Annotated in this window: 115 protein-coding genes, 3 tRNA genes, 2 pseudogenes and 1 riboswitch; of the genes and pseudogenes, 63 read left to right on the top strand and 57 right to left on the bottom strand. The window is 62.0% G+C overall.

The genetic code is table 11. The features are described 5' to 3' along the window. Positions 1-85 precede the first annotated feature (85 nt). The gene (locus EH240_RS12885) at positions 86-1,612 is read left to right on the top strand and encodes a peptidoglycan DD-metalloendopeptidase family protein (RefSeq protein WP_124998734.1); all 1,527 of its coding nucleotides are present in this window, start codon (positions 86-88) and stop codon (positions 1,610-1,612) included. Positions 1,613-1,730: 118 nt separating this feature from the next. Here EH240_RS12885 and EH240_RS12880 read toward each other — a convergent pair whose 3' ends face one another. Continuing rightward, entirely contained in the window at positions 1,731-2,603 is an 873-nt protein-coding gene (locus EH240_RS12880; RefSeq protein WP_124998732.1) for an ATP-binding protein, read from the bottom strand. A 267-nt stretch (positions 2,604-2,870) separates the two neighbouring features. Between EH240_RS12880 and yajC the strand changes: the two genes are divergently transcribed. The 4 genes from yajC to EH240_RS12860 are packed head-to-tail and all read left to right on the top strand — an operon-like array spanning position 2,871 to position 7,065. Then, complete coding sequence (yajC, locus tag EH240_RS12875; protein WP_124998730.1) at positions 2,871-3,209, top strand: preprotein translocase subunit YajC; 339 nt, start codon at positions 2,871-2,873, stop codon at positions 3,207-3,209. A 54-nt stretch (positions 3,210-3,263) separates the two neighbouring features. Further along, positions 3,264-5,813, top strand: coding sequence for a protein translocase subunit SecDF (gene secDF / locus EH240_RS12870; protein ID WP_124998728.1), 2,550 nt, complete (start codon positions 3,264-3,266; stop codon positions 5,811-5,813). Positions 5,814-5,826: 13 nt separating this feature from the next. Then, the gene (locus EH240_RS12865) at positions 5,827-6,216 is read left to right on the top strand and encodes an Mth938-like domain-containing protein (protein WP_124998726.1); all 390 of its coding nucleotides are present in this window, start codon (positions 5,827-5,829) and stop codon (positions 6,214-6,216) included. Beyond that, on the top strand, positions 6,217-7,065 hold the full coding sequence (locus EH240_RS12860; RefSeq protein ID WP_245435967.1) for a phytoene/squalene synthase family protein: 849 nt from the start codon (positions 6,217-6,219) through the stop codon (positions 7,063-7,065). A 44-nt stretch (positions 7,066-7,109) separates the two neighbouring features. On the opposite strand, the gene EH240_RS37905 is transcribed toward EH240_RS12860, so the two are convergent. Beyond that, a complete protein-coding gene (locus tag EH240_RS37905) occupies positions 7,110-7,529 on the bottom strand; it encodes a hypothetical protein (RefSeq protein WP_167484006.1) in 420 nt (139 codons plus the stop codon). A gap of 29 nt (positions 7,530-7,558) precedes the next feature. On the opposite strand from EH240_RS37905, the gene EH240_RS12850 reads away from it, so the two are divergent. Then, the gene (locus EH240_RS12850) at positions 7,559-8,503 is read left to right on the top strand and encodes a sterol desaturase family protein (protein WP_206075257.1); all 945 of its coding nucleotides are present in this window, start codon (positions 7,559-7,561) and stop codon (positions 8,501-8,503) included. A gap of 28 nt (positions 8,504-8,531) precedes the next feature. Here the strand turns inward: EH240_RS12850 and EH240_RS12845 are convergent, their stop codons facing one another. The 5 genes from EH240_RS12845 to EH240_RS12825 all read right to left on the bottom strand — a co-directional run bounded on the left by EH240_RS12845 (position 8,532) and on the right by EH240_RS12825 (position 11,300). Beyond that, positions 8,532-8,852 (bottom strand): type II toxin-antitoxin system RelE/ParE family toxin, encoded by a 321-nt coding sequence (locus EH240_RS12845; RefSeq protein WP_124998722.1) that lies wholly within the window; start codon positions 8,850-8,852, stop codon positions 8,532-8,534. Then, positions 8,824-9,126 carry a type II toxin-antitoxin system ParD family antitoxin gene (locus EH240_RS12840; RefSeq protein WP_124998720.1) on the bottom strand — a complete coding sequence of 101 codons (303 nt, stop codon included), beginning with the start codon at positions 9,124-9,126 and terminating at the stop codon, positions 8,824-8,826. The genes EH240_RS12845 and EH240_RS12840 overlap by 29 nt, the downstream gene beginning before the upstream one ends. Before the next feature lie 71 nt (positions 9,127-9,197). Continuing rightward, positions 9,198-10,607 (bottom strand): methylenetetrahydrofolate--tRNA-(uracil(54)-C(5))-methyltransferase (FADH(2)-oxidizing) TrmFO, encoded by a 1,410-nt coding sequence (gene trmFO / locus EH240_RS12835; protein ID WP_124998718.1) that lies wholly within the window; start codon positions 10,605-10,607, stop codon positions 9,198-9,200. 362 nt (positions 10,608-10,969) lie between these two features. Next, positions 10,970-11,110, bottom strand: coding sequence for a DUF1127 domain-containing protein (locus EH240_RS12830; protein ID WP_124998716.1), 141 nt, complete (start codon positions 11,108-11,110; stop codon positions 10,970-10,972). 49 nt (positions 11,111-11,159) lie between these two features. Next, entirely contained in the window at positions 11,160-11,300 is a 141-nt protein-coding gene (locus EH240_RS12825; protein WP_006335194.1) for a DUF1127 domain-containing protein, read from the bottom strand. 236 nt (positions 11,301-11,536) lie between these two features. On the opposite strand from EH240_RS12825, the gene EH240_RS12820 reads away from it, so the two are divergent. Both EH240_RS12820 and EH240_RS12815 read left to right on the top strand, forming a co-directional pair. After that, the gene (locus EH240_RS12820; RefSeq protein ID WP_124998714.1) at positions 11,537-12,655 is read left to right on the top strand and encodes a DUF2157 domain-containing protein; all 1,119 of its coding nucleotides are present in this window, start codon (positions 11,537-11,539) and stop codon (positions 12,653-12,655) included. Next, positions 12,652-13,233, top strand: coding sequence for a GDYXXLXY domain-containing protein (locus tag EH240_RS12815; RefSeq protein ID WP_124998712.1), 582 nt, complete (start codon positions 12,652-12,654; stop codon positions 13,231-13,233). The genes EH240_RS12820 and EH240_RS12815 overlap by 4 nt, the downstream gene beginning before the upstream one ends. 85 nt (positions 13,234-13,318) lie before the next feature. Here the strand turns inward: EH240_RS12815 and EH240_RS12810 are convergent. Continuing rightward, a tRNA-Leu gene (locus EH240_RS12810) sits at positions 13,319-13,403 on the bottom strand. 342 nt (positions 13,404-13,745) lie between these two features. Here EH240_RS12810 and tig point away from each other — a divergent pair. The 3 genes from tig to EH240_RS12795 all read left to right on the top strand — a co-directional run bounded on the left by tig (position 13,746) and on the right by EH240_RS12795 (position 16,706). Continuing rightward, positions 13,746-15,230, top strand: coding sequence for a trigger factor (tig, locus tag EH240_RS12805; protein ID WP_124998710.1), 1,485 nt, complete (start codon positions 13,746-13,748; stop codon positions 15,228-15,230). 177 nt (positions 15,231-15,407) lie between these two features. Then, positions 15,408-15,932, top strand: a complete 525-nt coding sequence (locus EH240_RS12800) for a hypothetical protein (protein WP_342634080.1) — start codon at positions 15,408-15,410, stop codon at positions 15,930-15,932. A gap of 393 nt (positions 15,933-16,325) precedes the next feature. Beyond that, positions 16,326-16,706 (top strand): c-type cytochrome, encoded by a 381-nt coding sequence (locus EH240_RS12795; RefSeq protein ID WP_124998708.1) that lies wholly within the window; start codon positions 16,326-16,328, stop codon positions 16,704-16,706. 92 nt (positions 16,707-16,798) lie between these two features. Here EH240_RS12795 and EH240_RS37900 read toward each other — a convergent pair whose 3' ends face one another. After that, the gene (locus tag EH240_RS37900; protein ID WP_167484005.1) at positions 16,799-16,951 is read right to left on the bottom strand and encodes a hypothetical protein; all 153 of its coding nucleotides are present in this window, start codon (positions 16,949-16,951) and stop codon (positions 16,799-16,801) included. Positions 16,952-17,094: 143 nt separating this feature from the next. On the opposite strand from EH240_RS37900, the gene EH240_RS12790 reads away from it, so the two are divergent. Next, positions 17,095-17,913 carry a DUF2189 domain-containing protein gene (locus EH240_RS12790; RefSeq protein WP_124998706.1) on the top strand — a complete coding sequence of 273 codons (819 nt, stop codon included), beginning with the start codon at positions 17,095-17,097 and terminating at the stop codon, positions 17,911-17,913. 37 nt (positions 17,914-17,950) lie between these two features. Here the strand turns inward: EH240_RS12790 and EH240_RS12785 are convergent, their stop codons facing one another. The 8 genes from EH240_RS12785 to map all read right to left on the bottom strand — a co-directional run bounded on the left by EH240_RS12785 (position 17,951) and on the right by map (position 24,871). Beyond that, entirely contained in the window at positions 17,951-18,424 is a 474-nt protein-coding gene (locus EH240_RS12785) for an aminoacyl-tRNA deacylase (RefSeq protein ID WP_124998704.1), read from the bottom strand. 130 nt (positions 18,425-18,554) lie between these two features. Then, positions 18,555-18,959: a cytochrome C oxidase subunit IV family protein gene (locus EH240_RS12780; RefSeq protein WP_124998702.1), complete on the bottom strand. Its 405-nt coding sequence runs from the start codon at positions 18,957-18,959 to the stop codon at positions 18,555-18,557. Between the two features lie 26 nt (positions 18,960-18,985). Further along, on the bottom strand, positions 18,986-19,705 hold the full coding sequence (locus EH240_RS12775; protein WP_124998700.1) for a heme-copper oxidase subunit III family protein: 720 nt from the start codon (positions 19,703-19,705) through the stop codon (positions 18,986-18,988). A 10-nt stretch (positions 19,706-19,715) separates the two neighbouring features. Beyond that, positions 19,716-20,420: a cytochrome c oxidase subunit 3 gene (locus EH240_RS12770; protein WP_124998698.1), complete on the bottom strand. Its 705-nt coding sequence runs from the start codon at positions 20,418-20,420 to the stop codon at positions 19,716-19,718. Beyond that, complete coding sequence (ctaD, locus tag EH240_RS12765) at positions 20,417-22,192, bottom strand: cytochrome c oxidase subunit I (protein ID WP_124998696.1); 1,776 nt, start codon at positions 22,190-22,192, stop codon at positions 20,417-20,419. The genes EH240_RS12770 and ctaD overlap by 4 nt, the downstream gene beginning before the upstream one ends. A 22-nt stretch (positions 22,193-22,214) precedes the next feature. Beyond that, positions 22,215-23,099, bottom strand: a complete 885-nt coding sequence (locus tag EH240_RS12760; protein WP_124998693.1) for a cytochrome c oxidase subunit II — start codon at positions 23,097-23,099, stop codon at positions 22,215-22,217. A 153-nt stretch (positions 23,100-23,252) separates the two neighbouring features. Then, positions 23,253-24,008: a RadC family protein gene (gene radC, locus EH240_RS12755; protein WP_124998691.1), complete on the bottom strand. Its 756-nt coding sequence runs from the start codon at positions 24,006-24,008 to the stop codon at positions 23,253-23,255. A gap of 35 nt (positions 24,009-24,043) precedes the next feature. Then, the gene (map, locus tag EH240_RS12750; protein WP_124998689.1) at positions 24,044-24,871 is read right to left on the bottom strand and encodes a type I methionyl aminopeptidase; all 828 of its coding nucleotides are present in this window, start codon (positions 24,869-24,871) and stop codon (positions 24,044-24,046) included. A 336-nt stretch (positions 24,872-25,207) separates the two neighbouring features. Between map and EH240_RS12745 the strand changes: the two genes are divergently transcribed. After that, entirely contained in the window at positions 25,208-25,510 is a 303-nt protein-coding gene (locus EH240_RS12745) for a DUF982 domain-containing protein (protein WP_124998686.1), read from the top strand. A gap of 18 nt (positions 25,511-25,528) precedes the next feature. Here the strand turns inward: EH240_RS12745 and EH240_RS12740 are convergent, their stop codons facing one another. Continuing rightward, the gene (locus EH240_RS12740; protein WP_124998684.1) at positions 25,529-26,215 is read right to left on the bottom strand and encodes an aspartyl/asparaginyl beta-hydroxylase domain-containing protein; all 687 of its coding nucleotides are present in this window, start codon (positions 26,213-26,215) and stop codon (positions 25,529-25,531) included. Between the two features lie 296 nt (positions 26,216-26,511). Further along, on the bottom strand, positions 26,512-26,724 hold the full coding sequence (locus EH240_RS40030; protein WP_425374791.1) for a hypothetical protein: 213 nt from the start codon (positions 26,722-26,724) through the stop codon (positions 26,512-26,514). Between the two features lie 54 nt (positions 26,725-26,778). Between EH240_RS40030 and EH240_RS12730 the strand changes: the two genes are divergently transcribed. Then, a complete protein-coding gene (locus EH240_RS12730; protein ID WP_124998682.1) occupies positions 26,779-27,216 on the top strand; it encodes a CBS domain-containing protein in 438 nt (145 codons plus the stop codon). Positions 27,217-27,355: 139 nt separating this feature from the next. On the opposite strand, the gene EH240_RS37895 is transcribed toward EH240_RS12730, so the two are convergent. Next, positions 27,356-27,444 (bottom strand) — tRNA-Ser (locus EH240_RS37895). A 288-nt stretch (positions 27,445-27,732) separates the two neighbouring features. Here EH240_RS37895 and EH240_RS12725 point away from each other — a divergent pair. From EH240_RS12725 to EH240_RS12665, 13 genes are all read left to right on the top strand, one after another. After that, complete coding sequence (locus EH240_RS12725) at positions 27,733-28,974, top strand: tyrosine-type recombinase/integrase (protein ID WP_167484004.1); 1,242 nt, start codon at positions 27,733-27,735, stop codon at positions 28,972-28,974. Positions 28,975-29,013: 39 nt separating this feature from the next. Next, the gene (locus EH240_RS12720; RefSeq protein WP_124998678.1) at positions 29,014-29,388 is read left to right on the top strand and encodes a hypothetical protein; all 375 of its coding nucleotides are present in this window, start codon (positions 29,014-29,016) and stop codon (positions 29,386-29,388) included. Between the two features lie 75 nt (positions 29,389-29,463). Next, positions 29,464-29,784 carry a MerR family transcriptional regulator gene (locus EH240_RS12715; RefSeq protein ID WP_206075256.1) on the top strand — a complete coding sequence of 107 codons (321 nt, stop codon included), beginning with the start codon at positions 29,464-29,466 and terminating at the stop codon, positions 29,782-29,784. 135 nt (positions 29,785-29,919) lie between these two features. After that, the gene (locus EH240_RS12710) at positions 29,920-30,195 is read left to right on the top strand and encodes a hypothetical protein (protein WP_124998676.1); all 276 of its coding nucleotides are present in this window, start codon (positions 29,920-29,922) and stop codon (positions 30,193-30,195) included. Next, positions 30,192-30,845, top strand: a complete 654-nt coding sequence (locus EH240_RS12705; RefSeq protein WP_124998674.1) for a hypothetical protein — start codon at positions 30,192-30,194, stop codon at positions 30,843-30,845. Before EH240_RS12710 ends, EH240_RS12705 begins: the two co-directional genes overlap by 4 nt. Beyond that, complete coding sequence (locus tag EH240_RS12700) at positions 30,842-31,258, top strand: hypothetical protein (protein WP_124998672.1); 417 nt, start codon at positions 30,842-30,844, stop codon at positions 31,256-31,258. The genes EH240_RS12705 and EH240_RS12700 overlap by 4 nt, the downstream gene beginning before the upstream one ends. A 236-nt stretch (positions 31,259-31,494) precedes the next feature. Next, positions 31,495-32,391, top strand: a complete 897-nt coding sequence (locus EH240_RS12695; RefSeq protein ID WP_167484003.1) for a DUF7146 domain-containing protein — start codon at positions 31,495-31,497, stop codon at positions 32,389-32,391. Continuing rightward, positions 32,388-34,022 carry a hypothetical protein gene (locus tag EH240_RS12690; protein ID WP_124998668.1) on the top strand — a complete coding sequence of 545 codons (1,635 nt, stop codon included), beginning with the start codon at positions 32,388-32,390 and terminating at the stop codon, positions 34,020-34,022. The genes EH240_RS12695 and EH240_RS12690 overlap by 4 nt, the downstream gene beginning before the upstream one ends. A gap of 221 nt (positions 34,023-34,243) precedes the next feature. After that, positions 34,244-34,663, top strand: a complete 420-nt coding sequence (locus EH240_RS12685) for a terminase small subunit (RefSeq protein WP_245435970.1) — start codon at positions 34,244-34,246, stop codon at positions 34,661-34,663. Positions 34,664-34,857: 194 nt separating this feature from the next. Then, positions 34,858-35,724: a recombinase family protein gene (locus EH240_RS12680; RefSeq protein ID WP_245435965.1), complete on the top strand. Its 867-nt coding sequence runs from the start codon at positions 34,858-34,860 to the stop codon at positions 35,722-35,724. Positions 35,725-36,057: 333 nt separating this feature from the next. Further along, on the top strand, positions 36,058-36,648 hold the full coding sequence (locus tag EH240_RS12675) for a hypothetical protein (RefSeq protein ID WP_124998664.1): 591 nt from the start codon (positions 36,058-36,060) through the stop codon (positions 36,646-36,648). 56 nt (positions 36,649-36,704) lie between these two features. Beyond that, positions 36,705-37,034, top strand: coding sequence for a hypothetical protein (locus EH240_RS12670; RefSeq protein WP_124998662.1), 330 nt, complete (start codon positions 36,705-36,707; stop codon positions 37,032-37,034). Between the two features lie 206 nt (positions 37,035-37,240). Further along, complete coding sequence (locus EH240_RS12665) at positions 37,241-38,443, top strand: COG3904 family protein (protein WP_124998660.1); 1,203 nt, start codon at positions 37,241-37,243, stop codon at positions 38,441-38,443. Positions 38,444-38,692: 249 nt separating this feature from the next. Here EH240_RS12665 and EH240_RS12660 read toward each other — a convergent pair whose 3' ends face one another. Further along, positions 38,693-39,502: a hypothetical protein gene (locus EH240_RS12660; RefSeq protein ID WP_124998658.1), complete on the bottom strand. Its 810-nt coding sequence runs from the start codon at positions 39,500-39,502 to the stop codon at positions 38,693-38,695. Next, positions 39,468-40,145: a M12 family metallopeptidase gene (locus EH240_RS12655; RefSeq protein ID WP_124998656.1), complete on the bottom strand. Its 678-nt coding sequence runs from the start codon at positions 40,143-40,145 to the stop codon at positions 39,468-39,470. The genes EH240_RS12660 and EH240_RS12655 overlap by 35 nt, the downstream gene beginning before the upstream one ends. A gap of 567 nt (positions 40,146-40,712) precedes the next feature. Between EH240_RS12655 and EH240_RS12650 the strand changes: the two genes are divergently transcribed. From EH240_RS12650 to EH240_RS12620, 7 genes are all read left to right on the top strand, one after another. After that, on the top strand, positions 40,713-41,069 hold the full coding sequence (locus tag EH240_RS12650; protein ID WP_124998655.1) for a hypothetical protein: 357 nt from the start codon (positions 40,713-40,715) through the stop codon (positions 41,067-41,069). Positions 41,070-41,839: 770 nt separating this feature from the next. Further along, positions 41,840-44,527, top strand: coding sequence for a type I restriction-modification system subunit M (locus EH240_RS12645; protein ID WP_124998653.1), 2,688 nt, complete (start codon positions 41,840-41,842; stop codon positions 44,525-44,527). Continuing rightward, on the top strand, positions 44,520-45,782 hold the full coding sequence (locus EH240_RS12640) for a restriction endonuclease subunit S (protein WP_124998651.1): 1,263 nt from the start codon (positions 44,520-44,522) through the stop codon (positions 45,780-45,782). The genes EH240_RS12645 and EH240_RS12640 overlap by 8 nt, the downstream gene beginning before the upstream one ends. Next, on the top strand, positions 45,779-49,162 hold the full coding sequence (locus EH240_RS12635) for a type I restriction endonuclease subunit R (protein WP_124998649.1): 3,384 nt from the start codon (positions 45,779-45,781) through the stop codon (positions 49,160-49,162). Before EH240_RS12640 ends, EH240_RS12635 begins: the two co-directional genes overlap by 4 nt. Next, positions 49,159-49,872: a M48 family metallopeptidase gene (locus tag EH240_RS12630; protein WP_124998647.1), complete on the top strand. Its 714-nt coding sequence runs from the start codon at positions 49,159-49,161 to the stop codon at positions 49,870-49,872. Before EH240_RS12635 ends, EH240_RS12630 begins: the two co-directional genes overlap by 4 nt. A 27-nt stretch (positions 49,873-49,899) precedes the next feature. Further along, on the top strand, positions 49,900-50,385 hold the full coding sequence (locus EH240_RS12625) for a nuclease-related domain-containing protein (RefSeq protein ID WP_167484001.1): 486 nt from the start codon (positions 49,900-49,902) through the stop codon (positions 50,383-50,385). Positions 50,386-50,531: 146 nt separating this feature from the next. Beyond that, complete coding sequence (locus tag EH240_RS12620; protein WP_124998643.1) at positions 50,532-51,407, top strand: MBL fold metallo-hydrolase; 876 nt, start codon at positions 50,532-50,534, stop codon at positions 51,405-51,407. Positions 51,408-51,612: 205 nt separating this feature from the next. Here the strand turns inward: EH240_RS12620 and EH240_RS38460 are convergent, their stop codons facing one another. The 11 genes from EH240_RS38460 to EH240_RS38855 form a co-directional block, all read right to left on the bottom strand. Further along, positions 51,613-52,110: a hypothetical protein gene (locus tag EH240_RS38460; protein WP_206075255.1), complete on the bottom strand. Its 498-nt coding sequence runs from the start codon at positions 52,108-52,110 to the stop codon at positions 51,613-51,615. Between the two features lie 399 nt (positions 52,111-52,509). Continuing rightward, positions 52,510-52,677, bottom strand: coding sequence for a YegP family protein (locus tag EH240_RS12610; RefSeq protein WP_124998641.1), 168 nt, complete (start codon positions 52,675-52,677; stop codon positions 52,510-52,512). Positions 52,678-52,919: 242 nt separating this feature from the next. Beyond that, positions 52,920-53,315 (bottom strand): helix-turn-helix domain-containing protein, encoded by a 396-nt coding sequence (locus EH240_RS40025; RefSeq protein WP_124998637.1) that lies wholly within the window; start codon positions 53,313-53,315, stop codon positions 52,920-52,922. Beyond that, positions 53,293-53,685, bottom strand: a complete 393-nt coding sequence (locus EH240_RS12595; protein WP_124998635.1) for a type II toxin-antitoxin system RelE/ParE family toxin — start codon at positions 53,683-53,685, stop codon at positions 53,293-53,295. Before EH240_RS12595 ends, EH240_RS40025 begins: the two co-directional genes overlap by 23 nt. A gap of 287 nt (positions 53,686-53,972) precedes the next feature. Continuing rightward, on the bottom strand, positions 53,973-54,095 hold the full coding sequence (locus tag EH240_RS39635; RefSeq protein WP_281035113.1) for a hypothetical protein: 123 nt from the start codon (positions 54,093-54,095) through the stop codon (positions 53,973-53,975). Positions 54,096-54,171: 76 nt separating this feature from the next. Continuing rightward, positions 54,172-54,735: a hypothetical protein gene (locus tag EH240_RS12590; RefSeq protein WP_124998633.1), complete on the bottom strand. Its 564-nt coding sequence runs from the start codon at positions 54,733-54,735 to the stop codon at positions 54,172-54,174. A 220-nt stretch (positions 54,736-54,955) separates the two neighbouring features. Continuing rightward, on the bottom strand, positions 54,956-55,411 hold the full coding sequence (locus tag EH240_RS12585; protein WP_124998631.1) for a YybH family protein: 456 nt from the start codon (positions 55,409-55,411) through the stop codon (positions 54,956-54,958). 323 nt (positions 55,412-55,734) lie between these two features. Further along, complete coding sequence (locus tag EH240_RS12580; RefSeq protein ID WP_124998629.1) at positions 55,735-56,376, bottom strand: hypothetical protein; 642 nt, start codon at positions 56,374-56,376, stop codon at positions 55,735-55,737. Between the two features lie 331 nt (positions 56,377-56,707). Continuing rightward, positions 56,708-57,058 carry a hypothetical protein gene (locus tag EH240_RS12575; protein ID WP_124998627.1) on the bottom strand — a complete coding sequence of 117 codons (351 nt, stop codon included), beginning with the start codon at positions 57,056-57,058 and terminating at the stop codon, positions 56,708-56,710. Between the two features lie 12 nt (positions 57,059-57,070). Further along, positions 57,071-57,811: a thermonuclease family protein gene (locus tag EH240_RS12570; protein WP_124998625.1), complete on the bottom strand. Its 741-nt coding sequence runs from the start codon at positions 57,809-57,811 to the stop codon at positions 57,071-57,073. Between the two features lie 358 nt (positions 57,812-58,169). Continuing rightward, on the bottom strand, positions 58,170-58,310 hold the full coding sequence (locus EH240_RS38855) for a hypothetical protein (protein ID WP_245435963.1): 141 nt from the start codon (positions 58,308-58,310) through the stop codon (positions 58,170-58,172). A gap of 304 nt (positions 58,311-58,614) precedes the next feature. Between EH240_RS38855 and EH240_RS12560 the strand changes: the two genes are divergently transcribed. From EH240_RS12560 to EH240_RS39630, 4 genes are all read left to right on the top strand, one after another. Then, positions 58,615-59,481, top strand: a complete 867-nt coding sequence (locus EH240_RS12560; protein ID WP_124998623.1) for an ATP-dependent DNA ligase — start codon at positions 58,615-58,617, stop codon at positions 59,479-59,481. 45 nt (positions 59,482-59,526) lie between these two features. Continuing rightward, positions 59,527-59,739, top strand: a complete 213-nt coding sequence (locus EH240_RS12555; RefSeq protein WP_124998621.1) for a hypothetical protein — start codon at positions 59,527-59,529, stop codon at positions 59,737-59,739. 39 nt (positions 59,740-59,778) lie between these two features. Then, a complete protein-coding gene (locus EH240_RS12550) occupies positions 59,779-60,060 on the top strand; it encodes a hypothetical protein (RefSeq protein ID WP_124998619.1) in 282 nt (93 codons plus the stop codon). A 76-nt stretch (positions 60,061-60,136) separates the two neighbouring features. Continuing rightward, a complete protein-coding gene (locus EH240_RS39630) occupies positions 60,137-60,268 on the top strand; it encodes a hypothetical protein (protein ID WP_281035112.1) in 132 nt (43 codons plus the stop codon). Positions 60,269-60,659: 391 nt separating this feature from the next. Here EH240_RS39630 and EH240_RS12540 read toward each other — a convergent pair whose 3' ends face one another. From EH240_RS12540 to EH240_RS12515, 6 genes are all read right to left on the bottom strand, one after another. Next, positions 60,660-61,784, bottom strand: a complete 1,125-nt coding sequence (locus tag EH240_RS12540) for a hypothetical protein (RefSeq protein WP_124998615.1) — start codon at positions 61,782-61,784, stop codon at positions 60,660-60,662. Between the two features lie 339 nt (positions 61,785-62,123). Further along, entirely contained in the window at positions 62,124-62,696 is a 573-nt protein-coding gene (locus EH240_RS12535; RefSeq protein WP_124998613.1) for a hypothetical protein, read from the bottom strand. A 1,733-nt stretch (positions 62,697-64,429) separates the two neighbouring features. Next, on the bottom strand, positions 64,430-64,996 hold the full coding sequence (locus tag EH240_RS12530; RefSeq protein WP_124998610.1) for a hypothetical protein: 567 nt from the start codon (positions 64,994-64,996) through the stop codon (positions 64,430-64,432). A 201-nt stretch (positions 64,997-65,197) separates the two neighbouring features. After that, positions 65,198-65,272: transfer RNA gene (locus tag EH240_RS12525), tRNA-Glu, on the bottom strand. A 354-nt stretch (positions 65,273-65,626) separates the two neighbouring features. Continuing rightward, entirely contained in the window at positions 65,627-66,790 is a 1,164-nt protein-coding gene (locus tag EH240_RS12520; RefSeq protein ID WP_167484007.1) for a YcbK family protein, read from the bottom strand. A 326-nt stretch (positions 66,791-67,116) separates the two neighbouring features. After that, positions 67,117-68,952 carry a PHA/PHB synthase family protein gene (locus EH240_RS12515; protein ID WP_124998606.1) on the bottom strand — a complete coding sequence of 612 codons (1,836 nt, stop codon included), beginning with the start codon at positions 68,950-68,952 and terminating at the stop codon, positions 67,117-67,119. A 97-nt stretch (positions 68,953-69,049) separates the two neighbouring features. Here EH240_RS12515 and EH240_RS12510 point away from each other — a divergent pair, with 97 nt between their 5' ends. The 6 genes from EH240_RS12510 to recJ all read left to right on the top strand — a co-directional run bounded on the left by EH240_RS12510 (position 69,050) and on the right by recJ (position 75,399). After that, positions 69,050-69,457, top strand: a complete 408-nt coding sequence (locus EH240_RS12510) for a hypothetical protein (protein WP_167484000.1) — start codon at positions 69,050-69,052, stop codon at positions 69,455-69,457. 47 nt (positions 69,458-69,504) lie between these two features. Beyond that, positions 69,505-70,722: an LL-diaminopimelate aminotransferase gene (locus EH240_RS12505; protein ID WP_124998604.1), complete on the top strand. Its 1,218-nt coding sequence runs from the start codon at positions 69,505-69,507 to the stop codon at positions 70,720-70,722. Positions 70,723-70,765: 43 nt separating this feature from the next. After that, a complete protein-coding gene (locus EH240_RS12500) occupies positions 70,766-72,079 on the top strand; it encodes a homoserine dehydrogenase (protein ID WP_124998602.1) in 1,314 nt (437 codons plus the stop codon). A gap of 250 nt (positions 72,080-72,329) precedes the next feature. Further along, positions 72,330-73,313: a class II fructose-bisphosphatase gene (glpX, locus tag EH240_RS12495; protein WP_124998600.1), complete on the top strand. Its 984-nt coding sequence runs from the start codon at positions 72,330-72,332 to the stop codon at positions 73,311-73,313. A gap of 71 nt (positions 73,314-73,384) precedes the next feature. Continuing rightward, the gene (locus EH240_RS12490; RefSeq protein ID WP_124998598.1) at positions 73,385-73,618 is read left to right on the top strand and encodes a DUF6434 domain-containing protein; all 234 of its coding nucleotides are present in this window, start codon (positions 73,385-73,387) and stop codon (positions 73,616-73,618) included. Then, complete coding sequence (recJ, locus tag EH240_RS12485; protein WP_124998596.1) at positions 73,615-75,399, top strand: single-stranded-DNA-specific exonuclease RecJ; 1,785 nt, start codon at positions 73,615-73,617, stop codon at positions 75,397-75,399. Before EH240_RS12490 ends, recJ begins: the two co-directional genes overlap by 4 nt. Before the next feature lie 20 nt (positions 75,400-75,419). Here recJ and EH240_RS12480 read toward each other — a convergent pair whose 3' ends face one another. The 3 genes from EH240_RS12480 to folE all read right to left on the bottom strand — a co-directional run bounded on the left by EH240_RS12480 (position 75,420) and on the right by folE (position 77,725). Then, positions 75,420-76,391 (bottom strand): patatin family protein, encoded by a 972-nt coding sequence (locus tag EH240_RS12480; RefSeq protein WP_124998796.1) that lies wholly within the window; start codon positions 76,389-76,391, stop codon positions 75,420-75,422. An 85-nt stretch (positions 76,392-76,476) separates the two neighbouring features. Continuing rightward, a complete protein-coding gene (gene hisI, locus EH240_RS12475; RefSeq protein ID WP_124998594.1) occupies positions 76,477-76,935 on the bottom strand; it encodes a phosphoribosyl-AMP cyclohydrolase in 459 nt (152 codons plus the stop codon). Positions 76,936-77,098: 163 nt separating this feature from the next. Then, positions 77,099-77,725, bottom strand: a complete 627-nt coding sequence (folE, locus tag EH240_RS12470) for a GTP cyclohydrolase I FolE (protein ID WP_124998592.1) — start codon at positions 77,723-77,725, stop codon at positions 77,099-77,101. A 237-nt stretch (positions 77,726-77,962) separates the two neighbouring features. Here folE and EH240_RS12465 point away from each other — a divergent pair, with 237 nt between their 5' ends. Next, positions 77,963-78,409, top strand: coding sequence for an iron-sulfur cluster assembly scaffold protein (locus EH240_RS12465; protein ID WP_124998590.1), 447 nt, complete (start codon positions 77,963-77,965; stop codon positions 78,407-78,409). 10 nt (positions 78,410-78,419) lie between these two features. On the opposite strand, the gene EH240_RS12460 is transcribed toward EH240_RS12465, so the two are convergent. Beyond that, positions 78,420-79,325 (bottom strand): LysR substrate-binding domain-containing protein, encoded by a 906-nt coding sequence (locus EH240_RS12460; protein WP_124998588.1) that lies wholly within the window; start codon positions 79,323-79,325, stop codon positions 78,420-78,422. Between the two features lie 92 nt (positions 79,326-79,417). Here EH240_RS12460 and EH240_RS37890 point away from each other — a divergent pair, with 92 nt between their 5' ends. The 6 genes from EH240_RS37890 to EH240_RS12435 all read left to right on the top strand — a co-directional run bounded on the left by EH240_RS37890 (position 79,418) and on the right by EH240_RS12435 (position 85,217). Continuing rightward, the gene (locus tag EH240_RS37890) at positions 79,418-79,576 is read left to right on the top strand and encodes a hypothetical protein (RefSeq protein WP_167483999.1); all 159 of its coding nucleotides are present in this window, start codon (positions 79,418-79,420) and stop codon (positions 79,574-79,576) included. 75 nt (positions 79,577-79,651) lie between these two features. Then, positions 79,652-80,026, top strand: coding sequence for a membrane protein insertion efficiency factor YidD (gene yidD, locus EH240_RS12455; RefSeq protein ID WP_124998586.1), 375 nt, complete (start codon positions 79,652-79,654; stop codon positions 80,024-80,026). Between the two features lie 143 nt (positions 80,027-80,169). Continuing rightward, positions 80,170-80,979 carry a class D beta-lactamase gene (blaOXA, locus tag EH240_RS12450; RefSeq protein WP_124998584.1) on the top strand — a complete coding sequence of 270 codons (810 nt, stop codon included), beginning with the start codon at positions 80,170-80,172 and terminating at the stop codon, positions 80,977-80,979. A 162-nt stretch (positions 80,980-81,141) separates the two neighbouring features. After that, on the top strand, positions 81,142-83,115 hold the full coding sequence (thrS, locus tag EH240_RS12445; protein ID WP_124998582.1) for a threonine--tRNA ligase: 1,974 nt from the start codon (positions 81,142-81,144) through the stop codon (positions 83,113-83,115). Between the two features lie 191 nt (positions 83,116-83,306). After that, positions 83,307-84,239 carry a lysophospholipid acyltransferase family protein gene (locus tag EH240_RS12440; protein ID WP_124998580.1) on the top strand — a complete coding sequence of 311 codons (933 nt, stop codon included), beginning with the start codon at positions 83,307-83,309 and terminating at the stop codon, positions 84,237-84,239. Positions 84,240-84,854: 615 nt separating this feature from the next. Next, positions 84,855-85,217, top strand: coding sequence for an outer membrane protein (locus tag EH240_RS12435; protein WP_124998578.1), 363 nt, complete (start codon positions 84,855-84,857; stop codon positions 85,215-85,217). A 15-nt stretch (positions 85,218-85,232) separates the two neighbouring features. Here EH240_RS12435 and EH240_RS12430 read toward each other — a convergent pair whose 3' ends face one another. Beyond that, complete coding sequence (locus tag EH240_RS12430) at positions 85,233-86,198, bottom strand: hypothetical protein (RefSeq protein ID WP_124998576.1); 966 nt, start codon at positions 86,196-86,198, stop codon at positions 85,233-85,235. Positions 86,199-86,361: 163 nt separating this feature from the next. Between EH240_RS12430 and EH240_RS12425 the strand changes: the two genes are divergently transcribed. Both EH240_RS12425 and EH240_RS12420 read left to right on the top strand, forming a co-directional pair. Beyond that, positions 86,362-86,946, top strand: coding sequence for a nitroreductase family protein (locus EH240_RS12425; RefSeq protein WP_124998574.1), 585 nt, complete (start codon positions 86,362-86,364; stop codon positions 86,944-86,946). A 1-nt stretch (position 86,947) separates the two neighbouring features. After that, positions 86,948-87,554 (top strand): annotated as a pseudogene (locus EH240_RS12420) (flavin reductase family protein). Positions 87,555-87,574: 20 nt separating this feature from the next. Here EH240_RS12420 and EH240_RS12415 read toward each other — a convergent pair. Both EH240_RS12415 and EH240_RS12410 read right to left on the bottom strand, forming a co-directional pair. After that, complete coding sequence (locus tag EH240_RS12415) at positions 87,575-88,456, bottom strand: HpcH/HpaI aldolase/citrate lyase family protein (RefSeq protein WP_124998572.1); 882 nt, start codon at positions 88,454-88,456, stop codon at positions 87,575-87,577. Further along, positions 88,456-88,914 (bottom strand): annotated as a pseudogene (locus EH240_RS12410) (MaoC family dehydratase); the annotation flags it as partial. The gene EH240_RS12415 and the pseudogene EH240_RS12410, both read right to left, overlap by 1 nt. Before the next feature lie 147 nt (positions 88,915-89,061). Here EH240_RS12410 and EH240_RS12405 point away from each other — a divergent pair. Further along, positions 89,062-90,183, top strand: a complete 1,122-nt coding sequence (locus tag EH240_RS12405; protein WP_124998568.1) for a DUF2336 domain-containing protein — start codon at positions 89,062-89,064, stop codon at positions 90,181-90,183. 3 nt (positions 90,184-90,186) lie between these two features. On the opposite strand, the gene EH240_RS12400 is transcribed toward EH240_RS12405, so the two are convergent. Both EH240_RS12400 and parE read right to left on the bottom strand, forming a co-directional pair. Continuing rightward, the gene (locus tag EH240_RS12400; RefSeq protein ID WP_124998567.1) at positions 90,187-92,250 is read right to left on the bottom strand and encodes an FUSC family protein; all 2,064 of its coding nucleotides are present in this window, start codon (positions 92,248-92,250) and stop codon (positions 90,187-90,189) included. A gap of 41 nt (positions 92,251-92,291) precedes the next feature. Continuing rightward, positions 92,292-94,346 carry a DNA topoisomerase IV subunit B gene (gene parE / locus EH240_RS12395; protein ID WP_124998565.1) on the bottom strand — a complete coding sequence of 685 codons (2,055 nt, stop codon included), beginning with the start codon at positions 94,344-94,346 and terminating at the stop codon, positions 92,292-92,294. A 255-nt stretch (positions 94,347-94,601) separates the two neighbouring features. Here parE and cpaB point away from each other — a divergent pair, with 255 nt between their 5' ends. The 8 genes from cpaB (at position 94,602) to EH240_RS12355 (ending at position 102,519) form a co-directional block, all read left to right on the top strand. Then, the gene (cpaB, locus tag EH240_RS12390) at positions 94,602-95,537 is read left to right on the top strand and encodes a Flp pilus assembly protein CpaB (protein WP_124998563.1); all 936 of its coding nucleotides are present in this window, start codon (positions 94,602-94,604) and stop codon (positions 95,535-95,537) included. Positions 95,538-95,624: 87 nt separating this feature from the next. Continuing rightward, on the top strand, positions 95,625-97,013 hold the full coding sequence (locus tag EH240_RS12385) for a type II and III secretion system protein family protein (RefSeq protein WP_245435968.1): 1,389 nt from the start codon (positions 95,625-95,627) through the stop codon (positions 97,011-97,013). 4 nt (positions 97,014-97,017) lie between these two features. Next, positions 97,018-97,293 (top strand): hypothetical protein, encoded by a 276-nt coding sequence (locus tag EH240_RS12380; RefSeq protein ID WP_124998559.1) that lies wholly within the window; start codon positions 97,018-97,020, stop codon positions 97,291-97,293. Positions 97,294-97,303: 10 nt separating this feature from the next. Continuing rightward, positions 97,304-98,518: a CpaE/TadZ family protein gene (locus EH240_RS12375; protein WP_124998557.1), complete on the top strand. Its 1,215-nt coding sequence runs from the start codon at positions 97,304-97,306 to the stop codon at positions 98,516-98,518. Beyond that, a complete protein-coding gene (locus EH240_RS12370; protein ID WP_124998555.1) occupies positions 98,515-99,936 on the top strand; it encodes a TadA family conjugal transfer-associated ATPase in 1,422 nt (473 codons plus the stop codon). The genes EH240_RS12375 and EH240_RS12370 overlap by 4 nt, the downstream gene beginning before the upstream one ends. Before the next feature lie 3 nt (positions 99,937-99,939). Continuing rightward, positions 99,940-100,905, top strand: a complete 966-nt coding sequence (locus EH240_RS12365; protein ID WP_124998553.1) for a type II secretion system F family protein — start codon at positions 99,940-99,942, stop codon at positions 100,903-100,905. A 1-nt stretch (position 100,906) separates the two neighbouring features. Then, positions 100,907-101,869 carry a type II secretion system F family protein gene (locus EH240_RS12360; protein ID WP_124998551.1) on the top strand — a complete coding sequence of 321 codons (963 nt, stop codon included), beginning with the start codon at positions 100,907-100,909 and terminating at the stop codon, positions 101,867-101,869. Between the two features lie 176 nt (positions 101,870-102,045). Next, positions 102,046-102,519: a hypothetical protein gene (locus tag EH240_RS12355; RefSeq protein WP_124998549.1), complete on the top strand. Its 474-nt coding sequence runs from the start codon at positions 102,046-102,048 to the stop codon at positions 102,517-102,519. 9 nt (positions 102,520-102,528) lie between these two features. Here EH240_RS12355 and EH240_RS12350 read toward each other — a convergent pair whose 3' ends face one another. Further along, the gene (locus tag EH240_RS12350; RefSeq protein WP_124998547.1) at positions 102,529-102,909 is read right to left on the bottom strand and encodes a hypothetical protein; all 381 of its coding nucleotides are present in this window, start codon (positions 102,907-102,909) and stop codon (positions 102,529-102,531) included. 30 nt (positions 102,910-102,939) lie between these two features. On the opposite strand from EH240_RS12350, the gene EH240_RS12345 reads away from it, so the two are divergent. After that, positions 102,940-104,115 carry a GGDEF domain-containing protein gene (locus tag EH240_RS12345; protein WP_124998545.1) on the top strand — a complete coding sequence of 392 codons (1,176 nt, stop codon included), beginning with the start codon at positions 102,940-102,942 and terminating at the stop codon, positions 104,113-104,115. Positions 104,116-104,128: 13 nt separating this feature from the next. Here the strand turns inward: EH240_RS12345 and gcvP are convergent, their stop codons facing one another. The 8 genes from gcvP to EH240_RS12305 form a co-directional block, all read right to left on the bottom strand. Continuing rightward, a complete protein-coding gene (gene gcvP, locus EH240_RS12340) occupies positions 104,129-106,942 on the bottom strand; it encodes an aminomethyl-transferring glycine dehydrogenase (RefSeq protein WP_124998543.1) in 2,814 nt (937 codons plus the stop codon). A gap of 16 nt (positions 106,943-106,958) precedes the next feature. Beyond that, positions 106,959-107,327, bottom strand: coding sequence for a glycine cleavage system protein GcvH (gcvH, locus tag EH240_RS12335; protein ID WP_124998541.1), 369 nt, complete (start codon positions 107,325-107,327; stop codon positions 106,959-106,961). 7 nt (positions 107,328-107,334) lie between these two features. Further along, the gene (gcvT, locus tag EH240_RS12330) at positions 107,335-108,435 is read right to left on the bottom strand and encodes a glycine cleavage system aminomethyltransferase GcvT (protein WP_124998539.1); all 1,101 of its coding nucleotides are present in this window, start codon (positions 108,433-108,435) and stop codon (positions 107,335-107,337) included. A gap of 150 nt (positions 108,436-108,585) precedes the next feature. Next, positions 108,586-108,672, bottom strand: a riboswitch (glycine riboswitch). A gap of 41 nt (positions 108,673-108,713) precedes the next feature. Further along, complete coding sequence (locus tag EH240_RS12325; RefSeq protein WP_245435961.1) at positions 108,714-109,247, bottom strand: GNAT family N-acetyltransferase; 534 nt, start codon at positions 109,245-109,247, stop codon at positions 108,714-108,716. Then, complete coding sequence (locus EH240_RS12320) at positions 109,247-110,056, bottom strand: molybdopterin-binding protein (RefSeq protein ID WP_124998537.1); 810 nt, start codon at positions 110,054-110,056, stop codon at positions 109,247-109,249. The genes EH240_RS12325 and EH240_RS12320 overlap by 1 nt, the downstream gene beginning before the upstream one ends. 1 nt (position 110,057) lies before the next feature. Next, the gene (locus EH240_RS12315) at positions 110,058-110,939 is read right to left on the bottom strand and encodes a cytochrome b/b6 domain-containing protein (RefSeq protein WP_124998535.1); all 882 of its coding nucleotides are present in this window, start codon (positions 110,937-110,939) and stop codon (positions 110,058-110,060) included. 107 nt (positions 110,940-111,046) lie between these two features. Beyond that, positions 111,047-111,724 (bottom strand): DUF1345 domain-containing protein, encoded by a 678-nt coding sequence (locus EH240_RS12310; RefSeq protein WP_124998533.1) that lies wholly within the window; start codon positions 111,722-111,724, stop codon positions 111,047-111,049. A 24-nt stretch (positions 111,725-111,748) separates the two neighbouring features. Continuing rightward, complete coding sequence (locus EH240_RS12305; RefSeq protein WP_124998531.1) at positions 111,749-112,216, bottom strand: YaiI/YqxD family protein; 468 nt, start codon at positions 112,214-112,216, stop codon at positions 111,749-111,751. Between the last annotated feature and the right edge of the window lie 84 nt (positions 112,217-112,300).

Here is a 112,300-nt window from a genome sequence, read left to right as displayed (position 1 = left end):
CCGGATTCTAATGGGTTAACCGGCCAGTAACATTAACGCGCTTTAATCGTAGCCAGTTTGTACCGGGTCTGTGCGGGTTAGTGCGATGCAATTCAGTGGTTTGAAGGCAAACGGACGCAATCTGGCGCGCGGCTGCGCCGTTCTCATGATCGCCGGCGCCGCCGCCGGGTGCAGCTCCCAGGCCATGCGCTTCAACGGTGTCGACGACGTGTTCACCTCGTCCACCAACAACCAGCGCGCCATCATCAACAAGCAGGGTGGCGATCAGCCCTATCCGGGCGACACGGTCGCGCCGGCGCCTGTCGATGGCAGCCATACCCAGTCGGTAAGCCGCACCAGCCTCGAGCCTGTGACATCCCAGCAGCTGCCGCCGCCCTCGCAGCCGGCCGCCGCCAAGCCGATGCGGACCGCCTCTGCCCCGGCGCTCGCGCCAGCTCCTGCCGCGCCGCATCTCGACAAGACGACCACCGGCACCGTCGCGCCTGCCGCGAAGCCGTTCAAGACCGCCGAGCCCGATGCCGTGCGCAACGCAAGTGTTGCGCCGCACGCGACCGAGATCGTAGTGAGGGAAGGCGAGACGATTTCCGGCTTGGCGCATCAATATCATGTGCCGGCCGACGCGATCATCAAGGTCAACGGGCTGGATGCCAACAAGGGCATCAGAACCGGCCAGAAGATCGTCATCCCCGCCTATGCCTATTCGAGCAAAGGCGAGCCGAAGGTTCCCGACAATACCAAGCCCGCCACGCCGAAGCAGCCTGCAGGCGCGCCGGAGAAGGTTGCCGTGCTGCCGCAGCAGCCGAAAGTCAAGGACGGCAAGTCCGCCGCGCAGGTCGATGCATCGGCCGCCGCCAGCGGCTCGAAGAACGCCAAGCCCGCGGCGCAGATGGCTGAGGCCAAGCCGGCTGGCGCCGGCGGCACCTACACCGTCCAGCAGGGCGATTCCCTGTCTTCGATCGCCCGGAAGACCGGCGTCGGCGTCACGGCGCTCAAGCAGGCCAACGGCATGAAGGACGGCCTCTTAAAGATCGGCCAGACGCTCAAGGTTCCGGCCGGCGGCACCGTCGCCGCCGCCACGCCTGGCGCGACTGCCGCCAAGCCGGCCGTCGATCCGGTGACGACGGCGACCACGCAGCCGCCGGCAAAGACCACGCCGTCGCAGACGCTCGCCTCCTACACGCCGCCGAAGAAGGACGCCAAGGTCATCCAGCAGGCCGAGGACGACGACGCGGTTGCGCCGGATGCGACCGGCATCGGCAAGATGCGCTGGCCGGTGCGCGGCCGCGTCATCTCCGGCTTCGGCTCCGGCAAGGACGGCGTCGATATCGCAGTGCCGGAAGGAACGCCGGTCAAGGCGGCCGAGAACGGCGTCGTCATCTATGCCGGCGACGGTCTCAAGGAGTTCGGCAACACGGTGCTGGTGCGCCACGAGAACGGGCTGGTAACCGTCTACGGCCACGCCAGCTCGATCGAGGTGCAGCGCGGCCAGAAGGTCAAGCGCGGCCAGGAGATCGCGCTGTCCGGCATGAGCGGCACGACGGACTCGCCGAAGCTGCACTTCGAGGTGCGCAAGAACTCGGCCCCGGTCGATCCGTCGGGCTATCTCGAATAGAAGCCTGGCTATCTCGAATAGAAGAAGAACAATTGCGGGCCGCCTGACCTCCAGTCCGGCCCGCCGGCTCAGCCCGCTCCGCAGGGGCGGGCTTTTTCAGTCGTTGGTCTCTCTCGCCTCAATCCTTGAGCGGTTTGCCGAGTCGGCCGGCAAGGTCCTGGGTGAATTGCCAGGCGACGCGGCCCGAACGGCTGCCGCGCGTCGTCGCCCATTCCAGCGCTTCCGCGCGCAGCGTCTCGGGGTCGATGGCGAGGCCGTGGTAACGGACATAGCCGTCGATCATGTCCAGATATTCGTCCTGCGAGCATTTGTGGAAGCCGAGCCACAGGCCGAAGCGGTCGGAGAGCGAGACCTTTTCCTCCACTGCTTCCGACGGGTTGATGGCAGTCGAGCGCTCGTTGTCGATCATGTCGCGCGGCAATAGATGCCGCCGGTTCGATGTGGCGTAGAAGATGACATTGGCCGGCCGGCCCTCGACGCCGCCTTCGAGCGCCGCCTTCAGCGACTTGTAGGAGGTGTCGTCGTGGTCGAAGGAGAGGTCGTCGCAAAATAGGATGAAGCGAAAGGAGGCGGCCTTCAGCAGGCCCATCAGCTTCGGCAGCGTGTCTACATCCTCGCGGTGGATCTCGATCAGCTTGAGCGGCCGGTCGAGCGCGTCCGAGGCGTTGACCTTGGCGTGCACGGCCTTGACCAGCGACGACTTGCCCATGCCGCGCGCGCCCCAGAGCAGCACATTGTTGGCGGCAAAGCCGGAAGCGAAGCGCTCGGTGTTGTCGAGCAGGATGTCGCGAACCCGGTCGACGCCGCGGATCAGGCCGATGTCGACGCGGTTGACCTTGCGCACCGGCTCCAGATAACCGGGATCGGCCTGCCAGACGAAGCAGTCGGCCGCGCCGAGGTCGGTCTCCGGAACGGGCGGCGAGGCGAGGCGGGAGACCGCTTCGATCAGGCGGTCGAGCTTTTTGTTCAGGGCGTCCAGGCTATCGGTCATTTCCGGTCTTTTTCGATTTGGCATCTCGCAACGTGAAACGGGTCCTTGGCTGCGCACCAAGAACCAACTGCAAGCTTTTGTTGGAGCACGATCTTTTCGGCCGGCTCCAAGCAGCTTCCGGCTGCGACGCTCTAGCACGCGCCAAACGGCTGGAAAAGCAACGGATTCGGCGGATCGCGCAGTTGCATTGGCAACTTTACCGACTATATTCCGGCCAAATTTTAGCGGGGCCGCCGCGGCGGTTTTCAATCATCCAGGAGTTTCTTGATGTTCGTCACACCGGCATACGCCCAAGGCGTCGGCACCTCGCCAGACATGTTGATCAGCATTTTGCCGTTTGTCCTGATATTCGTGATCATGTATTTTCTGATCATCCGGCCGCAGCGTACGCAGCTGAAGAAGCGGCAAGAAATGCTGGCTGCGGTGCGCCGCGGCGATACGGTGGTGACCGGTGGCGGCTTCGTCGGCAAGGTGACCAAGGTGATCGACGACAATGAGCTGGAAATCGACCTTGGCGGCGGAACCAAGGTGACGGCGCTGCGCTCGACGATCTCCGACGTGCGCGTCAAGGGCGAGCCGGTGGCGAACCAGAACGCCAAGAAGTAATCCTTGCTCGATGGCGGAACGCTGTCACCTGTACGCCTGAACGGATAAGAACGAATGCTCTATTTCTCGCGCCTGAAGATGATCCTGATCTGGCTGGCCGTGGCCGCCACAGTGATCCTTGCCGCGCCCAACCTGTTCCCGGCGAGCATGCTCGCAGAGCTGCCGAGCTGGGTGCCGAAGCGGCAGATGACGCTCGGCCTCGACCTTCAGGGCGGCTCGCATATCCTGCTTCAAATGGATCAGAACGATCTGATCAAGGACCAGCTGGAGACGACGCGCGACGAGATCAGGACGCGGCTGCGAGATGCTAAGATCCAATATACGGGTCTTGGCGGGTCGGGCCGCACGGTGCAGGTGCGCATCAATGATCAGAGCCAGATTGAGGCCGCCAAGTCGGCACTGAAACCTATAACAAATCCGATTAATGCCAGCCTGTTCGCCGGCGGCTCCGTCCAGTCAATGGCGCTGGACGATTCCGAACCCGGACTGTTGAAGTTCAACGTCACTGACGCCGGCATCAAGTACCGCACATCGACCGCGTTGTCGCAGGCGATTGAAGTTGTCGAACGGCGAGTCAACGCGCTTGGCACCACCGAACCGATCGTGCAGCGCCAGGGTGACGACCGCATTCTGGTTCAGGTGCCTGGGCTTCAGAACCCGCAAAGGCTCAAGGACATCATAGGCCAGACCGCCAAGCTGACGTTCCAGATGGTCGATACCTCAGTGCCGGTCCAGGACGCGATGAAGAATCGCCCACCGCCAGGCGATTCAATCCTCTACTCACAGGACGATCCGCCCGTCCCCTATCTGATCGAGAACCGCGTCATCGTGTCGGGCGAGGACCTGTCGCAGGCGACGCCAACCTATAATTCGCAGACAAACGAACCAGTGGTTTCGTTCACGTTCAATTCCCGGGGCGCGACGCGTTTCGGCCAAGCAACCCAGCAGAATGTCGGCAAGCCGTTCGCCATCGTGCTCGACAACCAGGTGATTTCGGCCCCGGTTATCCGCGAGCCGATCCTGGGCGGCAGCGGTCAGATTTCCGGTAATTTCACCGCCGAAAGCGCCAACGATCTTGCCGTGCTGCTGCGCGCCGGCGCCTTGCCCGCAAAACTGACCATCATCGAAGAGCGCACGGTGGGTCCGGGCCTCGGCCAGGATTCCATCCATGCCGGCAAGATCGCCGGCGTGATCGGCTCGATCCTCGTCGTCGCCTTCATGTTCGTTGCCTACGGCTTCCTCGGCTTCCTCGCCAATATCGCTTTGGCCGTGCACGTGGCGATGATCGTGGCGCTGCTGTCGCTGCTTGGCGCCACGCTGACCTTGCCGGGCATCGCCGGTATCGTGCTCACCATCGGCATGGCGGTGGACTCCAACGTTCTGATCTATGAACGCATCCGCGAGGAGCGACGAAACGGCCGCTCGGTGATCCAGGCGATCGATACCGGCTTCTCCAAGGCGCTGGCGACCATTGTCGATTCCAACGTCACGTCGTTGATCGCGACGGTGGTGCTGTTCTGGCTGGGCACCGGTCCGGTCAAGGGCTTCGCCATCACCTACGCCATCGGCATCCTGACCACCGTTTTCACCGCCTTCACCTTCACTCGCATGCTGGTGTCGATCTGGCTGCGCCGCGCCCGTCCGAAGGAATTGCCGCGGGCGCCGGTCACTTTCATTCCGCCGGGCACCAGGATTCCCTTCATGGGCATCCGCCGTTGGACGTTCGCTTTGTCCAGCCTGTTGTCGATCCTGTCGGTCGTCGGGTTCCTGACCATCGACATCAACTATGGCATCGACTTCAAGGGCGGCTCGATCATCGAGGTGCAGTCCAAGCAGGGCGACGCAGATCTCGGCGACATTCGCGGCCGGCTGTCCGAGCTCAACATCGGCGAGATCCAGGTGCAGCAGTTCGGCCAGCCGAACGACGTGCTGATCCGCGTCGGAACGCAGGCCGCGGGCGAGAACGCCGAGCAAACCGTCATCGACAAGGTGCGGGGCGAGCTCCAAGACCAGTATGATTTCCGCCGTGTCGAGGTGGTGGGTCCGACGGTCTCCGGCGAATTGGCCAAGCAAGGCACGATCGCTATGCTGATCGCGCTGGTCGGTATCCTGCTCTATGTCTGGTTCCGCTTCGAATGGCAGTTCGCGGTCGGAGCCATCATCGCGACGATCCACGACGTGGTGATGACGATCGGCTTCTTCGTCCTGACGGGGTTGGAATTCAACCAGTCGTCCCTGGCGGCGATCCTGACGATCATCGGCTATTCGCTGAACGATACCATCGTCGTCTATGACCGCGTCCGCGAGGATCTTCGAAGATACAAGAAGATGCCGCTGCCGCAGCTCTTGAACAACGCCATCAACGAGACGCTGTCCAGAACCACGCTGACCTCGGTGACCACCATCCTTGCGCTGTTGGCGCTGGTGCTGTTCGGCGGCGAGGTGATCCGTTCCTTCACGCTGGCGATGCTGTTCGGCGTGGTGTTCGGCACCTATTCGTCGATCTTCATCGCCGCGCCGTTGCTGATCCTGTTCAAGCTCAGGCCGCAGGCCGCCACCGCCGAAGAGGACAAGCCGGTGAACGGCAAGGCCGTGGCGACCTGACGCCGCCCGGCTCATGGCCAAAGGCATCGTCATCCGCGAGGCGCATTTCCCGGGCAGGGCGCCGATCGAAGCCTATGGCAATGGTGGCTTCCGCTTCGCCGACATGTCGCATCGTGGCTCGCTTCTGTGCCTGCCGTCCGGCATCCATGGTTGGGAGCCGGCCGATCCGCTGGCGCTGACGGCGGCGGATTTCGACAAGCTGTTCGCTGAAGCCGACAAGGTCGAGATCCTGCTGGTCGGCACCGGCAGGGATTTGCGGCCGCTGCCGGCGGCGTTGCGCGCCGCGCTGAAACGGGCCGGCATCTCGGCCGATCCGATGTCGACGGGCGCGGCCGTGCGCACCTACAACGTGCTTCTGGCCGAGGACCGCGCCGTGGCCGCAGCGCTGATAGCCGTCGATTGAATGGCCGAGACTCCCACCATCGTCATGGACGCGGTGCGTGCCGCCGACCATGACCGCTATCTCTGCACGCTCTATGCGCCGGCCGACAAGCGCGATGCGCTGCTTGCGCTTTATGCCTTCAACGCCGAGATCGCCAGCGTTCGCGACCGCATCCACGAACCGCTGCCGGGCGAGGTCAGGCTGCAGTGGTGGCGCGATGTGATCGCGGCCGAAGGCGATGCGGAAACGGGCCATCCGACCGCCGATGCGCTGAGAGCGGCGATTGCCGCAAATCATCTGCCGAAGGCTGCTTTCGAGAACATGCTCGAAGCGCGCATCTTCGATCTCTATGACGATCCGATGCCGTCGCGGACCGATCTCGAAGGCTATTGCGGCGAGACGGCCGCGGCGCTCATCCAGCTTGCGGCGATGGTGCTCGATGCGGCTGCCGCGCCACGCTTTGCCGAACTGGCGGGCAGGGCGGGCTGCGCGCAGGCGATCACCGGTCTGCTGCTCTTGCTGCCGCTGCACCGCAGGCGAGGCCAATGCTATATGCCGGCCGATATCCTGGCAGCCGCGGGTACGACACCGGAAGAGTTCGTCAAAGGCGACGGTGGGCCCGGACCGGAACGAGCCGTGACTGCGATGACGGCGTTGGCGCGGGAGCATCTTGGCGCTTTTGAAAAGGGCGCACGAGGGCTTCCCGCGTCGCTGCGCCCGGCCTTCCTGCCGCTCGCGCTGACGCGCGCCTATCTCGGCAAGATGGAAAAGGGAGCGCAGTCGCCGCTGATGGGTAGCGCAACGCTCTCAACCTTGCGCCGGCACTGGCTGCTCTTGCGTCATGCCATGCGCGGCTGGGCACCCCTTTGACGTAAACGTCAATCGTGCTAGGGGTTCTGTCGCGTGGACTCGCGTCAAAGAAATGCGAGCCGCCGGAGGAGCCGCCTTTCCATGACGTCCTGGTCGTCCTCGTCGCGTTCGGCATCGCGCTGTCGGTCGCGGCCGTGCATTTCACCGGTGGCACGACAACCGCGACGCTTGCCGGCGCGCATCAGGCGTCCGCGCGTTTCGCCGAAGATTTTCCCGACGAAAAGCCCGGCGCTGTGCGGCTGACGTCGGACAGGCATGCCGCATTCCTCGAACTCGGCCCGCAGCGCTGCGGCATCTTCATAAGCATAGGCGCGTGTTTCCTGACGCGCATCGTCACCCCGCGGGACGTCCTGGCTCTGGCGCGGGAAGGAAACGGCAAACCGCCCGCCTTTCCAGGTGAAATCATCCATTCGCAGCGACACGACGACGAAGCCGACGCGCTGGCGGTGGCGGCGGCGCTGCAAGCACACGATCGGATCCGAAAGGCGGCGTGATGGGCGAGTACAGTTTCCCGCAGGTCACCCAGCTTGCCATCCCGTTCTTCGTCACGGCGATCCTGATCGAGCTTTGGCTGGTGCGCACCGGCCGCGCCAAGGGATCGTTCGAGACGCGCGACACGCTGACGAGCCTGATGTTGGGAACGGGCAATGTCGTCGCCGGCCTTTTGCTCGGCTTGGTGTCCTACTGGGCGCTGCTATGGCTCTGGCAATTCCGCTTCTTCAATCTCGGCCTGTCGATCCTTGTGTTTGTCGCCGCCTTCCTGCTCGATGACCTGCGCTACTATGTCTATCACCGCATCGCGCACCGGGTGCGCTGGGTGTGGGCCGAGCACGTCAACCACCATTCCAGCCAGCACTATAATCTCTCGACGGCGCTCAGGCAGAGCTGGACCGGCCTGTTCACCTTCATCCTGCAGGCGCCGCTGGTGCTGCTCGGCTTCCATCCGGCGGTGATCGCCTTCGTCTTCGGCTTCAATCTGATCTGGCAGTTCTGGATCCACACCGAGGCGATCGGCAAGATGTGGGGCTGGTTCGAATTCGTCTTCAACACGCCGTCGCACCACCGTGTCCACCACGCCACCAACCCGCGCTATCTCGACGCCAATTTCGCCGGCACGCTGATCATCTGGGACCGCATGTTCGGCACCTTCGTCGAGGAACTGGAAGAGGACCGGCCGCGCTACGGCATCGTCAAGAACATCGGTACCTTCAACCCGCTGAAGGTGGCCTTCCATGAATGGATCGGCATGTTCAAGGACCCGGCGATGCCCGGGCTGACGCTTCGCGAGCGCCTCAACTATCTCATCCAGCCGCCGGGCTGGAGCCATGACGGCTCGCGCGACACGTCGGAGACACTGAAGGCGGCTTATGTGCGGAGAAATCCAAGCGAGGCGGGCAAGCCGGGGTTGGCGACGGCGGCAAGTGAGCCGGCGGAGTAGGGTCAGGCCAGCCGAGCATGGCTTCCTGTCAGGATGGCTTGCCGCCATCGCGCATGAGCGTTTCGTAGGCGCGGCCGCCATAGAAGATGTTGACGATGTGCACCAGATCGTCGGCGATAATGTAAGCGATTAAGGCGGAGTGTTCGAACGGCACTGTTTGCAGTCCCGGCGCGATGTCGTCGCGCGAACGTCCTCCGTTAGGAGCGTTGCGGCCACAGCGCTCCTTGATACGATCAATAAAGCCATTGGCAATGTTTTCGCTGCCGCTGCTTTCAAGGATGTAAGCGGCAATGGCGTTAAGGTCGGAGACTGCAGCTTCGCTAAGAACGACGGCGAGACGCTGGATCATCGTTGTCTCGCGCCAGTTGCGAAATACGGCTCTTTACCCGGTCGATTGCCTCGTCGAGTGGCACCGCTGGCCTCTTGTCCGCGATCGAAGCCTTCACCCGCGCCCTGATCGAGGCCATGCGCTCGGCATGCTCTTCCTCCTCGCGCTGGAAGGCGCGCAGCGCCGCGCGGATCACCTCGCTCGCCGAGCCGAAGGAGCCGTCCTCGACCTTTTCGCGGATCATGCGCGCCATGGCTGGCGTGACGGTGATCGAAAGTTTCTCGGCGGATTCCATGGTGTTGCTCCATGCATATAAAGTAGGACGATATCCTACTTTATATGGGTCATCAATCGGAACCGAAAAGCCTATTCCGCAGCCTCGGCCCGCGCTGGCAGCCCCAGCCATGCGCGGCAGTCGGCCAGCGCGCGCGCGGTGATCGCGCGGCGCTTGGCGACGGTCTTGTCCTTGCCGCGCAGGCGCTTGCCTTCATTTTTCGGTGCTTCCACCGGCGGGAACAGGCCGAAATTGACGTTCATCGGTTGGAACGAGCGTTTGCCCGGCTCGTCATCCGAGACGATATGGCCGCCGGTGATGTGGTTGAGCAGCGCGCCGAAGGCGGTGGTCTGCGGTGGCAGCGAGGGCGCTTGGCCGAGCCGCTCGGCGGCGGCGAAACGGCCGGCCAGCAGGCCGATCGCGGCGCTCTCGACATAGCCCTCGCAGCCGGTGATCTGGCCGGCAAAGCGCAGGCCCGGGCGCGACTTCAATTGAAGTGATCGATCGAGCAGCGTCGGCGAATTGATATAGGTGTTGCGGTGCAGGCCGCCGAGGCGGGCGAATTCGGCATTTTCGAGCCCGGGAATGGTGCGGAAGACCTGCACCTGCTCGGCGTGCTTCAGCTTGGTCTGGAAGCCGACCATGTTGTAGAGCGTGCCCAGCGCGTTGTCCTGGCGAAGCTGCACCACCGCATAGGCTTTGACCGACGGATTGTGGACGTTGGTCAGACCCATCGGCTTCATCGGCCCATGGCGCAGCGTCTCGACGCCGCGCTCGGCCATCACCTCGATCGGCAGGCAGCCGTCGAAATAGGGCGTGCCTTCCCACTGCTTGAACTCGGTTTTTTGCCCCTCCAACAACGCCGCCACGAAGGCGAGATATTGCTCCTTGTCCATCGGGCAGTTGATGTAGTCCTTGCCGGTGCCGCCGGGGCCAACCTTGTCGTAACGCGACTGGAACCAGCAGGTGTTCATGTCGATCGTGTCAAAATGCACGATCGGGGCGATGGCGTCGAAGAAGGCGAGCGCGTCGGCGCCGGTTGCCTCGGCGATCGACTGGGCAAGCGAGGGCGCAGTCAGCGGGCCGGTGGCGATGATCGCCTGGTCCCAATTCGCCGGCGGCAGGCCGGGCACTTCCTCGCGCTGGATGGTGATCAGCGGATGCGCCTCGATCCTTCGGGTCACCGCATCGGAAAAGCCGTCGCGATCGACGGCGAGCGCGCCGCCGGCCGGGACCTGATGCGCGTCGCCGGCGCTCATGATCAGCGAGCCGGCAAGCCGCATTTCGGCATGCAGCAGGCCCACGGCATTGGTTTCGGCGTCGTCGGAGCGGAAGGAATTGGAGCAGACGAGCTCGGCCAGGCCCTCGGTCTTGTGCGCGTCGGTGCCGCGCACCGGACGCATCTCATGCAGCACGACCGGAACGCCGGCTTCAGCGATCTGCCATGCGGCTTCGGAGCCGGCTAAGCCGCCGCCTATAACGTGAACGGGATCTTTGCTCATGAGCGCCGAAATAGTCGCTTGGCGCTGCGATTGCAATTGCCGGTTTGGACGGGCTGACGCGGTAGGTCTGTTCCAAAAACAACAACACCCGCCGGGGGAGGAGGTCCGGCGGGTGTCGTTTTGGTGGTCGATCCTCGGGAGGAGGTGAAGATCGACCGTATTCGTCATTGCCGGGGAGGAGGTCGGCTTTGACGAAATTCCTTTCGCCATTTGAAAAAGGGGCGAAACCTTTCTGGAGAACAACGCCCGCCGGGGGAGGAGGTCCGGCGGGCGCCGTTTCAGTGGTCAACCTTCGGGAGGAGGTGAAGATTGACCGTATCCGTCAGGGTCGGGGAGGAGGTCGACCCTGGCGAAATTCCTTATCAAACCGCCTTGCGGGCGATCATCTTGATCTCGTCGCGAACGATGCCGAGATCATGGAGCTGGCGGTTCGAAAGCCGACCCAGCTCGGAAACCGTCTCGCGATAAACGCGCCAGTTACGATAGTTGCGGATCAGGTTCATTGTCTTACTTTCTAAAAACTGGTTCGGACCATTCGCGGTCCGAAGCGGATTAGACCGCCTTGCGGGCGACGTAGTGGATGTCGCTGCGGCTGATGCCGAGGTCGGTCAGTTCACGGTTCGACAGGCGGCTCAGCTCCGAGACGGTGTCCCGGTAGCGGCGCCAGTTGCGATAGTTGCGGATCAGGTTCATGGTAGTGCTCGTTTCGTCTTTCGTTCGGATCATTCCGTTTGTGTACGAACAGAAAATAGGTGGGATCATATCGGTTTAAAAGTGCCATTGGCGCATGGCAGCAATGCAAATTGTGCATTGCAACATTAACGGCCATTCAGGCTTGCGACACAAAGAAGACCGAATCGGAAAATGCCGCGGCGTCAACGGTTTGGGGCGTGCGGCTAAAAAATGACCAAAGCTCGGGGGGAAAAAACGTGGCGGGCTATGCGACACGGATGAGGGTGGATATCGCCCGATGGCGGGAGGCGGGCCTGATCGACGCGCCGACGGCAGACGCATTGGTGCGCGACGTGGCCGCCAACGAGCGCAACTCGCTCAGCTTCGGCTCGATCCTGGCGATGATGGCGGCGCTCCTGTTCTGCGCCGCGATCCTGATCTTCGTTGCCGCCAACTGGGAGGCCATTCCACGGCTGGCGCGCGTGGCGGCGCTGTTTGCCGTCATCCTCGGCGGCTACGTGGGTGGCGCGGTGTTGAAGGCACGCGACCATGCGGCGATCGGCGAGGCGCTGTGGATCGTCGCGGCCGCGGCCTTCGGCGGATCGATCGCGCTCATCGGCCAGATGTATCATCTGTCGGGCGACGAGGACTCGGCATTGCTGACCTGGTGCGCCGGCACGGCACTCGCGGCGGTCGCATTGCGCTCGAACCCGCTCACCGTCGCCTCCGTCGGCATCGCCGACGCCTGGCTGTTCGTCAGATGGGGCGGAGTTTTCCGCAGGGCCGAGTCTCCGCATCTCTTCGCCGCCATGGCGCTGGTGCTGTTTGCCATTTCATTTTGGACACGCAGCCAGGCGGCGCGGCACCTGATCGTCCTGTCGATCGTGTTCTATCTCCTGCTGCTGGCGATAGACCACAACACGTTCCAGGTCGCCATTCCGCTCATGCTCGTCTCGGCGCTGCTGTTCGCAGCGTCGATCCTCGCCGCCGGCCCCGTCGACAGGATCGCGCAGATCGGCGGACGGCTGCCCTTGCACGCGCTCATCGGCTTTCTTGCCGGCCTGGCAATGGTTCAGTTCGAACTGGCCGATGCGGCGAGCTACAACAGTGGCTTCGCCATTGCCTCGGCGGCCGCGCTTGCTGGCATCGTCGCGGCAATCATGCTGGGCGGCCGCGAGAGCCGGGGCTTGCGCTGGTTGGCTTATGCCGGCTTCGCCTTCGAGCTCGCCGTCATCTATGTGGTGATGCTGCAGTCGATGCTCGACACGGCGGGCTTCTTCCTGTCCGCTGCCGTGCTGCTGGGGATACTGGCGCTGGTCATTATCCGCGTTGAAAAACGCATGAAGGCGCCTGCCGGAGGAGGAGCAGCGGCATGAGCGGCAAGAGACTGATCATCGCGGCGCTGGTGCTGGCGCTTGTCCAGATCGGCTTTCTGAGCTGGATCATCGCCGGCCGCGCGGTGATCCTGCGCAACGGCAAGGAAGTGGTTTTGAAGATCGAGCCCGTGGACCCGCGCGATCTCCTGCGTGGCGACTACATCTCGCTTGGCTATGACATATCGCGAATACCGGCGAAGCTCATCGCCAACATTCCGCCAGGCAAGCTCTCCAGTGACGACACGTCGATCGTCGTGCGGTTGAAGAAGGGCGCGGACGCTTACTGGCTGCCGACGGCGGCATGGTTCGGCCAGGTGCCGACGCCGGCCGCTCCGGACGAGGCCGATATAGTTGGGCATGTCGCCGAGGGCTGGGACCTGCGCTCGCCCGACACGACGATCGCTCCGGACTATGGCATCGAACGCTTCTACCTGCCGGAAGGCGAGGGCATGGCGATCCAGAGCGACATGCGCGCACGGCCGTTCGGCATCAAGCTGGCGCTCTCGGCCAACGGCACGGCGCAGATCAAGGCGCTCATGGACGGCGACAAGACGCTGTTCGAGGAGCCGCTTTATTAGTCCTTCTTCGCCAAGGTTTCGGAGGATTTCCTCGTCTATCGAGCTGCTCAGGTGGCTCGCCATCCGTAGCTCGAAGAGCGAAGGATGGTGCGGATGAAGGGACTCGAACCCCCACGCCTTTCGGCACTGGAACCTAAATCCAGGGCGTCTACCAATTCCGCCACATCCGCTTTCCCCGGCAATCCCATGTAGCCATCATTCTGTCAATGTCGGGGTCCAGATCACCGTCGTTCGCCTAATCGCGAAGATGGTTGAAAATTAGCCTAGCCTGTGACAAAAGGCGTGTCGAATGTGACGGGACGCGACTATCCGCTTCTACAGAATGTAAGAAGAAGTAGGAAAAACAAAGACTTCTTCACATTTTGGAGGCGCAGGTCAGGAGAGTTTGACCGCATTGGCGGACAAATCATCAGGTTCCGTACCAAAAGCCATTTCCGGCAAGATTATACCGGCAGGCTGTGAACGGCTAAGAACCGTTTGGCAGCCTCATTGGTGAAAACAAAGGTTTTAGGATGCAGGTCACCGAAACGCTCAACTCCGGTCTCAAGCGCGAGATCAAGATCACCGTGCCGGCCGGTGACATGGAAGCCAAGCTGATGGCGCGGCTGAACGATGCCCGCGACAAGGTGCGGATCAACGGCTTCCGTCCCGGCAAGGTGCCGGTGCAGCACCTGCGCAAGGTGTACGGCAAGTCGTTCATGGCCGAGGTCGTCAACGAGATCCTCAACGACTCGACCCGCTCGATCATCTCGGGCCGCGGCGAAAAGGCCGCCATGCAGCCCGAAGTCATCATGACCGAGGACGAGAAGGAAGCCGAGAAGATCCTGGCCGGCGGCGCCGACTTCGAGTTCCGCCTCAATTACGAGGTCATCCCGGCCATCGAGGTCAAGGATTTCTCCGACATCAAGGTGACGCGTCAGGTTTATGACGTGCCGGAACAGGAAGTCGAAGACCAGGTGAAGCGGGTTGCCGAATCTGCCCGCAGCTACGAGCCCAAGGACGGCAAGGCCGCCGAAGGCGACCGCGTGAGCATCGATTATGTCGGCAAGATCGGCGGCGAGGCCTTCGCCGGCGGCGCTGGCACCGACCAGCCGCTGGTGCTCGGCTCCAAGGAGTTCATCCCCGGCTTCGAGGACCAGCTGATCGGCACCAAGGCGGGCGATGAGAAGCAGGTCACCGTCACCTTCCCGGAGAACTACCAGGCGGCGCATCTGGCCGGCAAGGAAGCCACCTTCGACGTCACCGTCAAGGACGTGGCCAAGCCCGGCGCGCTCGAGATCAATGACGAGACGGCCAAGAACCTTGGTCTGGAATCGCTGGAGCGCCTGCGCGAGATCGTGCGCGGCCAGATTGAGAACCAGTTCGGCTCGATGACCCGTCAGAAGGTGAAGCGCCAGCTGCTCGACCAGCTCGATGCCGCCTATTCCTTCGAGGCACCGTCGAAGCTCGTCGAGGCCGAGTTCAACAACATCTGGGCGCAGGTCAACCGCGACCTCGAAGCCGCCGGCCGCACCTTCGCCGAAGAGGAGACGACGGAAGAAGAGGCGCGCGCCGAATATATGCGCCTGGCCGAACGCCGCGTGCGTCTTGGTCTGGTTCTCGCCGAGATTGGCGAGAAGGCCGGCGTCACCGTGTCGGACGAAGAGCTGCAGCGCGGCCTGTTCGAACAGGTCCGCCGCTTCCCGGCCAACCAGCAGCAGGAAGCCTTCGAGTTCTATCGCAGCAACCCCGAGGCGATCAATTCGCTGCGGGCGCCGATGTTCGAGGAAAAGGTGGTCGACTACCTGCTCGGGCAGATCTCGGTCAACGACGTCAAGGTCAGCAAGGAAGAGCTGATGGCCGACGACGAGGAGACTGAGACCGCGACCAAGGCGAAGCCGACGAAGAAGGCTTCCTCGAAGAAGGCGGAGGCCAAGGCAGACGAAGCCGCCGGCGAGGCGGAAGAGCCAAAGAAGAAGGCCGCGCCTAAGAAGAAGGCCGCCAAGGACGCCGAGTGAACGGCGCAATGAGCTGATTTCGAAAGGCCGCCCTTGAGGCGGCCTTTTTCGTTGCCGTCTTCGTTGTTGCCGCGCGGCAACACATCCGGCTTCAGATGGATGCACGCTGCTGGCGATACCGAACGTTGATGATTATCTGTGCGATATCGCATTTCGCAGGGTCGTTTGGAGGCACAGGTGATTGTGGCATTCAAGATGAGGGGCGTGGCCGTTGCCGCGGCGCTCTTGCTTGCCGCGGCCGGTGTGGCCCAGGCCGGGCCCGATCTCGGCAACTGGCGCGTCGACGCCGGCAGCGACGGCCAGGTGACGGCGTCGCTTCACGCCACCAACAAGCTGATCACCGGCGGCGGCGCGCTGGGCTATAGTCCGGTGCTGACGCTGGCCTGCCGGTCCGACGGCGAACCGCGCTGGAGCGAATGGCTGCAGCTCAACGACGCGGTTTCGGCCAGCCGCAAGATCACCATGTCGGTCATGGTCGACGGCGGCAGCAAATTCGATGAGAGCTGGGCTGTCGGCCCTCGCGGCAAACTGCTGGTCAGGGAAGGGGATGACGGCATCAAGCGGCTGGTTTCGGCTAACCGGCTGTTGCTGTCATGGCGCTTTGGCCTGCTGTCCGGACGCGGCGAGGCTGATTTCGATCTCGCCGGGCTTTCAGAAGCGGTCGGCCGGATTGCCGCGACCTGCAATGCCGATCCGCCTTGATCGTTGCCGTTCAGAACAGGCTTGCATATGCGACGACATCGATATGGGAGCCGAGGAAACCCGGCCCGCTAAAAGCGTGTCGCGCTGAAACGGATTCAGGCGACACGGCTTTAAGTCTTTGTTTTTGGTGAATGTCGTTCCCCCAAAACCGCTGCGCACTTTTGGGCGACATGCATCAGTGCCGCTTTTGCCGTTTCGGGCGGCTACCCTCGGCGCACGGCATAAACCTTCGCAAAAACTGGCTTTTTCTACCCGTCGGGACGATTCTGTGGTATGCAGGTGCCGCAATTCCACTGAAGGAACGCAAATCTTCCGCTCGACCGTGCAGGGCACGCCAGCGGGCTGGTGCTGTGCGGATCATCCGACGTAAATGACGATCAGGGAGGAAGTGCCATGCGCGCAATCGCGCTTTTCATCGCCTTGTCCGCTACGATCTTCATCACAAGTCCATCGCAGGCGCAGGATGCTGCGGCGGGCGAGAAGGTCTTCACCAAATGCAAGGTCTGCCACATCGCGGACAAGGACCAGAACAAGGTTGGTCCGTCATTAAACGGCGTCATCGGCCGCACAGCCGGCACGCATCCTGGATTCAGCTATTCCCAAGCCATGGTTGCGGCCGGAAAGTCCGGAACCAAATGGGACGAGCCAACTCTGACGACCTATCTCCATGATCCAAAGGCCATGGTCAAAGGGACGAAGATGGCGTTTCCCGGCCTCAAGAGCGATCAGGACATAGCCAACGTCATCGCTTACCTGAAACAGTTTTCCAAGTAAGCTGGCCCTGCCAGGCCCCGCTTGTTGGTCGCCTGCCTGTTCCGAGGGAAGACGGTCGGCAACTGCGCTGCTGAATACCGCGCCCTGCGCCATCACGCCGGCAGCGCAAAAAATCCCAACAGCAGCAGAATAACTATGCCAAGGCCGAGTATGAGAAGCGTCCGCGTGTCCATGACGTTCACCTTCGCACCCTGAGAATACCGAAAAAGTACCTCTGGAGCCAGCATGCCGCTGCGGCTGGCCATTAGCCGGCGCCGACCAGAGGGCGACAGGTCGGGCGTAAAGGAGTATGTTAGCCATTGGTGCAGGTCGCGGTTTGCGTGGCCAGTCATGCGAAACGGCAGCGTCAAGCTGCGACCTTGCCGGACCTTGTCTGGAGGGAATGGTCATGGCAAGTTTTCACGTGATTGCAGGGGCCAGCGAGACGCTGGAGCACACGAAAGTCCGAAAAATCGGTGTGTCCGATCTTTTCGACGCGCTTAGGCGCGGTGTGGACGATTTCATGGTCAAACCGTCCCATATCGTGTTTCTGTGCCTGATCTACCCGGTTGTCGGGGTGGTGCTTGCGGTGTGGACTTCGGGCGCCAATGCGCTGCCGCTGCTGTTTCCGCTTGTGTCCGGCTTTGCGCTGATCGGCCCATTCGCGGCGATCGGGCTCTACGAGATCAGCCGCCGGCGGGAAGCCGGGCTCGATGCGTCCTGGCGCCACGCGTTCGAGGTGAGGAGTTCCCCGGCGTTGCCGGCCATCGCCGCCGTCGGGATCATGCTGCTTGCGATCTTCATCGCGTGGCTTTTGACCGCAAAGATCTTCTACGAGCAGCTGTTCGGGCCCGAGCCGCCGGCGTCACTGTCCGGCTTCGTCGCGGAGATATTCGCCACTGGACGCGGCTGGACGCTGATCGCGTTGGGTCACGCCATCGGGTTCGTCTTCGCCGTGGTCGTGTTGTGCACTACCGTGGTGGCTTTCCCGCTGCTGCTTGATCGCGACGTTGGCGCCTACGAAGCCATTCACACCTCTATACGCGTGGTGTTGGCGAACCCGATCGTGATGGCCGTCTGGGGACTTATCGTCGCCCTTGGGCTGATCGTCGGCTCGCTGCCGGTGTTCGCGGGGCTGGCGGTGGTGCTGCCGGTCCTCGGCCATGCCACCTGGCATGTGTACCGCAAGGTGGTGGAGGCGCCGGCCGCCCCAAGACCGGCGAATTGAGCGAACCCTGTCGCGAGCACCAGCGAGGCCGGTACTCTCACAGGGCCGGGTGGCTGAACCGTGCCTGACGCGCGCCCGTGGTCAGATTGCGGAAATCCTTGCCGCTGACATGCACCAGCGTCTTGTGGTCGCCGCCCTCGAAATAGATGTCGGCGGCATCGCCGAGGCTTTCGTCAAGAATGACCGGCACATCATAGGCCGCGCCGATAGGGGGTATGGCGCCGATGTCGCAATCATCGAAGAGCGATACCACCTCCTCCTCGGAAGCGAGCCCGAGGCGCCTGTCCATGACATCCTGCAGCTTGCCGAGCTCGATCCTGTGGGTGCTTGGGACCACGGCCAGCGCATAACCGAGCTCGTGGTGAACGACCACGGATTTCGCCATGATGCTGCCGGGCACATGCGCGGCAATGGCGCTCTGCCTGGTGGTGGCAGTTCGATGATGCTCGACGGTGTCGTACGGGATTCCCTTGCTGTCGATAAAATTCCTCAGTCTGCTTGCTATCGTCATTTTACGCGTCCTTTGCTTGAGTTCACGACGCACATGTCAAAACCAAAATGGACCGGCGGCCTTATGGTTTCATGGCCCGGCCCCCGCGGCTCCCGGCTGGTCATGCTGCAGCTGGACTCGAAATCGCGCGTCAGGGGCCGGGCCCGAAAAATGAGATACGGGTCAAAAGCGTGTAGTCGGCCTCGAAGACCATCATCGTCACGAAAACCAGCACCAGTATCGGCGGCAGAATGATAGCATACATCATCGCCAGCCGCTCCCAGGCCATATGCATGAAGACGGCGACGATCAGTCCTGCCTTGAGCATCATGAAGATCAGGATCAGCGACCATCTGAGATAGCCATGGAGACCGAAATAGTCGACCAGGTAGGAGCAGGTGCTGAGAATGAACAGCCACGCCCAGACCACCAGGTAGAGCTTGATCGGGTGTTCCTGATGAACCTCGGCGTGAGCGACCGCCGTCGTGGCGGCATCCTGCGCATGGGTGGCGTGCAGTGCGTGTTGTCCGAGACCGTTTGCGGTTGCTTCAGCCATGTCTTCCTCTCAACAAAGCCTGCCTCTCACCAAAGATAGAAGAAGGCGAAGATGAACACCCAGACCAGGTCGACGAAGTGCCAGTAGAGTCCCATGATCTCGACATTCTCGTAACGGCCCCGGCGGCTGGTGAAGAAGCCGGGTCTTCCGGTGTCGAAATCGCCGCGCCAGACCTTTCGGGCAATGATGATCAGGAAGATCACGCCGATCGTCACATGGGTGCCGTGGAAGCCGGTGATCATGAAGAAGCTCGAGCCGAACTGCGCGGCGCCCCAGGGATTGCCCCAAGGCCGTACCCCTTCGGTGATGAGCTTGGTCCATTCGAAGGCCTGCATGCCGACGAAGGTGGCGCCAAGCGCTGCGGTCAGAAGCATCAGGATCGCGGTTTTGCGGCGGTCGCGGCGGTAGCCGAAATTGACCGCCATGGCCATGGTCCCGCTGCTTGAGATCAGCACGAAGGTCATGATGGCGATCAGGATCAGCGGGATCTCCGAGCCGCCGATGCGCAAGGCGAAGACCTCGCTTGGATTCGGCCACGGCACGCGCGTGGAGATGCGCGCCGTCATGTAGGAGAGCAGGAAGCAGCCGAAGATGAAGGTGTCGCTGAGCAGGAAGATCCACATCATGGCCTTGCCCCAGGACACGTTCTTGAACGCGCGCTGATCCGAGGCCCAGTCGGCGGCGATGCCTTGCCAGCCTTCGGGCCGGGGCGCCTGGTCGGTATGCGTCAGGGTCGTCTCAGCCATCGCCGGTCTCCTAGGTCAGCAGCCGTTGGCAAATGTCGATGAACGTTGCCGCCCAACCGGCCAGAACGGCGAAGACGCCGAGCCAGACGAAAAGCAGGAAATGCCAATACATGGCGCAGAGCTCGACGCCGAGGCGCAGCCGCTCCGGCCGCGCTCCGTTCCAGGCGCCGGCGCTCGTCCTGCCAAGGCCGACCAGCCCGCCCAGTATATGCAGGCCGTGCATTCCGGTAATCAGATAGAAGAAGCTGTTGGCCGGGTTGGAGGCCAGCAGATAGCCGCCTTCGGTCAGTTGCCGCCATGCCATCAACTGGCCCGCCAGAAAGGCGAGGGCCGTCAGCCCGGCGGTTGCAAGACCGAGCCTGACCATGTCCATCTGGCCTCTGCGCGCGGCGACAACGGCACATTGCAGCGCGACGCTGCTTAGCACCAGCACGCCCGTGTTCAGCCAGAGCAGGCGCGGCAGCGGCAGCGGTCGCCAGTCCGACAGGCCCATGCGCATGAAGTAGGCGCTGGTGAACAGCGAGAACAGGCAGCCGACGACGGCGAGGAAGACGCCGAGGCCGATCTTGGCAGTGGGCAGAGCCGACCGGTCGAGGCCGATGAAATCCCCTGCCAGGCCTTGCTCGAGCCACGGCTTCGCCAGCAGCCGCTGGTGCGAAAGCCACCATCCGGAAAAGCCGGCGATGACGAGCAGGAAGACCAGGATGACGCTCATGCCGGTTCTCTGGAAGGTCCGAGCCCGAAGGAGCCCGGCACGTTCTGCGGGATGAAGTCCTGCTTGGCGCCCGGCACGCTGTAGTCATAGGCCCAGCGATAGACGATCGGCAGCTCCTTGCCGAAATTGCCGTGCGCCGGCGGCGTCTCAGGCGTCTGCCACTCGAGCGTCGTTGCCCGCCACGGGTTGCCGCCGGCCTGGCGGCCATGGCGGATGCTCCAGATCAGGTTGAACAGGAACACCATCTGCGCGAAGCCGACGATGAAGGCCATGATGCTGATGAACGAATTCAGGTGATGGGCCGACTCCGTCATTATCGTCATGTCGGTCAGCTCGGCGTAGCGCCGCGGGATGCCCATCAGGCCGAGATAGTGCATGGGGAAGAAGATCAGGTAGGCGCCGAGGAAGGTGACCCAGAAATGGAAGCGGCCGAGCGTCTCGTCCAGCATCCGTCCGGTGACCTTCGGATACCAGTGATAGATCGCGCCGAAGATGACCAGGATCGGCGCGACGCCCATGACCATGTGGAAATGAGCGACGACGAACATCGTGTCCGAGAGCGGCACATCGACGACGACATTGCCGAGGAACAGGCCCGTCAGGCCGCCGTTGACGAAGGTGACGATGAAGGCGAGCGCGAACAGCATGGGGATGGTGAGGTGGATGTCGCCGCGCCACAGCGTCAGCACCCAGTTGTAGACCTTGATGGCGGTGGGTATGGCGATGATCAAGGTCGTGGTGGCGAAGAAGAAGCCGAAATAGGGGTGCATGCCGCTGACATACATGTGGTGCGCCCAGACCACGAAGCTCAGCGCGCCGATGGCGATAATGGCCCAGACCATCATGCGGTAGCCGAAGATGTTCTTGCGCGCATGGGTGCTGATCAGGTCGGACACGATGCCGAAGGCCGGCAGCGCCACGATGTAGACTTCCGGGTGGCCGAAGAACCAGAACAGATGCTGGAACAGGATCGGGCTGCCGCCATTGTGCTGCAACTGCTGGCCCATCTCGACGATCGCCGGCATGAAGAACGAGGTGCCGAGCACCCTATCAAGCAGCATCATCACGCACGCGACGAACAGCGCCGGGAACGCAAGCAGCGCCATGACGGTGGCGGTGAAGATGCCCCAGACGGTGAGCGGCAGGCGCATCAAGGTCATGCCGCGCGTGCGCCCCTGCAGCACCGTCACCACATAGTTCAGCCCACCCATGGTGAAGCCGATGATGAACAGGATGAGCGAAGAGAGCATCAGGATGATGCCCCAGTCCTGGCCGCCCGGCGTTCCGGTCATGATGGCCTGCGGCGGATAGAGCGTCCAGCCGGCGCCGGTCGGTCCGCCTGGCGCGAAGAAGCTCGACACCAGAACCAGCACGGCCAGCAGATAGACCCAGTAGCTCAGCATGTTGACATAGGGAAAGACCATGTCGCGGGCGCCGACCATCAGCGGGATAAGGTAGTTGCCGAAGCCGCCGAGGAAGAGCGCGGTGAGCAGGTAGATCACCATGATCATGCCGTGCACGGTGATGAACTGGTAGTAGGCTTCGGGGGTGATGAAGTCGAACGTGCCGGGGAAGCCGAGCTGCAGCCGCATCAGCCAGGACAGCACCAGCGCCACCAAGCCAATCGCCGTTGCCGTTGCCGAATACTGGATGGCGATCACCTTGGCGTCCTGCGAGAAGACGTATTTGGTCCACCAGCTGTGCGGGTGGTACAGTTCCACTTCCGCGACTTCGGCGGGCGGTACGGCATCTGCGGGTGTGATATCGACCATTGGGAGCACCTCCGTGCCCTGTTCAGCGGGCCTCTGGGGTTTCGAGCTTTGCTGCTACGTCCAGCCCCGACGCTGTCGTGCTTTCCGTCGATCGGGCGGCAGAGCCCGTCTTCTGCGGCGCCGACAATTGCGCAAAAGTCTGCTGCTGGCCGACCCAGGCCAGATAATCCTGCTCGGTGTCGACCACGGCCACGCCATGCATCAGTGGGTGTCCCTGGCCGCACAACTCGGCGCACAGGACCTGGAAGGTTCCGGTCCTGGTTGGGGTGAACCAGAAATAGGTGACCGAACCCGGGATCATGTCCATCTTGGCGCGGAACTCCGGGATGTAGAAATCGTGCAGCACATCGATCGAGCGTAATAGCACCTTGACCGGCTTGCCGACCGGCAAGTGCAGGTCTGCCGCCTCGACCACGATATCGTCCTGGCCGTTGGGGTCGCTGGGCACGATGCCGAGCGGGTTTTCAGCCGATACGATGCGAGTGTCGGACGTGCCGAGCTTGCCGTCCTTGCCAGGCAGGCGGAAGCTCCATTGCCATTGCTGGGCAACGACCTCAAGCTCGGTCGCATCGCTTGGAACGGTTACGAAGCGGCTCCAGACGAAAAGGCCGGGGACAAGCAAGGCCGTGACGCCGACCGCGGTGACGACAGTCAGCCACCGTTCGAGGCGCTGGTTCTCCGGTTCGTAGGCCGCGCGGTTGCCCTCCCGGTGGCGGAAGCGGAACACGCAATAGGCCATGAAAAGCACCACGGCGGCGAAGACGACGCCGGTGATCCAGAAGCTGATGATGATGGTGTTGTCGATATAGTCCCAGTTCGAGGCAATCGGCGTCCACCACCATGGGCTCAGGAAGTGAAACACCACCGAGCCCACAACAACCAAAACGAGTACAAGCGCAATGGCCATGTCCCGTTCCTCCCGGGCATTCGAGGGGCGCGAAGCCGTCCCGGAGAATGCCAAGCGCCATCATAGCGTGATTTGCGCTCGAAATTCCAGAGCCGACCGTCCAATGTGGAAAAGTGGCGTCTTTCGCGTCGCAACGCTCGCGACGGGGCGTGCCTAGATCAGCAGCAGCCCCTTCATCGAGGCGTTGCCTTTGCGGCCGATGATAATGTGGTCGTGCACGGCGATGCCGAGCTGCTTGGCCGTGTCGATGATCTGCTTGGTCATCTCGATGTCGGCGCGCGACGGCGTCGGGTCGCCGGACGGGTGGTTATGCACCAGGATGATGGCGCTGGCGGAGAGCTCGAGCGCGCGCTTCACCACCTCGCGCGGATAGACCGGCGTATGGTCGACGGTGCCGGTCTGCTGCACCTCGTCGGCGATCAGTCCGTTCTTCTTGTCGAGGAACAGGATGCGGAACTGCTCCCGGCTCTCGAAGGCCATGGCCGAGCGGCAATAGTCGAGAAGCTGCGTCCAGTTGGACAGAACCTCTCGGCCGCGCACTTCGCCCCGCGCCATGCGCTGGGCGGTGGCGGCGATGACCTTGAGATCGGTCGCGACGACCGGGCCGATGCCTTTCACTTCCTCGAGCAGCGACGTCGGCGCGCCGAGCACTTCGGCCAGCGAGCCGAAGCGGGCGATCAGCGCCTTGGCGATCGGCTTGGTGTCGACGCGCGGGATCAGCCGGAAAAGCAGGAGCTCGAGCAATTCATAGTCAGGCAGGGCGTCCGGTCCGCCGGCGACGAAGCGTTCCCGCAGACGATCGCGATGGCCGTGATAATGCGGCTTTTCGGCAGGCGTGGCGGTTTTCTTCTGTGGCGGTTCGACCCAGGCTTCGGAAAAGAACGCCCGCCCGTCCTCGACTTTTCCCATAGCCTGCCCACTCCCCCTTCAGGCTTCGGTGGAGACTAGGCCGGCAGGCCGGGCCGGTCGAGCTTTTTCGGCGAGAGCGTGAAGATCTCGCAGCCGGTGTCGGTGACGCCGATCGTGTGCTCGTACTGCGCCGACAGCGAGCGGTCGCGCGTCACCGCCGTCCAGCCGTCCGACAGCACCTTCACATGCGGGCGGCCGAGATTGATCATCGGCTCGACGGTAAAAATCATGCCGGGCCGCATCTCGACGCCCTCGTTGGCGGTGCCGTAATGCAGGATGTTCGGCGCGTCGTGGAAAAGCTGGCCGACACCGTGGCCGCAGAAGTCGCGCACCACCGAGCAGCGCTCGGCCTCGGCATAGGTCTGGATGGCGGCGCCGATGGCGCCGGTGCGGGCGCCGGGCCTGATCGCCGCGATGCCGCGCATCAGGCATTCGTAGGTCACCTCGAGCAGACGCTCGGCGGCGCGCTTGATCGTGCCCACCGGATACATGCGCGAGGAATCGCCATGCCAGCCGTCGAGGATATAGGTGACGTCGATGTTGACGATGTCGCCGTCCTTCAGCGGCTTGTTGTCGGGAATGCCGTGGCAGACGACGTGGTTGATCGAGGTGCAGGACGATTTGGTGTAGCCGCGATAGTTGAGCGTCGCCGGCAGCGCGCCCTGGTCCATGCCGAACTCGAAGACGAAGCGGTCGATTGCCTCGGTGGTGACGCCAGGCTTCACCATCGACACGAGCTCGTCCAGGCAGCGCGCGGTGAGGTCGCAGGCCTTGCGCATGCCGGCAAAGCCTTCCTCGCCGTAAAGGCGGATCTGGCCTGTGTTTCTCAAAGGGGCTGTGGCGGCGTCGAGATAGGTAACCATTTTGTCCGTTTGCCGGGTGATGGCTCCTGACGAGCCGATGCGGAAATTTCTCCAGATTTGGCACCGGAAGCCGCAAGGTTCAAGGAAGAAGTGCCGAGAGACCGCCGTCGCGCGGAATATTCGCCGGCGCAGGGCCTCTGGATTCATCGCGAAGCTTTCCTTTCGCCACCCGTGGGGTAGGGCGAGATTGGATACAGGAGATTTGTGCCGTTGACGGCGCACCGATGGCCAGACCGCTCACCGCACTGAGGTCACATTCCTGGGTCAGAAGGCCGCAAAAGCAACTTTTCGGAACGAACGGCGTTGCTCCGGCTGCGACAGTTCGGGAGACAGGGAATGGACAGACTGCAATTCGAGGTGCCGGTGCGCATCACGCCCGCGCCTGGCCTGCCGGTCGAGGAAATCTACAGCGTCGAGCAGGCGCTCGACTTCCTGCAGGACTGGCCGAAGCGCCGCCAGGGCAAGGTCTACGACGTCGCCTTCAACGCCTGCTTCGGCGCGACGGTCGACGTGGCAAGCGCCGAGGAAGCCTGCCTCGCGTTCATGGCCTTCTGCCGTGTTAGTGGCTTGCTTGCGCGCGACATGATGGTTCCGGGCAAACGTGGCGGCGCAAATTTGCCCCGCGAGGCAAGGTTCTAAAATCGCCGATTCGCCGGATCAGCCGCCGAACGACACGCCCCGATAGCGCATCCCTAGCTGCACGCCGCGCACGATCACGCGTGACAGGATTTCCATGTCTAGCGACATCTTCGGACGCCAGACGTCGAGGAGGAGAGCGACGCGCGGCTGATCCGAATTGTTGATCACCTCGTGCTCGAAAGTATCGTCCCACAGCAGGCACTCGCCGTCGGCGATCCGCTTTTCCTCATGGTTGATCATCATGATCGTCGCCGGGCGGCCGTCCGCCTGTTTCGGGATGACTAGGCCGAGATGAAATCGCATGATGCCGCGAAAGGGGCCGCGATGGGCCGGGATGTGCTTGCGCGGCGCCAGGAATGAGACAGCCGCCGATTTGACCTCGGGGCATTCGGACAGCAGCCGGCTGAGGGTAGGCATCCGCGTGAGATTTTCCGGAATCGTCATGTCGTAGGCCCTGAGCACGAACATGCGCCAATCCAGGCCGTCATTGGCCGAGATTTCGGCCTGCTCCGGCATGATGTCGTCGAAACGCGGCGCCCGGTTCAACTGCACCGACAGCGCTTCGTCGCGAATACTCTGCCAGGCGGCCGCAAACTTCGCCGCGTTGGGAAAATGGGTGCGGATATCAAGAATCGCCGGTGCATCTATGCGCTTTTCATAGATACGGCGCACCAGATCGGTTCCAAGATCGTAGACGTTCGACATCGCATTGCCTCGACCAGTTTATAGTATAGTGAATGATTGCTTCCAACTATTGCTCACGGAGATTTGTTCCGAGGATTTCGGGTAGACGTTCGGCTTCGTATCACTGCGTGCTCGACGCCAGCCGCGTACCGACGCCGACATCGACGACTTCAGGTCGTGCCGGCCAAGGCCATCGTGCGAGTGAGCTCGGCAGTCTGCCTGCTATGCGGCCGAGCGCCGGGCGAGCGCGATGCGGGTCTGGTAGCCGCGTGCCCGGACGTGGTTGGAGGCAACATCGCCGATCGAGGTCAGCAGGGTCAAACGGAGGCTTTCCTCGGAAGCGTCCAATCCGTGGCGGGCGGCCTCGAGCCCCTGCGGGTGGCGCCGACGAGATCCAACTCGCAACTGGCATCGAAGCCCGCCTGGTACTGGTCGTAGGTTTCGCTGGCGGTCCCGCCGGCGGTGGTCGCGGCGGTCCTGTTGCGCGTGGCTGAGGCCGAACCGTCGGCGGACGGGAACGTTTCCGGCAAGCGGACATTCCTCCCCTATCGGCGGCGAGGGCTTTTCAAAGAAGGAGAAAAGCCATGAAGGTCGGCAACTGTATGACCGAGGCCGTTCGGGTCGCCAGCCCGGATCAGACATTGCAGGAAGCAGCAGCAACCATGGCCAGTCTTGATGCCGGGGTCCTGCCGGTCGGCGAGAACGACCGGCTGGTGGGCATGATCACGGACCGTGATATCGCCATACGCGGAGTCGCCGAAGGCAGGGGCCCCGAGGCCACGATAAGGGAGGTGATGAGCGCGGAGGTCAGGTACTGCTTTGACGATGAAGAGGTCGAGGATGTCCTTCGCAAAATGGGCGATCTCAAGATACGGCGGATGCCGGTGATAAGCCGCGACAAACAGCTCGTTGGCATCGTGTCGCTTGGGGATCTCACCATGAACGGCGAGGCTGCGCAGGCCGGCGAAGCGCTTGGCGGCATCTCGCAGCCCGGCGGCATGCATTCACAAATGACGCATTGATCCCTATTCGCAAAACCCGCCCGTCGCGCCTCCCCAGGTGCGACGGATCGGTGGTCGGCCGAGAGGCGCAGACCAGCCTAGGCAAAGCGCTAACACTTCGCTTGCCTTAGAAACTGCCACTGACTTCGGAAAGACCGGCTGGTACGCCCAAGGGGAATCGAACCCCTGTTACCGCCGTGAAAGGGCGAAAAATGCTTGTTTTTTGCGGTAGAGATAGCTCGTTGGCGTAAGCAAATATAAGCCATAGTAAATTGTTTTAAAATGATTTTTTTGATTATCTGTGTCCCGTTGCATCCTGGTGGCCACGGCGGTATATAGGGACCAATATCGGGACCAAATCCGATCTATTTTCCCTCGGACGTCGCTGGATCCGTCATGTCTCGGGTAAGAAAAGAAATTGCTATCACGACGCGAAACGCCCGCAGGCAGCTGAAGGCGCGAAAAAAGCCCTACTGCCGATCTCTCGGCCCTGGCGCTGCCCTCGGCTACTGCCGGAGAGCGAAGGGTGGATATTGGGTGGCAGTCGAATACCTAGGCAAGGGTGACTATCGACAAGCGCAGATAGGGGTGGCGGATGACGAATTGGCCGCAGATGGTATCGACGTCTATGATTTCGAGCAGGCAAGAAGAGCCGCGCTGACCAAGATTGGAGCATTGCGGTCCGACGACCGAGCCTTGGCAGAAGGGCCCCCGCCGACGGTCCGCATGGTAGTCGAGGCGTACGTCCTTAGTCGCGACGCTCATGAGCGAGAACTGAGCGAAGATGGAAGGCTCAGAGGTGACGCCCGCCAGCGCCTCACCCGACACGTGCTAGCGGACGAGATAGCTGACTTGCCTCTGAAAGCATTGACTGAAGAAGGACTCCTCAGTTGGCGGTCTCGCCGCTCGCCCGGGCTTTCTGGGGCAACAATGCGGCGCATCCAAAATGACTTCCGCGCGGCGCTTAACCTAGCGGCAAGGCAATACCGCTCGCGTCTTCCGGCCGACCTGCCAACGATTGTCAAACACGGCCTCGCGGTCGCGGGAGCTTCGGCGCCGGTGGCCCGCGACGGGGCAGCGTTACCAGACGCTGACGTTCGCCGAATAATAGAGTCGGCAAGAGTGGTCGACGAAGACGATGGCTGGGACGGCGATCTGCTGAAACTGGTTGCAGTTCTCGCCGCAAGTGGAGCCCGGTTCAGTCAGATTACGCGGATGCGCGTTGCTGATGTGCAGGTTACGCATGGCAGATTGATGGTGCCGACCAGCCGAAAGGGCAGAGGCGCCAAGAAGGCAACTCACACGGGTATCCGAGTTGGGGCCGACATTATTGAACTGCTCCGACCGTCCATTGCTGGAAAGGGGGGCTCCGACGTACTACTGCAACGATGGCGTCACATTCAGGTGAAAGGCACCGAAACAGAGGCGCCTCGCTGGGAGCGCGTTACCCGTGGCCCGTGGAGCTCCGCATCGGAAATCACCCGCCCTTGGGCCAAAATTGTCGCTCACTCTGGGTTGTCTGCCGACGTCGTGCCGTACGCACTCCGGCATAGCAGCATAGTGCGAGGGCTTAAGGCGGGCTTGCCGATTCGGTTGGTGGCGAGTCTGCACGACACCAGTAGCGCGGTTGTCGAACGCCACTACGCGTCGTCGATCATCGATGCGATGGATGAGCTTTCGGCAGCCGCCATCGTTCCTTTGATACCCCAGCAGGAGAGCGCGGCGGTAGTTCCGCTGCGACCCGCCGAAAAATCCAAGTTGGGTGCGATGACAGCGTAGCCAGAATCTCGGCGTGGCCACAAACAGAGGAGAGAGTACATGCCTGGTTATAAGCCGAACTGGGTGCTGAAGGTTGATCTGCCGCGACTTATCCAAACAGGTGATTCATCGCGTTCCGGAATTCGAGCAGCGTGGGCCAAAGCGCTCCATAATCTCGGCGCCGCGGCCAACAAAGGCCCGGGGAGGCCGAAGAAAGAAGCCGAGCATCGTATCATACTGTCTCGGGTCTATCGCGCGATCGGCGATGGAAAAAGACCTAAGCAGGCCTACAAACTCGTGGCAGATCAGCATCCGGTCGGTGAGAGAACTGTGCGAGACATTTACGAATCGAATGGGAAGCTGCGCGACCTTTGGAAGGAGAACGAAGAATTCCTAAAGGACGCAGCCGATTGGTCCGGCACCCTGCGACCATAATTGTTACGGCAGAACGCTCGTAGCTAAGCGTACCTAGGTGGATACTGTGTTGTTGCCCAACTTTGAGGTAACACCATGAACACTCTCGAGATCGATACGCAGACCGTTGTCCCAGTCGGCATTTCGCAGGTCTCCAAGCGGGAGGTCCAGTCTTCAACCGGCGGCCTTATCATTGGCCTCGACTTTCCAGCCGCAGTAGCCGCTTCAGGATTGTCTAGAGCTTGGCTGTATCGCGCAGCTCGCCGGAAGCAGTTGCGAGTCGTGAAGGCCGGCCGAAAATCACTGATCCTATCTACCGATCTATTAGCCTACATGCGCAATTTGCCCAGTGCACAGTTTAAGCCGGACGAAGGGGCCAACGACGCCCAACGTCGCGCTGGCCATACCGCATACTAACCGAAGCCTTGCCGCGTATGGCAGACGCGACAGGGCTTCGGGAGATAATTCGGTCTCTGGAATAGTCCGATTTATCAGACAAAAGCGGCTGTCGTCAAGCCTGCGGGTGGGCCTTCTCGATTAGAGGAGCGCCTGATGCGCAAATCATCCAGTCAGCATTTTTTACAGACGATTTCGGTCTTCGAAATCAAGACCACACCGCAGCTTTCGCTGGAAATGCGCGACAGCCGGCGAATGTCCGTTCCCCAGCGTCCACCGGGCAAGGGCTGGCGTCGATTGCCGTCCGACGATGCTAGTTTGGCGCGCTGGATAAGGCACCGCGAAAACATTGTGCTGCCATGCACATCTGGGTCGAGCGTCGAACGAAGTCGCCGAGCTACCTCCGTCTCCTTTTCGGGAGCCGCGCGATGATGGGTAAGCGGTCAAACTATCCTCGAATCTCGAAAGATTTCTATCCGACGCCAGCAAAGGCGGTGCTGCCGCTCTTGCCGTTTCTCAGGCCTGGCACACGCTTCATCGAGCCGTGTGGAGGGGACGGTGCGCTTATTAGCCATCTAGAAGCACACGGCCACACCTGCGTCGGTGCCGTCGACATAGAGCCGCGGCACCGCTCGATCGTGGCGCGGGATGCACTCACGCTAACCACCACCGACGTGGTCGGCGCCGAATGCTTCATTACCAACCTGCCGTGGAGTCGGCCCGTCTTACATCCGCTGCTCGCACACTTGAAGGGCCTTCTGCCGCTTTGGACGATCATCGACTCTAACTGGGCGCACACAATTCAGGCGGGTCCGCACATGCATTATTGTTCGCAGGTGGTTTCCATCGGACGGGTGCGCTGGATCCCCGGAACATCGAGCGACGGTAAGGACGACGCGAGCTGGTACCGATTTGAAGCGGTTCCAACGGAAACAATCTTCAAGGGTAGGGCGGCCTTGAGCGATCTCCGCTCCGTCGAGCACAACCCCACCTCGGTGCCGGGCGCTACAGCAAGCCGTCATGCTCGGCACCACCAATATTCATCACCAATGACACCCAAAGCAAAGGAAACGAAAGGATGACCGATTTCGATTTTTCGAAGGACTATGGCGTGGGCTTCTTTTCTGGACAGCGCCTACACGACAGGCTGATTCTGGAAGCAAAGGATGAGTTAATCCTGACGATCACCGGGATTCGCTTGCAGACGTTCAGCGATGCCGCCGACCCGGAATGGGTTCTGAGCCTCGGCGAGGGGGAGGACGAACTGCGGCTAAAGAAGAACAACAGGCAGCTCGGCCAGGCGCTCGCAGACGCGTACGGCATAAACGGCAAAACTTGGGTTGGTAAGCGGATCGGGCTGTCGGCTCACTGGATCACCTGGACGGACAAGGGCACCGGCGAGGCGAAAGAAGGCTACACGCTGAGAGCGCGAGGGTTTCCTGATGCCGAGGTATCAAAACCCTCACCCGGCCCCGACGACGATATCCCGTTTTAAAGCGAGTCTCCCAAATGGCAGACCTGGGTCCGTCCCTTGGCGCTGGCGCGCAATGGCCTTCCCGTCAGATCGCGGGTGGCCATCGCGCAACCGTTGATTGGCGAAGGAGAGTTCAAGCTCTTCGTCAGGATGACGAACAGATTCTAGCGAAAGCCTTCGTTATGAGCGTCGCCTTCCGAAATGGTGATGTTGCACCACTCAGAGCGGCTGCGGCTGAACGCTGCGAGGAACTTGCGGTGGAACTGCTCGGCCAGCCAACCGCGGTGAACCGGCGAGAAATGCGTTGGTCTGCGACCTACGATCTGGTGCTTACTGTTTGCGGCGGCAAGCAGGGACTCTGGTACGACTTCAATAGCGGCGTTGGCGGTGACATGCTCGAGCTTGCCCGGCATTCACTTGGCGTGTCGATAGCCGAAGCTATCACGTGGATGCGCGAGAAACTGGCGGCTCCGGCGGCCTCGCCGACCCCATGGCTGAAAGGCGACGCCAACGGGCGCACTCTGGCCGAACGCATCGAGGCGGCGCGAATGGCCTACGCTCGAGGAAAGGCGGCGCGAGGCACGCTGGCCGAGCGTTATTTCGTCCGACGCGGCCTCGACGTGCCGGAGGTGCTGTGGCGGCAATTGCGTTTCGACCCGGCCTGCCGGATGCAGGAAGGCATTTTCCCTGCGGTGTTGATGCCGCTACGCGATTGTCTTTCGTTTGAGATTGTTGGCGTTCACAAAATTGCGCTTGAACCGGACGCCGCTAATGCGCGGCGAGCGGATGGCCGCAAGCTCAAGAAATCGGCGGGACGGGTGAAGGGGGCTGCGATGATGCTCGGTCGCCCCGGTGAAAATCTTGCGGTCTGCGAGGGACTGGAAACTGCGCTCGGCATGAGAATGAGCGGGCTTTGCCAAGGATGGCCGATATGGGCGCTGACAGGAGCATCTTTCCTGGCTGAGCTGCAGCCAGTTCCGGGCGTGGAGCGATTTCTGATCGGCGCCGACAATGATCCTTCGGGTGTCGGGCTGAAGGCGGCTCGAGCAGCAGCAATGCGTTGGCGTGATGCAGGCGTTCCGGTCGAGATTGGCTGGCCGACGACCAGCGGCAAGGATTTTGCCGACGTCTATCGCCACAGTGAGGATGGATGACACACGAGCGCGATGATACTGAAAGATCGACGGCGGATATCATCCAGCTGGAGCGTCACGAGCCCGATTACAGGCCGGTGGTCCGCCTTGAGGCAGGCCTCTATACGCAATTGGCTGAGCGCATTGAACGGGCCATCCACGCGAAGCGCCTGCCGCTCTATGTCGGTGCCGTTGGACTGGTCTATCCAGCCGGCCGCAACGTTGAAACGGCGGAAGAGGTCTCTATCACCGTAACCCAGCTGGTGCCGGTCACCACGCCGGTCATGTTGCAGTTCATGGATCAGGCGACGAGGTTCGAAAGGTATGATCGCCGTTCAAGCCAATGGCTTGCGGTCAAACCGCCCAGGGACATCGCGGAACTAATAATCGCTCGGCGCGGCTTCTGGCCCTTTCCGGAGGTGCACGGCGTGATTGCCGCGCCGACCATCGGAGCCGACGGGAACTTTGTTTCAAAAGACGGTGTGGACGCAAAGTCCAAACTACTTCTGGCGGGCGCCCCAGTTGTCGAAATGGCGAAATTGCCGACCCGCGAAGATGCGCTTGCCGGGCTAGAGGTTCTCGAAGGACTGCTCGCTGAATACCAGTTCAGCGATGAATCCAGTCGTTCGGTCGCGCTGTCCATGCTGATTACGCCGCTGATGCGAGGGCTGGTGCCACTGGCGCCGCTGCATTGCGTCTCGGCGCCAGTCGCCGGGTCAGGAAAGAGCTATCTAGCATCGCTGGCAAGCGGCATCGCTACCGGTCGATACTGTCCGGTTATCCCGCCTGCCAACAAGGAGGAGGAATTTGAGAAGCGGTTGATCGGCGCGATGCTAGCAGGAATGCCGATTGTATCGTTCGACAATGTAAACGGGGTGCTGGATAGCAGCACCCTGTGCCAAGCGCTGGAGCAGCGCATAATCGAGGTGAGGCCGCTCGGTACCAGTACTCTCTGCACTGTCGAGCAGCGGATGACCTGGCTGGCCAACGGCAACAACATCCAGATCGCGCAGGATCTCACGCGGCGCTCGATAATGTGCCGCGTTGATCGCAACGAAGAGCGGCCAGAGCTGCATGAATACGACGAGCGGCCGTTCGAACAGGTAATCAGGAACCGGGCCAAATACATCGCTGCAGCGTTGACCATTGTGCGCGCCTACATAGTCGCAGGCAGGCCTGGCAAGCTGGCGCCATTGGCGAGTTACGAGCAATGGTCGGATAGCGTCAGGAGCGCGCTAGTTTGGCTCGGTTGCGCCGATCCCTGCGAGACCATGCTGGCGGTCAGGGCCAGCGACGGTCGCCTGCAACAACTCGGAACGCTGTTCGCAGCATGGGCTTCCTCACTTGGGTTAGGGATGGAATATCCCGCTAAACAGGTGATCACGGTTGCCCATAGTCGTAAGACCGGGTCTGGGGGGCCGCACGGTGAACCTGCAATGGAGCCCGACTCCCAGCTCTGGGATGCGATCTACGAGTGTTGCGGGGCAAAGGGCGCGATCGAGCCAAAGGCGCTCGGCAATTTTCTCAAGAATGTGGTGGATCGCGTCGTCACTTTGGATCTCGGAGAGGGAAAGTCGGTGCTGGTAAAAATGATAAAAAGCGACGAGATGCATCGTGACAATGTTGCGCGATGGATCCTTAAGATGCTTTGATGCGAGGTCTGTGAGCCCTGCGAGTTCATCTGCGGCAATGCGAAAGAAACTCTCAAGTGAGAGTTTGCGGAAAGACGGTATAGAGGGCCTCGCAAACCTCGCAGACCTCGCGCAAGGCTTGTCGAAGTTGGGTGGGGACCGGGATATCATAAAGCATCGGTATGGTAAGTAGTATGTTCTAGCGGTATCATGACCACACAATGCCAGACGACAAATTGAACATGCGGCAGGAGCGTTTCTGCCTTGGCCTCGCCGAGGGCCTCCCTCAATCGCGAGCCTATATCGAGGCCGGCTATATAGCGCGGAACAACGCGGCCGAGGCCAGCGCCTCTCAGCTTCTAAGAAATCCTAAGGTGGCCGCCCGCGTCGCCGAGTTGCGAGCCGACGCTGCAAAGCGGTCAGAAATCACTGTCGACGATCTGGTTGCTGATCTTAACCTCATGTTCAAGCTCGCGCTGGCAACCAAGAACCCTGCCGCTGGCGTGACGGCCGTCATGGGCAAAGCGAAGCTGCTTGGGCTGATCGTTGACAAGGCCGAAATTGCTACGACACTGCGCAAGCCGTTCCGTGAGCCCGGCGAGATCGAGCGGATGAGCCTTGAGGAGTGGACGGCCAAGTTCGCGCCCAATCGCGTGAACTAGGGAGCTGGTGCGCGCAAAGCCAACCAAAGCCGTTCGATGAACGATGTCCCTCGGCCGGCGTTGGCCGATTATGGGCTCGCCTAGTGGGTGCCGTCGACACTTCGAGCCATGAGCTTCGACGGCCATTGCTGGTCGGCGGTTCAGCAGGAATGGGCTCCTGGTATCCAAGGCGCTCCCTATGTTCCGATGGCGGCGTGTTCAGGTCGATCAGAACCACTCCAAAGTCGTCGTCTCCTGGTGTGTTAAGCGCAACCTTCGTTGACTTTTTACACAGCGCTGAATACACCGGCGTCGTGAGGCGCTTTGTCATCTACACCCGGGTATCGACGCAGGAGCAGGGCCGCAGCGGCCTAGGGCTGGAAGCGCAACGGCGCGACATTGACATCTTCCTGCACGCCTTCTCCGAGCTGCCTTGGGAGATCGTTGGCGAGTTTTGCGATATCCTGTCCGGCAAGGACGATAACCGGCCTGAATTGGCGAAAGCCCTGGACCTCGCGAGGCGCAAGGGAGCCGAGCTTCTGATTTCCAAGCTCGATCGGCTTTCCCGCGACGTCGAGTTTATCGCTAGGACAATGAAGCACGCCAATATCAAGGTCGCGACCATGCCGAATGCCGACCCTTTCCAAATGCACCTGTTCGCCGCGCTTGCCGAGAAGGAGCGCAAGTTTATCGGCGAGCGCACCAAGGCCGCTCTCGCCGCCGCCAAGGCACGAGGCGTCAAGTTGGGGGGCTATCGCGAAGGCAGCCTCGACGGACGGATCGCCGCCTTGAAGCAGACAGCAGACGAGGATGCGAGGCGCGTCATGGGCATCGTGCAGCCCCTTAGGCAGGCGGGAAAGTCGCTTCGACAAATTGCCGAAGAACTTGAGAAGCAGGCCATCCGAACGCCACGGGGCGGTGCCTGGACAGCAAAGCAGGTCAGTCTGACGCTCGCGCGGCTGACCAGGTTGGCTTCGATACCGGTAGACATGGCGGCCGTGCCGACAGAGGCCAAACGTGCCGAGCCTGTCGATCACTCTGAGCCTGTTGCAGACCGCGCGCCGCTTGGCAGCCGTTGGTAGGTCCGAGACGACCGGGGGCACTTATCGGTGGCGGGGGTGGGGGTGGCTTTGTGGGGCCCCACATCGGCGCGCGCAACGGACGCCCGGAGGGCTGTTGCGAGCTACGCGCGTCGCCGCCGCAGGCAGTGAGCAGCCCTAACCGCCTCCGACACTCGATATGGATCACGGCGTCGACCTCGTCGCTCCAGCTGCCGTCCTTCTCGCGCTGGCAATTGACAATACCGCGCGAATTTTGACCGCACCCACAGCCAACGCGATCCACCCGGATTGGCAGGGCGAGAGTTCGTGCGATGGCCGTTTAACCGGCGCCCGAGTCCGTGGTAGCAAGTCGCCATGGGAGCCTACTACGATATCGTTGATGCGCAGGTGGAAATGCTGCCGAATTCGGCCCAGCAATTCCTAAACCGGCGCCATAAACGAGACCCCGACCGGGAGACCTGGAACTATTACAACTACGCCTACGCCGATGGCGTGGTGGCGCTGGCCGACGCTATAGCTGGCAAGGTACACAAAGAAGAGTTGTATCTACTGCCGCTCTACATGCTGGCCCGACATTCCATGGAACTCTCGCTGAAAGCTTCGCTGGTCGAATTCCCGCCGCATACCGGCATCCCGGTCGACCTAGAAGGACACAAGCTCATCAACCTGTTCAAGCAGCTGTGTGACCAGGTGGTCGCCCTCGGCTTTTCGATCTATCACGAGTGGTCGTGGCGGACAGAGGAGATATTGCAGCACATCCACGTGCATGATCCCAACGGCGACCGCTTCCGATACCCGGAACGTAGGGATGGGAAAAAGTTCGCCGATATGGCTATCACCTTTGAAGATCTGGTGCGCTGCCATGGCGTGGTGACAGTCTTTGCCGATGCATCGGCAGATGAGCTTTTCGCCGAAAAAGGCATACCGCTAAACCAACGGAAGTGACGGGTGAGATGGCAGAAATCCCTGACAAGGCCATGTGGACAAGCAGGGAGGATATGATGAAGCGGATCAGTTGGCGGGACGACGATGGGAAGCTGCAAAGCATGCCCATCCGCCCCGATATCATCGTTCATACCCCACATACCGAAGTGAACATACTGGTGGTCGAGGCCAAGCGAGTGGGCAACAAAAACTATGCTCGCGACATCAAGAAGCTAAGCCTGATGACGCGTCACGAAAGCGTCCACCCCGATTACCACTACGGGTATCGACTCGGGGTGCATCTCATCGTGGACCTACCCAACAGGAACATCGTTGGGAATGACGTGTACCGGAACGGCAAAGTTGACGCCGACCTGACCGGGTTGCTGTGGCGCATTCTCCATTAGTTTCTGTTGCCAGCCAACCCAGCTTGACTCATGATTCCGGTATGGGCGGACCTTCCTCCTGGCCTCCTACATGGAATACCGCCGACATTTGCGATCTGGTTGCCGGTTGCTAGGACCTCCTCATCATAAGCAAGCTAGACGATAAGGACCTGCTGAGGTTTATTGCTATAGCACTGTTTCCTAGACTGATTCTCACCGAGGTAAAAATGAGAAACTGGGTTCTAAAAGCCTTGGTCGCAGGCCTGTTCTTTCTTCCTGTGGCAAGTTCCTTCGCACAAGAACCCCCCTTCGACTGGTCGGACGAGCAGGACATGACCTTTGCCGGCGCTTATAACGGCGGCAATTGCAATGGGTGCGAGTGGATTGTGGCTGAGGGCACGATCGTCGGCGATTCATCGAGCAAATTTCTGGATTACCTCACGCAAAGATTCGGGAGCCCTGACAAGGCAGTCTCTTTGACAGTGCATTTCAACTCTCCGGGCGGTGATGTTCTGGAAGCCATAAAGATCGGAAGGATAATCCGGGAATGGGGGCTGGATACTTCCATCGGGAAGACGACGGGCGTCTTGCGGGACGGCTTGGTGTACAGTGATTTTCCATCCCCTGGTGTCTGTGCATCGGCTTGTGCATATGCCGTGCTGGGTGGGAGCAAACGCTATCTTAGCGATGCCAGAAGCAAGCTGGGGGTCCACCAGCACTATTCACCGAAATCAGTCGAGAAACCGCTTGAGCTGACGGCGAGTGCAGTTGACCGGTCACTGGACCAACTGTTCACTGCCATCATTCTGGAATACGTGGTAAGCATGGGTGTCGATCCGGAGTATGCCGTCCTCGCACAATCCACATCTCCTTTCGAAATGCGCTGGCTGACCGAGGAAGAAAGGACAGATCTACAAGCCGACAACACCGCCGACCAATACTCCGAGGCCAAGATAATTCCTTTCGGTTCGCGTGGCGCTGCGGTCGAAATCGAACATACAAAAGGCGTTTTTGCCAATCTTGCAACACCGGCCAAATTCCGGGTTTACTGCAGAGGCGATTCAGCAACGCCCCACCTCGTCGCCATCATCACCGATAAGTTCGATTTCGAAGACGCTATGCGTACAGCGGTGGCGAGCAACATTGATTTTAAGGTGACAAACGAGCTTGGACTGAATATCACGGTCCATCCCAAGTTCGCCGGCCTTGAAGCCAAGAAGAATGCCGACAACACCCACACAGTTGCAGCAGCCTGGTCCCTTCCAGGGCTTTCGCGCGAAGTACTCTCGGAAGCTACGGCGGTTCAGGCTGTAGACTCTGTGGGTAAGTCCGTGCCTCATTACGCCTTTGATCTGGAAACAATGTTGGCCTTTTCGTTTCCCAACGCTGGCCCGCTTATGCAGCTCGCGCTGAGGAACTGCGTACAATAGTGGCTACTGCCCAACGTCTGCCGTATTCAACAGCTTGCGTCGTGATTCCCTATAACTAACAGGGTGTCATCAGGGACAACAGGGCTAAGAGGCCTCCTGTCGAGCATCGCTTAAACCTGGCCAGTCCGGTAATCCGCTTGGCCGTCCGTCTGGTACAGCACCAACCTCTCTGCCCGCATTCGAAACATCCTTGAAGGGGTGACGCCGCCCACCCGCAGCGATCAAGGAAACGATCGTTGGCGCGGAAACTCATTCAAGCGCTCTCAGATGGTGCCGCGTGGCGATCTTGTTAAACGTCGCCAAGTCAAGTTTATAGCCAGGATCGACGCTCGTCTTCCAACGTGCGTAGCTATAGATACCGGCCCTCATTTGGGCGAGTCGGGTCTCGAAGCGACGATCCAGATAGTTTTCCAGCACAAATGTCGTGAGACCATGGGCCACGTCGTCTCCAACCAATCCATCTGCGGCGAGCTCATGTCCGATGTCGAGGAAATAGACGGCGCGGCCTTGTCGCCAATTTACGTTGCCGCTGGCTTTTTGGTAGTCAGAATAAGCAGGCTTGCCGTAGTCGGTGCATAAGGTTTTCTCGCTTACGTACGAGCATCCACACATTGACCACAGCTCGTGGAGATCGCCGAGGCCGCAGCTGAAAGGATCGGTATCGGTCCAGCTGTCGATATACTCGCGTTTAATGTCTGAACACATCTCATGCTCTTTGCCGGCGGAGATAAATCCGCATGTCTTATAATATTGCGTGACCTTCTTCTTCCAGCTTTTCGGCGGGAGGCTTTTAGCGGCGCAGCTTCCGTTGGCGCAGATTCCAGCCCACTGTGCCTCCGTGTAAGCGACATTGCCGCAAGCCGCGTTCCGGTCTCGGGCGAAAAGGGAAAGAAAATCCGAGGAGTAGGCGCGTGACACGGCCTCTCGGTCGAGCGCGGTAATGGAATCACCGCCTACGCCATCGCGGGAACAGCTCAGTGCTTGGATCGTCTGCTCGCTATCGGCCCCCCCATAAGCGCAATCCTCATACTTCGAGAACTCGCAATTGTGATAGTGCATGATCGAGTCGAAGTCGTAGTCGCTGGGCTCCGCTCACGGCATAGGGAGACTTCGAGAACTGGCTTTCCTCGCCCGGCAGAATGTTGTCTTCGAGGATCAGTACGTAGTTGTCGCGATCGGGCCGCTGATGTTCGTGCATGAGTCCAATGGCGTGGCCGATCTCATGCTGGATGACCGTGTTATAGCCGTTCCAGTGCTCCTTGTAGATCCATAGGTCCTGTCCGCCCTTCTGCATTCCAAGTGCTGAGCAGCTGATCCAAGGTCCGCCGCATCGTTCTCCATTATGTGTACGCACCCTCACAAAGTTCTTCTGTGTCGTACGCGCCACACAGGTAAGCGGCGTGCCTGCTGTCCAAGCGTTGCAAGCTCCGACAAAAATCTGTTGCTGACGAGGCGTCAGAGAAGCATCGAACTGATAGACTATCTTCCCTTCCGTCCATCGTTGGAAGGTAACAGCACCCAATTCTGAGACTTCGGCCTCGTTGATAATTATGTCGCCGAATAAGAACTCCCCGTTTTCGTCGAACGTGACCTGTCGTGTGCCGACCAGGTCGGCGATGTTCATATTCTCGTCTACAGCTACCCCGGCATTCGTTTTGGAAACCGATAGAAATAAGAGTACAAAAATAGCGATCGAGCGCATGAACTCCCCCCAGTTCACAAAGGAAAAAGTAGCAAGCGCAGGATGCTCTATCGATTAACTACTGTCAATCGTCTGGAAAGATTCAGAAATCCGGATATTGAATCGCGAAGTATTCTTTAGACGGCAATCACTCTCTTTGGACAGCCGGTAATGTCGCCTTATATGATGATCATCCTCGATTGCGCTGATTGCCTATGACGGATTTTGGCGCAGCGTGCTCTCGTTGCGGCAGATGAGCAGAACGGCAACTTCTACCCATCTCGGCCGTCGGTGGCAGCCAGCGGTACAGTTTTGACCCTAAAACGCCAGCGTGTGAGATCGCAGCCGCCGGGACGCAGCTCGCCGGGATTTGTCGGCAGGTCGGGGCGGGCGGTGAATGTCGGGCCTCACCCGGCGACTTTTAGTTTTCACGGGGGCTCAACCGCTTACCTAGGGGGCGCGAGGGGCAGCTGTGGGACCGGACACGTTTTGTCAGCAGACAATGTGATCGCGTTGCAGAACACCTCCGCGAACAGTTGCTCCAGTGTTATGGTGTGCCGCACTCATCAGACGGCAAAGATATGAGGCATGCCCGGAGTCACCCGTCGCACACTTCTTGCGTTCACCGCCGTTGCGTCTGTCGTTGAACCGACGTTTGCTGAAGGTGAATATACTTCACGCGAATTGCAGGTGCTAATCGCCACCCATGAGACTGCATATGCCGTGCTCCATACGATTGTACATCGAGCGGGCAGCAGCTTGCACGACCGCAGGAGGGCAGACCGGATTGAAGAGGAAGCATTGCTGGCCGTCTGCTCTTATCCTGCGATCAGCCGAGGCGACCGCCGGGCCAAGGCCGAGTACCTGTTGGCCGCTGACGCGCGGGGCGAACTCGATTTGGAAGTGCACATGCAGGCCATCCTGCACTCGATGATGCGGGGCTGATTGACCGTGCGGTGAAGACAGCGGCCCTTGATCAGCCGGGCGTTAGATGGCTTTCGGCGCCAGCCTGGTTCACCCAAAGTGACAGGCCAGTCGAACAGATCGAGGAAGGGTTCAGATGGCATTGCAGCTTTGGATCAATGATACCGGGCACTATTTCGTCGATACCGCGTTGGGCGGTATCCAAGTTGGGCAGGCCTGGCCTACGCCAGCGGGGGATTGGGAGGTTGAGGTCAACGACGAGACATTCACCGCTCAGAGCCTAGAAGCGGCTAAACGGCTTTTCGTCGAGTTGTATGATCCCAGGCAAGTGAGTCTCCTGGCTCGGAGGAATGGGACGGCTCGGACGAGGAATTCGAGATCATCGACCTCTAGCCCGGTGGACCAAGCACCCCTCGGCCCCATGGGTTTGGCGGGGGCGTGGGGGTGATGTGGGGCCCCTATTCGGCGCTCGCCTACGGCGTTCGTTTATTTGCCGGCAACGGTCTATCTCAGCGATCCAACACCGCTTCGAGAGTTTCGTTGACCTGATCGTCGCATTTCGGCCTGATGCTGGCCAGCCTGTCTTTGCCGTGTGCGGTAGCCGCGATTTAGCCTAGCCTGCTTTTGATCCGGAGCGATCTTCCCCGGAAATCGCGAATGTGGGCGTTCCGTAAACAGCAAACTGGGTGGCGCCTGCGGGTTTTTATCATTCATATAGGGCTGAGTTGCATTGGAAACGGTCCCGCCCGAGAGTGCCGCCTTGATTCCGTGAGTCGTGTGAGGGGCGCCCAGTGTCCAAACTTACATTAGAGAAACTTGAGCGCCATCTGTTCGCGGCAGCCGATATCCTCCGCGGCAAAATGGACGCTTCGGAGTTCAAGGAGTACATTTTCGGTATCTTATTCCTGAAGCGCTGCTCGGATATATTCGAGCAGCAGCGTGACAAGATTCTGAAAGAGCAGCGCGCGCAGGGCCGGACCGATCAAGAAGCGCTCCAGCGGGCCGACCATCCCTCATCGTACGAAAAGACGTTCTTTGTCCCGCACGTTGCCCGATGGGGGCGGCTGCTAAACGACGTGCATTCCAACGTTGCCAACGAGCTGAACAAGGCCTTGGCCGGGTTGGAGAACTCGAACCATCAGGCGCTGTCTGGTGTTCTGGGCCACATCAATTTCGCCCGTAAAGTCGGCGAGTCGGAAATCCCGGACGAAAAGCTGCGGCGGCTCATCAGCCACTTCAACAAGTACCGCCTTTTGGATGAGGACTTCGAGTTTCCCGACCTCCTGGGCGCTGCCTACGAGTACCTAATCAGCGAGTTCGCGGATTCGGCCGGTAAGAAGGCCGGCGAGTTCTATACCCCGAGAGGTGTCGTGCAGCTGATGGTGCGGATCCTCGACCCGCAGGGCGGCACTTCGCTTTACGACCCAACTTGCGGCAGTGGTGGCATGCTGAACCAAGGGAATGAGCATGCCCTGCAGCACGGCGGGCCGCGCCTTCGTCTCTACGGTCAGGAAGACAATGGCGCCGTTTGGGCGATCTGCCGGATGAACCTGCTGCTGCATGGCATCCCCGACGCCGACATCCGGAACGGCGACACGCTGCTCGAACCGAAGCACATCGAGGACGGGCGTCTGATGCGCTTCGACCGAGTGATCGCCAATCCGCCGTTCAGCCAGAACTACACCAAGCGCGGCATTCAGTTCGGCGACCGCTTCCGCTTCGGCTGGTGCCCGACGACGGGCAAGAAGGCCGATCTCATGTTCGCCCAGCATATGCTGGCAAGCCTCAAGCAGAACGGAAAGATGGCGGTGGTGATGCCGCACGGCGTCCTGTTCCGCGGTGGAGAAGAGAAGAAGATTAGGCTCGCGCTGCTCAAAGAGGACTGCATCGAGGCGGTCATCGGACTGCCTCAGAACCTCTTTTATGGAACGGGCATCCCGGCTTGCGTGCTCGTGATGCGCCATCCAGGCGGCAAGCGGGACGAACGCAAGGGCAAGGTGCTCTTCATCAATGCGGACCGTGAGTATCGCGAAGGTCGCGCGCAGAACTTCATCGACCCCGAGCACATCGAGAAGATCGTCAGCGCCTATGACGCGTTCGCCGACGTGCCCGGCTTCGCGGCCGTGGTCGACAACAAGGCGATCATCGAGGACGAGGCCGGCAACCTGAACATCCGTCGCTATGCCGACAGCAGCCCGCCGCCCGAGCCCCACGATGTGCGCGCCCACCTTCACGGTGGCGTGCCCAAGCGCGAGATCGAGACTATCGGTTTGCAGGCGCTGGCGCAGGGCTTCGACGTGGACAAGCCTTTCGCCGGGCGCGATGCCGACTACGACGAGTTCGCTGAGGTCATTGCGAAGCGGGCCGATATCCGCACGCTCGTCGAAGACGATCCGGGTGTCGCGACCCGGCGGGACGAGATGGTCGCTGCTTTCGATGCCTGGTGGTCGTCGGCGCGATCCGGTCTGGCGGACTTGCCAGAGAGCAAGCGCCTCATGCCGCTGCGGCGCGATCTGCTCGACAGCTTCGAGCCCGCGATGTTGCCGGTCCGTTGCCTCGACCGTTATGCGCTCATGGGCTCCATAGCGGGCTGGTGGGACGAAATCCGCTACGAGCTGCGCGTCATCATCGAGAACGGTTTCGCCGAACTGGTCGACGGCTGGGTGGAGACGCTGCGCTCGGCGCTCGAGGACGAAGACGCTGACGACGACGAGGACAGCGACGCCAAGAAGACCGTGAAGGTGACGCTGGAGGAGCTGCTCGCCCATCCCTTCGTGCGCCATTGCATGGCGGACTACGTCACCGAACTGTCCGGCGCGCAAGCCGAGGGGGAGCGGATTAAGGCAGAGAAGGAAGCCTGGGAGTCCGGCGACGGCGTCGAGGGCGCCGAGGACTGGCTGGATGGGGCAGAAGAAGGCGTCACCCTTCCCAAGGTGCTGGAGAAGCGCCGCAAAGAATTGCGTGCCGAGATGGGCGAGGATGACAAGCGCCGGAAGGAGCTGGTCAAGACCACGGGCACCGGCAAGCCGTCCAAGGGCTCCATCGACTGGATGCGCGCACAGGGCACCGACGTGCGGGCGTTCGTGGCCGAGTTGGTCGATCTTGAACGCCGCCTCGCGCCGCTAGTTGAAGAGGCTGAAGCCATCGACGCCATGCTCGTCCCCTATGAGGCGATCAAGGAAGAGCTGAAGGCGGCGCGCGCCAAGCTGCGGCGCCTGAAGGCTGCTTTCGTCGAGCGGCTGACCGCGGCTCGTGCCGAACTCGATGACGACGCCTGCCGCGAACTGGTGCTCGACATCGACCTCGAGCGCCTGCTCCACCGGTTGGAGCGCGCCCGTGCGCGCCGTGTGGGCGCGCTGGTGGCCACCCTGGAGCGGCTCTGGGACAAGTACCGCGTCAGCCTAAAGGCTACGGAGGGACGTAGGTCCGACGCGACAATACTGCTTGGTGGCTACCTGAAGGAGCTCGGGTATGCCTGAAACTATGGTTCCGATTGGTTGGTCCCTAAAGCCCCTCGGCGCGCTTTGCAATTTGACAAATGGTTTCGCATTCAAGCCGTCGGACTGGAATTCCGATGGTGTCCCCATAATCCGCATTCAGAATCTGAACGGAGGCCAAGACTTCAATTTCTTCAAAGGAACATTCGTTCCAGAGAAATATCTCGTTGGAAGCGGAAGCCTGTTGTTCTCCTGGTCAGGAAATCGAGGAACATCATTTGGGCCATATATTTGGGAGGGCCCTGATGGATACGTCAATCAGCATATTTTCAAAGTCGAACCTGTTATCTCAACAAATGTTAGTTGGCTCTACTACGCTTTGGATCGCGTCCGCATCATGGCGGAGCGTGATGCTCACGGCGGGTCTGGGTTGGTCCACGTAAAACGCAGTGATTTTGTCAAATACCTGGTGGCATGCCCTCCGCCGAACCAGCAAGAACTGATCGCGGACATCCTCGATGCCATCGACGATGCGATCGTCGAAACCGACGCGGCAACCGAGAAACTGCGCACCATTCACGTCGGCATCATCGACGAGCTGCTCACGCGTGGTCTGGCGGCCGACGGTTCTCCGCGAGACCTATCCAAACTTACTGCGACGGCAGTCGGACCCCGTCCGGTGCCATGGGGGGTCGCGAACCTGAGCCGCTTCGTCGTGGGGGCTGAATACGGGACCAACCTCTCATTGGGCGACAGCAGCGCAGGCATTCCCGTGCTGCGGATGAACAACATTCAGGACGGGGAGTTCGATCTCGCCGATCTGAAGTATGCGCCGGCCCATGCCGTCGAGCGCTTCCGGGTACAGCGCAACGACGTCCTGTTCAACCGCACGAACAGCTGGGAGCATGTGGGCAAGGCCGCCATCTGGCGACGGGACGAACCCGGTCCGGCCTTCGCATCCTACCTTGTGCGGCTCCACTGTGGCGATGACCTGCTGCCTGAGTTCCTTCACCTCTGGCTGAACTGGGCGCCGGTCCAGCGCGCCATCCGGCAATTCGCCACGCCAGGCGTCCAACAGGTCAATATCAATCCAACGAACCTGCGGCGTGCCCTGATCGCCGTGCCAGACACTCTGGACGAACAGCGCGCCATCATCGAACGCGTGAATGGTGTTGCCGCGGCCATTGAGGACCACCGTCGCCAGCGCGCCAAGCTGGCGTCGCTCCGCGAAGGGTTGCGTGATGATCTTCTGACCGGCCGCCAGCCGGTCGTGGCCATTCGGGAGGCTGCCGAATGAGCCAGCTGGACCGCCTGGACGAGCTGAACGTCGTCGAGCGCCCTCTGCTGCGCCAGTTGGGTGCCATGGGTTGGGCCCATGTCGAGGGCGCCGACGAGGACCCGAGCAGCGGCCGCAAGGACTATCACCTGCTCGGCCGAACCGATTTTCAGCAGTCGCTGCTGCGCCACCGGCTCGAGGCCGCGCTGCGCCGCCTAAACCGCAACGACGACGGGTCCGAATGGCTGGATGACCGCCGCATCAACCAGGCGATTTCGCAGATCGAAAGGGCGACCGCGAGGGATTTCATCGCGATCAACGAGGAAATGCACGACAAGATCGTGCGCGGCGTGAACGTGTCGGGGCCCGATGGCGAGCATGAGCGTCGCGTGCGCTTCATCGGCTTCGAGCCGGGCGACGAGAACGAGTTTGTCGCCATCAACCAGTTCCGCGTAGACCCGCCTGGCGCCATTGGCGATCGCGGGTTCATCGTGCCGGACGTCGTGCTGTTCGTGAACGGCTTGCCGCTGGTAGTGATCGAGGCCAAGAGTCCCGCCGTAACCGACCCAATCGCCACCGCAATCGACCAGATGCGCCGCTACGCCAATCGCCGCGTTCCCGAGAAGAACGAAGGCGCGGAGCGGCTGTTCTGGACGAACCAGCTTCTCGTCGCCACCGATTACTACGATGCCCGTGTCGGATCGGTCACCGCCCCGCCCGACGATTTCCTTCCGTGGCGCTCGGTCAAGCCGGTCGGCATCGAGCACACGCGTGCCGCTAGCGATGAGGTCTGCCGCGAGATAGGCAAGGCGCCCGGCACCGAACTGGTCCAGCAGGAAATCCTCGCCGCGGGTCTCCTGCGGCCTGCTTACCTCCTCGACGCGATGCGCTCTTTCACCGTGTACATGACGACGGACGATGGGGCGCGGATCAAGGTCGTACCGCGCTATCAGCAATTCCGTTCGGTCCACATCGCCCTGAACCGGCTGCGCGAAGGCAGGACACGCCGTCAGGATGGTATGACGGATCGCCGGGGCGGCATCATCTGGCACACCCAGGGCTCGGGGAAGAGCCTGACCATGGTGTTCCTGGTCAAGAAGCTGCGCACGATCCCCGAGCTCCGGCGGTTCAAGGTGGTCGTGGTCACAGATCGAACCGACCTCGAGGACCAGTTGTCGAAAACCGCGAAGCTGGCCGGTCAGGTCATGCGGGTCGCACGGAACGCGGATGGCGCGAAAACCCATCTGGGGCGCCAGGAGCCTGACCTCGTGTTCGTGATGATCCAAAAGCTGCAGGAACGGAACGGCGGCGGTGACGAGCAGGAGATCGTGTTCGCAGCCGAGAACGATGATCTTCCTGCGAGCAAGACCGATGAACTTCTCCCTGCGAAGAGCGACCTGCTGCGTTCGGGCAAGCTGGTCGCAAAGATCAGTGAGCGACTGGCCTTTCCCGTCCTGAACGAGAGTGAGGACGTTCTGATCCTAATCGACGAGGCGCACCGGTCGCACACCAGCGGGCTTCATCAGAACCTTCTGGACGCTCTGCCGAACGCTGCGCGGATCGGATTTACCGGAACGCCTATCGAGGAGAAGAGCAAGAAGAAGACCAGAGATATCTTCGGCACTTACATCGACCGCTACCTCCTTCGTGATGCGGAGGCGGACGGCGCCATCGTGAAGATCCTTTACGAAGGGCGTGAGCTTAAGGCCGATGTCACTGACAGGGGCACGCTGGACGGGCTGTTCAATGCCACGTTTGCTGGGAAGTCCCCCGAAGAACGGGAGGCGATCAAAGACCGCTATGCGACGCATGCTCGGGTTCTCACCGCCGCCGACCCGCTGAAGGCCAAGGCCATCGATGTGCTTCGGCACTACATCATCAACATCCTGCCGAACGACTTGAAGGCGCAACTCGTCGCCTCCAGCAGGGAATTGGCCGTCCAGTATGTCGACGCGTTGAATGACGCCCGCGACGAGATCGTTGCCGCCATAGATGGCGCTGCGGACATCTTGAAGGACATCACCCCTGAAGACGCTCAGGACGCCAGTGGCGACGTGGCGTTCCTGGCCTCCGCGCTGCCATACCTCGACACGATCAGGGCCCTCGAGTTCGTGGCCGTCATCTCTGTGGACCACAACGACCTACCTCACCTGAAGGCCTGGGGCGGCGTTGCGGAGACGAAGCAGCGGATCGAGCGGTTCAAGAAGCCGCTTTCTCGGGATGCTCTCGCGATGCTGGTGGTGAAGAGCAAGCTGCTCACCGGCTTCGACGCCAAGGTAGAACAGGCGATGTATATCGACCGCGCCATCTCTGGCGCCGAGCTGCTCCAGGCCATTGCCCGCACCAACCGCACGGCTGGCGAGGCCAAGCGCTTCGGCATCGTTGTGGACTACTACGGCGTCGGAAAGAACCTGGCGGACGCGCTCGCGCTCTATGACGCCGAGGATCAGAGCGACCTGACCGGTGGCATCGGCAAGCCCGAAGAACTGCTGCCTGAGCTCCGCCAAGCTCGTGATGCAGTGGTCAAGCACTTTGCCGATGTCGGCATAACCCTTAGTTCGGATCTACAAGCCTATGTCGATACGTGCGTTGGGAAGCTCAAGGACCAGAAGTTTCGGGCCCAGTTTCTGGTTCTGGTGAAGAGCCTCATCGGCCTGTTCGATACTCTCATGCCCCGCCCCGAGGCGAGACCGTTCACCAAAGACGTGAAGATTTACGCGTTCATCGCAAAGGCTGCGGCAAACCTCTATCGGGACGGTACTCTGGATGTTCGCGGGGTGGCTCACAAAGTTCAAGCCATGCTCGATGCCTTCATCCAGGCGCATGGCATCGATCCCAAAATTCCCCCAATCGAAATCCTCGATCCAAACTTCGCCGCGGAGGTCTCGCGCAAGAACAGCGATCGCGCGAAGGCAGCCGAAATGGAGAACGCTCTTCGTCACCACATTTCGATTTCGTTCGAGAAGGACCCAGCCAGGTTCAAGAGCTTGAGCGAGAGGCTTGAAGGTATACTGACCAGTCATCAGCAAGACTGGAACGAGATCGCAAAGCAGCTTCAGAAAGTCATTGATGAAGCCTTGGCGGCGTCATCCGCGTCGGCAGTGTATCACGGGCTCGACCCGTACACAGAGGGGCCGATCTTCGGGATCCTCCGAATGCGATACGGGAGCGGTGACAGGGACACCGATCTTGCGGAATTGGCTTCGGAAATCGTTCGGCACCTGCGGCAGGAGGCTGCTATAGCAGGCTTCTGGGACAATTCAGTCGGACAAGAGGAAGCGAGGCGGTGGGTTTTCCGCCAACTCGACAGCAGCAACCTGTTCCCATTCGCCGAGCTGGATGCAATTGCGGCTGATTGCATGGGGGTCGCGCGGGCAAGCCGCGCGGCGTTCGCCTCATGAGCGAGACCATCCGTGTCGACGACCTCACCTTTCATGTGATGCGCAGCGAGCGCCGGAAGACCGTTGGCTTAACAGTGGAGCGCGATGCTTCGCTTGTGGCTCATCTCCCCAAAGATGCCGATATTGGCCAGGTCGGCGAATTGATCAGGACCAGATTGGTTTGGGTTCACCAGAAGCTTGCAAGCCACAAAGACATTGGTCGTGAGACGGTGTTCCGTCGGCCGGAATTCATTGATGGCGAGGGGTTCCATTTTCTCGGCAAGCATTATCGGCTGAAGCTCATAGATGTCGATCCCGCTGGGCCGCCCACCCCGACGGTTCGCTTCCACGGAGATCGGCTTTTATTCCGCCGGGAGCAGGTGACAGCCGGCGATAAGCGGATAGCTCAGCACTATACGCGAGCAGCGCACGCTTACTTGAATGACACTGTCAACAGGTGGAAGACGATCGTAGGGGTAGACCCTGCAAGATACGTTCAGGTCATGGACCTAGGTTTCAGGTGGGCCTCGTGTGGTTCCGAAGGAACGCTGAATTTTCATTGGCGGATTATGCAGCTACCGCCGCAAGTGATTGACTATGTTGCCGTGCATGAATTGAGCCACCTAAAAGTCCGGGACCATTCACCGGTGTTTTGGGCAGAGGTCGCCAGGGTCTTGCCGACTTATACGCAGCATCGCAAATGGCTACACGAGCGAGGCGGCGAGTTGTAGCTGGCATATGCCTCACGACCTGTTTCAGTGACCGTGGCGATCTGCATTCCACCGCTAGACGATGAATTGACGGAATCCTCTGGCGAGAGGCAGCTCTACAAGGCGTTCCGATCGGGCCTCGGCGACGACTATCTCGTTGTTCATTCGGTCAAGTGGATCGCGAAACCCCACGGAATAGGGCCACGAGACGGAGAGGTCGATTTCCTCATTTGTCGTCCGCATTATGGCCTTCTGATTATCGAGGTGAAGGGCGGCGGTGTGGTCCTTGACTATACAACGGGCCGCTTCGTGTCCATCGACAGGCAGGGTGAAGAGCACGCGATCAAGACTCCCTTCGAACAGGGAATGAAGGGGAAATTTGCGATCCTCGAGAAGTTGAAGGAGAGCCCGCTGTGGCGTGGGAAGGTTCTCGTTGGGGCACGCAGGGCATTCTTCCCGGATGATCTAGACCGTGTTGACGGGCTCGTCGGCCCAGATGCGCCTCGTGAGATCATCGATGGCGACGGGACCTAGTGGTTAAGACCTAACGCTTGGAACCCGATCGCAAGCGCGGCCACATCGCGAGCGCGTTCTTCTCCTATCGGAAGAAATGCCTGACGCCATCTGGCCGCAAATGTTATCTCTAGCGATCCGTCCTCGATCGAAGAAGGATCGCATCAATGGATGATTGGAGAATCGGGAATATCTGGGTAACTAGAATTCTGGAGATGTGCGACCCTCTGCAGACGCCGTCGGAATGGTTCCCCGACTGCACCGACGAAGCACTCGAACCGCATCTTCATTGGCTCACGCCCCGATTGATATCGCCGGCAACCGGCCAGCTCATTCTTCCCATCCAGAGTTTTCTGGTCCGTACCGGACACCACACCATTCTGGTCGACAGTTGCGTCGGCAACGACAAGACGTTCGCATACTTCCCGCATTGGCATCGCCGCAATGACGGCACTTTTTTGGAGCGCCTGGCGAATGCAGGTGTTGCTCCCGAGCAGATCGACTATGTGCTGTGCACCCATCTTCATGTCGACCATTGCGGCTGGAACACACGATTGGTGGACGGGCGTTGGATACCGACATTCCCGAACGCCCGCTACATCATGGCGCGGCGCGAGTTCGAGGCCGCACAGGCGGCCTCCGGCGATGCCGATGACCGGACCTATGAGGACAATGTGCTACCAATCGTCGAGGCTGGTCGGGCTGTGCTTGTCGATATGGATTATGAACTCGATGGCGAAGTGTGGCTGGAGCCGACGCCGGGCCACACCCCGGGGCACGTAGCCATCGGCCTGAGATCTCGAGGCGTAGGGGCAGTGTTTTCAGGCGATCTCATGCATTGGCCGATGCAATGCATATACCCCGACTGGAGCTTTCGGTACGACACGGACCCTGACCAGGCACGTCGGACGCGGTGGGCATTCCTTGAGGCTTGCTCGGACAATGGGCGCATCGTCATGACATCGCATTTTCCCTTGCCGTCGGTGGGAACTATCTCGCGACGCCAGTCATCATTCTGGTTCAAGGATCATCAGCCGCCATAATCGCCGAGGACGCGATCGCTGCCGTGAGCCGTGGGCACCAAGCGTTAGATTCCATCCACTAGTCTTAATATCTCAGTGGGTCACGCGGGCCTTTGCCTATTGGGCTCATGCTGACGGCCAGGGTCCATCTTCGGTGCTGGGAGCGCGAGGCGTTGAAACGGTTCGGCGAATATTCGCATGTGTATCGACGACCCGCCCGTTGCTGTCAGCACGGCTTGTCCAAGAGGAGCAGAGCCACATCGAACTGACAGAACGACAATCCCGCGATATTGGATCTGCCGTCGCGGCATCGGCGCGTGATGATCGCAGGCGGCGCGGGTACTGGGCAAACGCTTATCGCCCGTGAAAAGGCGATGCGATGCGCCGACGTGGGCCTGATCTGATGGCCGACGCGCGGCGTGAATATCCAGGGGGGACGGAGTTCGACCATCATCAGCCGATCGCACTGGCGCTCGCAATCGACGCCTTCGGGCCGCGATATGACGCGATCGTAGCGACGGGTTTTGGATGCCGATCCGGTATTATGGCGCAAACGCCACGGGATTTGAATCCAGCCTGAGCCTATCTTTCCGGCATGGATCACAAACCAGCACTCTATGCGCTCATCCGGCTTCATGCCGAGATCGGCGGAAAGCTTCAGGCCAACAAGGCGCAGGCCGAAAAGCTCATTGAAGACATGAAGCATGTCGAGGCGGTGCTTCACATGTTGGAACCTGGCTTCAACGCTCGGGCGATCTCAATCAAGCGCCGCAACAACCCTAATCCGCTGTTCAAGCATGGCCATGTGATCCGGGGTGCGCTGGGCGTTCTCAGGACGGCTACAGCGCCCTATGAGCGCGGAAGAGACGCGCTGGCCTTGTTCCGCTCCAAGGCATTGAAGCGCCTGCATGGGACGACCTGCACCGCCTGTGTAAGCTCATCTCTGTTGAACAATAGACGTGACCCTGCATGACGGGCGTCCGCGCCGGTGGGCGCTGGCGAAGGCTGTTTCACATGGTGCGACGAACGTGGTAATTGATTCCTAACTGCATCGCCCTAGAATGAAAAAAGGCCCCGCGCGAACGAGGCCAAGGTTAATTCACCGTTAACCAATCGGGGTCAGTTACTCACGAATGGGTGCTGGCCCCGATCCTTTGACCAGATTGATTGCGGCGATGCAGTCAATCCGGTTGTAATAGCCTTCGCCAGAGTTGGCGATTTTGCGGTTATTCGCCGCGTAGAGAGTCCAACGGTACTGACCGTTGGCGTCTCGATAGAGGTGAAAATACATGTCTGATACGTCCTTTCCTAGTTCGGACAGAGGTTACAACCGGTACCTTTTCGAATACCGGCACGGCGATGCGGAATGGGGAATTGAGATCAAGGCGAGGTCCCCGCAAGAAGCAAAAGAGCGCATCAAATCTCTCGCTTGGGCTCGCTATAAAGGCGAGATCCAAACTTCAATCTACATTCCGACCAGCGGGCTCTTACAGAGAATTGCCCGCCGATTTCTAGGACGCTAAACCCAAAAGCTTAACCGCATGCTGCCGCGTTAGCATGAACCTTCACTCTACCCTCATCGGGCCGGGCGGGTTGCCCTTTGGCTAGCGGCAATACCTTCCTACGGTCCTTTGTCTGTGAAAGGTGGACATCCACGTTAATGCCTAGCGCAAGCAAATATCGAATGAGACGCTCGATAGAGAATGTCTCTAGGCGACCCCTTACGATATTTGAAATTTTTGCCTGATCCGTCCCAAGGATCACTGCAACGTCCTTCTGAGTATAGCTCCGTGCCGCAATCACCTTTGTAATTGCCCGAGCTATATCTACCTTGAAAGCCTCTTCGGCAGTCAGTTCAATCCCAAGATCGCGGAAAACGTTACCAGAGCTTTCGACGATCTTGTCGCTATCGCTCCTTTTTGTCGGCATCTCTCTTCCTCACGGTTTTACTAAAGTTCTGTTCATAGTGCTCTTGAGCCGACTTGAGCCGGCTGCGCACCAACGCCATATCTTTCAGCGGCGTCGCTGATCCCTTCACCGCCTTCTTTTTGAAGGCGTGCAAGACGTAGACTGCATGGGCAAATCGAACCGTGTAAACAGCCCGATATGTGTCGCCGTCATGGTCTACAATGACTTCCGGCACGGACGCGTTCCCGAAGCCTGTCAGGGGAACTGCATTCAGAGCCTTGCCGCCTGTTTCGGCCAAATAGAGGGCAAAGCCAATTTCGCTTCTTACTTCTTTCGGAAAATCCTGGAGGTCATCCAGACTAGAGCCAATAAAAATCACTTTTCTCTTCATTAATCCTCTCCGCTATGTCAGTGCGTAGGTTCATCGCTCATACCTCCAGGTTCCCTTCAGATGGCAACAGGCCATCTGCTCGTCAGCCATGACAATATGCTAGTTCTGGCATAGAAAGTCAAGGGGTGAAGCGCCCCACAAAACGCGAACTGCCCGTCTTGAGGGGGCACCCGCAGTCTTCATCCGCTGGTTTGGGGCCGGGTCGCGGTAGCCGCAGTCGCCAAGGCTTCCCCGAACACTGCTGCGGCATGCTCCGGTTCGGCCTTGACCATCGCCGCGACAAGCCACTATGCCGCCTTACGGCGCTGCCAGTAGCCGGTGAAATCGACTGAGGGTTTCCGCTTCAAGGTGTTGCCGGCAACGCGCTGGACCTGTTCGCCATTGGTGTTGCGGCGGTTGGCCGTCTGCATACGCTCATTACAAGAGACTGGTACGACGCGCCGTTACGCGGCTATAACGTTGGATGTAGCTCTTTGCTCAGTCTCCTCATACAACCGCGCTGCCCGCTGGATGACCCAGGCGAGGGCTCGCTGCCGGCGTCCTGGCGTCAGAGTTCTGAACGCCATGATCGCCTGGCTCGCCTTCACCATTTCTGCCCGCATCGTGCTGGCGCTGGCTTGGTGACCGTTCTAGATCTTTCCAAATAAAGCCTTGGCTGCCGCCAGGCTTGTATTCGAAAAACGGGTGCGTCAGCGACGAACTGCGTGCTGCCCACGCTTTGATATCCCACCCTGCCTCGATCCAGTCCGAGGCCGCAAATACAAACTCCAGTGACTTCGTGAAAAACCCCGCCGAGTCCTGGAAGTTGGCGGCATAGTCGACCTTGCCTAGCGTGCCGTGGACGTAGTGATTTCGGCAGTTCACGGCCTCATCCAAGACCCAGGTCAGCTCCGGGAATTTGTCGTCCAACGCTTCTATGATTGGTGCGGCACGCCGGCGACCTTGGCAAAGCAGGCCGAGGTTCATCGCGCCCATCTGGCGCTGATGTCGCCGTCCAACACGTTCACCGTAAGCGAGCCGGCTGAAACTCGCGCAGTGCCGCGCGGCCATCTTTCCATTGATCAGAAGCTGGCGATCGGCCGATGGCTGCTCGGCAACAAGGCGTCATTGCCGCACGGCCATTTCGGGCCATGGCTCGATAAGCAGGAAGGCCTTTCCCGCGGTATGGCCAGTCAGTGCATGGCGCTGGCCACAGGCAGGCACCAGGACGCGCGGGACACTTCGCGGCCGGCAAGATCGCGCGCCGGCGGTTCTCTATGTGGGGCTGTCCCTACTTAGTAGGATTCGGGTTCCAGATATCCCGATGCAGTCGCCATTCGCCGTCGGCGCCCTTCTTCCATACGACAATGTATTTGCCGATCTCCTCGCTGGTCTTGCCGTTACTGCCGGGAATCTTAATAGAGTAGGTGCCTTCCTCATACGCGAGATTCCCACTCTCCTCGACCTGCGCCGCTCTCAGTGTCAGATCGGTCAATCCTGCATCGATCCAGCCCTGCCACATCTTCTGAACGTTTTCTCGACCGGCGATTCGGTCTTGGTTGGGCGGAAACGCTACTGCGTCTTCGGTATAATGTTGAGCCAGGCCTGTCGAATCCTTGCTGGCAAACTTCGCAACAAAGTCCGCATTGTTCGCCTCTATACTTGATTGGGCTGTTTGGGCACCGGCAGGTTCACCAGCGGCGATAACGAGTGCGATGAAACAAAAAGAAGCTAAAAAGTAACGCATCGAAGTCCTCCCTTTAGTTGTTCTCACTGTGGCAGCCGTCGAGGGCGGGGGAGCTCTGCGCAGGCCGCTGAGCCTGCCAGCGGCGCCTGGCGTGAAAAAGGCGCGCGCCGACCGGTCGAAATATGCGCTTGCGCTAATATGAAATCAAGGCGAGGGACAGCGGTGCGCAACGGCGTCACTAAGGCCGCCAAATTCCGCGATGCAGAGCAAGCCCGACGAGCCGCCGGCCCGGGAGGACCAGCAAAATCTCAATTGCAAGCCGAAGCCGCGTGGCAAGGACCAGATGCCGCTCACCGCTGGTTTTGCCCTCATAAAGCGGTGCGTTATGGCGCAGTAGGCAAATACCCAGCGTCCCGGCAGCCGCGCAGCTCAATAGTCAGCTGGTCTCCAGTACCACCTTTGTCCCGTTCGGCTTGTTTCGTGTCACATTCGGCCTGATACTTCGCTCTATCTGTCGGCACATTGAGTTCAGTATCTTTCGGGTTGATGGGATAGATGCCCATCATCAGAAGAGGGAAGGAAACGTTCCGCAAGCGGTCTTGCTCAATTTCCAAGGCGCTTTTGAGGACCGGCTGACAATCAGTCACCGGCTGCATGAATGCGCGAGCCTCGGTTGATTGAGCTCCAAATTGGAGGATCGCTGCCTTTGCCTTTTCGACTATCTCGTTGCATTCCAGTACCCGAGGGGCACTTTCGAATTTCAGCTTAAGGTCGCCGCGCATATCGGCCTCAAATTGGCAGGTCTGGTCAATTGTCTTGGGCTTCGTGTTAAGAACTGATTGCTCGTAGGTGAGCCTCACAGTATCCCCAGAGATATCAGTCGCTACTCGTTTTATGCCGGCCTGGGCCAAGTCGGCACCCTGTGCCCAAGCAAACTCGCAAACTGCTACTGCGGGATCGTCGTAAGCCTCGGCTTCAGTAACGGCGCCGATCAGAGCAAGCGCGCAAAGTCCAACAATCTTCATTCCCCCCTCCAATGTACGTGCGCTGTCTTCCCCCGGGAGGGGTTTCAATCGCCTGGTCGCAACGAGTTAGATGTGCATCTGTGCCATTTCATCTGGTACCCGGCTTGGCCCCGTTTGCCGTAGCACCAATCGGCTGCATTAAGCCGGTCTGCTACTGCGTTGCGATCATCGCATGCCTGCATGGTCGCTGGGCTGTCTCCTGGTCCTCCGCGGCACAGGTCATTCAATTGCCCGTATGCTTTTAGAAGCGCCTTCACATTAGGGGGCACTCTGACCTCGGCCGCAACCACCGTCGAGGTCAGGCTGCAAAGCACGAAAACAGCGCACACTCTCACAAGTACGTCCCCTGCCATTCAAGCGCCAAAGCTGGAGTGGAGCCGACCGCGCCAATCTCCATATCGATGCAGCCGTCGAGGACAGTGTAAGATCCGCCGCCTCCCATTCGGGCAAGGCTGTCGCAGTAGGCTCGGGTTTTCGCCGGTAGGGAAGGCCATTGCGGTTTGCGTTTGTTGTAGGCGTTTTGCTCCATGTCCATGCAGCCGTTGTAAACGACGGCCGATCCGCCGCCGGTGTCTGATATTTGACGGCAGTAGGCAGCCGCATCGTAGCGCGGTATTTGCTGGGCGTGCGCCACCGTAACGGTTGCGAGCATTGCGGCGATCAGGAATGCCAGCCGTTTCATTTTTCCCCTCCACTAACAAAGGCTCTCACAAGGTATTCCATCCTTGTCCCGATCGAGCTTGCCGCCCCATGAACAGTTCTGAAGGTACCAGTTCGCTTCCTCGCACGAGCTGATCTGCGGGCAAGTTCGCCGCAGCTGGCAGGAGTAGGTTTGCGCCACCTGCCTGTTGATGGTCCCAAGAGGCTGGCTGATGGCCGGCTGCGGATTGTCCGCATGCCCTGTGCGCCAATCCCAAGGCGCCTGAAACGTTCCGGCCCACAAGCCGACCTTTGCGGCTTCTGCCTTTGCCTGCTGTCGTGCGTAGGTGCCATGGCTGTAGCGGGACCAGTCCAGCGCTTGGCCGTGCTCTACCATCCACGCCGCCACGCTGGCGCCGTCGCCGCGCTGGCAGTTTCCGACGAAGCGGTGATAGCGATCCCAAGTGACGAAAGTGCACTGCACCGGCCTCGAGGCGGCCAGGAAGGTATCCAGCGCTTCCGCCGATCGCCGGCCGCAGGGATATTCGAAGCCCTTGGCATCGTCGCAGTATTGCTTGCTCTCAGGCGCGTCGATGCCGTTGAAGCGGATCCGCTGGCCGTGGATTTCGATCGTGTCGCCGTCGATGACGGATGCGACGCCGATAATCGGCTCCGGCTTTGGGCCGATCAAGTTCGACAGGTTGAGCTTGGGCATGCTGTCGCTGTGCTGCATAGCCGTTTGGGCGACCAGCGCGCCGGCCGCGGCGACCGTCACAAAGAACAGGCGCCGGGGCACGCTTGCCCACCGCAGGGCGCGCGAGCACCTGGCGCCGCTGCGCTTCCGCCACTGTTCTGACCGATTGTCGTGCCGAGACTTATCCAAGCCCTTTCCCCCACTCGGGAGAATGCTCTTAAAGAAGGTTGAAGTCCAGCGGCGCTCTCTAGCGGAACTATATTGGGCTGGACTGCAAATTCACTCGGAGAGCTGTGGCCAGTCGCTAGGACGCCTCGCGCTATGGTTGGAGCAGAGCGCCACCGTATTGGGCCCACAGATGTTCGCAGTCCCATATCCTTAAGCTTGGCGTTCCTGGCTCCCCATAGAGGACCATTGCACCGCGAACGTCGTATCCAAGCACCGACGCATTGGCGACGAACTAGATAGCGCGCCCTAAGCTGATGGCGCCCATCCGGGCTTCAGTTTTGTTGGTGAGATCGATCACCCCGAGGATTTCCGCGTCCGCGCCTCTGCCGGCCAAAACAGCCGTCGAGATCGCATCGTCCAGGGCAAGGAGCATCGCGTGGGTCCCTGTAAGCAGCGCCTGCTAACTTCGGTGAGCGAAATTGTTCCGCCTCCCTCAAACATCCTGAGATCAACTGTCCATTTCCAGCGGCTCGTGATCGGGCTGCTCATGCCAGATGACCTGCCGAAGATCACGCCAGTCGACTGCCTGACCACAGACAGGACAGGGATGAAAGTGGCTGGCCTCGCTCACTGGTCTTGTCGTGCCGCTTGCCGATGATTGGCGGATTCAATTTACCTAAAATGTTCCGGAACTATTTAGCCGCGGGCGCCTTGAATCGCGTTCGTTGGGGTTGTGCATGCGTTTGAAGTTCGTTCCGCCATTGATGCCGACGCTTGTCGACAGGCCGCCTGAAGGCGATGGCTGGATCCACGAAGTGAAGTTTGACGGCTACCGCTCGCAGATCGTCATCGATGACGGCAACGTTCGCATCTTCACCCGCCGTGGGCTCGACTGGACCGCCAAATATCGCGACCTGGTGGAGATCGCAAAAGGGCTCAACGTTCAGAACGCGATCATCGACGGCGAAATCATTGTCCTGAATGATGCCGGCGTTTCAGACTTCGCCGAGTTGCGCAAAGCCATCACGCGGCGCCAGCACGACCTCTATTTCGTCGCCTTCGACCTGCTGCATCTCAACGGCCACGACCTGCGAGATATTTCGCTGGAGGATCGGCGGGAGGTCCTGCAGGCGATGATTCCAGCGGGTGAGCGGATCCAGTTCAGTGAAGCGCTGCCAGGCACCGGCGCGGCGGTCTTTCATCTGGTGGAGCAGGCCGGGCTTGAAGGTGTCGTCTCGAAGCGGAAGGACAGCAAATATCGTTCCGGGCCGTCGACCAACTGGCTGAAGGCCAAGTGCTACACGATCGATGAATACGAATTGCTTGGGGTTGAGCGTGAGCCCGGCAAGCCGGCTTTCGCCCTGATGGCCGAGCGCGGCACCGGCCGCTACATCGGCTCGGCCTTCATCACCTTGAACCGCGAGATGCGCGAACGGCTCTGGAAGAGGGTACAGGAGCACGCCGGGACAGCGCCAAAGGGCATGAAGCGGCCGGCGACGCAATGGGTCAAGCCAGGCCTGATCGGCCGCGTGAAGCATCTGCGCGGCGAGCAGGACCTGCGCCATGCCTCGCTGCAGAATTTTCGCGAGGAGGAGGGAACTTAAATCAGTCGAGCGCTTTGTGTCGCATGCTTTCTGATCTGAGGCCTGTTGGGGGCCATGGAAACGCATTGCGCCAAACGAATATCAGCCTTCGACATCGACGCGTTACGCGAGGCTTTTAAAACGTCGGCTCGCGAGAATGGCGTTACAGGCACCGAGTGGGCGGTATTCGCCCAGATATTCCTTAAGCAGACAACCACCGAATTCAGCGAAGATATTTTCGTGGCGAGTCCACTTGAAGGCAAGACCGGTCAGGAATAAATCCCTCTGCGGTGCGGCGACCACTCACGAGGATCGCCAATGACGATGAAATTCCCCTTCGTTGAAGACACGCTCGGCAAAAAGCTCGAAGCCGGCACAGGCCTGTCGGTCTATTGCCTCACCTGTAAGCGGAAAGCAGTCCTTGATGTTGCCGAGTTGGTCCGGCGCCTCGGGCCAGACCAGCCGTGCCTACATTGGGACTTGGTGAAGGTGATCTTCTGCCATGAATGCCGCGGCGCCGGCCGAGACGACCGCAATCTGCAGTTCACAAACCATGCGGCAACGCCAGAGAAGCGGCGAGGGTGGACGCCGTGCCCGTAGGTTCAGCGCCGCCCGCTCATCGGAACATTAGCGAATCCCTATGGGTTGTCTCGGAGAAACCCTTTTGGGTGCAATCATGGCCGAGCTGACATTCGCTTTCCTTTATTATTTGGGGCTGACCGGCGGCGATGTGTTAGGAGCCGTCGTTTCTTTAACTGCGGGCCTGCTTCTCTATAACGTCATGCGCGAAGATCAGCCGAACCGATAGCGCATGCAGTGGGCAGGGCGCCGTAGCGCGCTGGACGCTTCGGCGGTGTAGGACAGCGGCTGGCAAGAACGTGCGCTGGCGGGGTTCCCTGTGGTGCGCTAAATTGGCCCCATGAAACATAAGCCAAGCAAGAGCGGATTCACCAAACTTCTCGCCGCAGACACCACCCTGCTATCGGCAGACCCACTAATCGGGCTCCTTCAGCTAGAAACAGACAGCGGCACCGTTCAATTAGCTATGAACAGGATCGTCGCCGAGCGGCTTCATTCTGCCGTCGTGGAATTCCTCCAGGCCGGTGAGGGCAATGACGCGCCGACATTCGCGGTCGAGCGTTCGCAATAGAGCGTCAGGAGGCGCAAGGCAGTTTGGGGCGGCCCAAAACGAGCCCTTTTTATTTCGCCTGGTAGCATTTCACCTGGATCTGGTTCGCGAACTCAGAGATCGTCTGTTGCTTGTTCTCGTCGAGGTTGAATAGCGGCATGTCGTAGGCCATGATCACGATGCTTCTGCCAATTGCCTTGACGGGGTTGTCGTCGGCAAGTTTTTCAACCACAGCCATCATTACCGACATATCGGTCCCGCTCTGCCGCTTCTCCATGACGTTGCGGGCAAGATCGCCGATTGCCGTGCAATTTACAGTCAGGGTATCGGCCTTTGTTGGCGTAGGGGTGTCAGCCTTTGTTGGCGATGCGATCGGTTCGAGTGGGTAGCCATGTACGGCCATGCAACGTCGCATCTGGTCGCCAGTGAGTTGGTTTGCGTTCGCGCCCATACAGTTAGTCATCACGCCCAGGCATGTGGACAAATCAGAGCTCGACTGACAGACCTTCATAGAGATCATGACAGCTTCATCCCGGTCTCGATCATGCGCGATTAGATTTGGATCCGCACTAGTCTCAATCTTCAGCGCTGGTCCAATCGCATTGCCGGCGCCGGTAAGGTCGAATGTCGTGTCAGCCGAACCGCCATCGAAAAAGAACCGAATTGCTAACGCGTTGCCATCCAGCATATTTCGGAGGACTCCGCGTGTGGGCGACGGGCCTTCGCCATGCCAGAGGATTTCTCGAATCGATCTTCCATTAATAATCTCGGGTTCCTCAAGACCTGGTACGATCCCTTCTTTCCCAGCAGACACTTCGACGTCGACAGCGGCGTTGTCATCGATTCGATAGGCTGCAACTCGTCCCACCGACTTAATTCTGTCGAGAGAGATCTGCGGTAGCGACAGTACCCATCTCACCTTGCTGTCTTTGTTGCGGAAGATCGCAATCGAATAGCCTTGATCATTAGTCACGGTGGCAGCCAGAACCACTTCTGCATTCGTGGGATCTCGAAATTCGACCTGAGCCCAGCTTTCAGCTTTGGCCGTAGGAGCAAAGCCGCTGACCAGCACTGCTGTTATGGCAGCGACAAAAAAATGCCATGGTGACATCATCCCCCTCCCGTTTCCCCTTTGGTCAACCATCGCGCCGGCCGCAGATAAACGCAAGGTTTGCGGTGGCTTTGCCAGCCTCACCCCGGCGCCGCCGCCATTCTCGGGGATAAACTCGAGACAGCTGCTTCAAGAGCGGCCCGGCAGGCTGGCGGGGTAGGCCAGCGAACGCCGGGCCTAACCGGCGGGGGCTCTGAATCGAAACACGGCACCGGCTGAGGATAAATATACGCCCCTGCCGAAATGATCGGCACGCATCCATAAGGACGAAGCGGGAGGTAGGTGCCTAGCTCAGCAACGCATATAGCGCCAAGCCGGCGATGATCAGGCAAGCGGACATGCCGATGAAATCGCGGCGCAGATAGAACCAGACAGCGCTGGCGAGCATCAGTCCGGTGATGGCAGAGATATAGAGCGGGACGATCAGAGCCTCTTTCCCGTATGCCGTTTATCCAGAGATTCAAAGGCTGCATAGCCCGCATCAGTTAGGATCAAAGCCTCGGTGGCGTCAGGATACTTTTGGTGGGCGACCGTATCCAGATACCCCCGTGCTTTTAGGCGTTCCTGTGTGTTTGGTCCGCAGTTCTTGATCTCTTTGGTGTTGACCGGCACATTTGCCCCATACGCCGCCAACTGCTGGAGGGCCTGCCTCTCAAGCTTTTGGAGTGGAGTTCCCGGAATCGATGCTTTCCATCTCTCATCGGCGGCTTTCTGCAATTCGGCCATTTCAGCGCGACCCATTGTGCGTGGATCAAAACCAAGCCGATCGTAAAAGCTCTGAAGTGGGTCATCCTTGCCACCAGATGGAATAGGATAGCCTCCTGCGCCCGTCTGCGGCTCTTCGGGCTGCCGATGTTCCAGAATTGCGTCGACGCGCTTGAACCTCTCTTCTCCGTCGACAGGCCACTCATTCATATGAGCCTCGACTTCTGCCACCAACCACAGTTTGCGGGAGTGCCATGTGCGGGGAGGCGGCAAGGCGCCTTCGGTCACCATGACGTCGATCGAGGATGTGCTTACTCCGATGGCGCCTGCTAAGTCTGTTCGGCCCAGGGAGAGCCGAAACGGCGGGCGATTTCCGTACAATCCGGCTCTAGATTTTGTCACCCCTTTTTCCTTCTGCTGATAGGCTGACGGCCCACCCAACGCCGACGGGAGAAGCCATGACCGACGATCAACAATCCGGACCAAACGTCTACACGCCGCGCACGTTGGCTGCCGAGTGGGGATGTAGCGAGCACCATGTACGCAATTTGATCAACACCGGCCAGCTACGCGCCTGGCGTTTGGGCGGGAAATTGCTGCGTATCAGTCTGGCGGATGCAAAAGAGTTTGAGCGCGCCGGAGCCGTACAAGCTAGGCCCTCAGAGGAGTTGGCTGCGACGGCCATCAAGAAAGCGGGCCGCCGCACTCCTGCCGCTCGATTGGATCGGCCGCTTGGGCCTGCTCGCGAAGGTGAGGGTCCGGCGCCGCTGGAATGCCGACGACGAGGTCAGCGAGATCACCATCCTCAAGAGCCTCGTCGACGACATAGTCGCTCAGGCCTGATCAAAATTCCCGATCGGAATAATGGCCCGCTGCCGAGAGGTGGCGGGCCGTTTTGATGACACCAACTCGGAACGGAAATAGCAGCTATCCGGTTTCAGGGTTGGAGGAAACCGACCATGCAACACGAAACCAAAGCTCCGCCGCCGAAGCCAGGCCCGAAGAAAGCGCCAAGCGTCGTCCCGACAAGGAATCCTCGCCCGAGCCCGACCATGCCAATCCGGCACCGCGAGATGTGCGGGAGGCACCGGCACCAAATCCTGACTGCGGCGATTGAAGTAGGGTCACTGCCTGCGGTGGCGGGCTATCGCTTTTTAAAACCGGCACCAATCCAAGACAGAATCCACGCAATGGCTAACGCCCCTATCGGTGGACCCAAGGCCCACGGCGCAACTTTCGTCGTGGCTACCTCCCGAGCGAGGCTGTGCATGATATCGTCGATCTGCCCCATAATGTGGTCGGTGTATGATTTTCTTCGGTCGACTTCAGCGACGCTCAACCCGGTTGCCGGAAGGAGCAGGACAATACCAGGGTGCTCTGGCAGGGTGGTGTGCATGTATTTTGTGTCGTTGGAAAGCCTGTATGTCTCGTCAGGATCACTAAGTCGTCTACCGCTTGTAGCATTCAGATCCCAGACGACGTAACCACTATGGTCAGGCCAAAACTCGAACAAATAATCTCGGTAGTGCCACACCACGGCACTCACCCATAGCACCGATGCAACTATCCAAAGTCGAAGCCCGCCTTTGCGCCAATTGACTCTCACTTTGCAGCCTCAGCCTGTTCGGCGGCCTTGATGCCGCGATCGATTCTGGCCGTTAGGACAAACGGCAAGCCTCCTAGGAACGAGCCCCGAGTTTGTTCGGATTACACCAGAGTAAGCCAAGTGCAGCACCCGCCCATGTTGCATTTCATGTCGCGCGGACCAGCCGATAGTCGCAGGAAAGCCGAGTAAGCGCGAGCCAGAACAGCCGGTGAACGTGCTGCTACGCTTTTTGCAACGCAACGCTACGGTATCAGTCGGGACGACGCGGCACGAACGGCGCCGGCAGGTCTTGGAACTGTTGACCGACAAGGCTTTGCCGGTATGCGGTGGGATGGTGCGGGACCCCCGCAAGCGAATTTCAAGACCGGTGCTCATCCGCTCAGTCACTCTTCAAGGCGCTTTTGGCAGGCTTTTTTTGCTATTCTTCTGCAGGGTCAGTCGTTTGCAAGCTCACACTCTGAACCCAGCGCGCACGGTCCTTTTTGCGCTCGTGTATCGCCAGGAATAGCAATCGTCCACTGCTTAACAAGGCGAGTGCGTCGCTCGTAAAGCATGGCGAAACGCGAAGCCAAATCGTCCAGCGTGGCTCGCCGCGGATCTTGTCGATGAGCCCCATGCCTGGGGGTGGACTGTAAATCGGGATCTGCCTACCGCGGTATTGACGATATTTGGGGGAGCCGTACTCATCGCGCTCCTGCACATCTCGGAGCGTTGCACGAATGTCACCTGAGCCCAAGTTGTCGGCATAGATTGCGACTTCATAGGTGTCGCCCGCCCGTTCCTGGGGGTAGGTGGATATTCCGGCGACGGTCAGCCGCGTGGTGAACCGATACAGTGGGTCGTCATCATCTGAGTCCAACGATTCTGTCCTGTAGACGTTGTAATTGACGGCAGCTTCGACGCTCGTCTCGCAGCGCTCAACTCTGATGGCGAGATGCGTGTGTTCTTCTTCGGGCCGTTTCTGGCGCCTACTTTTGCGGGGCATCTGATCCTCCGCTTGACCGTTTTTCGTTGATTGCTTCCATGCGCATCATAGCTTGGAACAGGCGATATATCGCGGTTCGCTCGCAAATGCTGCTGTGAGGCTCGGCCGTCACGGGCAGTTGATTCGGCTACGTTACAGCCGCTTTTCGGGTCTCTTATCGGAGCCGAAGTTTGGCGCGGGATGCTAAGTCATTGATTATGTTGGTACGCCCAAGGGGAATCGAACCCCTGTTACCGCCGTGAAAGGGCGGTGTCCTAACCGCTAGACGATGGGCGCGCTCAGACGAAGCGGCTTATAATTGCGTTGTTCGCAACCGGCAACCCATCGGCCGCCACATGCGACAACTTTTTTCAACAGTGGCAAAAGCAGCCTTTTCGGCGAGCTAAGGGGCGGTTCGAGGCCTTGCTTGGTCGTGCATCCTTGGAGATTAGCCGGAACGCCTCTCGCAGAATTCTGCTCCGCTGCATCTGTCGGCCAAGGTCATGGCATGGATCCTTGGGTCTTCGCTCCGCTTCGCGTCGCTGCGCCCAAGGATGACGAAGGTCGGAGGGGTTCGGCCAATCGCCAACGTTTGTGCGAGAGGTTCGTCGAAATGAAGGCGGTTGGCCGCCGACTGCTCCCTACCGAGTCTCAGCCGTCGCCATCGCCGCCGCGCCGGCGGCAGCGCCAGTTCCAGTCGCGCTCGGGGCCGACGTCGACATGGATCGATTCGGTGTGGCAATAGGTGCCGACGCCGCCGCGGCCGGGCATCGAGCGGACATAGCTGGCCAGCTCCCACTTGGAGACGCCCGGCACCTGGATGTCGGCGGCGGCGCAATACATGTGCAGCGAGTTCTTGGCGCCGTTGGCGCGGCGGTTGCGAGACGGGTCGCGATAGCCGGAGGTGACGATCATCTTGCGGCCGAAATGGCCCTCGATCGTCTTCAGCACGCGCACCAGCGACGGCTTCAGGCAGGCCACGTCGACGCTTTCGTTCTGCTTGAGCAGGCCGTTGGGCGCGAGCCTCGCCATGCCGGCGGCGGACGCGACTTGGTAGGAGCCGCCCTCGTCCTCGTTGAGGTCGACGTCGCTCTCGTCGTCGATGCCGGACTTGCGCTTGATCTCGAACAGCGCCGTCTGGCGCACGCCGGGCAAGGCATCGGCGCCGGTGATGTGGCTGCCGCTATCGTCGCCGAGGGAAGCGAGCTGCACCGGCTTGTCCCCCGGCGTCGCGGAGGCGAGCGTCACGATCGGCTTTGCCGGCGCCGGCGCGGTCTTGGCTTGGGCGGGCTGGTCGGCCGAACGCGTGTTGATCAGGGGCGCCGGCGCTGCGGAAGCAGGCGAGGTGCTGAACAGCGAGGCAAACAGGCTCTTCTTCGGCGCGGCGATCGGCTGCTGCTGGGGCTCGCCGGCCGTCACATAGACGCCGTTGTCCATGGCTTGCGTTGTCGCCTGCGCCTTGGACGCAACGGCTGCGGCATCGCCGGCGGCAACCTGCTCAGCGACGGCTTTCGCCTCGTTGGCCGTCTGCGCCGGCTGCACCAGCGGTTGTGGCGTGTTGCCGGCAATCGACGCGGCGCCTGCGGGCACGGCGACGGCCGGGAAGGCGGCTCCGGGCCGCGTCTCCGGCACATAGGCGATCTTTTCCGGCAAAGGCGTGTCGCCTTCGCTCATCACGGTCGATGCCGCCTCCGGAGCGGCCGGGGCGGCCGCCGCTCCTTGCGAGGTCGAATCGGTCGAGGCTGCGGGCTTGGCGCTGGAAGCCGCGCTCATCTCGGTGGCGGTTGAATTGTAGCCGGGGGTGACGACCGACATTGTCGGGTCGCCGGTCGAGGTGCAGGAGGCCAGAAGCACGGAGAAAAGCGCTGCCGCTATGCTGCGGCTTTCCCCTCGTGCGAGACGCCAACCTGCTGGTTTCAAAATAAAATTCCCCCTCGGTATCCGGTCGGTACATCATCGCTTGCGCGCTCCAGTGCCTCTGGCGATGACCTCCTGTTCCCGAACCGGAAACGGGACATGTGTCAAATCTGCAAGCCTCGGATTTATTCTGCGTCTGTAGGCGAATAGAGGCCGTGAAACGATTGACGCAACCATTTCGCCCTGTTTTGACGGCCCGTCAACTCACCAGACATTACAGTCCGTTACACACGCATCTTGACATAGGTGCCCGGCGCATCCCCCAAGGTTTTCATACGCTTGCCCGGTTTGCGGGCGGGCACATGCACATTGTCCTGGCTTTCGATCCAGTGCTGCCAGTGCGTCCACCACGAGCCCAGATGCTCGTGCGCAGCAGCGAACCAGGCGTTGAAATCTCCAACCGGCTTGGCACCGGTCCAGTACTGGTATTTCATGGCCGCCGGCGGATTGACGACGCCGGCGATATGGCCGGAGCCGGCCATCACATATTCGACGTCGCCGCCGAAAAACTGCGAGCCGAGGAACACCGAGAGCGCCGGCGCGATGTGGTCCTCCTTCGTCGCCAGGTTGTAGACAGGGATCGTGATGTCGGCCAGCGAGACGGTGCGGCCGGCAAGCTCCATCGTGCCGCGCGAGAGGTTGTTCTCGAGATAGCAATTGCGCAGATAGAAGGAATGGTTGGCAGCCGCCATGCGGGTCGAATCGGCATTCCAGTAGAGCAGGTCGAAGGGCAGGGGATCCTTGCCGCGCATGTAGTTGTTGATGACATAGGGCCAGATCAGGTCGCCCGAGCGCAGCATGTTGAAGGCGGTCGCCATCTTGGTGCCGTCGAGATAGCCCTTCTCGCTCATCGAGCGCTCGACTGCGGCAACCTGGTCCTCGTCGACGAAGACCTTCAGGTCACCGGCATAGGTGAAGTCGACCTGGGTGGTGAAGAAGGTCGCCGACCTGATGCGGTGGTCGCCTTCCTGCGCCAGGAGCGCAAGTGCTGCGGCCAGCAGCGTGCCGCCGACGCAATAGCCGATGGCGTTGACCTCCTTCTCACCGGTCGCCTTCTCGACTATGTCGAGGCCATATTGCAGGCCCTCGCGGATATAGGCCTCCCAGCCCTTGGCGCCGTGGCGCTCGTCCGGGTTGATCCAGGAGATGACGAAGACGGTGTGGCCCTGCTCGATCGCCCAGCGGATGAAGGATTTCTGCGGGTTGAGGTCGAGGATGTAGTATTTGTTGATCCAGGGCGGGCAGATCAGCAACGGTCGCTTCAGCACCGTCTCCGTCGCCGGGTCGTACTGGATGATCTCGGCGACATCGCTGCGGCCGATCACCTTGCCGGGCGTCGTGGCGATGTTCTTGCCGATCTCGAATGGCGCGTAGTCCGCCTGGCGCAGCTTCAGGTCGCCCCTGCCGGCGGCGATGTCCTCGGCCAGCATCTTCATGCCGCGCACCAGGTTCTCGCCGTTGGAGGCGACGGTCTCGCGGAACAGCTCGGGATTGGTCAGGATGAAGTTCGACGGCGCGATGGCGTTGGAGACCTGCTTGACGTAGAAGCTCGCCTTGTGGCGGGTATGCTCGTCCAGTCCCTCGGCATGCTCGACGAGGTCCGCGGCCCAGCGCGAGGTGACGAGATAGGCCTGTTTCAGGAAATCGAAGAAGGCGTTGCGGCCCCATTCCGGATCCTGGAAGCGCTTGTCGCCGCGCTCGGGCTTGACCGCATCGTCGGGGGCTTCGGCGTTGGGGCTGACCTTCTGGATGGCGTTCGCCCAGACCGTCATGTAGCCGGCGAAGAGCCGCGTCTGCGCTTCCAGCGCGCGCTGCGGGTCGGCCAGCCAGTATTCCGAGAGCTTAGAGAAGGTCTTGACCATGTCGACCACGGGCTCGGCGACATGGTCGCGCACCTCGCCTTTCTCGCGCGGCTCGGCCCAGGCGGAGGCCGCCTTGCCGGCCTGCTCGATCATGCGCGCCATGTTCAGCGCAAAGCGCTCGGGGTCTTTCACCAGATATTGCTCGACGGTCGAAGGTCCGCCATTTTCCGCTTTGTCCGAATCGGGCGCTTTGGACATGGTTCGCGGGGTTCCTCCCGGAGCGTTTTCTTGACATATTATCATGGGACATCTGACCGGGTCCAACACGCTCTAACCCGGCTGCCAGGAAAACAATATGACGATTAATGTTGGCGGGACTTATTTTCTCGGCGCCGGTTCGATTTGCCGCATCGCCATCGCGGCCGCGCTGTTGTGCGCGCCGCTGCTGGCCGGTGGCTGCACCACTAGCAACTCCAACAGTTCAACGCCGACGGCGTTGACCGAGGGGCCGAAGGACACCGGCTCCTATCCGAACCTCAACATTCCGCCGCAGGTGGCCGCCAAGCAGCTGTCCAAGGAGGAGACCGCGGCCAAGCTTGCACAGCTCAAGGCCGACGAGCAGGCGCAGCTCGCCAAGGGTGGCGGCGCGAAACCAGCCGCCAACACGGCCGCGCTCAACACGCTCGCCAGGACGCATGGCGACGACACGCTGAAGCAGATCGAGGCTAAATGCGATCCCGCCCTCGACCCTAACTGCAATTAGGTCTATATCGCGCGCCGAAAGCGCCCCTTTGATCGTCTGGAACGGAAATGGAAGAATTTCACAAGGTCCGCCGGCTTCCGCCTTACGTGTTCGAGCAGGTCAACCGGCTGAAGGCCAGCGCCCGCTCGCGCGGCGCCGACATCATCGACCTTGGCATGGGCAATCCGGACCTGCCGACGCCGAAGGCCATCGTCGACAAATTGTGCGAGGTGGTGCGCGATCCGCGCACCCATCGCTATTCGTCCTCGCGCGGCATTCCGGGCCTGCGCCGCGCCCAGGCCGCCTACTATCAGCGCCGCTTCGGCGTCAAGCTCAACCCCGACACCCAGGTGGTAGCGACGCTTGGCTCGAAGGAAGGCTTCGCCAATATGGCGCAGGCGATCACCGCGCCGGGCGACGTCATTCTATGCCCCAACCCGACCTATCCGATCCACGCCTTCGGCTTCATCATGTCGGGCGGCGTCATCCGCTCGCTGCAGGTGGAGCCCGATGACGGCTTCATCCCGGCGCTGGAGCGCGGCGTCCGCCATTCGATCCCGAAGCCGCTGGCGCTGATCCTCAACTATCCGTCGAACCCGACGGCGCTGGTCGCCTCGCTCGATTTCTACAAGGACGTGGTCGCCTTCGCCAAGAAGAACGACATCATCATCCTGTCCGACCTTGCCTATTCGGAGATCTATTTCGACGGCAATCCGCCGCCCTCGGTGCTGCAGGTTCCGGGCGCGATCGACGTCTGCGTCGAGTTCACCTCGATGTCGAAGACTTTCTCCATGCCCGGCTGGCGCATGGGCTTCGCGGTCGGCAACGAGCGGCTGATCGCGGCGCTGACCCGGGTCAAATCCTACCTCGATTACGGCGCCTTCACGCCGATCCAGGTGGCGGCGGCGCATGCGCTGAACGGCGACGGCGCCGACATCGCCGAGGTGCGCGAGGTCTACCACAAGCGGCGCGACGTGATGGTCGATTCCTTCGGCCGCGCCGGCTGGACCATTCCGGCGCCGGCGGCCTCGATGTTCGCCTGGGCGCCGATCCCGGAACAGTTCCGCCAGCTCGGCTCGCTCGAATTCTCCAAGCTGCTGATCGAGCACGCCGACGTGGCGGTGGCGCCCGGCGTCGGCTTTGGCGAGCACGGCGATGACTTCGTGCGCCTGGCGCTGGTCGAGAACGAGCACCGGATCCGGCAGGCGGCGCGCAACATCAAGCGCTTCCTGGCCTCGACGGCCAAGCAGCCCAACAATGTGGTGCCGCTCGCCGCGCATCGTTGAGTTTGCCTGACATCACATCGAATTTTGAGGGGCGTCGCCGGTCATGGCTGAAGCGTTGCGTATTGGAATTGCCGGGCTCGGCACCGTTGGCGCGTCGGTGGCGCGCGTCTTGCGCGACAAGGCGGCGGAACTGACACGCCAGTGCGGGCGAGACATCGTCGTCACCGCCGTCTCGGCCCGTGACCCGAAGCGCGACCGCGGCGTCGATCTGGGCAGCGCCAAATGGTTCGACGATCCGGTGATGCTCGCCGAAAAGGCCGATATCGACGTTTTCGTCGAGCTGATCGGCGGCGATGATGGACCGGCCTGGTCATCGGTGAAGGCGGCGCTCGAGGCTGGCCGGCATGTCGTGACCGCCAACAAAGCGCTGCTTGCCAAGCACGGCGTGGCGCTTGCCGAGATCGCCGAAAGGAAGGGCGTGCTGCTCAATTACGAAGCGGCGGTGGCCGGTGGCATCCCGGTCATCAAGACGATGCGCGAGGCGATGGCGGGCAACCAGGTCACCCGCGTCTTCGGCATCCTCAACGGCACCTGCAACTACATCCTGACCCGCATGGAGGCCGAAGGCATCTCCTTCGACGCCTGCCTGAAGGACGCGCAGCGGTTGGGCTATGCCGAAGCCGACCCGACCTTCGACATCGAGGGCCACGATACGGCGCACAAGCTGTCGATCCTGACCAGCCTGGCGTTCGGAACGAAGATCGCCGCCAGCGACATCTATTTGGAAGGCATTTCCAACATCACCCAGGCCGACATCCGCGCGGCGGCCGAGCTCGGCTACCGCATCAAGCTGCTCGGCGTGGCCCAGCGCACCGATAGCGGCATCGAGCAGCGCGTGCACCCGACAATGGTGCCCACGGCCTCCGTCATCGCGCAGGTGCACGGCGTCACCAATGCGGTGGCGATCGAGACCGACATATTGGGCGAGCTGCTGCTTTCGGGCCCCGGCGCCGGCGGCAACGCCACTGCCTCGGCGGTGGTCGGCGACATTGCCGACATCGCCAAGAGCCGGCCGGGCTTCCAGCACGGGCCGGTCTTCGGTTGGCCGGCGAAGGAGCTCAAGCCCTACAAAAAGGCGCAGATGCGCAGCCATGCCGGCGGCTACTTCATCCGGCTCACCGTGCACGACCGTATCGGCGTCTTCGCCGCGATCGCCAAACGCATGGCCGACAATGACATTTCGCTGGAATCGATCGTGCAACAGGCAGCCGGCGCTGAGACCGAGGCGCAGAAGACGGTCATCCTCGTCACCCACGAGACGACGGAAGCGGCGGTGCGCAAGGCGGTCGATGGCATCACCAAGGACGGTCATCTGACCGACAAGCCGCAGGTGATCCGTATCGAGCGGGCGGAATAGCCCGGATCATATTTCCCCTTCAATCGTTTGATATTGCTGCGGTTTCAAAAAAGACCCGGCTAAGTCTTGCTGTTGTCACGGAGCCTTGACACAAGAAATCCGCCTCTGGCGGGAGGCGTGTAGCAATTCCGGGAAAAATGCGTTGCGGTTTTCCGCTCGGAATTGCGTAAAAACAAAGAGTTAGGGCGGTTCAGCGGTTCAGCGTTCCACCAAAGCGAACCGCCCTCATGCCAACGAGGAATGATCACTCATGAACATGGCCCAGAACATCGCAGCCGGCCTCGACCGGATCCTCACCATGGAAGTGGTGCGCGTCACCGAGCGGGCTGCGGTCGCCGCCGCGAGGCTGCGCGGACGCGGTGACGAGAAGGCCGCCGACCAAGTCGCGGTCGACGCCATGCGCCAGGAGCTCAACCGCCTGGCCATCAAGGGCACCGTGGTGATCGGCGAGGGCGAGCGCGACGAGGCGCCGATGCTCTATATCGGCGAGGAGGTCGGCACCGGCAAAGGCCCGGCTGTCGATATCGCGCTCGATCCGCTCGAAGGCACGACGATCTGCGCCAAGAACCTGCCCAATGCGCTTGCCGTCATCGCCATCGCGGAGAAGGGCAGCCTGCTTTTCGCGCCCGACGTCTACATGGACAAGATCGCGATCGGTCCGGGCTATGCCGAGGGCATCATCGACATCGATGCACCGCCGGCCGAGAACATCGCCAACCTCGCCAAGGCCAAGGGTGTCGCGGTGTCCGATATCACCGCCTGCATCCTCGACCGGCCGCGCCATGCCGGACTGATCGACGCCGTGCGCGCCACGGGCGCTGCGATCCGGCTGATCGGCGACGGTGACGTCGCCGGCGTCATCCACACCACCGACCCGGAAGAGACCGGCATCGACATCTATCTCGGCATCGGCGGCGCGCCGGAAGGCGTGCTGGCCGCGGCGGCGCTGCGTTGCATTGGCGGGCAGATGCAGGGCCGGCTGATCCTCGACACGCCCGAGAAGGTGGCGCGCGCCCAAAAGATGGGAATTTCCGATCCGAAGCGGGTCTATCGCGCGCAGGACATGGCGCGCGGCGACGTGCTGTTTGCTGCGACCGGCGTCACCGACGGCAATCTGCTCGGCGGGGTGAAGTTCGGGCGAACCTTCATCACCACCCACACCATTGTGCTGCGCTCGTCCTCGCGCACCGTGCGCGAGATCAAGGCGCGCCACCAGGATCTGGATAAGTTCTAGAGCTGCTTGCGAGGCCGGATCGCAGTTGTTAGCCATTTGGCGACGACGACACTGGCCGCAGGGATCTGACGATGAAGGCGTTCGACTGGCACGCGGATCCAATCTCGCGAGCCACTCTCATTACGAAATCCTATCGCAACACCCAGAATGTGCGCCGCTTTCTCACGCGCGAATGCGGCAGTGCATTCAGGTTCGGCCGCCCCTTCATGGCCTGGCTTAAGGATGGTACGGACAAGACCATGGGCGATGCGGCCGACGAATGGCTCCGCCGCCAGGCTCAAAGCGGAAAGCCTAGTTTTTCTTGACCGGCGAAAAGCGCTTCTTCCTCGATGTCAGGCAATCGGCGACCGGTGTCGCCTGGGAGCACCGGTTGACCGAGCGGCAGGACATGGCGGCTTTGGCCATTGCGCAGGGCCACGGCGTGCCCGACATCGTGGCGCGGGTGCTTGCCGGGCGTGGCGTAACGGTGGAGGAAACCTCGCGCTTCCTCGATCCGACCATTCGCGAGCTTTTGCCGAACCCGGCCTCGCTGACGGACATGGAGAAGGCGGCGGTGCGCATCGCGGATGCGATCGTGGCCGGCGAGAAGGTGGCGATCTTCGGCGATTACGATGTCGATGGCGCGGCCTCGTCCGCGCTGCTGAAGCGTTTCCTCACGTATTTCTCGGTGCCGTCCGAAATCTATATCCCCGACCGGATATTCGAAGGCTACGGCCCCAATCCGGAGGCCATGCGCGAGCTGATCTCACGCGGCGCGAAGCTGATCGTCACCGTCGACTGCGGCACCAACAGCGCCGTGTCGATCGAGGCGGCCAAGCATGCCGGCGCCGATGTCGTGGTGCTCGACCATCACCAGGTCGGCGGCGCGCTGCCGGCGGCGGACGCTGTTGTCAATCCGAACCGGGAGGACGACCTTTCGGGGCAAGGGCATCTCTGCGCCGCGGGCGTCGTCTTCCTCTGCCTGGTGCAGACGGCAAAGATGCTGCGCGAGAGGCTGCCGAACGCCTCGCCGCCCGATCTGCTGTCGCTGCTCGACCTCGTCGCGCTGGCGACGGTTTGCGACGTCGTGCCGCTCACCGGCGTAAACCGCGCTTTCGTGGTCAAGGGGCTGCAGGTGGCACGCCAGCAGAAGAATGAGGGGCTGGCGGCGCTTGCTCGGGTCTCGCGCGTCGGCGAGCCGATCAACACCTTCCATCTCGCCTATCTGATCGGGCCGCGCATCAATGCCGGCGGGCGCATCGGCGATGCCGCGCTCGGCAGCCGGTTGCTTGCCACCGACGATCCTGTTGAAGCTGCAAGCATCGCCGAGACGCTTGACCGGCTCAACCAGGAGCGGCAGCAGATGGAATTGGAGATGCTGGCGCAGGCCCGCGCCGAGGCCGATGCGGAGCTTGCCGGCGGCAATGGCCCTGCCATTGTCGTCACCGCCAGCAACAGCTGGCATCCCGGCATCGTCGGGCTGCTGGCCTCGCGGCTCAAGGAACATGCGCGCCGTCCTGCTTTCGCCATTGCCTTCAACGCCAATGGCACCGGCACCGGCTCGGGACGCTCGGTGACCGGTTTCGATCTCGGCCGGCTGGTGCGCGATGCGGCCGAGGCCGGGCTGATCGTCAAGGGTGGCGGGCACGGCATGGCGGCGGGCATCACCGTCGAGCGGGCCAAGCTCGGCGCGCTTCGAGCCTTCTTCGAGGAACGCGCGGCGGCCGACGTGTTCCGGCTGCACAGCGAGGAAAGCCTGGCGATCGACGGTGCTTTAGCCGCCGAGGGCGCGACGCTCGCGCTCCTCAATGCGCTGGAGAAAGCCGGTCCGTTCGGCGCGGGACATATCGCGCCGGTGTTCGTGCTGCCGCGCCACAGGCTCGCCGATGCGCGGCCGGTCGGCACCAACCACATCCGCGCCGACCTGCAGTCGCAAAGCGGCGGCAAGCTCCAGGCGATCGCATTCCGCGCCGTCGACACCGCGCTCGGCGAATTCCTGTTCAAGAACCGGGGCAAGACCGTGCATGTCGCCGGTTCGCTGTCGGGCAATTACTGGAACGGCAACCGCACGGTGCAATTCCGCATCACGGATGCGGCGGTCGCTTGAACTTTGACTGAGGTTTCAGATCAGGCCAGCACCGTCTGCAGCCGGGTCAATTCGCTGATCTGGGACATCGTCGCTTCATAGCCGAGCCGGATCGCCTCGTCGGCGCGGTGGAACTCGGTCAGGCCGATATGGCTGAGCTTCGGCTGGAGCGACATGTCAGGCGGATCGCCGGCGAGTCTGGCGCGCGAGATCCGGTCCTGGATGATGTTGAAGGCCTCGACCATGACGCCGGTAATGCCGAGACGGGTCTGGTGCGGCTGATGCTGCGGATTGGCCTGGCCGGGACGTGGCGCGTCGCTCTCGATGACGAGCTCGCCCGCGCTGTGCTTGATGACCGCGGCGCGGCCGAACAGGTCGTAGTGGAGATTGATGGCAACCACGAGCGGCTGCTCGTAGGCGCGGCAGACCGAGACCGGCACCGGATTGACCAGCGCGCCGTCGACCAGCACACGGCCATTGCAGTTCACGGGCTCGAACACGCCGGGCAGCGCGTAGGACGCGCGCATGGCTGTGATCATGGATCCGCTCGACAGCCAGATTTCATGGCCGGTGCGGATTTCCGAAGCGACGGCAACGAAGGGTTTCGAGAGGTCCTCGAAGCGGATGCCGGCCATGTTCTCGCGCAGCCGCGCGTCGAGCTTCATGCCGCCGAACAGGCCGCTGCCGCGCAGATTGAGATCGAGAAGGCCGAAGATGCGCCGCTTGGTCAGGCTCCTGGCGAATTCCTCCAACTCGTCCAACTTGCCGGCGATATAGCAGCCGCCGACCAGCGCGCCGATCGAGGTGCCGGCGATCATCGATACCTCGATGCCGGCTTCGTCCAGCGCGCGCAAGACACCGATATGGGCCCAGCCGCGGGCGCAGCCACCGCCGAGCGCCAGCGAGATGGCCGTCTTCTTCGCCGACTTCGGTTCGGGCACGCCGCCGGACGATGCCGGGCCGTTGGCCTCCTGAACGTCAGATCTGCTGCGCAATGACGCCCATTCGAGCATCATGATCTCCCCTTGTCCCACATCCCTTCTACCGCAAGGATGTTTGAGAATAGTGAATATGAGTGGTTTGTGAATATTGAATGGTTCACACCGGCTTCCGATACGTCTGTTGCGCATCGAACAGCGGCTTGCTGCCATCGTCGGCAAGCACCGCCTTGCCGTCGTTGAACCCCACCGTCCGATAGAAGCAGGAACGTCTGCCGGTGTGACAAGTTGCGTCGTGGCCCAATACTTTCACGGTCAACCATATCGCGTCCTGGTCACAATCCGTGCGCATCTCGACGACGCGCTGGAAGTTGCCCGAGGTCTCGCCCTTCTTCCAGAGCGCGTTGCGCGAGCGCGACCAGTAGTGGGCAATACCGGTCTCGAGCGTCAGTGCCAGCGCCTCGGCGTTCATATGCGCGACCATCAAAAGCATGCCGTCGCCGACGTCGGTGACGACGACGGTCACAAGGCCAGCAGCATCGAACCGCGGAGAAAGGACGGTGCCTTCCTCCAGCGCCTTCTTGTCTGCCGGAGCTTCGGGAAATTGCAGTGCCGACATTGCCGGTCCTTGTTCGATTTAAAGACGTTCCGATGAGGCAAGGCAACCAAAATGGCTGCTCCTGCGCTCCCGGTGCTCACGTACTTCAAATACGCTCCGCTCCGGATCTCAGAAACCACCATTTTCGACTAAGCCTACGCCTTTAGCAGGTGACAGCAGATAATCAGCTACGCACCATGGTGACAAAGCGCACCTGTTCCTCGGGCGTGTCCTTGAAGACGCCGGTGAAGGTCGAGGTGAGCGTGGTCGAGCCCTGCTTGCGGATGCCGCGCATGGCCATGCACATATGCTCGGCCTCGATCATCACGGCGACGCCGCGCGGGTTGAGCACGTCCTGGATGACGCCGGCGATCTGCGCCGTCATCGCCTCCTGCGTCTGCAGGCGATGTGCGAAGATGTCGACGACGCGTGCGATCTTGGACAGGCCCACGACCTTGCCGTCCGGCAGGTAGCCGACATGCGCCTTGCCGATGATCGGCACCATGTGGTGCTCGCAATGGGAATGGAACGTGATGTCGCGCACGATCACGAGATCGTCATAGCCGGCCACTTCCTCGAAGGTGCGGCCAAGCTCCTCGGCCGGGCACATGTCGTAGCCGTTGAACATTTCGCGAAAAGCCTTGGTGACGCGCTTCGGCGTGTCGACCAAACCTTCACGGTCCGGGTTGTCGCCGGTCCAGCGCAAGAGCGTGCGCACGGCGGCCTCGACCTCGGCCTCGCTTGGCCGGTCGGTGACCGGCTTCTCCATGTAGGAGGACGGGGGCATGAACTTCTTGATGACGGCATCCATAAGGGCGTCTCCCGTAGTCCCACTCAAAGGTGGAACGAGTTGAACGGACCACGACCTTTCGGGTGAAACTCGCCCCGTTTCGAGCCCGCAAGCGGCGTGAACAGATGAGCAATGACAATGGCTTGAGGTTCGCCTTGTCGATGCCCGGCTGCGACCATTATATATGCTGGTGCAGCGCGAAAGGAAGACGCCGGAGCGGCAAACGCTGTTCGCTCGGCGGCGACGGACTGGAAAAATATGATCGACGACGTCTACAATGCGAAAATTCTGGGTTTCGCCGGAAATATAGCGCGCATCGGCCGGCTCAATCATCCCGACGCGACCGCAAGGGCGCATTCCAAATTGTGTGGCTCGACCGTTACCGTCGACCTCAAGATGGACGGCAATGTGGTCACCGATTTCGCCCATGACGTGAAGGCCTGCGCGCTAGGCCAGGCCTCGTCCTCGATCATGGCCCAGCATGTCGTCGGCGCCAACGCGGATGAGTTGCGCGCGGTGCGCGACACCATGCTGAAGATGCTCAAGGAAAACGGCGCGCCGCCGCAAGGCCGCTTCGCCGACCTGAAATATCTGGAGCCGGTGCGCGATTACAAAGCGCGGCACGCCTCGACTATGCTGACCTTCGACGCGGTGGTCGACGCGATCGGCCAGATCGAGAAGAAGCGCGCCGGACAAGCTGCCTAACGGCAAGCTCCTAAACTACTCTTCTGCCTTTGGCGAACTCGCTTCGTATCCAGTCCGCAAAGGCCGCGGCCGGCTCGGAAAGATCCCGCAAATTTCTCGCTACCAGCCAGTAGGCACCGGACGCGACGTCGATCTCGAAAGGTTTGACCAGCGCGCCGGAGGCGAGCTCGTCGCCGATCTGCAAGAGATCGCCCAGCGCCACGCCATGGCCGAGGAGCGCGGCCTGCTTCGACAGCGACGCGTCGGCGAGCATCGGGCCGCGCGCCGGCACGGCATCGGCCGGCACGCCCGCCGCCTCGAACCAGCGCGCCCAGCCCTGGCGGTTTTCCTCATGCAGCAACGTGTAGTGGCGAAGGTCGACCGGCTTCTCTAGGGGAGGGCCGGACGCCAGAAGTGCCGGCGACAGGACCGGTGAATCGACGGTCGAGGCCAGGCGCTCGGCATCGCTGCGCGGCCACGCCGTTGCGTACGCGCTGAAGCGCAAGGCAAGCTCGGGCTGGTCGCCGCGGAAATCGATCAATCTCGGATCGACGTCCAGAGAAACGTCGAGATCGGGTCGCAACTGGCGAAAGCGGTTGAGCCGCGGCACCAGCCACACCGCGGCAAGCGAGGGTTCGACGCTGACGCGCACCACCGACTGCGCCGGCGTCATCGCCAGCTCCGACAGCACCCGGTCGATGTCGTCGAAGCTCCTGACCAGTTGGTCGTGCAGACGACGGCCGGCATCCGTCAGCTCGACTCGGCGATGGAGGCGGAGAAACAGCGGCTGGCGCAGGAAGGTCTCGAGCTCGCGGATCTGCCGGCTGATCGCCGCCTGAGACACATAAAGCTCCTCCGCCGCGCGGCTGAAGCTCAAGTGCCGGCCTGCCGTCTCGAAGCTCCTGAGCGCCGTGAGCGGCAGCCGGCCACGCTTCATCTTGCATAACCTCAAGTTATCCGACGCGGAATTTATACTCGTTTGAAGGCGAAGGCCAGCAGCAGTCTAATCGGTGCTCAAGGAGCACTGCCATGAACCAGTTCCTGGCCATTTTGAACGACGTCATGCGGATCGCGACTTTTCAGTGGCATGGCGAAGCCGCGCGCAGCCGCTGTTGCCATGATCCTGATGTTTCCCTGCACCATTCACAGTGTGCCGACACGCGTCCCATCCGCCGATCCAGGCCATGAGAGGCAAAGATCGTTGCGTTCCTCGCTCAAAGTCCACATCTATCGCATAAGGAAACTGGCTGCGGAGAAGTGCCGGTGGGCGACCATACAGGACATACGCATGGCGTCCGGCCGATCCGGCATGGGCGCAACTGGCAGGGACCCTGGCGCAAGACGCCGGGCCGTGTCCTCGGCACCTCGCTCGTGCGCCTCTACCAGCTGGCGCTCTCCGGCTTCGTCGGCAACAGCTGCCGGCATCTGCCGACTTGTTCGGAATACGCGCATGAGGCGATCGCCCGCCATGGCCTGTGGGCCGGCGGCTGGCTGGCGCTGTTTCGGGTCTCGCGTTGCGGGCCGTTCGGAACGCATGGCATCGATCTCGTGCCGGAGACGCTTGCCCGGCGCCATGTCTGGTTCATGCCCTGGCTCTACTGGCAGATCGGCAGGAAACGCGGCGACCCCGAGAGCTGATAGCAGCGGTGAGCAACGCGCCGTTCTTTACCCTCCGTTAGGGTTAACGCAAGCCTGCACAAACACTGCGAATTTGAGACAAAATCGAGACAAGACGCATCGCTAAGCAGCTCGCCGTAATTCCTTCCAACAGTGAGCTTCGCATGCGCCAGATGGACCGCTACCCCTTCATTATTGCAATCGTCCTGTTCCTTCTGGCCTGGATGCTCGGCCTGCCGGTGCGGGCGCAATCGGCGCCGCTCGAGGACATCCACTGCACGCTGATCCAGGATTCGACGAGCGGTGCGACGCTTTACCAGGACGGCGTCTGCGACCGGCGCGTCAGCCCGGCTTCCACCTTCAAGGTGCCTCTGGCGCTGATCGGCTACGATGCCGGAATCCTGAGCGACCAGCACACGCCGCGCTGGGACTACAAGCCCGAGTTCAACGCGGTGAAGCGCGACCGCAAGATCGTTGACCCGACGATCTGGGAACGCGATTCCATCATCTGGTATTCGCGCGAGATCACGCGCCGGCTGGGGGCGAAAAGTTTCGCCGGCTACATATCGAAATTCGGCTACGGCAATGCGGATGTCTCTGGCGGCGCCGGCAAGAACGACGGCCTGACCAATTCCTGGGTGGATTCCTCGCTCGAAATCTCGCCCGTCGAGCAAGCGACATTCCTGCGCCGGCTGCTTGCCGGCAAAATGCCGGTTTCGGCCAAGGCGCATGAGATGACGAAAGCGATCATGCCAAGCTTCAAGGCCGGCGGCTGGTCGGTGCAGGGCAAGACCGGCAGCACAGCGCGAGATAAGAACAAGCGGTCGCTCGGCTGGTTCGTCGGCTGGGCGGAGAAGGATGGCCGCCGCATCGTGTTCGCCCGGCTTGTTGTCGACGCAAAGCGCGACGGCATGCCGAAGGGGCTCGCCACGCGGGCAGCCTTCCTAAAGGATCTGCCCGGCCTAATAGGATGAGATCGCGACTTTACGGCGGCGGAATCTGCCTCTAAAACCGCGCCCGCCGGCCATAGTCCTTGTGATTGGCGCCTCCGGCTAAACCTGCGCATGCCACCCACCTTGAGGCGACATGCATTTCACCACCCGCGCTCGTTTGCGGGACTGGATAGGAGAACTCTGATGCTGAATTCCGTTTCCCTGACATTTCCCGATGGCTCCGTCCGCGATTACGACGCGGCGATGACCGGCGCCGGTCTTGCCGAGTCGATCTCCAGGTCGCTGGCCAAGAAAGCCGTGGCCTATGCGATCGACGGCACCATCCGCGACCTTTCCGATCCGCTCGGCAAATCCGGCAAGGTCGAGATCATCACCCGCGACGACCCGCGTGCCTTGGAGCTTATCCGCCACGATGCCGCACATGTGCTGGCCGAGGCAGTGCAGGAGCTCTGGCCGGGAACGCAGGTGACCATCGGGCCAGTGATCGAGAACGGGTTCTACTACGACTTCGCGCGCAACGAGCCGTTCACGCCGGATGATTTTCCCGCGATCGAGAAGAAGATGCGCGAGATCATCGCGCGCAACAAGCCGTTCACCAAGGAGGTCTGGTCGCGCGAGAAGGCGAAGAAGGTCTTCGCCGACAAGGGCGAGCGCTACAAGCTCGAGCTGATCGACGCTATTCCCGAGGATCAGGATCTCAAGATCTACGCCCAGGGGGGCTGGTTCGACCTCTGCCGTGGTCCGCACATGGCTTCCACCGGACAGATCGGCAATGCCTTCAAGCTGATGAAGGTTGCAGGCGCTTACTGGCGCGGCGATTCCAACAACCCGATGCTGACGCGCATCTACGGCACCGCCTTTGCCGACCAGGCGCAGCTCGAGGCCTACCAGACGCTGCTGGAGGAAGCCGAGAAGCGCGATCATCGCAAGGTCGGCCGCGAGATGGACCTGTTCCATTTCCAGGAGGAAGGACCGGGCGTCGTCTTCTGGCACGCCAAGGGCTGGAAGATGTTCCAGAACCTGGTCAGCTACATGCGCCGCCGCCTCGACGAGCACGGCTACCAGGAAGTCAACGCGCCGCAGGTGCTGGACAAGAGCCTGTGGGAGACGTCCGGCCACTGGGGCTGGTACCGCGACGCGATGTTCAAGGTGACGGTCGCAGGCGACGATACCGACGACGACCGCATCTTCGCGCTGAAGCCTATGAACTGCCCCGGCCATGTGCAGATATTCAAGCATGGGTTGAAGTCTTACCGCGAACTGCCCGTAAAGCTTGCGGAGTTTGGCAATGTGCATCGCTACGAGCCATCAGGCGCGCTGCACGGGCTGATGCGCGTGCGCGGCTTCACTCAGGACGACGCGCATATCTTCTGTACCGAGGAGCAGCTCGCCGCGGAATGCCTGCGCATCAACGACCTGATCCTGTCGACCTATGCCGATTTCGGCTTCGATGAGGTCGCCGTGAAGCTGTCGACGCGGCCGGACAAGCGCGTCGGCACCGACGAGGCCTGGGATCATGCCGAGGCGATCATGAGCGATGTGCTGGAGACGATCCGCACGCGCTCCGGCAACCGCATCAAGATCTCGATCAATCCGGGCGAGGGCGCCTTCTACGGTCCGAAATTCGAATATGTGCTGAAGGACGCTATCGGCCGCGAATGGCAGTGCGGCACCACGCAGGTCGACTTCAACCTGCCGGAACGTTTTGGCGCCTTCTATATCGGCTCGGATTCGGAGAAGAAGCAGCCGGTCATGGTGCATCGCGCGGTGTGCGGCTCGATGGAGCGTTTCCTCGGCATTCTGATCGAGAACTATTCCGGCCATTTCCCGCTGTGGTTCGCGCCGCTGCAGGTGGTGGTGGCGACGATCACCTCCGACGCCGATGAGTATGCGATGAAGGTGGTCGGGCGGCTGAAGGCTGCGGGCCTGCTGGCCGAAGCGGACCTGCGCAACGAGAAGATCAACTACAAGGTGCGCGAGCATTCGCTTGCCAAGGTCCCGGTTATCCTCGTCTGCGGCAGGCGCGAGGCGGAGGAGGAGACCGTCAATATCCGCCGGCTCGGCTCCCGCGACCAGGAATCGCTCAAGCTGGCGGACGCGGTGAAGTTGCTTGCCGACGAAGCGGTCGCGCCGGACCGCAAGCGCCGCGCGGCCTGATTTTCCCGAACCTCTCTAAAGCGCGTGGCGCTGAAACGGATTCAGGCGACGCGCTTTAGGTCTTCGTTTTTGATGCATGTCGTTTTCCCAAAACCGCTGCACACTTTTGGGCGACATGCAATGGAATGGCGGCGGCATGGTCCACCGCCATTTTCATACGCCTGTCACGCCAACCTTGTAACCGAGCCGCCGTGCTCAAGCTGAAACTGCGGGAAAGGCCGTTTCCCGAGCTCTCCTACGCCAACCAGCATCAGCCGGCGCTGACGCGGTGGTTCATCCGTTCCGTCGAAGGCCTGTCGGGCCGCGACCGCTTTGCCGTGCTCTATGATTTCTGGCGCCGCCAGGTTGCGCCGACCGGCGAGCGCGTGTTCAGCCGCATGCTTGAGCTGATCGACGTCAAGGTGCGCAACGCCGGCCATTGGCCGCCGGCGAATTTGCCGGAAACGCCGCTGGTGATCGTCGCCAACCATCCGTTCGGCATCGGCGACGGCATTGCCGTGCTGTCGCTCGCCGAGCAGCTCGGCCGTCCGTTCCGGGTCATGATCCACAAGGATCTGCTCAGGATCCGCGAGATGGAAGCCTATTCGCTGCCGATCGATTTTTCCGAGACCAAGGAAGCGCTGAAGAACAACATGGCCGTGCGCCATGAGGCGGTGCGGCTGTTGAAGGAAGGCGTCACCATTGTCGTCTTCCCGGCCGGCGGCGTCGCCACGGCGCCGAAGGGGTTCGGCCGTGCGATCGACCTACCGTGGAAGATGTTCCCAGCCAAGCTGATCCAGGAGGCTAAGGCCTCGGTCGTCCCGATGCATTTCTCCGGCCAGAACGGCCGCCTGTTCCATCTGGTCAGCGGCCCGATGAACATGGCCGAGCGCGACAACCGCGTGGCGAAGTTCGTCGGCAAGGCGTCGCTGACGCTGCGCACCTCCTTGCTCATCCGCGAGTTCGCGCGGCAGTCCGGCAAGGCGATCGAGTTGCGCATCGGCGACGTGCTGAGTTGGAGCGAGCTGGAGCCGCTGCGCGACCGCAAGGTACTGCTCGACCGGCTCTACCGCAGCGTCTTCGATCTGGCGCCGGCACGCGGCCGTGTCCATTTCTTGCCCCGTCGCATGCGCAAGGCGGCCTGAGAGCCTCTCGGGCGATAGTTTCCAACTTGGAACCGCAGTCGATGGAAATAATCGATATTTTAGCTGTTTCTTGAATACTTGGCAGATATTTATACTGTGACCGTGCGGCCACAGTCATAGGTTGCAGGATTTGCTATCAAAGGCTTGGGTTGGGGAACTAAGCCGATGAATATCGCGAAAACACTTATGGTGATGAGCCTAGCCTCGGGCGGCGCCGGATTCGCTGCGGCGGGTTCCGCCAAGGCAGGTGATGCTACTCCGTCCTGGAGCGGCGCCTATATCGGCGCCAATGTCGGCTATGGCTGGGATTCTGGCGATGCGACATTGCTGATGAAACCCCGCGCCTGCACGTGCACCGGACGGTTTTCCCGTAGAGGATATTCAGGGAGTTATAGACGCTTTCCAAGAAGCTGGTTCGTTTCCAACGTCGCTGTCGCCATCCGCTCGAGGCATGGTTGGCGGCGGTCAGGCTGGGTATAACTGGCAGTTGCCTTCCAACTGGGTAATCGGCATCGAGGCAGATCTACAACTATCGGGGATAAAGGGCTCGGATTCGCAAGGAAGGACTCCGCAGTTTTTTGACGAGACAAGCACAGCCGTCAGCAAGAAAGTAGACTGGTACGGGACGGTGCGCGGCCGTGCTGGGTCAATCCTGACTGGCTGATCTTTGCCACCGGCGGTCTGGCCTACGGAAAAGCGAGCCTCGGGTTCCATGTCGATGATGTAACCTCAGGCTGTATTCCTGACGCGACGATTTGCGGGGACAGCTCAAAGTCAGACGTTCGGCTGGGATGGACCCTCGGAGCAGGCGTCGAAACGATACTGGCACCCAGCTGGAGCGTGAAGGCTGAATATCTGTACGTCGATCTTGGCAAGCAAACCTTTGATGCTCCCACCACATCGCCGATAAATTTCAAAGTGTCGGCCAAGTTCCACGAGCGGACCGTGCGTATCGGCCTGAACTATCACTTCGAGTGAGCGGTCTAGGCGCCGTCAGTCCGCGCCTTCCTCGGGATCGATGGCTGACGATTCGTTGGCCACGACCTCGATCTCCTGGTTCTGGCCGGCAACGACCGTGAAATCCTTCTGGTAGATGCGGTCGCGGTTCTTAGCGATGATGGTGTATTGGCCCTCGGCCAGCACCATCGAGGCGAAGGCCCCGACGGCTTCCTTGATCGGATCGCCGGATTCGTTGAGCAGCGACCACGAGGTGTCGGCGATTGCCTCGCCGCCTGGCTCGCGCACCAGCTTCATCGTCATCTCGGCCGCGCGGTGCTCGACGGTCGCCTCCGTCAGCTTGCCGGCCTCGACGCGGATGTCGGAGCGGATCACGGCGTTGACCGCGCCGTAAGTGGAGACGACGTGGTAGGTGCCGGCATTCAGCCGCACCACCGTGTTCGGCTCGACATCGGGGGCGATCAGAGCGCGGTCGCCATTTTGCTCGGCATGGCTCTCATAGATCGAGAAGCGGAGCTTCTTCGGCGGGATATGCGCGCCGCCTGACGTCACGGCGTCGAGCTTCAAGCCGCCGGCGTCGAGGACGAGGCTCTCGCGCTTGGCGTCCTTGCCGACGGTGATGCGCTTGGTGGCCCCGGCCCGCCCATAGGAGGCGTGGACAAGGTAGCTGCCGGGATCGAGCTGGAACACCGCAGTGCCCCCATGCGCGGACGCGACCATCGGCAGCTTGCCGTCGCCCGCGGGCTCCGGCTTGAACACGCGCCACACGATGCCGCGGGTGATGTCGGCGCCCTTGTCGGTCAGTTGCGCCGAAAGGGTGATCGCGCCGCCGCTGCCCAGCGCCAGCGACCTCTCGCTCTTTGGCGTCGCATAGCTCGAGATGCCCGGCAGCTTGATGTCGCCGACGTCGTTGGCGTTCTGGGCCAGCGCGAACGAAACCGGCACCGCGAACAGCGCGGCGATGAGCCCGATCACGAAAAGGCGCAGAGTCCCCTCAAACATGCCTTGCGTTGAAGCCCAAGGCGGTGGCAATTTCAAGGCTCAAGAGCCTGCCGCCTTCCATCAGGGCTCTTTATCCGGCGCATAATGCGCCATTGCCCGAGCCGCCCGACCTCCCACCGGCGCGCTTCAGCTCAAAATTTGAATGCTCAGGAGACTTGCGCCCATGGCGTCGCCGATCATCGACTTCCTGCTGACCCGCAATTCCGCGCCGATTCCAGACCTCAAGGAGCCGGCGCCGAGCGATACGGAAATCGCCACGATGATCGCAGCCGCCTCGCGGGTGCCGGACCATGGCCGGCTCGAGCCCTGGCGCTTCATCCTGTACCGCGGCGAAGCGCGGGTCGAAATCGGCAAGAAGCTCGCGGCGCTCGCCGAGCAGCGCGAGGGGCCGCTGGCCGAGGGGCGGCGCAACCAGGAACTGGCGCGCTTCTCGCGCGCGCCGCTGGTGATCGGCGTGGTGTCGGTGCCGAGAGAGAACCCGAAGATCCCGCAATGGGAGATGTTCCTGTCGGGCGGAATGGCGGCTATGAATCTGATGATCGCGGCCAATGCGCTGGGCTATGGCACCAACATGATCAGCAACTGGTATTCCGACGTTGCGGAGGGCAGGGCGATCCTCGGGCTGTCGCCGCAAGAGCGCGTCGTAGGCTTCGTCCATATCGGCTCATACCAGGGGCCGGCGCCGGAGCGGCCGCGGCCCGATCCGGCGAAGCTCTATGCCGAATACACCGGGCCCTGGGCCGGCTGACATGTTCTACGAGCCTTCGAAGGGGCATGGCCTGCCGCACGATCCGTCCAAGGCGATCGTGGCACCCCGCCCCATCGGATGGATCTCGAATTGAACAGGGCCGGCGAGATCAACCTCGCGCCCTGTTCCTTCTTCAACGCCTTCTCGACGCGTCCTTTCATCGTCTGGTTCTCATCTGAGGGCGCGAAGGACAGCGCCACCTTCGCTGAAGAGACGGGCGAATTCGTCGCCGACCTCGTCAGCCGCGAGCTGGCCGAGAAGATGAACCGCACGGCGGTCGATGCGCCGCGCGGGGTCAGCGAGTTCGGCTACGCCGATCTCGCCATGGCGCCGTCGCGCCTCGTCGCGCCGCCGCGCGTGGCGGAGGCGCCCGCCGCGCTCCAATGCAAGGTGACGGAGATATTTCGGCCACGAGCGCTGGACGGTAGCGAAACCAGCGCCATCATCGTCGCCGGTGAGGCGTCGGCGTCCACATCGACGATGCTTATCTCAGGGACGGCCAATTCGACATCGTCAGGGCCGGCAATGTCGGCCGGCTCGGCTATATGGACTATGCCAGCGTCAACGAGATATTTTCGATGCGGCGGCCGCGCTGGGGGAAGGAGTAGCGCGGCTCAGCTGCAGCGGATCAGGCCGAGATCCCTGCCCCTTTGGCGCGGGCCAACAGACGCTCAGCCAGACGCAGATGCGGCCGGTCATACATCTTACCGTCGATGCCGACCACGCCCGGATTTCCCGCCGCCGCGAAGGCGTCGACGATCGCCTGCGATCGCTCGACCGCCTCGACCGACGGCGTGAAGGCGGCGTTGATGATGGGCACCTGCGCCGGATGGATCGCCATCTTGCCAGTAAAGCCGTCGCGCTCGGCCTCGCGGCACTCGGCCTCGAAAGCGGCCATGTCGCGGAAATCCGGAAAGACGGTATCGATCGCCGCGACTTCCGCCCCGCCGGCTGCCAGGATGGTCATCGCGCGTGCCAGGCGGAACACATCGGTGTGGCGGCCGCCCTCGTCTCGCGCGGCGCGCGCGCCGATCGCTGCCGACAGGTCTTCCGCACCCCAGGTCAAACCGGCGAGCCGGGCGCTTGCGCCGGCATAGCTCGCGGCCGCCAGCACGCCGGCCGCGGTCTCGGTGATGATCGGCAGGATTCTTATGCCGCCGTCCGGCAACCCGCTTTCGGCTTCGTGCACCCTGAGTTTGGCTGCCAACTGCTGGACGTCCTGTCCGCCGTTCGACTTCGGCAGCATGATGCCGTCGGGCTCGGCGGGGACAAGTGCCGCGAGGTCGTCGTCGGTCAGGCCGGTGGAAAGGTCGTTGACGCGGACATAGACGGCTGAGCTTGTCTTTTGCCTTTGACTTGAGATGAAGCGCGCAGCGACAGCGCGCGCCGCCGTTTTGTTGGCGCTGGCAACGGAATCCTCGAGGTCGACGATGACCACATCGGCGCCGGCGCCAAAGCCCTTTTCCAGCTTCCGCTCGGAATCGCCCGGCACGAACAGCAGCGAACGCATCAGACTGCCTTCTTCATCATCATCGCCTGCCTCGTGCATTTGGCGACAAGAACATCGTCCTGATTGTAGGCGCGATGCTCGAACTCGACGATGCCGCGATCGGGCTTCGATTTCGAGTCGCGTACCGAAACGACCGTGGTCTCGACCCGGATGGTGTCGCCGTGGAAGACCGGGTGCGGGAAGACGGTCTCCTTCATGCCGAGATTGGCGACCGTGGTGCCGACGGTGATGTCGTTCACCGAGATGCCGATCATCAGGCCGAGCGTGAACAGCGAATTGACGAGCGGCCTGCCCCATTCGCTCTTCGCGGCGAAGTCGAAATCGATATGCAAGGGCTGCGGGTTCAGCGTCATCACCGAAAACAGCATGTTGTCGCTTTCGGTGACGGTCTTGCGCAGCGTGTGCCGGAAGACGCGGCCGACGACGAACTCTTCCAAAAAAAGCCCGGCCATGGTCGATCCCCTCCGCTTATTCCTGCTTGATAGGCGTTGGCCGCGGCTCCATCAAGCCGGTTAAGAAACATGGTGAACCGTTCGTAAACCATTTGCAGCCTACCGTTCACGACGGGGCCGGGAAACGTTCCGGCAAGGGCGTAGCTGGTCGGCATGATTGTTTCGCATTTTCTAAAATGGATTGATACGGCAAGGGTGTCCGAGCGCGCCGCCGCCGCAAGCGCGCTGGCGCGCGCCTACATCAATTCCGACCTGCCTTTCGAGGATCGCTGCGCCGCCGAGGCAGCGCTCACGCTGCTGCTCGACGACGTCTCCGCCAAGGTCCGGCAGTCGCTCGCCGAAGCGCTGTCGATGAGCCACCACGCGCCGCCGCAGGTGATCGCAGCGCTCGCTTCCGACCAACCGGAAGTGGCGGCCCTGGTGCTGGCGCGTTCGCCCTTGCTTACCGATGCCGATCTCATCGATCGCGTCGCCTGCGGCCAGAAGGCCACCCAGAAGCTCATAGCCAACCGTCCCGTCGTCTCGATGTCGCTGGCGGCTGCCATCGCCGAGATCGGCGAGCCCGAAGCCTGCGCCACCCTTGTTGCCAACAGCGGCGCCGACATCGCCACACTGAGCTTCCGCCGCATGGCCGAGCGGCACGGTCACCTGCCACTGGTGCGCGAAGCGCTGATCGCCGACGCGCGGCTTCCCGCCGACTGCCGGCACATGCTTTTGGTCAAGCTCGGCGAGACGCTGAAAGGCTCGCCGCTGGTCTTGGCGCTGATGGGGCCCGCCCGCGCCGACCGGGTGATGCGCGACGCCTGCGTGAAGGCTTCGGTGACGCTGATCGAGGGCACGCGCGCCGAAGAGCACGCCGCGCTGATCGAGCATCTGAGGCTGCGCGGCGATCTCACCGCAAGCTTCATCATCCGTACCATCGCGCATGGCAAGGTCGACTTCTTCGGCTCGGCGCTGGTCGCGCTTACCCAGCAATCCGAGCAGCGGGTGAGGGCGCTGCTGGCCGGCGGGCACGACGTGGCGCTGCAGGCGCTGTTCCGCAATGCCGGCCTCGCCGCCGCCACCCACGGCATCATCCTGCGGGCGCTGAAGATCTGGCGCGAGGTCGCCAACGGCAAGCGCATCGCCGGTGTCCAGGAAGTGAGCTGGCTGATGCTGAAGGAGCTTGGCGGGCAATCGGCCGAGGGCGATCTCGCCGGGCTGGTCAAGTCGATCCATCTCGACGCGCTACGCGAAAACGCGCGCGGGCATGCGCTGGCGATTGCGGCAGCGTAGCCCTCAGCCTCCGTCCTTCGCGAAGAAGTCCGGATAATCCTCCATCGCCGCGGCGATGATGCGCAACGAGGCGGCGACCTGAAGCATTTCGGGCCGGTCGCTGCGGTCGGCGATGCTGGCCGCATATTGCCTCGCCACGGCAACGGTCGAGGTTTGCGGCTCGCCATGTCGCCTGAACAGCAATTCCCGCGCCAGGCCGCGTAGGAAATTGCCGATCGATTCCACCGTCTCGTGCGGGATCGCGGAATTCAGCTGCGCGCTGCGCAGCCGCAGCACTTCGAGCCCGACGGTGACGGCGGCGATGCTGCCGCCCAAAATGGGATCTCCCTTCCTGCCTGTCGGCCGCAGCTGCGGCATCAACTGGTTGATGCGGTCATAGGCAAGGCTCTCGAAAGCCGAGCGCCGGGGAATGCGCTCATGCAGGCAAAGGCGCGCCAGATCCTCGCGCATCGCCTGCGAGATGCGCTCGACGGTGACCCAGGGGTTGGCCGGCAGCACGATGATGAAGACGCCGACGGCGATCAGGATGCCGACCAGGATCGACGCCGATCCGGCGAAGAACGGCCCGGGGTCATAGGTCATCAACTGGTGCGGGCTGAGGAAAGCGAGGAAGTTGATGGCGAAGGCGGTGGCGACGCCGACATGGCGCGGATTGGCCATGCCGAGCGCCGCCGGCACCATGATCGGCACGACAAAGAGCGTGAACCAGCCGAAGCCGGGCAGCGCCGGCATGGCGACCTGGCCGACAAGGAAGGCGAAGGGCAGGGCGAGCAGCGTTCCGGTGAAGAAACCCCAGGCGGACTGGACCGGATCGGGGCGCGCCGCGAACAGGCTGGAGACGACGGCGACGATGATGACGGTGCCCGCGGCCTCCGACCATTTTGTCGTCAGCCAGAAGGCCGCGACCAGGAGCGTGGCGAGTGCGGCGCGCACCGCATTGCGCCATGCGGCATGATAGTCGCGATGCACGACCAGGGCCGGCTGCTGTCGTTCACGGGACGGCCCGGACACCGGCGAGCGAAGCGCATCCAGGCCGCGCATCACCTGCTTCAGCGCCTCCGCGAAATCGGCGGCGATGGTGAGGCGGGTGATGGTGCCGACCTTGTCTTCACCGGGGTCGGTGGCCACAGGCGTCTCTCTTGCCTTGCTCGCGATCGCCTCAAGCCGCGCCACCCACAGGCCGGTGTCGTCAAGCGCGCCGGGCGTCGCCGCCAGCTCTCCGACCAAGGTCTTCAACTCGCTGCGCACCGGGATGAGAGCCACGTTCTTCGGCGCTGCATGGGTGTGCAGGGCGCGGGCCGCCGAGAGCGCCCACAGGAGCTGCCCGATCGTGCGCCGCACCGGATGGGCGCGCGTGGCGAAACTCGGCGCCTCGAGACGCGCGTAGGTGCGCATCTCGGCAAGCGTCTGGGCGTCAGTGATCAGCTTGCGCTGGAGAGCGGCAAGGCCAGCCGGATCGCCGCCGGAAAAGGCGCCTGAGGCATAGTCGGCGAGATCGAGAATGCTGCGCTTCAATCTCGAGATGATGGCGTCCGCAGCGAGCTTCGGCAGGATCAGCCGGCTGGTTACGCCGGCGCAGACGATGCCGAGCACGATTTCGGCGCAGCGCGCGATGGCGAGATCGAGGACGAGATGGGGCTGCCCGAAGGCCGGCAGGCTGATGATCATCGCGGTGTAGCCGGCAAGGGCGGCGCCATAGGCCTCCGGATTGCGCAGCAGCGACGAGACGAGCGTGCAGACGCCGATCCATAGCGCCAGCACCGCCACCAGCAACCAGGGATTGGTGCCGAACAGCGAAGTGATGCCGATTGCCGCCAGGCCGCCGGCCAGCGTGCCGAGCAGCCGGTAGAAACCTTTCGCCAGCACCATGCCGGCCACCGGCTGCGCGACGATGAAAACTGTCATCATCGCCCATTGCGGATGGTCGAGCTTGAGGGCGTATGCGGCAAGCAGCGCGATCAGCCCGGCCGAGACCGTGCGCAGGGCAAAGATCCAGTCCGAGCGCGTCGGCTGCGTCAGGCCACTTATTGGTATCCCGGCAAGATCCTTCAGCCGCGCCCAGGTCACATCAAAGTCTCCGTACCGGAGCTTTATGGACCAGCCGGCATTCAGATATCCAGCACGTCGGTCTCGGCGAACTCGGCGCGTTCCTGGATGAAGCGGAAGCGCGCCTCGGGCTTGGTGCCCATCAGCGCATCGACAGCATCCTTGGTCGCCTGCTCGGCGTCGATTACGTCGACCCTGAGCAGCGTGCGCTTCCTCGGGTCCATCGTGGTTTCCTTGAGCTGCGAAGCCATCATCTCGCCCAAGCCCTTGAAGCGGCCGATCTCGACCTTGCCGCGCCCTGTGAATTCGGTGCGCAGCAACTCGTCCTTATGCGTGTCGTCGCGGGCATAGGCGACCTTGCCGCCCTGACGGATCGAATAGAGCGGCGGCACGGCCATGTAGAGGTGGCCGCCGCGGATCAGGTTCGGCATTTCCTGGTAGAAGAAGGTGATCAACAGCGAAGCGATATGCGCGCCGTCGACGTCGGCGTCGGTCATGATGATCACGCGATCGTAGCGCAGGTCCTCGTCGCGGTATTTCGAGCGCGTGCCGCAACCGAGCGCCTGGATCAGGTCGGAAATCTGCTGGTTGGCGGCAAGCTTGTCGTTGCCGGCGCTGGCGACGTTGAGGATCTTGCCGCGCAGCGGCAGCACGGCCTGGCTGGCGCGGTCGCGCGCCTGCTTGGCCGAGCCGCCGGCGGAGTCGCCTTCGACGATGAACAGCTCGGCGCCGGCGGCGGCATTCTGCGTGCAGTCGGCGAGCTTGCCGGGCAGGCGCAGCTTGCGCACCGCGCTCTTGCGCGAGACTTCCTTTTCCTGACGGCGGCGCACGCGCTCGTCGGCGCGCGCGATCACCCAATCGAGAAGTTTTGACGCTTCCTGCGGGTTGTCGGCCAGCCAATGGTCGAACGGATCGCGGATGGCGGTTTCGACGATGCGCATCGCCTCGATCGTCGCCAGCCTGTCCTTGGTCTGGCCAACGAATTCTGGCTCGCGGATGAACACCGACAGCATGCCGGCGGCCGAGATCATCACGTCCTCTGTCGTGATGATCGAGGCGCGCTTGTTGCCGATGAGGTCGGCATAGGCGCGAAGCCCACGCGTCAGCACGTTGCGGAAGCCGGCCTCATGCGTGCCGCCCTCGGCGGTGGGAATCGTGTTGCAGTAGGAGTTGAGGAAACCGTCGCCGCCGAACCAGGTGACCGCCCATTCGAGCGAGCCGTGGCCGCCCTGCTTGTCGCTTTTTCCCGCGAACATCTCGCGGGTGACCTGGAATTCGTCGCCGAGCGTTGCCTTGAGATAGTCCTTCAGGCCGCCGGGGAAATGGAACTCGGCCTTAGCCGGCGTCTGGTCCTTCTCCTTGATCAGCGACGGATCGCAGGTCCAGCGGATCTCGACGCCGCCGAACAGATAGGCCTTCGAGCGCGTCATGCGGTAGAGCCGCGCCGGCTCGAAGGCGGCGCCCTTGCCGAAGATCTGCTCGTCGGGATGGAAGCGGGTCCTGGTGCCGCGCCGGTTGTGGACCTCGCCGAGATGCTCAAGACCGCTGACCGGGATGCCGCGGGAAAAACGCTGGCGATAGAGCTGGCGTCCGCGCGCGACCTCGACCTCGAGGTGGTCCGACAGCGCGTTGACGACGGAGACGCCGACGCCGTGCAGACCGCCGGAGGTCTCGTAGACCTTGGAGTCGAACTTGCCGCCCGAATGCAGCGTCGTCATGATGACTTCGAGCGCCGGCTTCTTGAACTTCGGATGCGGATCGACCGGAATGCCGCGCCCATTGTCGGTGACGGTGAGAAACCCGTCCGCCGAAAGCTCGACGTCGATGAAGGTCGCATGGCCGGCGACAGCCTCGTCCATCGAATTGTCGATGACCTCGGCGAACAGGTGATGCATCGCCTTGTCGTCGGTGCCGCCGATATACATGCCTGGACGGCGCCGCACCGGTTCCAGCCCCTCCAGCACCTCGATGTCGGCGGCGCTATAGCTCTCGCTGCCGTCACGGGCGGCGGGCGAACGCCTGGCCGCCTGCACCAGCGGATCAGCCGGGCGCGAGGGCGCGCGCGCTTGCTGCGGCTGCTTTTCCTGGTTGCCGAAAAGATCGCTGGTGTCGTCCATGCTGGCCATTAAGTCCGGTACTGCGAATCACACCTCGATACTGCCACGCTTTTGGCGGGCGAACGAGGTTCCTGTTCCGTTCAGGGATCAAAGTGTCTCTTATTCCAAAACCATTCGATAACCAAGCCGGCCGAAATAGGGCGGTCTCCATGCCCTTGGATTCCTGATTCTTTAACAATGACGCCTAGCGTGGGTGGCAACTAACAAAAGACCACGGGCGTCAGGGGTTTCGTTGTGAGGGGCAGGGCCATAACAATGATCGGCATCGCCGCCGTTTTCGGCGCGATCTCGATCTTTGCCGCGGATTTCTGGGTCAAAAGCCAGGCGAAAGCCGAGTCCGAGCAGAACGTGGCGTCGATCGTCGCGCCGCAGCCCAAGGTCGAGTTCAAGACCATCGTGGTGGCGAGCGCGCCGCTGCGCTACGGCATGGAGCTCGACCGGTCGCAACTCACCGAAATCCCGTGGCCGCAGGATTCCCTGCCGCAAGGCGCCTTCCCGACCGTCGATAAGCTGCTTGCCGAAGGCAGCCGCGTCGTGCTGTCGCCGATCGAGGTGAACGAGCCGGTGCTGCTCACCAAGCTGTCGGGGCCGAACGGCCGCGCAACGCTTTCCAACATGCTGTCGCCGGGCATGCGGGCCGTCACCATCCGCACCGACGAGATCGCCGGCGTCGGCGGCTTCGTCACTCCGGGCGACCGGGTCGACGTCGTGCTGACGCGCGACGCCGGCGAAATCCAGGAAGTGTCCAAGAACGCGCAAGGCGCCGCCGGCTCGACGGTCACGTCCGAAATCGTCGTCTCCGATGCCAAGGTGCTTTCGGTCGGGCAGGGCGCGGACGAGCGCAAAACCGAGCCGCAGATCGCAAATTCCGTGACCCTCGAGGTGACGAACGAAGGGGCGCAAAAAGTCGCGCTCGCCCGCACCGTCGGCACTTTGTCGCTGTCCTTGCGGTCCTCCGCCGACGCCAGCGCCAGCGGCAATGGGCTCACCACCATCTCGTCCTTCGGCGGTTCGGTTGCCGCGGGCGCCGAGGCAAGCGCCGCCTCGCTCGTCAATGCGGTGGCGAAGGAGCCGGAAGCGCCAAAGTTCAAGACGGTGATCGTGTCGCGCGGCGAAAAGGTCGAGGAATACAAGGTTCCTTCCAAGCAAGCCGAGGGAGACGTCGTTCCTTCCAAGGAACAAGAACAATAGCCGGTGGGGACCGGCCGGGGACGGACAATGCCTGTGTTGAACAAAGAACAGACAACGAGAGGGCTGCGCCTTCTGCGTGCAACGGCGATGGGCGCCTTCCTGGCAGCCGCCGGAATGCTTGCCTTTGGGGCGCCAGCTCAGGCCAATAACGACGTCGTATACGTTTCGGCCAGCAAGAACGCTTCGATCAAGGTCGCCAAGGGCAAGCCGAGGACGATCATGACGAGCGCCGCTTTCTACCAGATCGTCATCGGCGATCCGGAGATCGCCAACGTCAACCCGCTGACCGACAAGTCCTTCTACGTGCTGGGCAACAACCTCGGCACCACCGGCATCGCGCTGTTCGATCAGAACAAGCAGCTCGTCGGCACCATCGACATCGAGGTGACGCTGGACACCGACCAGCTCGCCAGCACCATCCGCGCCAGCGTACCGGATGCCAATATCAGGGTCGGATCGGCCAACGGCCGCGTGGTGCTGTCGGGCGAGGCCGACGATGCGGTCGCGGCCGAGAAGGCGAGCAAGATCGCATCGCGCTTCTCCGGCAACGAGGAAGTGATCAACTCGGTCAACATCTCGTCCTCGCAGCAGGTCCAGCTCAACGTCCGCTTCGTCGAGATCAACCGCCAGGCGGGACAGGACCTTGGCGCCAAATACGGGGCCAACTTTGCCTTGGGCATCGGCGGTCGCGACGTCGTCATCGATCCCGGCACCGTGCCGACGGCCGGCACCGGCGAGATCATCGGCAGGCTGCTCTCCAACGGCGTTTCGATCGACATCGCCATCAAGGCGCTGGAAGAGCGCGGCCTCGCCCGGCGGCTGGCCGAGCCGAACCTGATCGCCCGTTCCGGCCAGACGGCGAGCTTCCTTGCCGGCGGCGAGTTCCCGATCCCGGTCTCCGAGGACAACGGCAAGATCAGCGTCACCTATAAGAAATACGGCGTCGGCCTGGATTTCACGCCGACCGTGCTCAAGGACGGGCTGGTCAGCCTGGACATCGCGCCGGAAGTGTCCTCGATCGACCCCTCTGCCTCTATCCAAGTCAGTAGCGGCATTTCCATTCCGGCCTTCATCGTGCGCCGCGCCAAGACATCGGTCGACCTGAAGAACGGCCAGAGCTTCATGATCGCGGGCCTTTTGCAGTCGCAAAACGACGTCACGACCTCGCGGCTGCCGGGGCTCGGCAAGCTGCCGGTGCTGGGGCCGCTGTTCTCCTCGAAATCCTATCAGCGGCGCGAGACCGACCTGGTGATCATCGTCACGCCTTATCTGGTCAAGCCGGTCGACCCGTCGAAGAAGATGGTCGAGCCGACCGACGGAACCCAGCCGCCAAGCAATGTCGACTACTTCCTGAACAACGCCGAGGAAGTGAGCGCCTCGGCACCCAGGCGCCCGGTTGCATTAGCCGACGGCAGCGCGGCCCGTCCGGTGGCAGCCACGACGTCCGGCCACTTCCTCGATCTGCCGAAGGACTGAAGCCATGCGTCTGCCTCCTTGGATCGCTCTGCTGCTTGCCGGTGCCGTCGCTGGCTGCACCAGCGACGATTACGTGCGCGCCGAAGGCGTGACGACGGCCGCCGGCAACGCCCAGGCGTCCAACACGGTCATGCAGATGGTCGACCCCTGGCAGTACGGCGTCCAGAACACCAGGCTTCTGGTGCCGGCTCAGAGCACGAGATCCACGGCCAGTGCCGCCGGCGAGAAAGCCGGTTCGGCGTCGGCATCAACGACATCAGCATCAACGACATCGGACTGACGGGCTGACCATGGCATCCGGCACCAAGACCAAGAAGATCCTGCTCGTTTCGACCGACAGGGCGTTTTCACAGGACACGCGAACGGCTTTCGCCGCTTCCGAGGTCATCGAGCTTTTGACGGTCGAGAAAAGCGTCAACGAGCTTCGCGGCGAGGTCCAGGAAACTGATTTCGGCGCCGTCATCGTCGACATGGACGCGGCCAAGCTCGAGGAGATCGAATCGCTGCAGCGCATCATGCGCCGGCTGGAAGGCCGCGTTCCCGTGGTCGTCGTCACGCAGGAATTCAATGCAGCGGCAGTGCGCATCCTGGTGCAGTTGAAAGTAGCCGACTTCCTGGTGAAGCCGATCACCACCGCTGACTTGGTGCGCTCCGTCATCCGTACGCTGCAAGGGCCGGGGCGGGAGGAAAACACCGAGTCGCAGATCTACACCTTCATGCCGGCCGCCGGCGGCGTCGGCACCACCACGCTCGCCCTGCAGACAGCCTTCCAGCTGCATCATTCGGTGACGCGCGGCGCCTCGACCTGCGTGGTCGACCTCAATTTCCAGCAGGGCGCCTGCGCCGAATATCTCGACCTCGAACCGCGCTTCGACATCACCGAAATCGAGAACCAGCCCGAACGCCTCGACCGGCAACTGCTGGACGTCATGCTCTCCAAGCATGCGAGTGGGCTCTGCGTGCTGGCCGCGCCGACGCGCCCTTCGGAAATGCGCTCGTTCAAGACCGACGTCGTGGTGCGCATGCTCGACCTCGTCTCGGCCTATTTCGACAATGTCGTCATCGACATGCCGCGCACATGGTTCCCATGGACCGAGACGGTTCTGCTCGGCTCCAACAAGCTCTATATCGTGGCCGAGATGACGGTGCCTTGCCTGCGTCACACGCAGCGTCTCATCCAGGCCATCTACGAGACGGCCGGCAAGGAAGTGAAGCCCAACGTCATCGTCAATCGATTCGAGCAGAAGATGTTCGACAGCGGCATCAAGGCGGCCGACGTCCAGGACATTCTCGGCGAGCATTTCGTCGGCGGCATCTCCAACAATTACCGGCTGGTGCGCGAGGCCGTCGACCGCGGCATTCCGCTGCACGACATCGATCCCAACGCCAATGTGGTCAACGACCTGAAGAAGATCATCCTGCCGGAGGAGGCCGTCGCCACGACGGTCAAGTCGAAGTCGCTGTTCGGTCTCGGCAAGGGCCTCTTGAAGAGGAAAGCAGGATGAGCACCCGCTTCTCCAACCTGCAGAATCGCGACGCCCGGCCGCAGCGGCCGCCCGAACCCGCGCCTGTGGCCCACCACGCCGTGATCATTCCGACGACCCGCAAGCCGGCGGCGCCAAAGCCAGAGACCGCGCCCGGAAAGAGCGCCAACAAGGTGCTCGACGCGCGCGTGCGCATCCACCGCATGCTGCTCGAGGAGATCAACCTTGTCGCGCTGGAGCGGCTGCCCAAGGACGAAATGCGTCGCCAGGTGCATGAGTTCGTCTCGGAAAAGACGCGCGAGGAGCGGATGGCGATCAACACCGCCGAGCTCGACGCGCTTGTTGACGACATCGTCGACGAGATGGTCGGCCTCGGCCCATTGGAGCCGCTGCTCAAGGATCCTGAGATCAACGACATCCTGATCAACGGCCATCAGAACTGCTTCGTCGAAAAGCGCGGCAAGCTGCAGCAGGTCCACATCCCGTTCAAGGACGAGGCGCATCTGCTTAGAATCATTAACAAAATCGTCGCTGCGGTCGGTCGCCGCGTCGATGAATCGCAGCCGATGGTCGACGCCCGCATGCTCGACGGCTCGCGCTTCAACGCCGCCATCCGGCCGGTCGGTGTCGACGGACCGCTGGTGTCGATCCGCAAATTCTCCAAGAACAAGCTCGGCCTGCACAAGCTGGTCGAGTTCGGCGCCATCACCCAGAACATGGCCGAGGTGCTGGCGGCGGCCGTGCATGCCCGCAAGACCACGATCATCTCCGGCGGTACCGGTACCGGCAAGACGACGATGCTCAACGCCTTGTCGGCCTTCATTCCCGAGGACGAGCGGCTGATCACCATCGAGGACGCGGCCGAGCTGCAACTGCAGCAGCCGCATGTCGCGCGCATGGAAACGCGTCCGGCAAACATCGAGGGTCATGGCGAGCTGAAGCAGCGCGACCTGGTCAAGAACGCGCTGCGCATGCGGCCTGACCGGGTCATCCTCGGCGAGTGCCGCGGCGAGGAAGCCTTCGACATGCTGCAGGCAATGAACACCGGCCATGAAGGCTCGATGGCGACCATCCACGCCAACACGCCGCGCGACGCCATCTCGCGTCTCGAGCAGATGCTTGGCATGACCGGCATGCCGATGACGGTGCAGTCGATCCGCAGCCAGATCGCCAGCGCCATCGAAATCATCGTGCAGCTGACGCGCCTCTCCGACGGCAAGCGCAAGGTGACCAGCGTCGCCGAGGTGACGGGCATGGAAGGCGACGTCATCCAGATGCAGGAGATCTTCCGCTTCGTGCGCACCGGCATGGAGTCGGACGGCAAGATTCTCGGTCATTTCGAGGCGACGGGCATTCGCCCGCGCTTCCTTGAGGACCTGCGCAACATGGGCATCGAATTTCCGGGCAAATATTTCGAACCCGGCCGGCCGCAGGAGTAGCTGGTGCTCGAAGGGTTCAGCCCGATCTACGCCGTCTACGCCGCAGCGGCGCTCACCGGCATAATGATCGCCGAAGGCTGCTACCTGCTTTATGCCGGCCGCAGCGACAAGCGCACGGCGATCAACCGCCGCATGAAGCTGGCGGAAAACAAGATCAGCCAGGAGCAGGTGCTGATCCAGTTGCGCAAGGAGCGCGGCGTCGAAGATGGCACGTCCCTCTTTTCCCTCGATCGCTTTCGCGCCTTGCGCACGCAGTCCGGCATGATCATGCCGCTGCCCAAATTCCTCATGATCACGGCGGGGATAGCGTGCGGGGCGGCGCTTGTCGCCATCTGGTACGGCCTGCCTTTGCTGTTCGGGCTGGTCCTGTTCGTCGCGCTGCTGCCGGTCTTGCCGGTGATGGCGATGCGTTTTCTGCGCAAGCGCCGGCATAAGCGCTTCGGCCTGCAGTTGCCGGAAGCGCTGGAACTGATCACGCGCGGCCTCAAGGCCGGCCATCCGGTGCCGGTGGCGATCGCGATGGTGGCGCGTGAGATGGCCGATCCGATCGGCACCGAGTTCGGCGTCGTGGCCGACGAGGTGACCTATGGCTCCGATCTGGTTTCGGCGCTCAACAACCTGTTCGACCGGGTCGGCCACGAAGACCTGCCGCTGTTCGTCACCGCCGTTTCGATTCAAAGCAGCTCCGGCGGCAATCTGCGCGAGATCCTCGACGGGCTGTCGTCGACGATCCGTGAGCGCGGCAAGCTGCGGCGCAAGGTGCGCGCCATTTCGACCGAAGGCCGCATGTCGGCCTACATCCTGACCGCCGTGCCGGTGCTTCTGTTCACCGCCATCATGGTGCTCATGCCGCAATTCTACCGAGAAGTGTGGGGCGTGCCCAAGACCTGGTACATGCTGGGCGGCTCCATCCTATGGCTGCTGCTCGGCAACGCCATCATGTTCAAGATGTCGAATTTCAGATTCTGAGATGGAAGACATCATCCGCTTCCTCGCCTCGCTCGCGCCGACATCGCTGATACCGGTGGCGGTGCTGCTGCTGGTCCTGGGCGGCGGCGCGATGGCCTGGCCGCTGGTCGTCGCCAAGGGCGATCGCAACGAGGTCAAGCGCCGATTGAAGGTCGAGGCGGCCCAGCCGGTCGAGCGGGCGGAGCCGGCACCCAGGAAAAAGACAAGCCCCGTCCGCGAGAAGGCGGTGAGGCGGGCGCAGGAATTCTATGCCAAGAGCGATCCGGAGAACGTCGCGCGGTTGCGCATGAAGCTCATCCAGGCCGGCTACATGGAGCCGCGCGCCGTCGGCATGTTCTTCCTGATCCGCTTTGCCGCTCTGGTCGGCGCGGCACTCGGCGCGTTCCTGGTGAACCAATGGGCGGCCAGCGCCGAGTCGACCATGACCAGCCGCTGGACCTTCATCATCCTGTCGGGAGCGGCCGGCTATTTCCTGCCGGGCCTGGTGCTGACGCAGAAGGTGCGGGAAAAGATGCGCGAATACCGCAACGGCTTTCCCGACTTCATGGATCTGATGATCGTCTGCTCAGACGCCGGCATGAGCATGGAGGCAGGCATCGAGCGCGTCTCGAAGGAACTCGCAAGGACCTATCCGTCGCTCAGCCAGAATCTGCAGCTGGTGTCGCTGGAGCTCAGGGCCGGCCGTAGCCTCGACGATGCGCTGAAGGCGCTCGCCGACCGCCTCAGCCTCGACGAGGTGCGCTCCTTCGCGACGCTCCTGCAGCAGTCCAAGGAGCTCGGCACAAGCCTGTCGGGCGCGCTGCGCGTCTTTTCCGACGAAATGCGCCACAAGCGCATGTCGCTTGCCGAGGAGAAGGCGCATGCCTTGCCGGCCAAGATGTCGGTGCCGGTGACGGTGTGCATCCTGCCGGTGGTGCTGATGGTCGCCATCATCCCGATCGTCGTGAAGATGACGACGCACTGAGGATTCAGGTGAGGCCGGCCTGACCTGAATCTGGGCAGATTTCGGTGGCGGTGCCGGTTAACGCATCCTTTGCACGCAACCGAAATTTAGCCGCATTTCGGCACCGAAGCTTAATCGCTGTCCTGTATGGTCCCTGCTGAAGAACGACCCGGCAAATCGGGCGATGGGGCAGGGGCATGCGTCACGGATTTCCCACGGCAGCGGCGGCGTTGGCGGCCGTCTTGATGATCGCCGGCTGCACGACGAGCAACAACGTCGATACGACCAAGACCACAGCGATCCAGCAGACGGCCAAGGACGTCAGCGCCACCGACCTGACAGAGGGCAAGGCGCAGTTCCGCGAGGCGAATTTCGGCCTTGCCGAACAGCATTTCCGCAAGGCGGTGGAGCTCAAGGCCGACAACGCGGAAGCCTGGATGGGGCTTGCCGCCTCCTATGACGAGCTTGGCCGTTTCGACTTCGCCGACCGCGCCTATGCGCAACTGCTGAGGGTTGCCGGGCGCAAGCCGCAGATCGTCAACAATATGGGCTATTCGCAGCTTCTGCGCGGCAACAAGAAGAAGGCAAGGGCGCTGCTGCTCGAGGCCAAGGCGGGCATGGCCGACCCCACGGTGGTCAACGCCAACCTGGCGCTGCTGAACAAGAGCTAGAGATATTCCTCACTTGGATTGAATCGTTTCGCCCAAATTCACCGACCACCGGTCGAACCAGCCTCTGGCGAACGGGCCAAGTTCAACCGGCACTGTTTCCTGTTTGTCGATTTGCAAAAAAGCAATTCGACGGGTCGGGGTTTCCCGCTGGCTGGCGCCCGCTTTGTCAGCCAGCTCTCCCAACGCATAACATGAGCGTGCGCCGTCCTTCGCGCGGACCGTCTCGTGATCGTAAAGCAGAACTGTTTCAATATAAACCAGAACATCTCTAGTCTTCGCAACTGTCCTGCGCAGTAGTGGATGCTTTGTAAACCTTGTCTGAAGGTTGCGTCGAAAGGTTAGCTGAAAACGGTATCCGCGCGCCGCCGTTAACCTAGAATGCGGGTGCAACCGACGACTCCCAAGAGGCTGCCGCTACTAATGTTGGATTTCAGTTCGCTCCTGCTCGCGGCGGCGCTGTCGGGCACGTGCCTCAGCATAACGCTGTTGGCGATCTGGTTCACCGCGCCGCGGGCGCGTTTCGTACTGACGGTGGCTTGCGGCATGCTTGTCCTTGTAGCGCATGTCGTGTCGTTCTGGCAGTACACCAGAGATCCCAGCCCTCTTCTTTGCCAGCTCGTGCTTGCGCTGCTCAGCCTGGGATTCCTGATTCTCTGCCGGTCGGCTATGCAGTATCTGGATGTGCACGAGCACAGGCGCGTTGCGCTGCCGGCGCTGGTGGCGATGGCGGTCTGCGCGGCCATGACCTATCTCGGCCTCGACGGGATTGGTTTCATCGTCACCTATGCAACGGTAACGGCGTTGCTCGCAGTGATCGGCGCGATGTTCTGGATCAAGGGCGGCGGCCATGATCGCCGGATCCTGCTGGTCGTTGCCTTTCTCAGCGGCGTCTGCGGCGTATCCTTCGCGCTTTGCGGCGCGGTATTGCTGGCCAAGGCCCAATGGGTGCTCGGCAGAGCACCCGACAACTGGGCCGAAGGGCTGAACTCGGTGATTTCGGTCGCCTGCATGACCGGGCTCGGCGCATTGACGCTCTCGCTCCATCATCTGCAGGAACAGATCGAACTGAGGGCCGAGACCATGACCGATCCGCTGACGGGGCTGATGAACCGGCGGGCATTGACCTCGCTCTATGGCGAGCGCGTCTTCGGCCCGTTCATGGCGATCGCGATGTTCGATCTTGACCATTTCAAGTCGACCAACGACGTGTTCGGCCATCCTGTCGGCGATCAGGTCCTTTGCCGCTTCGCGGCAGTGGTCAAGAAATACGGCAGGACAGGGGTCGACGCCTTTCGGCTGGGCGGCGAGGAGTTCGCGCTCGTCATGTCGCGCATGACGCCGGAAAAGGCGCATGACTTGGCAAGCAGGATCGGCGTCGCCTTCGGCACCGAAATCGTTCCGACCCATCGCGGCCCATTGCGCAGCAGCGTCAGCGGCGGCATGGGATTTGGCGCCGCCGACGGCCGGACGCTGGACGAGGTGCTGGCCGAGGCGGACGCCGCGCTCTACGCCGCCAAGCGCGCCGGGCGAAACCGGGTGATCGCCCAGCGCAAGGCGGACCAGCCCGATGCCGGGCCGGCCCTCCGCTCTGCTTGAACTTCTTTGTCCGCTACTCGGCGGCGCCGAGATATTCCGTCAGCGGCGGGCATGAGCACACGAGGTTGCGGTCGCCGGCGACATTGTCGATGCGCGAGACCGGCGGCCAGTATTTCGCCGACAGATCGACGTCACCCGCCGGATAGGCCGCCTCCAGCCGCGAGTAGGGATGGGTCCATGCACCGGCCAGCGCCTCGGCGGCGGTGTGCGGGGCGTTGACCAGTGGGTTGTCGTTGAGCGGCCACTCGCCCTTCGCAACCTTCGCCGCTTCACCGGCGATCGCGATCATCGCATCGCAGAAGCGGTCGAGCTCGCGCTTGGGCTCGGACTCGGTCGGCTCGACCATCAGCGTGCCGGCAACCGGGAACGACATGGTGGGCGCGTGGAAGCCGTAGTCGATCAGGCGCTTGGCGATATCGTCGACGCTGATGCCGGCGCTCTCTTTCAGCACGCGCGTGTCGAGGATGCACTCATGGGCGACGCGATCGCTCCTGCCCTTGTAGAGGAGCGGGAAGTGCGGCGCGAGCCGCGTCGCCACATAATTGGCGGAAACGATCGCCGTCTCGGTCGCCTGCTTCAGCCCGGAGCCGCCCATCATGCGGATATACATCCAGGTGATCGGCAGGATCGAGGCGCTGCCGAAGGGCGCGGCCGCCACGGCATGCGCCGAGCCTTCCGTGACGTGGCCCGGCAGATAGGGCTTCAGATGCGCCCTGACGCCGATCGGGCCGACGCCCGGGCCGCCGCCGCCATGCGGAATGCAGAAGGTCTTGTGCAGGTTCATGTGGCAGACGTCGGCGCCGATATCGCCCGGCCGGGCGAGGCCGACCAGGGCGTTGAGGTTGGCCCCGTCGAAATAGACCTGGCCACCATGCTCATGGATGAGGGCGCAGAGGTGACGCGCGCCTTCCTCATAGACGCCATGCGTCGAGGGATAGGTGAACATCAGCGCCGCGAGATTCTTTGAGTGCTCGTTGGCCTTGGCCCTCAGATCGTCCATGTCGATATTGCCGTCGTCGGTGCAGCGCACGACGACGATGCTCATGCCCGCCATCGCCGCGCTCGCCGGATTGGTGCCATGCGCAGAAGACGGGATCAGGCAGACGGTGCGATGGCCCTCACCGCGCGCGCGGTGATAGGCGCGGATGGCGAGCAGGCCGGCATATTCGCCCTGGCTGCCGGCATTGGGCTGCAGGCTGACCGCGTCGAAACCGGTGATCTCCGACAGCCAGGCTTCCAGGTCTGCGACCATGGCGCGGTAGCCCGCCGAATGGGCGGCCGGCGCGAAGGGATGCAGGTTGGCGACATTCGGCCAGCTCACCGGCATCATCTCGGCGGCGGCGTTGAGCTTCATGGTGCAGGAGCCGAGCGGGATCATGGCGCGGTCGAGCGCGAGGTCCTTGTCGGCCAGCCGGCGCAGGAAGCGCATCATCTCGGTCTCGGAGTGGTTCTCATGGAAGACCGGTTGGGTGAGGAACTCCTTGCCGCGCGGCTTGCCCGGCGTCGAGCCGGCTTGCACCACTGCGCCGGGCTTGGCGCCGAACAGGGCCGCGATCGCCTCCAGGTCGGCTTCCGTCGAGGTCTCGTCGAAGGCGATGCTGATCTTGTCGGCATCGATGACGCGCAGCAGCCGGCCGGTCTTTTCTGCCGCGGCGGCGATAGCGCTGGCCTTGCCTTTCACTTCCGCCGTCACCGTGTCGAAGCGGTGTGTGCCGAGGACGGCCACGCCTGCTGTCTTCAGCCCCGCCGCAAGACGGTTGGCGAGGGCGTGGACGCGCTCGGCGATCGCCTGCAGACCGGTGGGGCCGTGCCAGATCGCATAGGCCGTCGCCATGTTGGCGAGCAGCGCCTGCGCGGTGCAGATGTTGGAAGTGGCCTTGTCGCGGCGGATGTGCTGCTCGCGCGTCTGCAGCGCCAGCCGGTAACCCGGGCGGCCCATGGTGTCGGTCGACTGGCCGACGAGACGGCCGGGCATCAGGCGGGTCAATCTGTCGGAGACGGCGCAATAGGCGGCATGCGGGCCGCCAAAGCCCATCGGCACACCAAAGCGCTGCATCGGACCGACGGCGATATCGGCGCCGAGCTTTGCCGGCGCGTCCGTCAGCGTCAGCGCAAGCGGATCGGCGACAAAGACGACCAGCGCGCCGATGGCGCGGGCCTTCTCGATCGCTGCCTTATGATCGCCATAGACGCCGAAGGTGTCCGGCCAGGAGACGAGCAGGGCGGCGGTGTTGTCGTCTATGGTCTCGCCGTCGACCTCGATGCCGAGCGGCTCGGCGCGGGTGCGCACGACATCGAGCGTCTGCGGGTGCGGCGTGCCGGCGAGCGCCACCTTGGTGCGCTTGTCGCGGTGATGGCGCAGCGCGATGCCGACCGCTTCGGCGACGGCGGTGGCTTCATCGAGCAGCGATGCCGACGCCACCGGCAGGCCGGTCAGCTCGGTGACCAGGGTCTGGAAATTGAACAGCATCTCCAGCCGGCCCTGGCTGATCTCGGCCTGGTAGGGCGTGTAGGCCGTGTACCAGGCCGGGTTCTCGAACATGTTGCGCTGGATGACCGGCGGCACATGGACGCCGTGATAGCCGGCGCCGATGAAGCTCTTCAGCACCGTGTTCTTCGCCATGATCGCGGACAATTCGGCCAGCGCTTCCGCTTCGCTCGCAGGAGCGGGCAAGGCGAGCGGCTGGTCGAGTCGGATCGATCTCGGCACGGCCTGGCTAATCAGCGTCTCGACGGACGGAACGCCTATGGTGGCGAGCATCGCCCTGACATCGTTGATGCCGGGGCCGATATGGCGGGCCGAGAAAGGAATAGGTGCTGCGGTCATTTCTAAAATCCTGGTATCAGCCGATATGGGCTTTGTAGGCGGCCTCATCCATGAGGCTGTCGAGCTGGCTTGCGTTGGAAAGCTTCATCTTCCAGAGCCAGCCGTCGCCGGTCGCCGCCGAGTTGACCAGCGAGGGGTCGGACGATAGCGAGGTGTTGGCTTCGATGATCTCGCCGTCGACCGGCGCGTAGACGTCCGACGCCGCCTTGACGGATTCCACGACCACGGCAGTGTCGCCCTTGGCGAGCTTGCGGCCGATTTCCGGCAGCTCGACGAAGACGAGGTCGCCGAGCTGTTCCTGCGCGTAGTCGGTGATACCGACAGTGGCGACGCCGCCTTCGACGCGCAGCCACTCATGGTCTTCAGTGAAATAGGTGTTTGCCATCGGAAAATCATCCTTTGCGGTAGCGATGTGGCGTGAAGGGGAGCGAAGTGACGTCGACCGGGATTTTCGTCCCGCGGACATCGGCGAACAGTCTGGTGCCGGGCTTGACCAGCGCGGTGCTGACATAGCCCATGGCGACCGGGTGGCCCGTCGAGGGGCCGAAACCACCTGAGGTGACGTGGCCGGCCGCATTGCCGTCGGCATCGACAAGTGCTGCGCCCGCGCGCACCGGCTGGCGGCCGTCCGGTTTCAGGCCGACACGCTTCTGCGACGGGCCGCGCTCGAGGATCGAGCGCAGCGCGTCGGCGCCGATGAAATGGCCGGAGGCGCGGACTTCCTTGGGTATTGCCCACATCAGCCCAGCGCTCGCCGCATCGATCTCGGGTGTCAGGTCCTGGCCATGCAGGCAGAGCCCGGCCTCCAGCCGCAGGCTGTCGCGGGCGGCAAGGCCGACCCATTGCACGCGCTCGTCCTGCAGCAGCTTCGCGACGAGATCGCGGGCATCCGCTTCCGGCAGGCCGATCTCGAAGCCGTCCTCACCGGTGTAGCCGGAGCGGCTCATGAACCAGTTTTGCCGGGGCTCGACACCATGCATGAACAGCAGCGAACCAGTTTCGATGCTGGCCCGCGCAAGGGCTGCCCAGGCGTCCGGTCCCTGGATCGCCAGGAAGACGCGGTCGAGCGGTTCCACCTTCGCGTCGAAATCCGCGGCCAGCGCGCTAAGGTGTTTTTCGTCCTCGGCCGCATTGCCGGCATTGGCCACCACCACGAAGCGGTTGTCGCCGAGCCTCGTGACGATCAGGTCGTCGATGATGCCGGCGGCTTCGTTTAGGAAGAAGGTGTATTTGGACTGCGAAATCTCAAGCGCGCCGGCGTCGAGCGGGCAGGCGCGGTCGAGAAGGGCGGCGGCGCCGGGGCCGCCGACCGCGAACAGCTTCATATGCGAGATGTCGAACAGCCCGGCATGCTCGCGCGTGTGGAGGTGCTCCTTCATCACGCCCGCTGGATAAGTCAGCGGCATCGACCAGCCGGCGAACGCGCCGAAACGCGCGCCTGCAGCGTTATGCAAATCCTCGAGGGGTAGGTGTTTGGTGTCTTCGCCCGTCATGTCTTCTCCAGAGTCGCACGCAATCGACCGCTACTGGCGGCCCAGTCCGTGCCCCTCTGTCTGAAGCCTGAGAGACTCGCGCCCCGTAACTCTGTCGGCAGCGCTTACACCTTCGGCGCGGGGGCAAGCCCCGACTTTCCAGAGTTGTCTTTCCCGTCAACGGTTCTTTTGCCTGAGAGATTTCGGGCGATTTCCCCTTCGGCGACAGCTTTCGCTGTTCTCTCCCGCAAACAGGTAGGACTCAACGATTGAGCCCTCGACTCGCCATCCATAGCCCGTCAACGACACCTTGTCACCTCCCAGCGACATCTAAAATCGGCCGACAAGTCTTCGCTAACGGGAAGACCTGATCGACGCTGAACCCGCTGCTCACAAGTTGGCCTACCCGTCTGCGACCAGCGTCTTGCAAAGGATGATGTTGGAATGGCCTTCGGGCCACCCGGCGAATTCGGCCATGCGCTCGAAACCAGCCTTTTCGTAAAGCCCCGGCGCCTGGAAGTCGTGTGTCGAACCCAGATCCGCCGCGCGCCTTGAGCGGCGGCCTCGGCAACGAAGGCATTCAACAACGCCTTTGCATGGCCCTGGCCCCGATAGGATTCCTCGATCCACATCAATTTTAGCTCGGCGATCCCCGCCCAGGAGTGGCCGGCGGCGACGCCGACCGCGCGTCCGGTTTCGTCCCGCAGCGCAAAGACGACGCCACGGTCGTCATCGCGGCGTGTGAGAAGCCGGTTGTCGCTGTTGAGACGCTCCTCGATCGCGTTGAGCTCGGCTGACGGAAGATCGTGCTCGGCCTGCAGGCGAGGGGCCATCAAATACCGCCGTACCAGTCGTAGCCATTGTCCTCCCAATAGCCGCCACGGCCGCCGCCGATGTTGGCGAAGCCGTCGACCAGTTCGATCTTGTAGAGGTATTTCGGCATCTTGTAGCCGAGCTGGCGCTCGACCCGCACGCGCAGCGGCGCACCGTTCTCGACCGGCAGCGGCTTGCCGTTCACGCCATAGGCCAGGATCGTCTGCGGGTGACGGGCATCGATGAGGTCGATGCTGCCGTAATATTTGATGTCGCCGGAGAGGCTTTGCTCGATCGTGTCGAGGCAATGGAACATGACGTAGCGCGCCTGCGGCTTGACGACGGCTTGGTCGAGCACCAGCGACAGCGGCGTGCCGGTCCATTTGGCGATGCAGCTCCAGCCTTCGACGCAGTCGTGGCGCGTGATCTGGGTGCGGCTCGGCATGTTCTGGAGCTGTTCGCGGCTAAGCGACAGCGGTTTTTCGACTAGGCCGGTGACCTCCAGGCGCCAGTCGGCGAAAGTGTTGGCGAGAAGACCCCTGTAGGTGTCGTCGTCCGGAGCAGTGACGCCGTTCGGCCGCTGCGGCTGGCGGATATCGGCCTCGGTGAATTCCGGTGCCAGCGCGTCGCGGCCGGCGAGCAGGCGCTGCGCGCGCCAGGTCAGGCCGTTGGCGTTTTCGAGGAAGTTGCGCAGGCCGCGACCGATGCCGAGGCCACTGTCGAAGGCGTCGCAGCCCGACAGCGCGATGCCGGACAGACCGAGGCTGGCGGAGGTGAGGAACTTTCTTCGGTTCATCTGGAACTTGGGGCTGATCTGGAGTTTTGCCATGTCAGGCGCTCCTCTCGGTCGGCTCGTCGTGCTTCGCGGGCGGGTCGGTGCGGTACCAGCCGGTGATGATCGAGCGCAGCTCGTTGAACGGGCCGGCGGCAAGGATCATTAGCATGTGGATGATGAAGAAGAGGACGAGCAGGACCATGACGGTGAAGTGGATGGTTCGCGCCGTCTGCCGGCCGCCGAGGATTTCATTGAGCCAGGGAAGCACCGAATTCATGCTTGGCGACATGGCGAGGCCGGTGATGATCATCAGCGGCAAGAGCACGAAGAGCACGCCGCCATAGGCCATTTTCTGCAGCGTGTTGTATTCGCGCGTGTGGTGGAACCTCAGCTTCGCATGGTCGACGACGTCCCGCGGCAGCTTGCGCAGATCCTCGACACGCGGCGCCAGATCGCGACGGATGTGGCCGTTGACAAGGCTCGCGACCAGCCAGATCAGCAAGGTGGCGGACAGCACCCAGGCGAAGAAGAAATGCACGACGCGCGCGGTGCCTAGGTCGTAATAGGACGGGATCGTCGCCCAGGCCGGAAAGGCGCGTGGCGTTTCCTGGCCGGGCGGGCCCGACCAGCCGAGCACGCCCGTCGTGTCGAAGCGATGCCCGAAGATCTCGGTGAAGCCGCGCGTTCCGTTATCGGTGTTTTCGGCGCCGATCTCGAGGATGGTATTGTTGTATCCGAAGCCGGATTCCTTGCCGATATAGAGTTGCGGGCGCGCGTTGAAGATCTGCAGGCCGGAAAGCAGCATGAAGAACAGCGCGAGTGCCCACAGCCAGTGCGTCAGCCGAGTCCAGCCCGACTGGCGATAGATCAACGTCGTATCCTTCGGTGCGGATGTTTCCACCCCGGCGGGGGGCTCGCTCCTGGCAACGGTTTCCATATTTGCCTGTCCTCCCGGCCGCACCATCTCTTTGCGGCCTCTCAGATACTCGTTCTCCTCCCAATACGTCGCGGGCCCAAGCGATGTTTCATGCGATCACGGATTTATTACGGCGCGCCCAGGCTGACCGCGAGGTTGACCGCCGCGGCGACGATCACCGTGTTGAAGAAGAAGGTCAGGATCGAATGGATGAGCACGACCTGGCGCATGCGCGAGGTCGTGATCGCAGTGTCGGCCGTCTGCGCGGTCATGCCGATGACCGTTGCGAAATAGAGGAAATCCCAGCCCTCCGGCCGTTTGTCGCCGGGAAAGTCAAGGCCGCCGACCGGCATCTTCTTTTTGGTTTTCTCGTCGACCTCGACGCCATCCATCCAATAGACATGCGCATAGTGCAGCGACGCCATTGCATGGATGGTGAACCAGCCGAGCGGGATCGACAGCATCGCGAACAGAATCTCCAGCGGATGCGCGGCATCCTTCTGGTTGATGAGTTGAAACAGCGAGCCGATGGCGATGCCAACGACAAAGAGGGTCACGGTGAAGATCAGCACCACCGGAAGGTCGGTTGCGCGCGCGTTCTTGCTGAGGTAGCGACCGGTAAGCCTTGGCATCAAGGCAAGGACCAGGATGATGAAGGTCAAAAAGAACACATTGGCGCCGATCGAGTAGGGGAGCGGCAGGCGCAAGAGCAGCGCAACAAGCAGCGCGACGATGCCAAAGGCTGCGGCCAAGGCGAATTGCATGTGCCGATGCATCGGCGTGTCGAGGGATGTATCGTCACCCATGGCCGGCCTCTGCAGGCGTTTGGATCAGTCCGGTGTGACGGATTTGAGCGCCCGCCGCAAGATGCGGTCAAGCTCGCCCAGAAAGCGCGATCTGTCTTGGGGTGTGAAAGCGGCGTTGAAGCCGCGGCTTTCACCGGTCTCGCGCAGATGCTGCTTCAGATCGCGCATCGCCACCGCCATGCCGATAGTTTCGGGCGTGAACGGGCGACCTGTCGGTCCGAGCACATGCGCGCCGAGCGCAACCGTTCGCGCGGCAAGCGGGATGTCGGCCGTCACCACGACGTCGTTGGGCCTGGCATTCTCGACGATCCAGTCGTCCGCTGCGTCCGCACCCTTGGAGACGACGACATTGCGGATCATCGGATCGCGCGACGGACGCAGCCCGCCGTTGGAGACATGGGTGACGACGACGCCATGGCGCTCCGCCACCTTCTCGACCTCGGCCTTGACCGGGCAGGCGTCGGCATCGACGTAGATCTCGGGTGCGGGCATCGTCTCTCCAAACGAACATGGGGCCGGCGTGTCGGCCAGCCCCATGGCAGGAATCGCAGGACTTGTCAGGCCGCCAAGGCGCCG

The sequence above is a fragment of the Mesorhizobium tamadayense genome, from assembly GCF_003863365.1.
In the GTDB taxonomy this organism is placed as follows: domain Bacteria; phylum Pseudomonadota; class Alphaproteobacteria; order Rhizobiales; family Rhizobiaceae; genus Mesorhizobium; species Mesorhizobium tamadayense.
Note: the sequence above shows the minus strand (reverse complement) of the source record. Positions and strands in the feature narration are given on the sequence as shown.

Bases quoted from the DNA above. Each gene is read 5' to 3' on its own strand.
- EH240_RS12885 (WP_124998734.1), top strand. From the start codon at position 86: ATGCAATTCAGTGGTTTGAAGGCAAACGGACGCAATCTGGCGCGCGGC.
- EH240_RS12880 (WP_124998732.1), bottom strand. From the start codon at position 2,603: ATGACCGATAGCCTGGACGCCCTGAACAAAAAGCTCGACCGCCTGATC.
- yajC (WP_124998730.1), top strand. From the start codon at position 2,871: ATGTTCGTCACACCGGCATACGCCCAAGGCGTCGGCACCTCGCCAGAC.
- secDF (WP_124998728.1), top strand. From the start codon at position 3,264: ATGCTCTATTTCTCGCGCCTGAAGATGATCCTGATCTGGCTGGCCGTG.
- EH240_RS12865 (WP_124998726.1), top strand. From the start codon at position 5,827: ATGGCCAAAGGCATCGTCATCCGCGAGGCGCATTTCCCGGGCAGGGCG.
- EH240_RS12860 (WP_245435967.1), top strand. From the start codon at position 6,217: ATGGCCGAGACTCCCACCATCGTCATGGACGCGGTGCGTGCCGCCGAC.
- EH240_RS12850 (WP_206075257.1), top strand. From the start codon at position 7,559: ATGGGCGAGTACAGTTTCCCGCAGGTCACCCAGCTTGCCATCCCGTTC.
- EH240_RS12845 (WP_124998722.1), bottom strand. From the start codon at position 8,852: ATGATCCAGCGTCTCGCCGTCGTTCTTAGCGAAGCTGCAGTCTCCGAC.
- EH240_RS12840 (WP_124998720.1), bottom strand. From the start codon at position 9,126: ATGGAATCCGCCGAGAAACTTTCGATCACCGTCACGCCAGCCATGGCG.
- trmFO (WP_124998718.1), bottom strand. From the start codon at position 10,607: ATGAGCAAAGATCCCGTTCACGTTATAGGCGGCGGCTTAGCCGGCTCC.
- EH240_RS12830 (WP_124998716.1), bottom strand. From the start codon at position 11,110: ATGAACCTGATCCGCAACTATCGTAACTGGCGCGTTTATCGCGAGACG.
- EH240_RS12825 (WP_006335194.1), bottom strand. From the start codon at position 11,300: ATGAACCTGATCCGCAACTATCGCAACTGGCGCCGCTACCGGGACACC.
- EH240_RS12815 (WP_124998712.1), top strand. From the start codon at position 12,652: ATGAGCGGCAAGAGACTGATCATCGCGGCGCTGGTGCTGGCGCTTGTC.
- tig (WP_124998710.1), top strand. From the start codon at position 13,746: ATGCAGGTCACCGAAACGCTCAACTCCGGTCTCAAGCGCGAGATCAAG.
- EH240_RS12795 (WP_124998708.1), top strand. From the start codon at position 16,326: ATGCGCGCAATCGCGCTTTTCATCGCCTTGTCCGCTACGATCTTCATC.
- EH240_RS37900 (WP_167484005.1), bottom strand. From the start codon at position 16,951: ATGGCCAGCCGCAGCGGCATGCTGGCTCCAGAGGTACTTTTTCGGTAT.
- EH240_RS12790 (WP_124998706.1), top strand. From the start codon at position 17,095: ATGGCAAGTTTTCACGTGATTGCAGGGGCCAGCGAGACGCTGGAGCAC.
- EH240_RS12785 (WP_124998704.1), bottom strand. From the start codon at position 18,424: ATGACGATAGCAAGCAGACTGAGGAATTTTATCGACAGCAAGGGAATC.
- EH240_RS12780 (WP_124998702.1), bottom strand. From the start codon at position 18,959: ATGGCTGAAGCAACCGCAAACGGTCTCGGACAACACGCACTGCACGCC.
- EH240_RS12775 (WP_124998700.1), bottom strand. From the start codon at position 19,705: ATGGCTGAGACGACCCTGACGCATACCGACCAGGCGCCCCGGCCCGAA.
- EH240_RS12770 (WP_124998698.1), bottom strand. From the start codon at position 20,420: ATGAGCGTCATCCTGGTCTTCCTGCTCGTCATCGCCGGCTTTTCCGGA.
- ctaD (WP_124998696.1), bottom strand. From the start codon at position 22,192: ATGGTCGATATCACACCCGCAGATGCCGTACCGCCCGCCGAAGTCGCG.
- EH240_RS12760 (WP_124998693.1), bottom strand. From the start codon at position 23,099: ATGGCCATTGCGCTTGTACTCGTTTTGGTTGTTGTGGGCTCGGTGGTG.
- radC (WP_124998691.1), bottom strand. From the start codon at position 24,008: ATGGGAAAAGTCGAGGACGGGCGGGCGTTCTTTTCCGAAGCCTGGGTC.
- map (WP_124998689.1), bottom strand. From the start codon at position 24,871: ATGGTTACCTATCTCGACGCCGCCACAGCCCCTTTGAGAAACACAGGC.
- EH240_RS12745 (WP_124998686.1), top strand. From the start codon at position 25,208: ATGGACAGACTGCAATTCGAGGTGCCGGTGCGCATCACGCCCGCGCCT.
- EH240_RS12740 (WP_124998684.1), bottom strand. From the start codon at position 26,215: ATGTCGAACGTCTACGATCTTGGAACCGATCTGGTGCGCCGTATCTAT.
- EH240_RS12730 (WP_124998682.1), top strand. From the start codon at position 26,779: ATGAAGGTCGGCAACTGTATGACCGAGGCCGTTCGGGTCGCCAGCCCG.
- EH240_RS12720 (WP_124998678.1), top strand. From the start codon at position 29,014: ATGCCTGGTTATAAGCCGAACTGGGTGCTGAAGGTTGATCTGCCGCGA.
- EH240_RS12715 (WP_206075256.1), top strand. From the start codon at position 29,464: ATGAACACTCTCGAGATCGATACGCAGACCGTTGTCCCAGTCGGCATT.
- EH240_RS12710 (WP_124998676.1), top strand. From the start codon at position 29,920: ATGCGCAAATCATCCAGTCAGCATTTTTTACAGACGATTTCGGTCTTC.
- EH240_RS12705 (WP_124998674.1), top strand. From the start codon at position 30,192: ATGATGGGTAAGCGGTCAAACTATCCTCGAATCTCGAAAGATTTCTAT.
- EH240_RS12700 (WP_124998672.1), top strand. From the start codon at position 30,842: ATGACCGATTTCGATTTTTCGAAGGACTATGGCGTGGGCTTCTTTTCT.
- EH240_RS12690 (WP_124998668.1), top strand. From the start codon at position 32,388: ATGACACACGAGCGCGATGATACTGAAAGATCGACGGCGGATATCATC.
- EH240_RS12685 (WP_245435970.1), top strand. From the start codon at position 34,244: ATGCGGCAGGAGCGTTTCTGCCTTGGCCTCGCCGAGGGCCTCCCTCAA.
- EH240_RS12675 (WP_124998664.1), top strand. From the start codon at position 36,058: ATGGGAGCCTACTACGATATCGTTGATGCGCAGGTGGAAATGCTGCCG.
- EH240_RS12670 (WP_124998662.1), top strand. From the start codon at position 36,705: ATGAAGCGGATCAGTTGGCGGGACGACGATGGGAAGCTGCAAAGCATG.
- EH240_RS12665 (WP_124998660.1), top strand. From the start codon at position 37,241: ATGAGAAACTGGGTTCTAAAAGCCTTGGTCGCAGGCCTGTTCTTTCTT.
- EH240_RS12660 (WP_124998658.1), bottom strand. From the start codon at position 39,502: ATGCACTATCACAATTGCGAGTTCTCGAAGTATGAGGATTGCGCTTAT.
- EH240_RS12655 (WP_124998656.1), bottom strand. From the start codon at position 40,145: ATGCGCTCGATCGCTATTTTTGTACTCTTATTTCTATCGGTTTCCAAA.
- EH240_RS12650 (WP_124998655.1), top strand. From the start codon at position 40,713: ATGCCCGGAGTCACCCGTCGCACACTTCTTGCGTTCACCGCCGTTGCG.
- EH240_RS12640 (WP_124998651.1), top strand. From the start codon at position 44,520: ATGCCTGAAACTATGGTTCCGATTGGTTGGTCCCTAAAGCCCCTCGGC.
- EH240_RS12635 (WP_124998649.1), top strand. From the start codon at position 45,779: ATGAGCCAGCTGGACCGCCTGGACGAGCTGAACGTCGTCGAGCGCCCT.
- EH240_RS12630 (WP_124998647.1), top strand. From the start codon at position 49,159: ATGAGCGAGACCATCCGTGTCGACGACCTCACCTTTCATGTGATGCGC.
- EH240_RS12620 (WP_124998643.1), top strand. From the start codon at position 50,532: ATGGATGATTGGAGAATCGGGAATATCTGGGTAACTAGAATTCTGGAG.
- EH240_RS12610 (WP_124998641.1), bottom strand. From the start codon at position 52,677: ATGTATTTTCACCTCTATCGAGACGCCAACGGTCAGTACCGTTGGACT.
- EH240_RS40025 (WP_124998637.1), bottom strand. From the start codon at position 53,315: ATGCCGACAAAAAGGAGCGATAGCGACAAGATCGTCGAAAGCTCTGGT.
- EH240_RS12595 (WP_124998635.1), bottom strand. From the start codon at position 53,685: ATGAAGAGAAAAGTGATTTTTATTGGCTCTAGTCTGGATGACCTCCAG.
- EH240_RS39635 (WP_281035113.1), bottom strand. From the start codon at position 54,095: ATGCAGACGGCCAACCGCCGCAACACCAATGGCGAACAGGTCCAGCGC.
- EH240_RS12590 (WP_124998633.1), bottom strand. From the start codon at position 54,735: ATGGCCGCGCGGCACTGCGCGAGTTTCAGCCGGCTCGCTTACGGTGAA.
- EH240_RS12585 (WP_124998631.1), bottom strand. From the start codon at position 55,411: ATGCGTTACTTTTTAGCTTCTTTTTGTTTCATCGCACTCGTTATCGCC.
- EH240_RS12580 (WP_124998629.1), bottom strand. From the start codon at position 56,376: ATGAAGATTGTTGGACTTTGCGCGCTTGCTCTGATCGGCGCCGTTACT.
- EH240_RS12575 (WP_124998627.1), bottom strand. From the start codon at position 57,058: ATGAAACGGCTGGCATTCCTGATCGCCGCAATGCTCGCAACCGTTACG.
- EH240_RS38855 (WP_245435963.1), bottom strand. From the start codon at position 58,310: ATGCTCCTTGCCCTGGACGATGCGATCTCGACGGCTGTTTTGGCCGGC.
- EH240_RS12560 (WP_124998623.1), top strand. From the start codon at position 58,615: ATGCGTTTGAAGTTCGTTCCGCCATTGATGCCGACGCTTGTCGACAGG.
- EH240_RS12550 (WP_124998619.1), top strand. From the start codon at position 59,779: ATGACGATGAAATTCCCCTTCGTTGAAGACACGCTCGGCAAAAAGCTC.
- EH240_RS39630 (WP_281035112.1), top strand. From the start codon at position 60,137: ATGGCCGAGCTGACATTCGCTTTCCTTTATTATTTGGGGCTGACCGGC.
- EH240_RS12535 (WP_124998613.1), bottom strand. From the start codon at position 62,696: ATGGTGACCGAAGGCGCCTTGCCGCCTCCCCGCACATGGCACTCCCGC.
- EH240_RS12530 (WP_124998610.1), bottom strand. From the start codon at position 64,996: ATGCCCCGCAAAAGTAGGCGCCAGAAACGGCCCGAAGAAGAACACACG.
- EH240_RS12520 (WP_167484007.1), bottom strand. From the start codon at position 66,790: ATGTCGGTCGTCACCCCCGGCTACAATTCAACCGCCACCGAGATGAGC.
- EH240_RS12515 (WP_124998606.1), bottom strand. From the start codon at position 68,952: ATGTCCAAAGCGCCCGATTCGGACAAAGCGGAAAATGGCGGACCTTCG.
- EH240_RS12510 (WP_167484000.1), top strand. From the start codon at position 69,050: ATGACGATTAATGTTGGCGGGACTTATTTTCTCGGCGCCGGTTCGATT.
- EH240_RS12505 (WP_124998604.1), top strand. From the start codon at position 69,505: ATGGAAGAATTTCACAAGGTCCGCCGGCTTCCGCCTTACGTGTTCGAG.
- EH240_RS12500 (WP_124998602.1), top strand. From the start codon at position 70,766: ATGGCTGAAGCGTTGCGTATTGGAATTGCCGGGCTCGGCACCGTTGGC.
- glpX (WP_124998600.1), top strand. From the start codon at position 72,330: ATGAACATGGCCCAGAACATCGCAGCCGGCCTCGACCGGATCCTCACC.
- EH240_RS12490 (WP_124998598.1), top strand. From the start codon at position 73,385: ATGAAGGCGTTCGACTGGCACGCGGATCCAATCTCGCGAGCCACTCTC.
- EH240_RS12480 (WP_124998796.1), bottom strand. From the start codon at position 76,391: ATGCTCGAATGGGCGTCATTGCGCAGCAGATCTGACGTTCAGGAGGCC.
- hisI (WP_124998594.1), bottom strand. From the start codon at position 76,935: ATGTCGGCACTGCAATTTCCCGAAGCTCCGGCAGACAAGAAGGCGCTG.
- folE (WP_124998592.1), bottom strand. From the start codon at position 77,725: ATGGATGCCGTCATCAAGAAGTTCATGCCCCCGTCCTCCTACATGGAG.
- EH240_RS12465 (WP_124998590.1), top strand. From the start codon at position 77,963: ATGATCGACGACGTCTACAATGCGAAAATTCTGGGTTTCGCCGGAAAT.
- EH240_RS12460 (WP_124998588.1), bottom strand. From the start codon at position 79,325: ATGAAGCGTGGCCGGCTGCCGCTCACGGCGCTCAGGAGCTTCGAGACG.
- EH240_RS37890 (WP_167483999.1), top strand. From the start codon at position 79,418: ATGAACCAGTTCCTGGCCATTTTGAACGACGTCATGCGGATCGCGACT.
- blaOXA (WP_124998584.1), top strand. From the start codon at position 80,170: ATGCGCCAGATGGACCGCTACCCCTTCATTATTGCAATCGTCCTGTTC.
- thrS (WP_124998582.1), top strand. From the start codon at position 81,142: ATGCTGAATTCCGTTTCCCTGACATTTCCCGATGGCTCCGTCCGCGAT.
- EH240_RS12430 (WP_124998576.1), bottom strand. From the start codon at position 86,198: ATGTTTGAGGGGACTCTGCGCCTTTTCGTGATCGGGCTCATCGCCGCG.
- EH240_RS12425 (WP_124998574.1), top strand. From the start codon at position 86,362: ATGGCGTCGCCGATCATCGACTTCCTGCTGACCCGCAATTCCGCGCCG.
- EH240_RS12415 (WP_124998572.1), bottom strand. From the start codon at position 88,456: ATGCGTTCGCTGCTGTTCGTGCCGGGCGATTCCGAGCGGAAGCTGGAA.
- EH240_RS12405 (WP_124998568.1), top strand. From the start codon at position 89,062: ATGATTGTTTCGCATTTTCTAAAATGGATTGATACGGCAAGGGTGTCC.
- parE (WP_124998565.1), bottom strand. From the start codon at position 94,346: ATGGACGACACCAGCGATCTTTTCGGCAACCAGGAAAAGCAGCCGCAG.
- cpaB (WP_124998563.1), top strand. From the start codon at position 94,602: ATGATCGGCATCGCCGCCGTTTTCGGCGCGATCTCGATCTTTGCCGCG.
- EH240_RS12385 (WP_245435968.1), top strand. From the start codon at position 95,625: ATGGGCGCCTTCCTGGCAGCCGCCGGAATGCTTGCCTTTGGGGCGCCA.
- EH240_RS12380 (WP_124998559.1), top strand. From the start codon at position 97,018: ATGCGTCTGCCTCCTTGGATCGCTCTGCTGCTTGCCGGTGCCGTCGCT.
- EH240_RS12375 (WP_124998557.1), top strand. From the start codon at position 97,304: ATGGCATCCGGCACCAAGACCAAGAAGATCCTGCTCGTTTCGACCGAC.
- EH240_RS12370 (WP_124998555.1), top strand. From the start codon at position 98,515: ATGAGCACCCGCTTCTCCAACCTGCAGAATCGCGACGCCCGGCCGCAG.
- EH240_RS12360 (WP_124998551.1), top strand. From the start codon at position 100,907: ATGGAAGACATCATCCGCTTCCTCGCCTCGCTCGCGCCGACATCGCTG.
- EH240_RS12355 (WP_124998549.1), top strand. From the start codon at position 102,046: ATGCGTCACGGATTTCCCACGGCAGCGGCGGCGTTGGCGGCCGTCTTG.
- EH240_RS12345 (WP_124998545.1), top strand. From the start codon at position 102,940: ATGTTGGATTTCAGTTCGCTCCTGCTCGCGGCGGCGCTGTCGGGCACG.
- gcvP (WP_124998543.1), bottom strand. From the start codon at position 106,942: ATGACCGCAGCACCTATTCCTTTCTCGGCCCGCCATATCGGCCCCGGC.
- gcvH (WP_124998541.1), bottom strand. From the start codon at position 107,327: ATGGCAAACACCTATTTCACTGAAGACCATGAGTGGCTGCGCGTCGAA.
- gcvT (WP_124998539.1), bottom strand. From the start codon at position 108,435: ATGACGGGCGAAGACACCAAACACCTACCCCTCGAGGATTTGCATAAC.
- EH240_RS12325 (WP_245435961.1), bottom strand. From the start codon at position 109,247: ATGGCCCCTCGCCTGCAGGCCGAGCACGATCTTCCGTCAGCCGAGCTC.
- EH240_RS12320 (WP_124998537.1), bottom strand. From the start codon at position 110,056: ATGGCAAAACTCCAGATCAGCCCCAAGTTCCAGATGAACCGAAGAAAG.
- EH240_RS12315 (WP_124998535.1), bottom strand. From the start codon at position 110,939: ATGGAAACCGTTGCCAGGAGCGAGCCCCCCGCCGGGGTGGAAACATCC.
- EH240_RS12310 (WP_124998533.1), bottom strand. From the start codon at position 111,724: ATGGGTGACGATACATCCCTCGACACGCCGATGCATCGGCACATGCAA.
- EH240_RS12305 (WP_124998531.1), bottom strand. From the start codon at position 112,216: ATGCCCGCACCCGAGATCTACGTCGATGCCGACGCCTGCCCGGTCAAG.